The organism is Vibrio ezurae NBRC 102218 (genome assembly GCF_000467185.1).
Lineage (GTDB): Bacteria > Pseudomonadota > Gammaproteobacteria > Enterobacterales > Vibrionaceae > Vibrio > Vibrio ezurae.
On sequence record NZ_BATM01000037.1, the window covers coordinates 1 to 114,689 of the forward strand.

General features: G+C 43.2%; 113 protein-coding genes and 1 tRNA gene (1 of these 114 running past the window's edge). 73 read left to right on the forward strand and 41 right to left on the reverse strand.

The annotated features are described in order from the left end of the window. Positions 1-59 precede the first annotated feature (59 nt). The 3 genes from VEZ01S_RS11125 to VEZ01S_RS16400 all read left to right on the forward strand — a co-directional run bounded on the left by VEZ01S_RS11125 (position 60) and on the right by VEZ01S_RS16400 (position 1,483). Positions 60-150, forward strand: a tRNA-Ser gene (locus VEZ01S_RS11125). Positions 151-816: 666 nt separating this feature from the next. Further along, on the forward strand, positions 817-1,041 hold the full coding sequence (locus VEZ01S_RS11130; protein ID WP_021714144.1) for a hypothetical protein: 225 nt from the start codon (positions 817-819) through the stop codon (positions 1,039-1,041). After that, positions 1,034-1,483: a DnaJ domain-containing protein gene (locus tag VEZ01S_RS16400; RefSeq protein WP_021714145.1), complete on the forward strand. Its 450-nt coding sequence runs from the start codon at positions 1,034-1,036 to the stop codon at positions 1,481-1,483. The genes VEZ01S_RS11130 and VEZ01S_RS16400 overlap by 8 nt, the downstream gene beginning before the upstream one ends. A gap of 74 nt (positions 1,484-1,557) precedes the next feature. Here VEZ01S_RS16400 and VEZ01S_RS11140 read toward each other — a convergent pair whose 3' ends face one another. The 4 genes from VEZ01S_RS11140 to hemC are packed head-to-tail and all read right to left on the reverse strand — an operon-like array spanning position 1,558 to position 5,592. Next, positions 1,558-2,736 carry a heme biosynthesis HemY N-terminal domain-containing protein gene (locus VEZ01S_RS11140; RefSeq protein WP_021714146.1) on the reverse strand — a complete coding sequence of 393 codons (1,179 nt, stop codon included), beginning with the start codon at positions 2,734-2,736 and terminating at the stop codon, positions 1,558-1,560. Further along, positions 2,733-3,887 carry a uroporphyrinogen-III C-methyltransferase gene (locus VEZ01S_RS11145; RefSeq protein ID WP_021714147.1) on the reverse strand — a complete coding sequence of 385 codons (1,155 nt, stop codon included), beginning with the start codon at positions 3,885-3,887 and terminating at the stop codon, positions 2,733-2,735. The genes VEZ01S_RS11140 and VEZ01S_RS11145 overlap by 4 nt, the downstream gene beginning before the upstream one ends. Beyond that, entirely contained in the window at positions 3,887-4,651 is a 765-nt protein-coding gene (locus VEZ01S_RS11150) for a uroporphyrinogen-III synthase (protein ID WP_021714148.1), read from the reverse strand. The genes VEZ01S_RS11145 and VEZ01S_RS11150 overlap by 1 nt, the downstream gene beginning before the upstream one ends. Positions 4,652-4,656: 5 nt before the next feature. Then, positions 4,657-5,592 (reverse strand): hydroxymethylbilane synthase, encoded by a 936-nt coding sequence (gene hemC / locus VEZ01S_RS11155; protein ID WP_021714149.1) that lies wholly within the window; start codon positions 5,590-5,592, stop codon positions 4,657-4,659. A 336-nt stretch (positions 5,593-5,928) separates the two neighbouring features. Between hemC and VEZ01S_RS11160 the strand changes: the two genes are divergently transcribed. Beyond that, the gene (locus VEZ01S_RS11160) at positions 5,929-8,454 is read left to right on the forward strand and encodes a class I adenylate cyclase (RefSeq protein WP_021714150.1); all 2,526 of its coding nucleotides are present in this window, start codon (positions 5,929-5,931) and stop codon (positions 8,452-8,454) included. A 14-nt stretch (positions 8,455-8,468) separates the two neighbouring features. On the opposite strand, the gene cyaY is transcribed toward VEZ01S_RS11160, so the two are convergent. Continuing rightward, positions 8,469-8,780 carry an iron donor protein CyaY gene (cyaY, locus tag VEZ01S_RS11165; RefSeq protein ID WP_021714151.1) on the reverse strand — a complete coding sequence of 104 codons (312 nt, stop codon included), beginning with the start codon at positions 8,778-8,780 and terminating at the stop codon, positions 8,469-8,471. A 72-nt stretch (positions 8,781-8,852) separates the two neighbouring features. Here cyaY and lptM point away from each other — a divergent pair, with 72 nt between their 5' ends. From lptM to yigB, 6 genes are read left to right on the forward strand one after another with little or no spacing between them, the layout of a single operon-like run. After that, positions 8,853-8,978, forward strand: a complete 126-nt coding sequence (gene lptM / locus VEZ01S_RS16650; protein WP_084621710.1) for an LPS translocon maturation chaperone LptM — start codon at positions 8,853-8,855, stop codon at positions 8,976-8,978. 21 nt (positions 8,979-8,999) lie between these two features. Then, positions 9,000-10,253, forward strand: coding sequence for a diaminopimelate decarboxylase (lysA, locus tag VEZ01S_RS11170; protein WP_021714152.1), 1,254 nt, complete (start codon positions 9,000-9,002; stop codon positions 10,251-10,253). 9 nt (positions 10,254-10,262) lie between these two features. Then, positions 10,263-11,093 (forward strand): diaminopimelate epimerase, encoded by an 831-nt coding sequence (dapF, locus tag VEZ01S_RS11175; protein ID WP_021714153.1) that lies wholly within the window; start codon positions 10,263-10,265, stop codon positions 11,091-11,093. A 24-nt stretch (positions 11,094-11,117) separates the two neighbouring features. Then, entirely contained in the window at positions 11,118-11,819 is a 702-nt protein-coding gene (locus VEZ01S_RS11180) for a DUF484 family protein (protein WP_021714154.1), read from the forward strand. Beyond that, positions 11,800-12,720 (forward strand): tyrosine recombinase XerC, encoded by a 921-nt coding sequence (xerC, locus tag VEZ01S_RS11185; RefSeq protein WP_021714155.1) that lies wholly within the window; start codon positions 11,800-11,802, stop codon positions 12,718-12,720. The genes VEZ01S_RS11180 and xerC overlap by 20 nt, the downstream gene beginning before the upstream one ends. Beyond that, entirely contained in the window at positions 12,720-13,436 is a 717-nt protein-coding gene (gene yigB, locus VEZ01S_RS11190) for a 5-amino-6-(5-phospho-D-ribitylamino)uracil phosphatase YigB (RefSeq protein ID WP_021714156.1), read from the forward strand. Before xerC ends, yigB begins: the two co-directional genes overlap by 1 nt. Here the strand turns inward: yigB and VEZ01S_RS11195 are convergent. The 4 genes from VEZ01S_RS11195 to VEZ01S_RS11210 form a co-directional block, all read right to left on the reverse strand. Continuing rightward, on the reverse strand, positions 13,433-14,023 hold the full coding sequence (locus tag VEZ01S_RS11195) for a tRNA-uridine aminocarboxypropyltransferase (protein WP_021714157.1): 591 nt from the start codon (positions 14,021-14,023) through the stop codon (positions 13,433-13,435). The two genes, yigB and VEZ01S_RS11195, sit on opposite strands and share 4 nt — an antisense overlap. Continuing rightward, positions 14,023-15,042 carry a COG3650 family protein gene (locus VEZ01S_RS11200; protein ID WP_021714158.1) on the reverse strand — a complete coding sequence of 340 codons (1,020 nt, stop codon included), beginning with the start codon at positions 15,040-15,042 and terminating at the stop codon, positions 14,023-14,025. The genes VEZ01S_RS11195 and VEZ01S_RS11200 overlap by 1 nt, the downstream gene beginning before the upstream one ends. Before the next feature lie 33 nt (positions 15,043-15,075). Beyond that, the gene (locus VEZ01S_RS11205) at positions 15,076-15,897 is read right to left on the reverse strand and encodes a Cof-type HAD-IIB family hydrolase (protein WP_021714159.1); all 822 of its coding nucleotides are present in this window, start codon (positions 15,895-15,897) and stop codon (positions 15,076-15,078) included. 151 nt (positions 15,898-16,048) lie between these two features. Beyond that, positions 16,049-17,026: an alpha/beta fold hydrolase gene (locus VEZ01S_RS11210; RefSeq protein ID WP_021714160.1), complete on the reverse strand. Its 978-nt coding sequence runs from the start codon at positions 17,024-17,026 to the stop codon at positions 16,049-16,051. A gap of 70 nt (positions 17,027-17,096) precedes the next feature. On the opposite strand from VEZ01S_RS11210, the gene rhtB reads away from it, so the two are divergent. From rhtB to VEZ01S_RS11240, 6 genes are all read left to right on the forward strand, one after another. Continuing rightward, on the forward strand, positions 17,097-17,714 hold the full coding sequence (gene rhtB, locus VEZ01S_RS11215) for a homoserine/homoserine lactone efflux protein (protein ID WP_021714161.1): 618 nt from the start codon (positions 17,097-17,099) through the stop codon (positions 17,712-17,714). Between the two features lie 144 nt (positions 17,715-17,858). Further along, on the forward strand, positions 17,859-18,194 hold the full coding sequence (locus VEZ01S_RS11220) for a metalloregulator ArsR/SmtB family transcription factor (protein ID WP_039971041.1): 336 nt from the start codon (positions 17,859-17,861) through the stop codon (positions 18,192-18,194). Between the two features lie 48 nt (positions 18,195-18,242). Further along, positions 18,243-19,250: an ArsJ-associated glyceraldehyde-3-phosphate dehydrogenase gene (locus tag VEZ01S_RS11225; RefSeq protein ID WP_021714163.1), complete on the forward strand. Its 1,008-nt coding sequence runs from the start codon at positions 18,243-18,245 to the stop codon at positions 19,248-19,250. Positions 19,251-19,305: 55 nt separating this feature from the next. Then, complete coding sequence (locus VEZ01S_RS11230; protein ID WP_021714164.1) at positions 19,306-19,803, forward strand: phosphatase domain-containing putative toxin; 498 nt, start codon at positions 19,306-19,308, stop codon at positions 19,801-19,803. 82 nt (positions 19,804-19,885) lie between these two features. Continuing rightward, the gene (arsJ, locus tag VEZ01S_RS11235; protein ID WP_021714165.1) at positions 19,886-21,121 is read left to right on the forward strand and encodes an organoarsenical effux MFS transporter ArsJ; all 1,236 of its coding nucleotides are present in this window, start codon (positions 19,886-19,888) and stop codon (positions 21,119-21,121) included. A 156-nt stretch (positions 21,122-21,277) separates the two neighbouring features. Next, complete coding sequence (locus VEZ01S_RS11240) at positions 21,278-22,291, forward strand: acyltransferase (RefSeq protein ID WP_021714166.1); 1,014 nt, start codon at positions 21,278-21,280, stop codon at positions 22,289-22,291. Between the two features lie 56 nt (positions 22,292-22,347). Here VEZ01S_RS11240 and VEZ01S_RS11245 read toward each other — a convergent pair whose 3' ends face one another. After that, on the reverse strand, positions 22,348-22,680 hold the full coding sequence (locus tag VEZ01S_RS11245) for a DUF2500 domain-containing protein (RefSeq protein WP_021714167.1): 333 nt from the start codon (positions 22,678-22,680) through the stop codon (positions 22,348-22,350). A 331-nt stretch (positions 22,681-23,011) separates the two neighbouring features. Here VEZ01S_RS11245 and VEZ01S_RS11250 point away from each other — a divergent pair, with 331 nt between their 5' ends. From VEZ01S_RS11250 to VEZ01S_RS11285, 7 genes are all read left to right on the forward strand, one after another. Then, complete coding sequence (locus tag VEZ01S_RS11250) at positions 23,012-23,377, forward strand: hypothetical protein (RefSeq protein ID WP_021714168.1); 366 nt, start codon at positions 23,012-23,014, stop codon at positions 23,375-23,377. An 85-nt stretch (positions 23,378-23,462) separates the two neighbouring features. Continuing rightward, positions 23,463-23,696: a YecH family metal-binding protein gene (locus tag VEZ01S_RS11255; RefSeq protein WP_021714169.1), complete on the forward strand. Its 234-nt coding sequence runs from the start codon at positions 23,463-23,465 to the stop codon at positions 23,694-23,696. A 594-nt stretch (positions 23,697-24,290) separates the two neighbouring features. Further along, positions 24,291-26,018: a dipeptide ABC transporter ATP-binding protein gene (locus VEZ01S_RS11265; RefSeq protein ID WP_021714170.1), complete on the forward strand. Its 1,728-nt coding sequence runs from the start codon at positions 24,291-24,293 to the stop codon at positions 26,016-26,018. Positions 26,019-26,140: 122 nt separating this feature from the next. Then, a complete protein-coding gene (locus VEZ01S_RS11270; protein WP_021714171.1) occupies positions 26,141-27,694 on the forward strand; it encodes an ABC transporter substrate-binding protein in 1,554 nt (517 codons plus the stop codon). Positions 27,695-27,870: 176 nt separating this feature from the next. Beyond that, entirely contained in the window at positions 27,871-28,848 is a 978-nt protein-coding gene (locus VEZ01S_RS11275) for an ABC transporter permease (RefSeq protein ID WP_021714172.1), read from the forward strand. A 2-nt stretch (positions 28,849-28,850) separates the two neighbouring features. Continuing rightward, positions 28,851-29,789, forward strand: a complete 939-nt coding sequence (locus tag VEZ01S_RS11280) for an ABC transporter permease (protein ID WP_021714173.1) — start codon at positions 28,851-28,853, stop codon at positions 29,787-29,789. Between the two features lie 105 nt (positions 29,790-29,894). Next, positions 29,895-30,383 (forward strand): SPOR domain-containing protein, encoded by a 489-nt coding sequence (locus VEZ01S_RS11285; RefSeq protein ID WP_021714174.1) that lies wholly within the window; start codon positions 29,895-29,897, stop codon positions 30,381-30,383. Positions 30,384-30,493: 110 nt separating this feature from the next. Here VEZ01S_RS11285 and VEZ01S_RS11290 read toward each other — a convergent pair whose 3' ends face one another. The 5 genes from VEZ01S_RS11290 to VEZ01S_RS11310 form a co-directional block, all read right to left on the reverse strand. Further along, entirely contained in the window at positions 30,494-31,231 is a 738-nt protein-coding gene (locus VEZ01S_RS11290) for a glycosyltransferase family 2 protein (RefSeq protein WP_021714175.1), read from the reverse strand. Beyond that, positions 31,228-32,814 (reverse strand): aminoglycoside phosphotransferase family protein, encoded by a 1,587-nt coding sequence (locus VEZ01S_RS11295; RefSeq protein ID WP_021714176.1) that lies wholly within the window; start codon positions 32,812-32,814, stop codon positions 31,228-31,230. The genes VEZ01S_RS11290 and VEZ01S_RS11295 overlap by 4 nt, the downstream gene beginning before the upstream one ends. After that, complete coding sequence (locus VEZ01S_RS11300; RefSeq protein ID WP_021714177.1) at positions 32,805-33,185, reverse strand: HAD hydrolase family protein; 381 nt, start codon at positions 33,183-33,185, stop codon at positions 32,805-32,807. Before VEZ01S_RS11300 ends, VEZ01S_RS11295 begins: the two co-directional genes overlap by 10 nt. A 221-nt stretch (positions 33,186-33,406) precedes the next feature. Beyond that, on the reverse strand, positions 33,407-34,762 hold the full coding sequence (gene gorA, locus VEZ01S_RS11305) for a glutathione-disulfide reductase (protein WP_021714178.1): 1,356 nt from the start codon (positions 34,760-34,762) through the stop codon (positions 33,407-33,409). A gap of 47 nt (positions 34,763-34,809) precedes the next feature. Next, the gene (locus tag VEZ01S_RS11310; protein WP_021714179.1) at positions 34,810-35,649 is read right to left on the reverse strand and encodes a 23S rRNA (adenine(2030)-N(6))-methyltransferase RlmJ; all 840 of its coding nucleotides are present in this window, start codon (positions 35,647-35,649) and stop codon (positions 34,810-34,812) included. Between the two features lie 115 nt (positions 35,650-35,764). Here VEZ01S_RS11310 and prlC point away from each other — a divergent pair, with 115 nt between their 5' ends. Beyond that, a complete protein-coding gene (prlC, locus tag VEZ01S_RS11315; RefSeq protein ID WP_021714180.1) occupies positions 35,765-37,807 on the forward strand; it encodes an oligopeptidase A in 2,043 nt (680 codons plus the stop codon). A gap of 44 nt (positions 37,808-37,851) precedes the next feature. On the opposite strand, the gene asnC is transcribed toward prlC, so the two are convergent. Continuing rightward, entirely contained in the window at positions 37,852-38,313 is a 462-nt protein-coding gene (gene asnC, locus VEZ01S_RS11320) for a transcriptional regulator AsnC (RefSeq protein WP_021714181.1), read from the reverse strand. A 93-nt stretch (positions 38,314-38,406) separates the two neighbouring features. On the opposite strand from asnC, the gene VEZ01S_RS11325 reads away from it, so the two are divergent. Next, positions 38,407-39,186 (forward strand): class I SAM-dependent methyltransferase, encoded by a 780-nt coding sequence (locus VEZ01S_RS11325; RefSeq protein WP_021714182.1) that lies wholly within the window; start codon positions 38,407-38,409, stop codon positions 39,184-39,186. An 85-nt stretch (positions 39,187-39,271) separates the two neighbouring features. Here VEZ01S_RS11325 and VEZ01S_RS11330 read toward each other — a convergent pair whose 3' ends face one another. Further along, a complete protein-coding gene (locus tag VEZ01S_RS11330) occupies positions 39,272-39,697 on the reverse strand; it encodes a universal stress protein (RefSeq protein WP_021714183.1) in 426 nt (141 codons plus the stop codon). A 218-nt stretch (positions 39,698-39,915) separates the two neighbouring features. Between VEZ01S_RS11330 and ftnA the strand changes: the two genes are divergently transcribed. From ftnA to VEZ01S_RS11345, 3 genes are all read left to right on the forward strand, one after another. Next, positions 39,916-40,443: a non-heme ferritin gene (ftnA, locus tag VEZ01S_RS11335; protein WP_021714184.1), complete on the forward strand. Its 528-nt coding sequence runs from the start codon at positions 39,916-39,918 to the stop codon at positions 40,441-40,443. 77 nt (positions 40,444-40,520) lie between these two features. Continuing rightward, a complete protein-coding gene (gene uspB, locus VEZ01S_RS11340) occupies positions 40,521-40,844 on the forward strand; it encodes a universal stress protein UspB (protein WP_021714185.1) in 324 nt (107 codons plus the stop codon). 157 nt (positions 40,845-41,001) lie between these two features. Then, a complete protein-coding gene (locus tag VEZ01S_RS11345; RefSeq protein ID WP_021714186.1) occupies positions 41,002-42,189 on the forward strand; it encodes a BaiN/RdsA family NAD(P)/FAD-dependent oxidoreductase in 1,188 nt (395 codons plus the stop codon). Here VEZ01S_RS11345 and VEZ01S_RS11350 read toward each other — a convergent pair whose 3' ends face one another. Then, positions 42,190-42,531, reverse strand: coding sequence for a hypothetical protein (locus VEZ01S_RS11350; RefSeq protein ID WP_021714187.1), 342 nt, complete (start codon positions 42,529-42,531; stop codon positions 42,190-42,192). Positions 42,532-42,867: 336 nt separating this feature from the next. Between VEZ01S_RS11350 and VEZ01S_RS11355 the strand changes: the two genes are divergently transcribed. After that, positions 42,868-44,130, forward strand: a complete 1,263-nt coding sequence (locus tag VEZ01S_RS11355; protein ID WP_021714188.1) for a hydroxymethylglutaryl-CoA reductase — start codon at positions 42,868-42,870, stop codon at positions 44,128-44,130. Positions 44,131-44,139: 9 nt separating this feature from the next. Here VEZ01S_RS11355 and VEZ01S_RS11360 read toward each other — a convergent pair whose 3' ends face one another. Beyond that, entirely contained in the window at positions 44,140-45,030 is an 891-nt protein-coding gene (locus tag VEZ01S_RS11360; protein ID WP_021714189.1) for a DMT family transporter, read from the reverse strand. Positions 45,031-45,345: 315 nt separating this feature from the next. Here VEZ01S_RS11360 and ubiE point away from each other — a divergent pair, with 315 nt between their 5' ends. The 6 genes from ubiE to tatC are packed head-to-tail and all read left to right on the forward strand — an operon-like array spanning position 45,346 to position 49,792. Continuing rightward, positions 45,346-46,119, forward strand: coding sequence for a bifunctional demethylmenaquinone methyltransferase/2-methoxy-6-polyprenyl-1,4-benzoquinol methylase UbiE (gene ubiE, locus VEZ01S_RS11365; protein WP_021714190.1), 774 nt, complete (start codon positions 45,346-45,348; stop codon positions 46,117-46,119). 12 nt (positions 46,120-46,131) lie between these two features. After that, the gene (locus VEZ01S_RS11370; RefSeq protein WP_021714191.1) at positions 46,132-46,737 is read left to right on the forward strand and encodes a ubiquinone biosynthesis accessory factor UbiJ; all 606 of its coding nucleotides are present in this window, start codon (positions 46,132-46,134) and stop codon (positions 46,735-46,737) included. Continuing rightward, the gene (gene ubiB, locus VEZ01S_RS11375; protein ID WP_021714192.1) at positions 46,734-48,368 is read left to right on the forward strand and encodes a ubiquinone biosynthesis regulatory protein kinase UbiB; all 1,635 of its coding nucleotides are present in this window, start codon (positions 46,734-46,736) and stop codon (positions 48,366-48,368) included. Before VEZ01S_RS11370 ends, ubiB begins: the two co-directional genes overlap by 4 nt. Positions 48,369-48,401: 33 nt before the next feature. Further along, positions 48,402-48,659, forward strand: coding sequence for a Sec-independent protein translocase subunit TatA (gene tatA / locus VEZ01S_RS11380; RefSeq protein WP_021714193.1), 258 nt, complete (start codon positions 48,402-48,404; stop codon positions 48,657-48,659). A gap of 3 nt (positions 48,660-48,662) precedes the next feature. Next, positions 48,663-49,001, forward strand: a complete 339-nt coding sequence (gene tatB / locus VEZ01S_RS11385; RefSeq protein WP_021714194.1) for a Sec-independent protein translocase protein TatB — start codon at positions 48,663-48,665, stop codon at positions 48,999-49,001. 44 nt (positions 49,002-49,045) lie between these two features. Beyond that, positions 49,046-49,792 (forward strand): twin-arginine translocase subunit TatC, encoded by a 747-nt coding sequence (gene tatC / locus VEZ01S_RS11390; protein ID WP_021714195.1) that lies wholly within the window; start codon positions 49,046-49,048, stop codon positions 49,790-49,792. 55 nt (positions 49,793-49,847) lie between these two features. Here tatC and VEZ01S_RS11395 read toward each other — a convergent pair whose 3' ends face one another. Continuing rightward, positions 49,848-50,609 (reverse strand): TatD family hydrolase, encoded by a 762-nt coding sequence (locus tag VEZ01S_RS11395; RefSeq protein ID WP_021714196.1) that lies wholly within the window; start codon positions 50,607-50,609, stop codon positions 49,848-49,850. Between the two features lie 132 nt (positions 50,610-50,741). On the opposite strand from VEZ01S_RS11395, the gene hemB reads away from it, so the two are divergent. The 3 genes from hemB (at position 50,742) to polA (ending at position 55,408) form a co-directional block, all read left to right on the forward strand. Further along, entirely contained in the window at positions 50,742-51,755 is a 1,014-nt protein-coding gene (gene hemB / locus VEZ01S_RS11400; RefSeq protein WP_021714197.1) for a porphobilinogen synthase, read from the forward strand. Positions 51,756-51,820: 65 nt separating this feature from the next. Beyond that, positions 51,821-52,255, forward strand: a complete 435-nt coding sequence (locus VEZ01S_RS11405) for a GNAT family N-acetyltransferase (RefSeq protein WP_021714198.1) — start codon at positions 51,821-51,823, stop codon at positions 52,253-52,255. 348 nt (positions 52,256-52,603) lie between these two features. Further along, complete coding sequence (polA, locus tag VEZ01S_RS11410; RefSeq protein WP_021714199.1) at positions 52,604-55,408, forward strand: DNA polymerase I; 2,805 nt, start codon at positions 52,604-52,606, stop codon at positions 55,406-55,408. 554 nt (positions 55,409-55,962) lie between these two features. On the opposite strand, the gene yihA is transcribed toward polA, so the two are convergent. Then, positions 55,963-56,616, reverse strand: a complete 654-nt coding sequence (gene yihA, locus VEZ01S_RS11415) for a ribosome biogenesis GTP-binding protein YihA/YsxC (protein ID WP_021714200.1) — start codon at positions 56,614-56,616, stop codon at positions 55,963-55,965. A gap of 212 nt (positions 56,617-56,828) precedes the next feature. On the opposite strand from yihA, the gene VEZ01S_RS11420 reads away from it, so the two are divergent. Continuing rightward, positions 56,829-57,446: a c-type cytochrome gene (locus tag VEZ01S_RS11420; RefSeq protein WP_021714201.1), complete on the forward strand. Its 618-nt coding sequence runs from the start codon at positions 56,829-56,831 to the stop codon at positions 57,444-57,446. A 246-nt stretch (positions 57,447-57,692) separates the two neighbouring features. On the opposite strand, the gene VEZ01S_RS16765 is transcribed toward VEZ01S_RS11420, so the two are convergent. Then, entirely contained in the window at positions 57,693-58,049 is a 357-nt protein-coding gene (locus VEZ01S_RS16765; RefSeq protein WP_040890816.1) for a hypothetical protein, read from the reverse strand. Positions 58,050-58,091: 42 nt separating this feature from the next. Here VEZ01S_RS16765 and VEZ01S_RS11430 point away from each other — a divergent pair, with 42 nt between their 5' ends. The 4 genes from VEZ01S_RS11430 to hemN all read left to right on the forward strand — a co-directional run bounded on the left by VEZ01S_RS11430 (position 58,092) and on the right by hemN (position 61,276). After that, on the forward strand, positions 58,092-58,772 hold the full coding sequence (locus tag VEZ01S_RS11430; protein ID WP_021714202.1) for a class I SAM-dependent methyltransferase: 681 nt from the start codon (positions 58,092-58,094) through the stop codon (positions 58,770-58,772). Beyond that, positions 58,729-59,277, forward strand: coding sequence for a Der GTPase-activating protein YihI (gene yihI, locus VEZ01S_RS11435; RefSeq protein WP_021714203.1), 549 nt, complete (start codon positions 58,729-58,731; stop codon positions 59,275-59,277). The genes VEZ01S_RS11430 and yihI overlap by 44 nt, the downstream gene beginning before the upstream one ends. 6 nt (positions 59,278-59,283) lie before the next feature. Continuing rightward, entirely contained in the window at positions 59,284-59,772 is a 489-nt protein-coding gene (locus VEZ01S_RS11440; protein WP_021714204.1) for a DUF2489 domain-containing protein, read from the forward strand. Between the two features lie 130 nt (positions 59,773-59,902). After that, positions 59,903-61,276: an oxygen-independent coproporphyrinogen III oxidase gene (gene hemN, locus VEZ01S_RS11445; protein WP_021714205.1), complete on the forward strand. Its 1,374-nt coding sequence runs from the start codon at positions 59,903-59,905 to the stop codon at positions 61,274-61,276. A gap of 94 nt (positions 61,277-61,370) precedes the next feature. Here hemN and VEZ01S_RS11450 read toward each other — a convergent pair whose 3' ends face one another. The 5 genes from VEZ01S_RS11450 to glnA all read right to left on the reverse strand — a co-directional run bounded on the left by VEZ01S_RS11450 (position 61,371) and on the right by glnA (position 68,517). Further along, on the reverse strand, positions 61,371-63,161 hold the full coding sequence (locus VEZ01S_RS11450) for a GtrA family protein (RefSeq protein ID WP_040890817.1): 1,791 nt from the start codon (positions 63,159-63,161) through the stop codon (positions 61,371-61,373). Next, positions 63,130-64,107, reverse strand: coding sequence for a glycosyltransferase family 2 protein (locus VEZ01S_RS11455; RefSeq protein WP_021714207.1), 978 nt, complete (start codon positions 64,105-64,107; stop codon positions 63,130-63,132). The genes VEZ01S_RS11450 and VEZ01S_RS11455 overlap by 32 nt, the downstream gene beginning before the upstream one ends. A 293-nt stretch (positions 64,108-64,400) precedes the next feature. After that, positions 64,401-65,810: a nitrogen regulation protein NR(I) gene (glnG, locus tag VEZ01S_RS11460; protein ID WP_021714208.1), complete on the reverse strand. Its 1,410-nt coding sequence runs from the start codon at positions 65,808-65,810 to the stop codon at positions 64,401-64,403. Positions 65,811-65,834: 24 nt separating this feature from the next. Next, a complete protein-coding gene (glnL, locus tag VEZ01S_RS11465; RefSeq protein ID WP_021714209.1) occupies positions 65,835-66,890 on the reverse strand; it encodes a nitrogen regulation protein NR(II) in 1,056 nt (351 codons plus the stop codon). Positions 66,891-67,107: 217 nt separating this feature from the next. Further along, positions 67,108-68,517, reverse strand: coding sequence for a glutamate--ammonia ligase (glnA, locus tag VEZ01S_RS11470; protein WP_021714210.1), 1,410 nt, complete (start codon positions 68,515-68,517; stop codon positions 67,108-67,110). 628 nt (positions 68,518-69,145) lie between these two features. Between glnA and typA the strand changes: the two genes are divergently transcribed. From typA to VEZ01S_RS11490, 4 genes are all read left to right on the forward strand, one after another. Further along, positions 69,146-70,975, forward strand: a complete 1,830-nt coding sequence (gene typA / locus VEZ01S_RS11475) for a translational GTPase TypA (protein ID WP_021714212.1) — start codon at positions 69,146-69,148, stop codon at positions 70,973-70,975. A 325-nt stretch (positions 70,976-71,300) separates the two neighbouring features. Beyond that, on the forward strand, positions 71,301-72,233 hold the full coding sequence (locus VEZ01S_RS11480) for a virulence factor BrkB family protein (protein WP_021714213.1): 933 nt from the start codon (positions 71,301-71,303) through the stop codon (positions 72,231-72,233). Then, entirely contained in the window at positions 72,205-72,639 is a 435-nt protein-coding gene (dtd, locus tag VEZ01S_RS11485) for a D-aminoacyl-tRNA deacylase (protein ID WP_021714214.1), read from the forward strand. Before VEZ01S_RS11480 ends, dtd begins: the two co-directional genes overlap by 29 nt. 44 nt (positions 72,640-72,683) lie before the next feature. Continuing rightward, positions 72,684-73,607 carry a bifunctional GNAT family N-acetyltransferase/hotdog fold thioesterase gene (locus tag VEZ01S_RS11490; RefSeq protein ID WP_021714215.1) on the forward strand — a complete coding sequence of 308 codons (924 nt, stop codon included), beginning with the start codon at positions 72,684-72,686 and terminating at the stop codon, positions 73,605-73,607. Here the strand turns inward: VEZ01S_RS11490 and VEZ01S_RS11495 are convergent. The 4 genes from VEZ01S_RS11495 to hslR form a co-directional block, all read right to left on the reverse strand. Beyond that, on the reverse strand, positions 73,597-75,516 hold the full coding sequence (locus tag VEZ01S_RS11495; protein ID WP_021714216.1) for an AsmA family protein: 1,920 nt from the start codon (positions 75,514-75,516) through the stop codon (positions 73,597-73,599). The two genes, VEZ01S_RS11490 and VEZ01S_RS11495, sit on opposite strands and share 11 nt — an antisense overlap. A 105-nt stretch (positions 75,517-75,621) precedes the next feature. Further along, on the reverse strand, positions 75,622-77,250 hold the full coding sequence (gene pckA / locus VEZ01S_RS11500) for a phosphoenolpyruvate carboxykinase (ATP) (protein WP_021714217.1): 1,629 nt from the start codon (positions 77,248-77,250) through the stop codon (positions 75,622-75,624). 320 nt (positions 77,251-77,570) lie between these two features. Then, positions 77,571-78,440 carry an Hsp33 family molecular chaperone HslO gene (gene hslO / locus VEZ01S_RS11505; protein WP_021714218.1) on the reverse strand — a complete coding sequence of 290 codons (870 nt, stop codon included), beginning with the start codon at positions 78,438-78,440 and terminating at the stop codon, positions 77,571-77,573. Between the two features lie 14 nt (positions 78,441-78,454). Further along, the gene (hslR, locus tag VEZ01S_RS11510) at positions 78,455-78,841 is read right to left on the reverse strand and encodes a ribosome-associated heat shock protein Hsp15 (RefSeq protein WP_021714219.1); all 387 of its coding nucleotides are present in this window, start codon (positions 78,839-78,841) and stop codon (positions 78,455-78,457) included. 213 nt (positions 78,842-79,054) lie between these two features. On the opposite strand from hslR, the gene gspC reads away from it, so the two are divergent. The 14 genes from gspC (at position 79,055) to cysQ (ending at position 91,884) form a co-directional block, all read left to right on the forward strand. After that, positions 79,055-79,972 (forward strand): type II secretion system protein GspC, encoded by a 918-nt coding sequence (gspC, locus tag VEZ01S_RS11515; RefSeq protein WP_021714220.1) that lies wholly within the window; start codon positions 79,055-79,057, stop codon positions 79,970-79,972. 93 nt (positions 79,973-80,065) lie between these two features. Next, on the forward strand, positions 80,066-82,090 hold the full coding sequence (gene gspD / locus VEZ01S_RS11520) for a type II secretion system secretin GspD (protein ID WP_021714221.1): 2,025 nt from the start codon (positions 80,066-80,068) through the stop codon (positions 82,088-82,090). Then, a complete protein-coding gene (gene gspE / locus VEZ01S_RS11525; RefSeq protein ID WP_021714222.1) occupies positions 82,090-83,598 on the forward strand; it encodes a type II secretion system ATPase GspE in 1,509 nt (502 codons plus the stop codon). Before gspD ends, gspE begins: the two co-directional genes overlap by 1 nt. After that, the gene (gene gspF / locus VEZ01S_RS11530; protein WP_021714223.1) at positions 83,598-84,815 is read left to right on the forward strand and encodes a type II secretion system inner membrane protein GspF; all 1,218 of its coding nucleotides are present in this window, start codon (positions 83,598-83,600) and stop codon (positions 84,813-84,815) included. Before gspE ends, gspF begins: the two co-directional genes overlap by 1 nt. Before the next feature lie 31 nt (positions 84,816-84,846). Beyond that, positions 84,847-85,290, forward strand: coding sequence for a type II secretion system major pseudopilin GspG (gene gspG / locus VEZ01S_RS11535; RefSeq protein ID WP_021714224.1), 444 nt, complete (start codon positions 84,847-84,849; stop codon positions 85,288-85,290). A 56-nt stretch (positions 85,291-85,346) separates the two neighbouring features. Continuing rightward, a complete protein-coding gene (locus VEZ01S_RS11540; protein ID WP_052032223.1) occupies positions 85,347-85,901 on the forward strand; it encodes a hypothetical protein in 555 nt (184 codons plus the stop codon). Beyond that, complete coding sequence (gene gspI, locus VEZ01S_RS11545; RefSeq protein ID WP_021714226.1) at positions 85,888-86,247, forward strand: type II secretion system minor pseudopilin GspI; 360 nt, start codon at positions 85,888-85,890, stop codon at positions 86,245-86,247. Before VEZ01S_RS11540 ends, gspI begins: the two co-directional genes overlap by 14 nt. After that, positions 86,231-86,872 (forward strand): type II secretion system minor pseudopilin GspJ, encoded by a 642-nt coding sequence (gene gspJ / locus VEZ01S_RS11550; protein WP_021714227.1) that lies wholly within the window; start codon positions 86,231-86,233, stop codon positions 86,870-86,872. Before gspI ends, gspJ begins: the two co-directional genes overlap by 17 nt. Further along, positions 86,853-87,914 (forward strand): type II secretion system minor pseudopilin GspK, encoded by a 1,062-nt coding sequence (gene gspK, locus VEZ01S_RS11555; protein ID WP_040890818.1) that lies wholly within the window; start codon positions 86,853-86,855, stop codon positions 87,912-87,914. The genes gspJ and gspK overlap by 20 nt, the downstream gene beginning before the upstream one ends. Then, positions 87,883-89,142 carry a type II secretion system protein GspL gene (gene gspL / locus VEZ01S_RS11560; protein WP_021714229.1) on the forward strand — a complete coding sequence of 420 codons (1,260 nt, stop codon included), beginning with the start codon at positions 87,883-87,885 and terminating at the stop codon, positions 89,140-89,142. Before gspK ends, gspL begins: the two co-directional genes overlap by 32 nt. After that, a complete protein-coding gene (locus VEZ01S_RS11565) occupies positions 89,142-89,642 on the forward strand; it encodes a type II secretion system protein M (protein ID WP_021714230.1) in 501 nt (166 codons plus the stop codon). The genes gspL and VEZ01S_RS11565 overlap by 1 nt, the downstream gene beginning before the upstream one ends. Further along, positions 89,642-90,415, forward strand: coding sequence for a type II secretion system protein N (locus VEZ01S_RS11570; protein WP_021714231.1), 774 nt, complete (start codon positions 89,642-89,644; stop codon positions 90,413-90,415). The genes VEZ01S_RS11565 and VEZ01S_RS11570 overlap by 1 nt, the downstream gene beginning before the upstream one ends. A gap of 87 nt (positions 90,416-90,502) precedes the next feature. Next, positions 90,503-91,063, forward strand: a complete 561-nt coding sequence (nudE, locus tag VEZ01S_RS11575) for an ADP compounds hydrolase NudE (protein ID WP_040890836.1) — start codon at positions 90,503-90,505, stop codon at positions 91,061-91,063. 2 nt (positions 91,064-91,065) lie between these two features. Then, a complete protein-coding gene (gene cysQ / locus VEZ01S_RS11580) occupies positions 91,066-91,884 on the forward strand; it encodes a 3'(2'),5'-bisphosphate nucleotidase CysQ (RefSeq protein ID WP_439654011.1) in 819 nt (272 codons plus the stop codon). Between the two features lie 5 nt (positions 91,885-91,889). Here the strand turns inward: cysQ and bioH are convergent, their stop codons facing one another. After that, complete coding sequence (bioH, locus tag VEZ01S_RS11585; RefSeq protein ID WP_021714234.1) at positions 91,890-92,654, reverse strand: pimeloyl-ACP methyl ester esterase BioH; 765 nt, start codon at positions 92,652-92,654, stop codon at positions 91,890-91,892. Between the two features lie 251 nt (positions 92,655-92,905). Here bioH and VEZ01S_RS11590 point away from each other — a divergent pair, with 251 nt between their 5' ends. Next, entirely contained in the window at positions 92,906-93,586 is a 681-nt protein-coding gene (locus VEZ01S_RS11590; RefSeq protein ID WP_235868507.1) for a ComF family protein, read from the forward strand. A gap of 155 nt (positions 93,587-93,741) precedes the next feature. After that, positions 93,742-94,332: a Fe-S biogenesis protein NfuA gene (gene nfuA / locus VEZ01S_RS11595; RefSeq protein ID WP_040890821.1), complete on the forward strand. Its 591-nt coding sequence runs from the start codon at positions 93,742-93,744 to the stop codon at positions 94,330-94,332. 76 nt (positions 94,333-94,408) lie between these two features. On the opposite strand, the gene envZ is transcribed toward nfuA, so the two are convergent. The 4 genes from envZ to VEZ01S_RS11615 form a co-directional block, all read right to left on the reverse strand. Beyond that, a complete protein-coding gene (envZ, locus tag VEZ01S_RS11600) occupies positions 94,409-95,806 on the reverse strand; it encodes a two-component system sensor histidine kinase EnvZ (RefSeq protein WP_021714237.1) in 1,398 nt (465 codons plus the stop codon). A gap of 16 nt (positions 95,807-95,822) precedes the next feature. Further along, positions 95,823-96,542, reverse strand: coding sequence for an osmolarity response regulator transcription factor OmpR (ompR, locus tag VEZ01S_RS11605; protein ID WP_021714238.1), 720 nt, complete (start codon positions 96,540-96,542; stop codon positions 95,823-95,825). A 217-nt stretch (positions 96,543-96,759) separates the two neighbouring features. Continuing rightward, a complete protein-coding gene (greB, locus tag VEZ01S_RS11610) occupies positions 96,760-97,260 on the reverse strand; it encodes a transcription elongation factor GreB (protein ID WP_021714239.1) in 501 nt (166 codons plus the stop codon). Between the two features lie 27 nt (positions 97,261-97,287). Then, positions 97,288-99,186 (reverse strand): ATP-dependent zinc protease family protein, encoded by a 1,899-nt coding sequence (locus tag VEZ01S_RS11615; protein ID WP_040890823.1) that lies wholly within the window; start codon positions 99,184-99,186, stop codon positions 97,288-97,290. A gap of 225 nt (positions 99,187-99,411) precedes the next feature. On the opposite strand from VEZ01S_RS11615, the gene VEZ01S_RS11620 reads away from it, so the two are divergent. Beyond that, positions 99,412-101,748: a Tex family protein gene (locus VEZ01S_RS11620; protein WP_021714241.1), complete on the forward strand. Its 2,337-nt coding sequence runs from the start codon at positions 99,412-99,414 to the stop codon at positions 101,746-101,748. A gap of 78 nt (positions 101,749-101,826) precedes the next feature. On the opposite strand, the gene recG is transcribed toward VEZ01S_RS11620, so the two are convergent. Continuing rightward, positions 101,827-103,905 (reverse strand): ATP-dependent DNA helicase RecG, encoded by a 2,079-nt coding sequence (gene recG / locus VEZ01S_RS11625; protein ID WP_021714242.1) that lies wholly within the window; start codon positions 103,903-103,905, stop codon positions 101,827-101,829. A 381-nt stretch (positions 103,906-104,286) separates the two neighbouring features. Between recG and rpmB the strand changes: the two genes are divergently transcribed. From rpmB to VEZ01S_RS11645, 4 genes are all read left to right on the forward strand, one after another. Further along, the gene (gene rpmB, locus VEZ01S_RS11630; protein WP_004728407.1) at positions 104,287-104,523 is read left to right on the forward strand and encodes a 50S ribosomal protein L28; all 237 of its coding nucleotides are present in this window, start codon (positions 104,287-104,289) and stop codon (positions 104,521-104,523) included. A gap of 13 nt (positions 104,524-104,536) precedes the next feature. Then, a complete protein-coding gene (rpmG, locus tag VEZ01S_RS11635) occupies positions 104,537-104,704 on the forward strand; it encodes a 50S ribosomal protein L33 (protein WP_017029383.1) in 168 nt (55 codons plus the stop codon). Between the two features lie 111 nt (positions 104,705-104,815). Further along, positions 104,816-105,637, forward strand: a complete 822-nt coding sequence (mutM, locus tag VEZ01S_RS11640) for a bifunctional DNA-formamidopyrimidine glycosylase/DNA-(apurinic or apyrimidinic site) lyase (RefSeq protein ID WP_021714243.1) — start codon at positions 104,816-104,818, stop codon at positions 105,635-105,637. Beyond that, positions 105,634-106,638, forward strand: coding sequence for an NAD-dependent epimerase (locus tag VEZ01S_RS11645; protein WP_021714244.1), 1,005 nt, complete (start codon positions 105,634-105,636; stop codon positions 106,636-106,638). The genes mutM and VEZ01S_RS11645 overlap by 4 nt, the downstream gene beginning before the upstream one ends. A 55-nt stretch (positions 106,639-106,693) precedes the next feature. Here VEZ01S_RS11645 and coaD read toward each other — a convergent pair whose 3' ends face one another. Together coaD and VEZ01S_RS11655 are read right to left on the reverse strand one after the other, a co-directional pair. Further along, positions 106,694-107,170 (reverse strand): pantetheine-phosphate adenylyltransferase, encoded by a 477-nt coding sequence (gene coaD / locus VEZ01S_RS11650; protein ID WP_021714245.1) that lies wholly within the window; start codon positions 107,168-107,170, stop codon positions 106,694-106,696. A gap of 3 nt (positions 107,171-107,173) precedes the next feature. Continuing rightward, the gene (locus VEZ01S_RS11655) at positions 107,174-108,217 is read right to left on the reverse strand and encodes a glycosyltransferase family 9 protein (protein WP_021714246.1); all 1,044 of its coding nucleotides are present in this window, start codon (positions 108,215-108,217) and stop codon (positions 107,174-107,176) included. Between the two features lie 91 nt (positions 108,218-108,308). On the opposite strand from VEZ01S_RS11655, the gene VEZ01S_RS11660 reads away from it, so the two are divergent. After that, a complete protein-coding gene (locus tag VEZ01S_RS11660) occupies positions 108,309-109,022 on the forward strand; it encodes a 3-deoxy-D-manno-octulosonic acid kinase (RefSeq protein WP_021714247.1) in 714 nt (237 codons plus the stop codon). Here VEZ01S_RS11660 and waaA read toward each other — a convergent pair. Beyond that, complete coding sequence (waaA, locus tag VEZ01S_RS11665; protein WP_040890825.1) at positions 108,987-110,261, reverse strand: lipid IV(A) 3-deoxy-D-manno-octulosonic acid transferase; 1,275 nt, start codon at positions 110,259-110,261, stop codon at positions 108,987-108,989. The genes VEZ01S_RS11660 and waaA overlap by 36 nt on opposite strands. Before the next feature lie 218 nt (positions 110,262-110,479). Between waaA and VEZ01S_RS11670 the strand changes: the two genes are divergently transcribed. The 3 genes from VEZ01S_RS11670 to VEZ01S_RS11680 all read left to right on the forward strand — a co-directional run bounded on the left by VEZ01S_RS11670 (position 110,480) and on the right by VEZ01S_RS11680 (position 113,680). Then, the gene (locus VEZ01S_RS11670; protein WP_021714249.1) at positions 110,480-111,499 is read left to right on the forward strand and encodes a glycosyltransferase family 4 protein; all 1,020 of its coding nucleotides are present in this window, start codon (positions 110,480-110,482) and stop codon (positions 111,497-111,499) included. Between the two features lie 253 nt (positions 111,500-111,752). Beyond that, the gene (locus VEZ01S_RS11675) at positions 111,753-112,748 is read left to right on the forward strand and encodes a WavE lipopolysaccharide synthesis family protein (RefSeq protein WP_021714250.1); all 996 of its coding nucleotides are present in this window, start codon (positions 111,753-111,755) and stop codon (positions 112,746-112,748) included. Then, on the forward strand, positions 112,745-113,680 hold the full coding sequence (locus tag VEZ01S_RS11680; RefSeq protein ID WP_021714251.1) for a glycosyltransferase family 9 protein: 936 nt from the start codon (positions 112,745-112,747) through the stop codon (positions 113,678-113,680). Before VEZ01S_RS11675 ends, VEZ01S_RS11680 begins: the two co-directional genes overlap by 4 nt. A gap of 15 nt (positions 113,681-113,695) precedes the next feature. On the opposite strand, the gene VEZ01S_RS11685 is transcribed toward VEZ01S_RS11680, so the two are convergent. Then, complete coding sequence (locus VEZ01S_RS11685) at positions 113,696-114,472, reverse strand: glycosyltransferase family 2 protein (RefSeq protein WP_021714252.1); 777 nt, start codon at positions 114,470-114,472, stop codon at positions 113,696-113,698. A 76-nt stretch (positions 114,473-114,548) separates the two neighbouring features. Between VEZ01S_RS11685 and VEZ01S_RS17030 the strand changes: the two genes are divergently transcribed. Continuing rightward, a protein-coding gene (locus tag VEZ01S_RS17030) for a CatB-related O-acetyltransferase (RefSeq protein WP_021714253.1) crosses the window boundary here: on the forward strand, positions 114,549-114,689 show its start. Its footprint extends 564 nt past the window's final position; the window shows 141 of its 705 coding nt (coding positions 1-141); it begins with the start codon at positions 114,549-114,551; its stop codon lies beyond the right edge, outside the window.

Consider the following 114,689-nt stretch of genomic DNA (forward strand, 5'->3'; position numbering starts at 1 on the left):
ATATCTAGAGACAAATACTGGATAGGGCATTTTTAAGACCTTAACTAGTAACAATTTGTGGAGAGATGGCTGAGTGGTCGAAAGCACCGGTCTTGAAAACCGGCAACCGTTAATAGCGGTTCTAGGGTTCAAATCCCTATCTCTCCGCCACATTTAAGCCCCTGATTTATCAGGGGCTTTTTGTTTTTAAGGAACTAGAGATTTGCTTCAAAACTAATGAGGTGAGTCAATTGTATCTTTATAAACATCCCAATTCGGTGTACTACACTCGAATCTCACCTCGATAGAATGACCAGTTATTTAGTACGATTGGTATAAGCCTGTCACTATCAGGTTTAATAGCGTTCTCTTCAATGTATCTGATAATCGGTATATCTTTCACTATGAGAGATAAAAACTTGATGGTCAGTTCGAGGTTTTTCCTTGAGTTCTTCCTTAAGAAACACCTGAGCCTACTTATTGATCCTAGTGCTATCTACCTTTGATTATTTGATTACGTGAGCGGTCATCACTGAAAGTGAACAAGTGCCAATAAATGCACATTCATTGTTTATTAGAAAGAAACTTAAAGTCGATCTGTAGTATGACTTAGTGGAAGTAGATAGCCTCAATTAAACTATATTTTATCTACGACAGTATAATCACCAAAAGAACTATGATGCTAGATACGAATGTAATATTATTTTCCATTTACTAATAATAGGTCAATAATTGTAAAATAAACCCAGAATAAATAGAGTGAATTGTTTTTCTTTGAACACAGAAAATAAATTAATATTCACTCAGATATATAAACATTAGGGTTAAAAGTTATTCATGGCAAAATTTATTAGAACTATAATTAAAACATTCCTTATTATTGTAATATTGATAGTTGCAGCACTACTGAAAGGAATTATTGAAGATATTACACAAGCAAAACCAGGACCTCTATTTATGATTATTATTTTTGGTGGAGCGGGTGCAGCTATAAGAGCTATCTATAAATATGATAGCAACAGCTCTAAGTCAACAGAGCTTAAATTAAATAAAAATGAATGACTATTATGACGTATTAGGTATAGCAATTGATGCTAATTCTCGAGATATAAAACAAGCCTATAAAAAGAAAGCTCTAAAGTGGCATCCGGATAGAAATTCTTCAATAGAAGCAACAGAAAAGATGCTCTTAGTTAATGAAGCTTACTTGATACTTAGTGATGAAGAATCTAGGAGTAAATATGATATTGAATATAGGCGATATAAAAACTTCAAGGATTTGAGCGGTAAGTCTAACGAAGAGTATGTTTATTCTGATGATGTTTTAGCTAAATGGATGAGCAATGCTAAGATACAAGCAAGTTATTTGGCAAAAAAATCACTTGATGATTTGATAGATATATCTGGTGTTGCTGGCCGTGCTTTTTGGAGTCATACGAAAAAAGCTATCATTACTTACAGTATAATTATGTTTCTAATCGTATTATTCATGTACAACTCATAATATATGAGAGGCACAATTTTATATTTTACAAAAAAAGCCGCTGATTAACAGCGGCTTAGATTTCCTACCTTAGTTTACTTCCCTAATAGAAGCAGCGCCTTCTGTGAGACTTCGTTGGCAGCATTGGTGTAGTTTTGTTGGTGCAATGCATTGGCGAGTTGGCCGTAGTCGTGGGCGCTTGGGCGCAGTTTTAAGGCGGCTTCAAAATAGCGTTGTGCATCAGCCCATTTTGCTTCTAGCATCAGGATCTGGCCTATTACACTGTGTAGATCGCCGTTGTCAGGGAACTTCTTATCTAGTCCTTTAAGGTGCGTCAGTACTGAGTGCCAGTCGGTGATGTTTAATGTTGGGTAGACATTTAATATATCGGCGTGCTGAGACTTCTTGGTCGCTTCTTTAAGGGCGGTAATTGCTGTTGAATCTGCGCCTCTATTTATAAGCTCAGAAGTAAAGGTCACAATGACCTTTGTTTCTGACTTGATGTTCTTCGATAAGCCATCCCAATACTTCACAATACCACTGACACCTTGCTGGTTCGCCAGTTCGGTAATTCGTCCTGCGTGCGCTTGTACTAATAGGGTGTGATATTCTGTTTTTGTCACTCCTTTAGCGCGCTTGAGGATAGGGAGTAACTCTAGTAGAGGCTGCCAACAATTAAGCTGGATATAACAGGTTTTGAGTAGATTCAGTAAACGTGGGTTGCTTGGGTAGTCATGTCTTAAGCTAGATAGCACATCAAAAGCCGTGGCAAAATCGGCCTCAGCCATGGCTTGTTTACCTTTGGTTAGACCGATAGCAAGATCGGAATTGTCCTGTTTAGCCGCCAGTTCAAAGTACTTATCGCGTTTATCGTGATTGCCTAGCTCATGTGCCGCTTCTGCCGCCACTAAGTAACATAGCAATGGCATATCATGTGAGTTAGACCAACGAGTCACTTTCTTTTCTGCGGTTTGCCAGTCACCTTCGATGAGCTTAATGATGCCTTCGTTGGTTAAGCGACGTGCTTTTTTCAGCTTACGATTGCTAAACCAATTCCAAGTGGCACTTGAGGCTCTCAGTGAACGTTTAATTAAGTACTCACCAAGAAACAGCACCACTAGAGCACCAATGATAAAGATGACTAGGGTGGTTACGCTCATCTCAATCGTATAGTTGGCGAGAGAGATAAGAACATAGCCTTGTTGACCGGCATATTGCGTGCCGACAGTTAGGCCAATACCGAGTGCGATAAAAACAAAGAGTAGACGGATCATTTGTTTTCCTCCGCAACGATGGTGGTGACTTCACGGCGTAAGCGCTCGCGAATAATATCGGCGATCAACTGGTTAGTTTCTAGCTTGTGTGGGTATTCTAGATCGACTTTAACTTTTGCGAGATCGCTCAGTGATTGATCAAACTCTTGTACTGATTTTGCCTCTTGATCGAGGTAAGTTTGGCTCCACTCAACCGCAACAGTCAGGCTTTTTTGATAGATTTCTTCTTGCTCTGAATAGGTAGCTTTGATGGCGGTTTCTAACTTGGCTTTAATGTTCTCTCTCAAGTAGAAGTGTTGCTGGGGTGAGAGCAAAGGTACTGCACTGCCATCTCTAACGCGGAAGGTAATGAAGTGTTCAGCAAAGTTTTTTAGCGAAGTACTCAGGTTAGATTTCCAATCTTGAATATCGGTGGACACATGTTTTTGTGTTTTCTCTGGCGCTTCTGGAAGAATGGCATTCGCTAGGGGCAACTTGTCTACCTGTTGTTGCAGAGCGATGAGCTTAAGAGCAAGACCGTCTTTATCAACTAACGGTAGGCTACGAAGCTCAGTGATGTCGTTTGCCATCGCTTTGCGCAGTGGAACTAGGCTAGGGTCATTTAGCGTTGCAATACGTTGGTCGGCAGCTTCCATTAGCTTGGTTGCCGTCACTAAGTCATGCTCCAAGAAGAGCTTTCTGCCAGCCAGTTTTACTAGGTAATCGGCTTCAGCGAGTAGCCAGTCATTAGGGCGACGCCCTTTTACATCCGCAATGGCCAGTTGCAGGCTTTCAATGCTTTTTTGCTGTTGGCTAATTAATACTTCTGCTCGGTTAACCGCTTCATTTGCCGTTTGTTCGCTGGCTTTCTGGGTTTCTTGAAGTTGGCTATTGAGCGTTTGCTGAGTGTTTTTTAGCTGATTGGAAACCGCAGAGAGCTGCTGTTGCAGGGTTTGATTTTGTTGGTTGATATAATAGAAGCCAGCGCCAGCTGTGATAATTGAGATAATAACGGCGGCAATAGCGAGTCTTTTTGCCGGCTTATTCGGTTCGCTCTTTGGCTTGGTTTCTTTTGAATTGGGTGTGGTTGCTTTCTTTGGTTTAGGCGAAGCAGGAACAGGGTTACTCTTGTCAACTTGAGTGTCGTTATCGAGTTTTTTGTCGTCAGTCATTATATTTTCCTATGTAATTCGCCCTGAATACTATCCATGATGGCTTGATTGGAAGCGCCATTTATATTGTGCACTTGCGTAAAACCGAGCTGCAATGCCAATTGTGCGACTCTTGTGCTCGGAACCATCAGCTCTAAAGAGTGTAACCAATTTTTACGGTGGGTAGGTATTTGTTGTGTAAAGAATTTTAATTGTTCGAAACTAGTAACAATTAGATGGTCTATTCCTGTCGACTGCCAGTGCTTTACTTGAACTTCACCATCAAAGCCCGTCCAGTGCCGTGAATAACTTTCTATATAAACCGTTTTAGCGTTTAAGTTTTGCAGACTATCAAAAAGTAACTCTCTACCACTGTCACCGCGCAGTATGGCAATCTTTTTGCCCTTTATCCCTTCTTTACCGTTTAGGCTCTCGGAAGCTAAAAGTTCCAATAAACCTTCCGTGTCTTCCGATTGCGGTGATGAGGCCGACTGTTGGGTGAGCTTTTGTAAACATGACGCTGTTTTAGCACCCACAGCGAAGTAGCGAGCGGTTTGAGGCCAACGTTTATTTTTTTGAAGCAATGCTTGATGGGTAAAGCGTACCGCGGGTTGGCTCACTGCAATAATGATATCGCATATTGTTAGGTGCTCTAAGGAAGAGAGAGATAAAGGAGAGAAGGTAAATGAGACGACAGGGCAGCACTCGGAAGCTACCCCTAGTTTTTGTAAGGCGCGATACAGTTCTTCTGCTGAAGGTTGAGGTCGAACTATAAGCGCCTTCATCTCATTTAGCCTTGGCTATAAACGTCACTTAAAATTTCTTTTGCACCCAAGTTTAGCAATTGTTGAGCAAGCTCTTCACCCATTTTGATCGCTTGTGAGCGTTCACTTACGCTTTCTGCTCGGATGATTTTAGTACCGTCAGGTTTCCCTACCAATCCTCTTAGGTGAAGCTTGTTGTCAGGGGTAATTACACAGTAGCTACCAATAGGAACCTGACACCCGCCCTCTAGTGCTAGGTTCATCGCACGTTCTGCAAGAACACGATCTGAAGTGTCTGGGTCATTGAGTGGTTGAATAAGATCAAGAACGCGTTGATCATCAACGCGGCACTCAATACCGACAGCGCCTTGACCTACTGCAGGTAGAGATTGTTCTGGTTCAATATAGCTTTGAATGCGCTCTTCGAGTTTGAGTCGTTTTAGGCCAGCTGCCGCCAAGATAATGGCATCGTATTGCCCATCATCGAGCTTGCCTAGACGAGTTCCCACATTGCCTCTGAGCTCTTTAATGATGATATCTGGACGTGCTGCACTAATCTGGCATTGGCGGCGTAAACTGCATGTACCCACTGTTGCGCCATGCGGAAGTTCATCAATAGAGTGGTAGGTGTTAGAAACAAAAGCATCTCTAGGATCTTCTCGCTCACAAATGACAGCCAGTCCAAGTCCTTGTGGGAAATCAACTGGGACATCTTTCATTGAATGTACAGCTATGTCAGCACGCTCTTCGAGCATGGCCACTTCTAGCTCTTTTACAAATAAGCCTTTTCCGCCCACTTTAGCCAGTGGAGTATCTAATATGATATCGCCTTTGGTCACCATAGTAACAAGCTCAATATCGAGGTCAGGATGAATCTCTTCTAAGCGAGATTTCACATAGTGAGCTTGCCAAAGAGCAAGAGGGCTTTTTCGTGTTGCGATTCGAAGAGTTTGTTTTGACATAATGGGGCTGACTAAATAAAAGATGGATTGATTCTACCACTGCTGGAGGTAAATTTTCAGAGGCTAGATTAGGGCGTGATATTGCTATCTCACTTAATAATAAATTTTATGCCTATCTGTGAGTTCAGTCACGCTATTTACGACCTAACGTATACATTTATGTGACCTTTTATAACTTTCAGTTATTATCCTTGCTCATTAATTGTTACTAAATGCTAAGACTTGGTGATTTTCTTTACCTAGCCCCCCAAAAGTGTTAGATTGCTCACGTTTTGTGGGGTTTTTGTATGAAATTACATCACTCACTATTTTCATTTTTTTAGTTGGGAAGTTGACTTGCAGCCAGACATTCGTACATTAACGACTAGACTCGATACGCTGAATGAACAGCGTAAGAATCGTGCTCTAGGTATGATGGATGCTCAGGGGCAACAAGTATTCTCCCTCATCCCACTGCTGTTGCACTACAACAACCCAGCACTTCCTGCCTATATCTCCGGCGATGTACCTCAAGGTATTTTTGATTTCTCGCCAAACTCAGACCAAAAATACTTTCTTGATACTGCGGCTCGTGCCTGCGGTGAAGAAGTTATTGAACCTGAAAGTACTGATATTCTCGCGCTCTATACTATGGGTAGTACCTCCTCTATTGGGCAGAGCCTTACTAGTGATTTAGATATCTGGGTATGTATTTCGCCGCAAATGTCGGCTCAAAAACGCAGTGTATTGGCGAATAAGTGTTTCAGTGTGACAGAATGGGCGCAGCGACAAGGGGTAGAAGCCAACTTCTTCTTGATGGACGATCAGCGCTTCAAGGTTTCGAATAAAAGCGAAGCAATGACAGGGGAGAACTGTGGTTCTTCTCAACATATGTTGCTCCTTGACGAATTCTATCGTTCGGCCATGCGAATGGCGGGACAACGATTATTGTGGAGTATCGTTCCTCCAGAAATAGATGAAGATTACGATCAGTATGTTGCGCAGCTGTGCCTTAGTGGAGAGCTTGATTGTTCTGAGTGGCTTGATTTCGGCCAGCTTAACAAGATCCCTGCTGAGGAATACTTTGGCTCTAGCTTATGGCAGCTATTTAAAAGCATCGACTCACCGTATAAGTCTGTATTGAAAGCGATTTTACTTGAGGCTTACTCTTGGGAATATCCACAGACTCAACTGCTTAGTATTGAAACCAAACGACGCTTTTTTGCTGGCGATTCAGATCTTTATAGTGCGGATGCCTATTATGGCATGCTAGATAAAGTTACCAGATACCTAAAGAAAATAGACGATCAACCTCGTTTAGATTTAGTGCGTCGTTGTTTCTACTTGAAAACACATGAAAAACTCTCTCAAGAACCGAAAATGGGCTCAGTGCCTTGGCGTCGTGAAGCGATGCAGCAGATGGCCACGAGCTGGGGATGGAGTGAGCAAGACATTCATGAGTTGGATACTCGTCGACATTGGAAGGTAGAGCGCGTTAAGGCCGTGCATCATAACCTTCTTGATGCTTTGATGGAAAGTTATCGAAACTTGATTCAGTTTGCGCGTCGCAATGACATTACCTCTGTAATTAGCCCGCAAGATATTTCTATCTTGGCTCGTAAGCTGTATGCCGCATTTGAGGTTTTACCAGGTAAGGTTACGCTACTAAATCAACAAATATCACCAGACTTACACGAGTCGGACCTAAGCTTCATTCAGGTAGAAGAGGGGCGCAGTAATCCTAAAGGTTGGTATTTGTATAAACAGCCATTGCTAGCTGAACGCATTATTGGTCAACAGCCCATCGAGCACCATACCTCGCTGAGTAAGCTTGTGGCTTGGGCATTCTTTAACGGTTTGATTACCGAGTCTACTCGCTTACATTCTGTGGTACGCAGTGCTGATATTGATATCGATAAACTGTATCAGATGGTGAGTGACCTTAGAAATACCTTCTCTTTACGTAAACGTCGTCCAACAATGGAAGCGCTGGCCAGCCCTTGTGAGATTAGCCAGTTAGTGATGTTTATTAACCTTGAAGACGATCCCACAGAAAAGCTAAGCTCACGCCAAGCTAAAAAAGACAGCCGCAACGTGAATCTATTTTCGTGTGGTAAAGACAGCACTAGCATGATTGGCAGTGTGGATCTTGTGTATCGTAACTCTTGGCATGAAGTGCGAACTCTCCATTTCCGTGGAGAAACCAGTATTCTGGATGCACTGAAAACCATCTTAGGAAAAATGCACCAAGATGCGTTGCATCCCGAATCTGTGGATGTCTTTAGCTACAGCAAAAACTTCCGTGGTTTGATGCGTAATACGGTGTACCAGCTATTGGCTGAGTGTATTGAGTTACGCCTAAAGCCGGTAGAGCAAGAAAAGCGTCGTCGATTTAAGGCGATTGGTGTCGGCAGTAAAATGTATGGTCTGTTTTTTGAGCGTCGAGGTGTATCAATACAGACATTAGAAAATTCGGTAGATTTCTATCAAAGTATTTCCACGAATAAGCTGACAGGTTCACCTTTAGAAAAATTGAATAAAGAGAGTGATTTCTCTCTGCCCGATATTATTGATGGCTTTGCCAGTGAAGGTTTGATTCAATTCTTTTTCGAAGATACTGAAGGTGGCTTTAATATCTACGTATTGGATGAAAGTAATGCCTCAGAGGCTTACCATCGTTACGGTTTTGATAAAAATGAAGTGGTCGGTGAAATTAATAATTTCTATACCAACGACCTAAATGTGGCAGGAGAGAAGGCTAACTTTAACCTTCCACAGTACTATCAGATTATTCATCAGCACGATAAAGAAAGCTTTATCGTGCCATATCGTAGTGATAGTGAGTTCCGTTCAACACCTTCGGCCATTGTAGGCGCTTGTTAATCAGAGGTAGGGCTTTACCACTCTATCTCTTCATCGGCTTGTTTTTCACATTCTACTTTTACTAACGCTAATAGCTCTGCACCTGTTTTAGAGCATACCCAAGCGCCGTCTTGCAAAGAGAAATGATAGCCCCCTGACTTAGAAGCAAGCCAGATCTCACGCATTGGTTCTTGCTTGTTGATGATGATTTGTGTTCTATCTTCAAATTCTAAAGTCATCACATTACCAGACGTTTCAAAGTCTATATCAGCGCCTGATTCTTCGATCGCTTGCTCAATATTCTGTAGTTGTTCATCCGCCAATTGGTGAAACTCACTGTCCTTCATGCATACTTCCTATTGCTTTTATAAATTGTGGTGCGATTATAGAGGTAAGATCAATATATCATTAACATCATCATGAAAAAAATTATCTCGCTATTGTGTTTAGGCTCAACATTGTTGTTGGCTGGTTGTGGTCAAACTGGTCCTTTATATATGCCGCAAGATGCTGGGCAAGATACGCCTACGCAATCCGCACAGTAGAACAGAAGTAAGGAAAAAATCTTGGATTATTTTAACTACAAGGAAGATGGTCAGCTATGGGCTGAAGGTGTCTCCCTAGCGCAAGTCGCAGAACAATTTGGCACACCAACCTATGTTTATTCACGTGCGACTTTAGAGCGTCACTGGAAAGCTTTTGATCAATCGGTAGGTGAGTTCCCTCATTTAGTGTGTTACGCAGTAAAAGCAAACTCGAATTTGGGCGTACTGAATGCACTGGCTCGATTAGGATCTGGCTTTGATATTGTTTCTCTTGGTGAGTTAGAGCGTGTAGTTGCCGCAGGTGGCGATCCATCTAAAGTGGTTTTTTCTGGAGTTGGGAAAACAGCGCAAGAGATCAAGCGTGCATTAGAGCTCAACATCAAATGCTTTAACGTTGAGTCTGAGCCTGAATTGGAGCGAATCAATCAGGTGGCAGGTGAGTGTGGTGCAGTAGCCCCTGTTTCTTTGCGTATCAACCCAAATGTGGATGCTAAAACGCACCCATACATCTCTACGGGTCTGCGTGACAATAAGTTTGGTATTGCATTTGAACAGGCGCCTCGCGTTTATCAGGTCGCACAGCAAATGCCGAACCTTAACGTAGTTGGTATCGATTGCCATATTGGTTCTCAGTTAACGGACATTGACCCATTTATTGACGCTGTCGATCGCCTATTGGGTCTAATTGATAACTTAAAAGCACAAGGTATAAATATTCAGCACCTTGATGTGGGTGGCGGTCTAGGCGTGATTTACCGTGATGAAATGCCTCCTCAACCTTCTGATTACGCAAAAGCGCTATTGGCTCGTTTGCACAATCACCCTGATATTGAATTGATATTTGAACCAGGCCGAGCCATTGCCGCAAATGCGGGAGTATTGCTGACCAAGGTTGAGTTCCTGAAGCATACTGAACATAAAAACTTTGCCATTATCGATGCGGCAATGAACGATCTTATGCGCCCTGCTTTGTACCAAGCATGGCAAGACATCGTTCCTTTACGCCCACGCCAAGGTGAAGCGATTACTTATGATTTAGTCGGCCCAGTGTGTGAAACCGGTGACTTCTTAGGTAAAGATCGTAATTTGGTTCTTGAGCAAAATGACCTGTTAGCTGTGCGCTCAGCAGGTGCTTACGGCTTTACCATGTCTTCTAATTATAATTCTCGCCCTCGTGTGGCAGAAGTGATGGTTGACGGTGAAAGCGTGCATCTTGTTCGTCAACGTGAAAGCGTTGAAAGTCTATGGCAGCTTGAAAGCACACTACCGGAGTAATTGAACAGCATGCATTTCCATTTTTCTAAAATGCACGGACTAGGCAATGACTTTATGGTTGTTGACTGTATCACTCAAAATATCTTTTTTTCACCTGAGTTGATTCGTCGTCTTGCTGATCGCCATACAGGAGTTGGTTTTGACCAACTCCTCGTTGTGGAAGCACCTTATGATCCTGAAACGGATTTTCACTATCGCATTTTCAATGCCGACGGTTCAGAAGTGGAGCAGTGTGGCAATGGGGCTCGTTGTTTTGCTCGTTTTGTGTCAATGAAGGGCTTAACTAATAAGTACAGCATCCGTGTTAGCACTAAAAAAGGAAAAATGCTGCTTAAATTAGCCGACGACGAGCAAGTTCGAGTCAACATGGGTGTGCCTGAACTTGAGCCAAGCAAGATTCCTTTTAAAGCGAAGCAAAAAGAGAAAACCTATATCTTAAGAGTCGGTCAACACACTTTGTTCTGTGGTGCGGTAAGCATGGGGAATCCGCATGTGGTGACGGTTGTTGATGATGTTGCGACTGCAAAGGTAGAAGAACTTGGCCCACAGTTGGAGTCGCATGAGCGCTTTCCTGAGCGAGTGAATGTCGGCTTTATGCAAATTATCGACCGTAATAAGATTGCTCTGCGGGTTTACGAACGCGGTGCTGGTGAAACTCAAGCTTGTGGCAGTGGTGCGTGTGCGGCGGTTGCTGTAGGTATTTTACAAGGTGCTTTAGATGAGCATGTTGAAGTGAGTTTAACCGGTGGAAAGCTGAAAATTGAATGGGCAGGCCCAGGACAGCCATTATTTATGACAGGCAGTGCTACGCATGTCTTTGATGGACAGATTAGCTGTTAACTCATAGTGATATAAGGAATTATCTTGGATTCGACAGCTAAAGAACTGTGTACTGCTCTTGATATCGAGCAGTACTTGTTAGATAACCCTGATTTTTTTGCCGGTAGGGAACATCTGATTGATTCTATGAGTGTACCGCATCACCGAGAGGGTGCGGTCTCTTTGTTTGAGCTAAAACTTGGCCGTCAGCGTGAGCAAATACAGAGCTTAGAAAAGCAAAAAAATGAGTTAATGACATTAGCCAGTCACAACGATCGTATCTTCCGTCACTTTATGCAGTTAGAAAAACGCATTTTGCTGGCCAAGTCTGGTGAACAAGTCATCTGTGCATTAGAGCAGAAGGCACAAGAGCTAGAACTTAAAGTCGTGGTGGGGGTTGTTGAGCACGTTAGCTCACAGTTGCAGTTAGACCAAGAAGATTGGTTAAAATTTAAGACGCAGAACTTGGTAGAGCGAGATGCTTATCTTGGTCGTCTCAAACGCAGTGATCGTGAGTTAATCTTTACTCAAGGTACGCCTGTTTCAGAGTTAGGTTCGTATGCGGTTCTTTCTTTTGAGCACCCGAATGTAGAGGGATTTTTGTGTTTTTGTAGTGAAGACGGCGGGCGCTATCAGCCAAGCCAAGATACGCTATATTTAAGCCACCTCGCGATGGTCGTTGCCCATCAACTTAATCATTTACAATGGCAGAAGGTTCAAACGCTGCATGTCCACCCCCATCCCTAATACCTACCAAATCTGGATTGATGCGTTCGTTGCTTATCTCAAAAGCGAGAAAGGAATGAGCGAGCATACTCAAAGTAATTACCAAAAGCAGCTCACCATTATCGCGACTCAGTTAGTGAGCTTTGGTGTTCAAAACTGGCAACAACTGGATATTGCTTGGGTAAGACAGATTGCCGCAAAAGGAGCAAGGGAGGGGCTAAAACCGAATAGTTTAGCCACTCGATTGTCCTGCTTGCGCAGCTTTCTCGATTATTTAGTTCTAAAAGGTGAATTGTCGGCAAATCCAGCCAAAGGCGTCAGCACTCCAAGAAATCACAAACGACTGCCGAAAAACTTAGATGTTGATGAAACAGGGCAACTGCTTGATATCAATATGGATGATCCTCTCGCCATTCGTGATCGAGCAATTATGGAGCTGTTGTATGGTACGGGGATGCGTCTTTCTGAGCTGATTCAATTGAACGTGAAAAATGTTCAAGGTGATCGCGGGGAAATTCGCGTGATTGGTAAAGGAGATAAAGAGCGAATTGTCCCTTTCAGTGGTGAAGCAAAACGTTGGGTATTGGATTGGCTAAAGGTACGCCCTCTACTGTTAAAAGAAGAGCAGGAGGCGCTATTTATTTCGAAGAGGGGGACTCGGATCTCGCATCGAAATGTACAAAAGCGGATGTCTGAATGGGGTATTAAACAGGGTGTCACTAGCCATATTACTCCGCACAAACTCAGACACTCCTTTGCCACTCATATTTTGGAGTCCAGTGGTAACTTGCGTGCGGTGCAAGAGATGTTAGGACATGAGAGCTTATCAACCACGCAAGTCTACACACACTTAGACTTTCAGCATTTAGCGCAAGCCTATGATAAAGCTCATCCTAGAGCGAAGAAGAAACCGGAGTCGTAATGCGTTTTTATCGAAACTTAAATACAGTGCAGGCAATGACTTTCGACCTTGATGATACTCTGTATGACAATCATCCGGTGATTCGGCGATTAGAGCGAGATTTACGGCTTTGGCTGGTGGGCTCTTTTCCAGCATTATCTCGTTTTGATGAACAAGATTGGAGACGGTTTAAGCAACAAGCCTTACACAGTAGTGAGCGCTGTCGACATGATGTGACAGTGGCAAGAGAGACTCAGCTAGGTTTTGCTTTTGAAGCCATTGGCATCATGGGTGCTAGCCAACTCGCAGCCATTGAGCAGACCATGCAACAAGTGACGATTTTTCGTAATCGAGTTGATATTCCAGAGCAAACCTTTCGCACACTAGAAGCATTAGTACGCAGAATACCATTGGTTGCCATTACCAATGGTAATGTCGACGTACAGCGTATTGGTTTACAAGAATATTTTTGCGCAACGTTTAAAGCCGGCCCTGATGGTGCAGCTAAACCCAATGCCGATATGTTTGTCAAAGCATCGAAGCGATTAAAGGTGCCTACAGGTTCAATATTGCATGTTGGGGATCATTTGCAGACTGATGTAATGGGTGCAAAAGCAGCAGGTTTTCAGGCGGCTTGGTTTAACGACTCTAAGGTAGGAATTAAGCAACAATTAAACGCGACGATCATGCCCGATGTTGAGATTCATCGTATCGAACAATTATTGTCTTTCATTTAGATAAGTGAATGGCCGCTACGGTCAGCTTGATACACTTGCAGGTAATAGTTTAAAAATTCCGTCAGTTGATCCGCTTGTGTCTCTAACCCCTCTAAACGCATCAATTCTATTCCCACTTCACAAGTACACAGATTACCGTCACTTTGGTTTCTTCGTAGACTGTAGCTAGAGACGCATGATGGCAGTAAATGATATTGAGGCAGCGCTTGCAACCAAGGGCTTTGTCGCCACATTTTCTTTGCTTCTTGCCAAGTTGCATCGAGCACAACGTACAGACGAGGCGCTAATGACGGTGAGGTGTTTTGCCTAGCGCTATACGGTTCAAGTGGCTGGCTATGCTCACTGGGAAATAACAGCACAGGGTTAGGGTGACTGGCAATGAGAGCCAGTAACTCTGGATCAGGTTCGGTTCGGCTCCAGAGAAATTGGCTGGCATTGGGCAGAGCATTCAACAATAACTTACCGGTATTCGTTGCTCGTTTTAGCTCATTTGGGTGGCACAGCAATGCCACCTGTATTGGGTGTTCAAATGAAGGGAATTGTTCGCACAAGCAGTGGTGCTTGAAGCCACAAATAGCACAAGCCATTACAGAGCCTTTTTAAGATTTAAACCATCATTGGTTAATGGATAAGTCGCGCCGTTGATGGTCTCATACTGCGTAGATAAGGTATCTCCTTTTAGCTCAAAATCCCGTACCGCAATGATTTGCTGTCCTTGGTAGCTGACAGAGGTGACTTGGATTAAATCACTGTTTAAGGTTTGCCAATGGCCTTGCTCGACTACATCATGGCTGCCATCGTTATAAGAATAACGGCTTTCAGCTTGGTGATCGGCGGACAGAGTCAAGGTGAGTGTTGTACTACTGTCTAGGGATTGGCGATAAGTGCCAGTCACCGGGTCGATGGTACGGTTTGAGTCGGTATAACAGCCAGTCAAGTTGCGATCGGCAACGTGCAGTTGCGCAGTCCATCCATAAATAGAATCGCTCATGGTATCGCGACACATTTGTGGGCGAATGATCAGTTGCCCCTGAGTAAGGCTGTAGTGTGACTCATTCAGGCTCTGCTCAAGATTGACGACGGGTAAATGAAGAGTGTCTTTACCTAGCTCAGAGAGCTCGACGGCGTGTTCTGTAACATGGGCAGACCATGACGGCTCATTGCCAAAAGCTTTTGCCTCTTGAGGAGCTTGCTGGCAACGGTTGCGGTTTTCAGTGGTAATGATATTAAATTCTGAGACGACAAATTTACTGCCGAATTCTTGGGCAAAACCGCTTGTCGCGGGCTCAAAATAACCAAATACCTCAGCATACATTGCCTGATTAGGTTTCGTGGTCATGGATTCTGCGGCAGTGCGAACGGGTGCAGGCAGTTCTAGCCAATAGGTGGCGTTGCTGTTGCATGGATGTATAGTGCGTGATTCATGACCCACCATAATCTCACCTCGCAGCAGGACACGTGCTGGGGCTTCAGGGTCAGGAATCAGAGGCTGTGAAGACAACACATCGCTTTTGCTTGTGCTCGCCGGGGATTGCGGTGGCTCGGTGCTACTACAACCGAGCAAAACCATAGAACTAATAACAGAAAGCAGTGCGCATTTTTTCATTATCGAGCCTGTCATGGGCGATGAATTGAATGCTTATCTTAACAGGTGTTTAAGCAGATAGTGAGCCACTGCATCATCTTCGTTGCTACCAATCACTTCGTTATTCGGTAGTGCCGCTTTCACTTTTGGGTGGGCAGTTTGCATGACTTTTCCCATTCCTGCCATTGCCAGCATTTCGGCATCATTCATACCATCGCCAAATGCAATACAATTTGAGAGATCTTTGCCTAAACTTTCCGCGACGGCTTGCAGTGCTAGCCCTTTTGATACATTGCCTTGCATGACCTCAAGACACCAAGGTGTCGAGAAAGCGACATTGAGTTTATCACCAAACTCTTGATTGAGCTTATCCTCAAAAGTACTGAGGTATTCATGGCTTTCATGGGTAAAGAAGACTTTAGCAACGCCATCTTTAGGTGCATTTTTGTCATCGAATAGATGAAACGCAAACCCAGATGATTTACTAAAAGATAAAAGCTGTTCGTCCGTTTGATTCACCCACCATTGATCATCTTGGTAGAGGTGAATGATGATGTCTGTATCTTGGCGAACAATATCGATAACACCTTGTACTAGCTCAGGGTTTACGTTTTGGCTGTACATTAAGTTATCGTTGATATCGTGCACACGAGCACCGTTAGAGGTGATCATATAGGCAGGGATACCAGACTCTTCACGGATATACGCGACGTCTATATGGTGGCGACCTGTGGCAAAAATAAACGTATAACCTTGCTCATGCAGTTGCTTTAAAGTCTGCTTGGTTACATCAGAGAGCTGGTGGTTGGGGGCCAAAAGCGTGCCATCTAAATCGGAAGCGACAATCGACAAGTTTTCAAAAGCAGAGTTATTCAAGGTTATACCCTTTCTTATATTTTCAGGAACATTGACATAATACTGTATTCATAAGTGAAGAAAGAGGGTAAAGCATGCTTTCCTCTTTTTGAATGTTGGCGCAACTTGTTGCTTATTGCTATTTATGAATACGAAACTGTGATGATGAGTATTACTGGTCGAAAAAGCCCAAAATCGCATCTAGCGCCTGATTCCTAGCATGATCTTGTTCTACCAATACTTCGTGCTTGGCATCAGCGATAGGAAGGAGTACAGCATCTTGACGACGCTGACTTAACTGAGCGATAAACCGATTTTGCGCGCTGTTATCCACTACGCTATCAAGGCTTGGTTGAATCAATAGCAGTGGGATGTTGACCTGCTGAGCGTGCTTTATGCACTGCTCCGAGCCAAGAATACCCTGCCAAACCCATTGTGATGAAGGGCCGCCCATTTGAATTTGTTCTGTGTCGTCAAATAGGTTCGCTGACCATTCATATCGTAATTTACAGCCGCTAAGGTTGTTGTCTGTAAACGGTTTTCTTTGATATGCCGTTTGCCCTAACGCATAGCGAGGTTGTTTTTTCCAGCGAATCAATGTTTTACATAGTGGTTTAACAATGGCACGAAGTGGAGAGGGCATTTTTATGCCAAACATGGGCGCACTAAGGGCAATGGCATGGAATGGGTGCGAGGCATGACTTTGAATATAACGTGTAGAAATAGCCCCTCCCATAGAGTGACCAAGAATAAATCGACGACTATAGCGGTTAAAATCAAATCGATTGACGATGGTATTTAAGTCTTCGACATAGTCTTGAAAGTGTTCGACATGACCTATTTGAGGATCATCGAGCAACCGTTCAGACATTCCTTGGCCACGATGGTCGTAAGAATAGATATCAAAGCCTTGTTTAAACAGGTCATAGAACAGTTCTTGATAGCGACACACACTTTCTGTTCGTCCGTTGACCATCAATATAGCTTTGCTATGCAATGGAGACGTCAGGCTAATCCAGTGCAGCTTTTTGTTGTGCTTCCCTTCTGTGTAACCTTGATGTCGGTTGTTCCAGAAGCTCGCGATGGGGTGTTGCATTTGATACTCGTAGTCGGCTTCTTGAGTGCAGACATCTATTGCATTTTTGGACATTGCATTTACTTCCTGTTCACGATACAAACAGCATAACATCCTAAAATGATAGTGAATATAGAGGCGAAATATGGAGTTGAAAATTTGGTTTGCGTATGTGGCGACCGCCATTATTTTTAGCCTAGCACCAGGATCTGGTACGGTAAACTCGATTGCCAACGGTATTAACTATGGAATTCGAAAATCACTCTCTGCCATTGTAGGTCTGCAATTGGGGCTACTCTTTCATATTGTTTTGGTCGGAGCGGGTATTGGTGCGCTGGTGGCTAAGTCGGCGTTTGCGTTTAGTGTGATCAAGTGGATAGGTGTTGCTTATTTAATTTGGCTTGGCATTCAGAAATGGCGAGACAGTAAAAGCTTTGAGTTGGTGGAAAATCACGATCAGATCTCTAAAAGTACGCTGTTAAAGCAAGGGGTTTTTATTAATTTGACGAACCCTAAGTCGATTGTTTTTTTAGTCGCCTTGTTCCCACAATTTATTAACCCTGAGCTACCGCATCTTCCTCAATTGCTCATTTTAGGTGTCACGACAATTGTTATTGATGGCATGGTGATGTTGGGCTACACGGGGCTTGCCTCGCAAATGGGCAACCTCATTCGCTCAGATAAAGTGATTGACAAGTTGAATAAGATATTTGGCTCTATGTTTATTGGTTGTGGCGTATTACTGGCGGCGGCCAAGGGCTAGCTGCTACCGATTACGAGTCAGCGATTCGCTCTCGATAAATATTTCGTAACATGAATCTTTTGTGACATCGGCGAGTTTGACTTGCCGGTGTCTTTTTTTTGGCTAGTATATATGGATATTCGTATATGGTTATTGGTTGTCATAATGTTGCCTCATCAATTTTTTAAACTACTTGCAGATGAAACGCGTTTACGTTGCTTATTGTTGATTGCCCGTGAAGGTGGTTTGTGCGTGTGTGAGTTAACTCATGCGTTGCAAGAGAGTCAGCCGAAGGTGTCTCGTCATTTAGCGCAAATGCGACAGTCGGGTGTATTAGTGGATGAGCGACGAGGGCAATGGGTTTATTACCATATCGCCACAGATATTCCTGGCTGGGCTAGGAAGGTGATTGATGGCTTACGTGATTCAAATTGTCTGAAAGAACAATATCAAGAAGATACCCAAAGATTAGTACACATAGACGATAAGTCCTGTGTGTGATTTGCAATTTTAAATACTCATTAACAACGTGAGAGTAAAGGATAGAACATGACTATTAAAATCGGTATCAACGGCTTTGGCCGCATCGGCCGTTTGGCTTTAAGAGCTTCATTTGATTGGCCTGAAGTGGAATTTGTACAAATTAATGATGTGGCTGGTGATGCTAAAACATTGGCTCATTTGTTGGAGTTCGATTCAATTCAAGGACGTTGGCAGCATGAAGTGACCTTAGATGGCACTAATATGCTGATCAATGGTAAAGCAATAAAAACCACTCAAGAGCGCGATATCGATGCAGTTGATTGGTCTGGCTGTGATGTGGTGATTGAAGCAACAGGTGTGTACCGTAAGACTCAGTTCTTGAATAAATACCTAGCGCAAGGCGTGAAGCGAGTCGTGGTTTCTGCACCAGTGAAAGAAGAAGGCATTGCCAATATCGTAGTCGGTGTGAATGACGAAATTTTTGACCCTGCTATTCATAAAATCGTCACTGCGGCCTCTTGTACGACGAACTGTATTGCACCAGTAGTGAAAGTGATTCATGAAAAATTAGGTATTGAGCAAGCAGCATTTACCACCATTCATGATCTGACTAATACTCAAACTATTTTGGATGCACCACACAAAGACTTACGTCGTGCTCGCGCATGTGGCATGAGTTTAATTCCAACGACAACCGGCTCAGCTACGGCAATCGTTGAGATCTTCCCTGAGCTGAAAGACAAAATTAACGGCCATGCAGTGCGTGTTCCTTTAGCGAACGCTTCTCTTACTGACATCATTTTTGACGTGAAACGCGACACGACAGCCGAAGAAGTTAACGCTCTACTCAAAGATGCTTCAGAAAATGAACTGAAAGGCATTTTAGGCTTTGAAGAGCGCCCATTAGTGTCGATTGATTACAAAGGTGATCAACGCTCAACCATCGTTGATGGGCTATCTACCATGGTAGTGGGTACTCGCATGCTGAAGATCTACGCATGGTATGACAACGAAATGGGCTATGCGACACGTACCGCAGAGCTAGTACGTACTGTTGGTTTGGCTGATAAATAATTAATTAAATTCACGAGCATACCTTAGTGTGCTCTTGTATTGAGGAATAGATAAAATGACACATCCTACTTGGGAATTGCTAATCGATAATGGCGCAGCGCTGGTATTAACTCCGTGTCCGGGGACGAAAGAGCTGGGTTTAGATGAATCTCTTACACAACTTAAAGAGCAAGGTGTAGAAGCCATTGTGACAGCAATTAATGTTGAAGAGATGACAAGCAAAAACGTAGTAGAGCTAGGTGAAAAAACCAAAGCACTAGGTTTAAAGTGGTTCCATCTTCCGATTGAAGATGATTGCGCTCCCGATCATGAGTTTGCAGAGCAGTGGGCGAATGCTAGCCCAGAATTGCACCAGATTGTGAATGATGGCGGAAAAATTGCAATGCACTGCATGGGGGGCTCGGGTCGTACTGGTCTATTAGCCGCTAATCTTCTGTTAGAGCTGGGTTGGTCATTGCCTAAAGTTATTACTGAAGTAAAAACACTTCGCCCAGGCGCATTTAGCAAGCCAATTCAGGTTAACTACGCTGAAGCTCTAGCACAAACTCATTAATTTCCTCCCTATAAATCGTATCTGTGTGCCTTGCTGAAAAAGGCACACTTTTTTATTAAAAAGATTCGTTGAGACAATCCCTATGTTATCGACTTTAGATAAAAGTGTTCGCCAATACATGTTGGTGACGTTTAATTATTGGAATTTTACCCTGACAGACGGTGCCCTACGTATGCTGGTGGTTCTGTATTTTTACGATTTAGGGTACAGCAGTTTAGCTATTGCTTCCTTGTTCCTCTTTTACGAATTCTTTGGTGTCGTTACAAACCTTGTCGGGGGGTGGTTAGGTGCAAGGCTTGGTTTAAACCGAACGATGAATGTCGGCTTGGCGATACAGATCTTTTCGTTGGTCATGTTAGCGGTCCCGCAAGCGTGGCTGACTATACCTTGGGTTATGGCAGCGCAAGCTTTGTCGGGTATAGCGAAAGACTTAAACAAAATGAGCGCTAAAAGTGCGATTAAAACGCTTGTTCCTGATGAAAAACAAGGGGCTCTGTATAAGTGGGTTGCCATCTTAACAGGATCTAAAAATGCTCTGAAAGGCGTCGGCTTCTTCTTGGGGGGCGTTTTATTGTCAGTGTTCGGCTTCAAGGGAGCGGTACTGGCTATGGCTACAGTGCTGGTCTTGGTATTGATTGGAAGCTTAGTGTGGTTAGAGAGTGACATGGGCAAGGCGAAAAGTAAGCCTAAGTTTAAGCACTTATTCTCCAAATCTGAGAGCATCAATGTATTGTCAGCGGCGCGTTTATTCTTATTTGGTGCACGTGATGTATGGTTCGTAGTTGCCCTACCTATTTACTTAGGGAGTGTGTTTGGTTGGAGCCATTCTATGGTCGGTGGCTTTTTAGCTTTATGGGTCATAGCGTATGGCTTTGTACAAGGTATTGCTCCAAGAATTACCGGAAAAGTACAGGGCAGAGTGCCTGATGGTAAAGCCGCTTTATTTTGGGCTTTGTTACTATCTGCAGTAACGGGCGCCATTGCTTATGGGATACAAATTGGCTGGCAACCTCAGTTTGTTATCGTCGTTGGATTACTGATTTTTGGTGCAATTTTTGCGATCAATTCTTCGCTACATTCTTATCTTATCGTGAGTTACGCCAAAGGTGATGGTGTATCAATGGATGTTGGTTTTTACTATATGGCGAATGCGATGGGGCGTCTTGTTGGTACGGTTCTATCGGGGTGGGTATTCCAGATAGCAGGCCTGTCAGCGTGTCTTTGGGTATCGTTTGCATTCCTGGCTCTAGCCAGTGTCATCTCAATTAAACTACCACGACACACACAACCGTCTTTGGCGAGTAGCGGTGATAAATAGTTAATGTCAGATGCACTTTTTACTTTGTTTACACTGCTAGAGAGTTGTTATAACAGCAAATTTTAGTAAAAAACTCATAAACAAGCTGATTAAGGTATCCTTGATCGGCTTGTTTATTGTTATGATGCTGATTGCACAATGAAAGGAAGTGTTTTCATGAGACAAAGGGTATTGTTTTTTGATCTTGCAAGGTGTGTTGCTGCAATTGCTGTCATCGCAATTCATGCATTAGCGCCTTATCGGTATCAATTTGGTGTGATTCCATTTAATGAGTGGTTCACTGCGATTAGTGTCAACAGTATAAGCCGTTGGGCTGTGCCGGTATTTATTCTTATTTCTGGCGCTTTGATGCTAAGTGATAAAAGACCCTTTGAGTTTAAATACTACGTTAAACGCCGACTTGGAAAGGTATTGCTCCCCTTTCTTATATGGTCAATTTTCTATGCATACCTGTCCGGTTGGAGCGGTTATGGCTTTGATGCAAACAGTGCCAAAGAGACATTAATTGCGGGGCTGGATCATGCCACTTATTATCATTTAGGCTTCTTCTACTACTTTATCCCATTATATTTCGTTATCCCCTTTTTACAGGTCTTCGTGCGTCGCTATGATGATCGCACTTTGTATGCACTGACGGCATTGTGGCTTATTACGAGTACTCTATTTTTGTTCCGTATTGATGGTTTATGGAGCCAGCAAATGTGGCTCTATTCAGGCTTATTGCCTTTGGGTTATATTCTTTACCAAAAAGTACCGTTGACTAAGCAAGTCATCGGCTTCTTTGTCTTGATAGGGGTATCGGCATTGGCTGTAACTATTTATCAGGTTGTGTCGCTGAGTGTTGAGGCAAATGAATATACCTATGGACGTTGGCTATCGTATAAAACGCTGAATACCGTTTGTGCAGCCAGTATGATTTTTATGCTCTGTCGATATTATGGTGAAGGACTGTCAGCGAAGACGAATAAAGTCGTGGGCTTTATTAGTACTCATAGTTTGGGCATTTATATTTTGCATCCTCTCTTCTTATGGCCAATGAAAGAACTTGGTTGGGGACAAGGACATCCTGCTTGGAGTATTCCTTTGTGGATTGTAGTGAGTGGTGGTGGTGCCTTGCTATTGAGTTGGCTGGTGTCTCGTTCGAAGAAAACCGCTTGGTTGCTGCCGTAGTCTTTATACTTCGATAATAAAAAGAGCGAGCTTCAATCGTTGAGGCTCGCTCTTTTTTATTCTCTCTTTAATGCAAAATGCATGAATTTATTACCTTGATAGGTGAGCTCTCCTTGGTTACCTGGTGATAAAGCATGGTAATAGTGAACGCCAACCTTGAATTCACGTTTTGGGCCAAAGCGCCCTTTTTGTACGTAAATCCAATATTCTTGATCTTCTTCTCCTGGTTGAGCGTTAGGAATTTCTACCGCTTGTTTATCGATTACGGTTACTTTGGTTTTTTGCTCAGGTGCATCAAGACCATGAACATGTTTGCAATAGATGTATTTGAATGCGAGAGCTGCTGTAGCAACAAGAATCGCCACCAAAATAAATAGAGATATTGGCATAGATGTCATCCTGTCATTTATAGGCTATAGAAAATTTTGCAGTAGAGTGTAGCTTGCCCTTTTTCGGGCTACGGCACTATTTACGAAATTGCGTGATCCAAGCGTGAAGTTGCAATGAAAAATGGTGATTAGCTCACAAAGTTTGTGGAACCACAGTGATTGAGTAAGGTCTTATTTTGTGAGCTGGAAGCAATGGCTTATTGTTAAGCTTGTTGTAGATTCAATAATCTACACTATGGCTCGATTTTGATGAGAAAATAGTCAAAAATGATAATAGAAGATTCCTTTAATTGGTTCTTTGGAGTAATAGACTTTTTACAGAGGTAGGAATATGTCCGACATTGATCAAGTAGTTACGCGAACAAGGCGTCTAGAGGGCATATTACGTACTCGTTTTCGTGCCCGTGGTCGTGGGTTGCATCAATTGATTACAGATAGCGAGGAGCGTTTACCGAGAGAGATCATTGGTAAGCTGCGTTATATCGCGACGATTCGCAATAAAATCGTCCATGAAGATGATTTTAAGCTAGAAGATAAAGCGCAATTTGTACAAGCCTGCACTGTTTGTGAGAAAGAGCTAACGCCACGCAGTGGTCGTTTTATTTGGGGATTTACAGTTGCGTTGCTCATTTTATTAACCGCAGCAGCAGGCCTCTTTTATTACGTTAATTGGGCCGAGTTTAGTATGCACTTTTAACGGTACAGCCTGCATTTGATTTATGATGTAGCCTTTATTTGCAAGCGCTGTTAGAGTGCTGAGGTTCAAAATTTAGGAGTCTTTCATGTCTGTACACGCACACAAAATATTAAATCAACTTCGTCAACAACCAATGTCTAAAACTGAATTGAAAGATTGGGTAACGGCAGAGTTTGGTGAAAACGCTCAATTTAGAACTTGTAGCAAAGAAGGTTTTGATTTTGATTCTATCCTTGAGTTCTTTCAATTGAGAGAAAAAGTAATATTTGCTAACGAAAAATTTAGCATTAATGAATCAAATGTATGTTCACACCACTAAACATTCATTTATTTTTGACTACGAAGACTCCTTTTTAAGGGGTCTTTTTTTTGTTTACAATTCCATATCATTTTGCTGTTTCTCTTCCTGTGTATAACACTGCTTATATGCTACTTATTGGTGTTTTATGTTGCTTTTATGGCTGCTTCACTTGTTATTTGGGTGGTTTTTGTGCTGTTTTGTGGTGTTTGTTACTATTGATTTTGGTGATGTTTATTGGCATGAAAATGCGGTGAGTTCCTCTACTTCTTATGATTTCAACTAGTGCTTAGTTAGAATCTCCTTTTGTTACAAGGGTTTGCTTGTGATTAGGGTTGTGCATTTATTTTTGTATCCGATTGTTTATTCATGATGCAAATATATATATTCATTGAAAAGTCTTTTATTAGGGGGTAAAGCCAACTTTTATCCTTTAAATGTTGCTTTTCTGTGTCTTTTTTGCCAAATTGTGCGTCGAACACAATATTTATCATTGTGCTTTGGGACGAAGACGCCAGTAAAAGGCGCAGATCGAGTATCAAATCGATCACGTCCATTCGAATGGATTCAATTTGCAGACAAGGCAGAAAACTGCCCAGCAGTAGAGGTCTGGTAATGTCATTATTAGAAGTAAAAAATCTTCGCATTGAGTACCCGTCAAGACACGGTGTTCACGCGGCAGTAAAATCACTATCGTTCAATATCGAGCGTGGCGAAATCGTTGGTGTCGTGGGTGAATCAGGTGCAGGTAAGTCTACCGTCGGAAACGGCGTTATTGATCTTTTGAGCCCTCCCGGTGTTATCGCTGACGGTGAAGTATTTTTAGATGGAGAAAAGATCTCAGGGTTATCTCCTGAGCAAATGCGCAAAGTACGCGGCTCGAAAATAGGATTTATTTTTCAAGATCCTATGACCTCTCTTAATCCTTTATTTACCGTAGAGCAGCAACTTAAAGAAACCATTCATGCCAACATGAAGGTGTCGGATGAGGAAGCATATCAACGCTCTTTAGACTTGATGAACAAAGTCGGAATTCCACAGCCAGAAAACCGTTTAAAACAATATCCTCACCAATTCTCAGGTGGTATGCGTCAGCGTGTCGTGATTGCGATTGCGTTGGCCGGTGAACCAGACTTGATTATCGCGGATGAACCGACCACGGCGTTGGACGTGTCTATCCAAGACCAAATTTTAACCCTGATTCGTGATTTATGTATCCAACAAAATGTAGGTTGTATGCTGGTTACTCACGATATGGGGGTTGTATCGAATGTCACTGACCGTGTGGCGGTGATGTATCGAGGTGATTTGGTCGAATTTGGTCCAACAAGTAAAGTTTTAGGTAACCCAGATCATCCCTATACGCGAAGCTTAATTTCAGCGGTTCCGCGCTCCGATATTAAATTAGATCGCTTTCCACTGGTGAGCTATATCGAAGAAGCGGCAGAGCATCAGCCACTGGATGTAAAAAACCATTGGTTAGGTCAAAGCCAAGATCAGCGAGACTACACAGGACCGTTACTGAATGTAGAAAACGTTGACCTTCGCTTTATCACTAAAGATTCGCTCTTTGAAAGTCGCAGAGAGTACGTGCAAGCATCCAATAATGTCAGCTTTGAAGTGCTTGAAGGTGAGACTTTTGGACTAGTGGGTGAATCGGGTTCAGGTAAATCCACCATTGCACGTGTTATCGCGGGTTTATATGCCCCTGATGCGGGTAAAGTGACCTTTGAAGGTATTGATTTAACCGCTTTGAAGAGCGAGAAAGAACGCCGTCCAATGCGTCGTCAAATGCAGATGGTCTTCCAAAATCCTTATACTTCGATGAATCCTCGTATGAAAATCTTCGACATCATCGCTGAGCCTATCCGCTTCCATAAATTAACTGCTAATGAGACTGAAACCCGTCAGATCGTCAACGATCTACTTGATCACGTGGGTTTAGGGCGTATGGCTGCCGTTAAGTATCCGCATGAGTTCTCTGGTGGTCAGCGTCAGCGTATTTCTATCGCCCGAGCTTTAGCGACACGTCCACGTCTCTTGATTTGTGATGAGCCAACTTCGGCATTAGATGTTTCAGTACAGGCGCAAATCTTGAACCTGCTAAAAGACCTACAGGATGAGCTGAATCTAACCATGCTGTTCATCAGCCATGATTTACCGGTGATTCGTCAAATGTGCGATCGCATCGGGGTCATGCAAAGAGGTGAGTTATTGGAAGTTGCGCCGACAGAGCAACTGTTTAAGTCGCCACAGCATGAATATAGCCAACACCTAATTTCGTTAATGCCTGAGTTTAAAGGGATGCGCGAAGATAACAGTGCAACAACAGAATTAGCTTAAAAATTCTGCACAAAAAACGTTCTAATTAATAAGCTCACTGAGCAAAACACAAGCAACAAATAAGCAAACACAACATATAGCAAACATAATAGGGATTCCATCCCGCATGAAGGAGATATGCAATGAAAACCATTAAGACCAAACTGGCTGTAGCACTTGCAGTCGCTGGCCTTGCATTTGGCGCTGCCGCTGCAGATATCAAAGTTGCCTACGATGCTGACCCAGTATCTCTAGATCCACAAGAGCAATTGTCTGGTGGCACACTACAACTTTCTCATATGATCTTTGATCCACTAGTACGTTATAAGCAAGATTTATCGTTTGAACCTCGCTTAGCCACTAAGTGGGAGCGCGTCAATGAGACCACTATGCGCTTCACTTTACGCCAAGGGGTTAAATTCCACTCTGGTAATACGTTAAGTGCGGATGATGTGGTTTGGACTTTTGACCGTTTACAAGATTCGCCAGACTTTAAAGCCATCTTTGCCCCGTTTGAAAAAATCGTAAAAGTTGACGATTACACATTTGATCTTGTTTCCAAAGGCGCTTTCCCTCTAGTGCTGCAAACAGCAGCTTACATTTTCCCAATGGATAGCAAGTTCTACTCAGGTAAAACAGCAGACGGTAAAGATAAATCTGAGATCGTGAAGCACGGTAACTCTTTTGCTTCTACCAACGTATCAGGTACTGGACCTTTCATCGTTACGTCTCGTGAGCAAGGCGTAAAAGTTGAATTTAAACGCTTTGACGGTTACTGGGATACTGAATCGAAAGGCAACGTAGATCATCTAACGCTAGTGCCAATCAAAGAAGACGCAACGCGTGTAGCTGCGCTTCTTTCTGGTGGTGTAGATATGATTGCCCCAGTTTCGCCGAATGACCACCAACGTGTTGAGTCAGCAAAAGGTGTTGAACTGGTGACTCTGCCAGGTACTCGCCTGATTTCATTCCAGATGAACCAAGAAAGCAACCCAGCATTGAAAGACGTGCGTGTTCGTCAAGCTATCGTGTATGCCATCAACAACGACGGTATCGCGAAGAAGATCATGAAAGGCTTTGCTACTACAGCAGGTCAGCAAGGTCCTGAAGGTTACGCAGGCTATGATGCAGAGCTTAAACCTCGCTACGATTTGAAGAAAGCAAAAGCACTCATGAAAGAAGCGGGCTATGAAGATGGTTTTTCTCTTTCTATGATTGCGCCAAATAACCGTTACGTAAACGATGCAAAAATTGCTCAAGCGGCGGCGGCAATGCTAGCTCGAATCGGTATCCGTGTTGATCTTAAAACCATGCCTAAAGCGCAATACTGGCCTGAGTTTGATAAGTGTGCAGCAGACATGTTGATGATTGGCTGGCACGCGGATACTGAAGATTCAGCGAACTTTTCTGAGTTCCTGACCATGACTCGTAACAAAGAGACGGGTAAAGGTCAGTACAACTGTGGTCACTACTCAAACCCAGAAGTGGACAAGTTAGTTGAAGCGGCAAACGTAGAAACGGACCCTGCTAAGCGTGCACAAATGCTACAGAAAGTAGAGAAGACTTTATACGATGATGCAGCATACGTTCCTCTACATTGGCAGAACCTAGCGTGGGGCGCAAAGTCTAACGTTGAGATTAAACCAATCGTGAATGCAATGAACTTCCCTTACTTTGGCGACCTAGTTGTTAAATAAGAAATTGCACAACGAAAAAGGCACGCACTTGTAATTACGTACGTGCCTTGTTGCTAATTAAGTAACGCTTTTAAAAGCGCAGTAATGCGGTTTTCGGTACCTGATCTTGTTTCAGTCGGATCAGGTACCATTTTTGAGACTGAAAATTTGTTCGATTGGAAAAAAGGGGCAAAGGAATGTTTTCGTTTCTAGTCAAGCGCCTATATCAGGCACTGGTAGTGATGTTTGTGATCAGTTTGGTGGCGTTTGCTATCCAAGATAACCTTGGTGATCCCTTACGTGAGTTAGTTGGTCAGTCGGTTTCAGAGTCGGAGCGTCAAGCATTACGTGATGATCTGGGTTTGAATGACCCGTTTGTGACTAAATACACCCGCTTTATCACCGCCGCAGTGCAAGGTGATTTAGGGACTTCATATTTCTTCAAACGCCCAGCTGTGGACGTTATTTTAGATAAATTGATTGCGACGCTAGAACTGGTGTTCGGCGCGACGTTAATCATCATCGTATTGTCGATCCCACTTGGTGTTTATTCGGCAATAAATCCCAAAAGTTTGTTTACTAAGTTTGTCATGGCGATGAGCTCGGTAGGTATTTCGATCCCCGTATTCCTGACGGCAATTATGCTGATGTATATCTTCTCTATCACCTTAGGGTGGCTACCGTCTTATGGGCGAGGGGAGACAGCCAATGTCCTCGGCTGGGAGTCAGGTTTCTTTACCAAAGATGGTTTGCAGCACTTAATTCTGCCGTGTATTTCTTTGGCATCAATCATGCTTCCTCTATTTATTCGTTTGGTGCGCTCAGAGATGCTAGAGGTACTAAGCTCGGAATACATTAAATTTGGTAAGGCGAAAGGCCTGCCACTTAAGAAAATTCATTATCAACATGCTTTAAAAAATACCCTGTTACCTGTACTGACCGTCGGTGGTGTACAGATTGGTACTATGGTGGCGTATACCATTTTAACTGAGACGGTATTTCAGTGGCCAGGTACTGGCTTCTTATTCTTAGAAGCGATCAACCGCGTCGATACTCCATTGATTACCGCTTACGTTATTTTTGTTGGGCTTATCTTTGTTGTCACCAACACCATAGTGGATTTGCTGTACGGATTAATTAACCCAACCGTCAACATTACAGGTAAAGGAGCATAATCATGGAACAGACAGCACAAGCTCCCACTCGTTGGCAGCGTTTTAAAAACTCAGATATTGTTTACTATTTCGTGCGCGACAAAGTCGCCATGTTCTCGGCGTTTGTTTTTGCCTGCTTTTTAGTCGCGGCTATCGCGGCACCGTTAATTTCACCCACTAATCCTTATGATTTGACCTCCATTGATATTATGGACTCAGAGTTACCGCCATCTTGGATGGACGGTGGTGAAGAACACTTCATATTGGGCACCGATGAGCAGGGACGTGATATTTTCTCGACCATTTTATATGGCTCAAGATTGTCTCTCACTATTGGCTTTTTAGCCGTTGGTCTACAGCTGATCTTAGGCATAGTAATTGGTTTGTCTGCGGGCTATTTTGGTGGTCGCATCGACAGCTTCCTAATGCGCTTTGCCGATGTGCAGTTGTCGTTTTCGACTATGATGGTGGCAATTATTGTCTCCGCCATTTTCAAAGCCAGCTTTGGTAGTGCGTTTTACAGTGAGTATGCGGTGATCATGCTGGTGGTGATTATTGGTGTCGCGGAATGGCCTCAATATGCTCGTACTATTCGCGCCTCAGTATTAGCTGAGAAGAAGAAAGAGTACGTAGAAGCGGCTCGCGTGATGGGCTTTAAAGCACCACGCATCATGTTCCGCCATATTCTTCCGAACTGTTTGTCACCGATTTTGGTTATCTCAACGGTGCAGATTGCCAACGCCATAATGTCAGAAGCGGCGCTGTCCTTCTTAGGTTTAGGGCTTCCCGTTGATCAGCCATCATTAGGGGCGTTGATCAGCACTGGCTTTAACTACATTTTCTCGGGCGCTTGGTGGATTACCGCCTTCCCAGGTATTGTACTAGTGACCTTAGTGTTGGTGATTAACCTGCTTGGTGACTGGCTACGTGATGTATTTAACCCGAAATTGTATAAAGGTTAATACCTAACTTAAATCCTAATTTGATTTAAAAATAAGCGCTCAATGCTATGTATTGAGCGCTTATTTTTTCAGCCAATTTTCGATCTGTGTAACAGAGCATTAGAGATGCATTGGCGAATAACTCAACACTCGACTAACCTTTCGGAAGTGATTGATTTAACGGGTGAGAGGGTTGTAAGCAAAGTGAAGCCAATAACATTACCTCTGTTTTACAGCATTGCGTTGTTACTTACCTGCGGCAGTGTCCAAGCAAGCAACTTCTTATGTTCGGCAACTCAAGAGTCCTTTGATAAGCCCGCATTGCTAGGAGAAGAGTGCCCGATAGGGGTGTCTCTATGGGGTAAAAGCAAACCCATTTATGCTAAATCCACCTTCTGGATCCAATGTGGATTTTTCCCCGAAGAACTCACCTTAGAACAAGTCAATCAAATCTACCCCAATGTCTCATCTTCTATTTGGAACAAAGCCGAAAAGAAAGGCAAACGCTGTTTAATCGGCCCATACGATGACTTTGCTCAAGCCAGTCTTGAGGTGACTCAATTGAGAACCGTCAGTGGTTTTGAGAAGTCGTTTATTCGGGAAGTGGAGAAGTAGATAAATCGAACATCGGCAATAAAAAGGAAGTGGAAGTGCCCGTTTTTTGCCGATGTGATTGATGAGAAAAAGTATTGCCCTTGAATTTAAATATGCCCATCTTTGGGGAGTTATAATTTAACCTTAAACTCTTCATACTCACTTGGTACACCACAAAAAATAACGTCGTCATTTTTAATGAGGTGATAATGAATATCTCGTCCCTTTTCAATGAGGTGGTTGTATAAAGGAGCAATGTAAAGCTCTCCTTTCTCCCACTCACTTTGAGGTTTGGCGAGATAATTCTCATACGCATCTAAATAATCTTCGATGTGTTTGAAATGATATAGCCCCGTACTGCACAGGTTTGAGATTGGTTTTTTTTCTGCTGTTAGCACCACTTTGGTTGAATCAGCAGAACTAGGCTTAGCAAATGACCAGTTTGGCCCTTCACCTTTAAATACTTCTAGATAACCATCAGAGCACTCACTGACTTTTGGCAAAATGAACTCTGGTCTGAATGTATCGATATTAAAGACCGTTATTGAGCCTGAGTATTCAACGCCTTGTGCTTTTAGCTTCTCCAAACCTAAAGTTACGGTTTCAGCTTGGCCTCGTGTATCAATGTCTAGCGCAACAATATGGAACTGTTTAATTCCCATTTCTATAGCTTTATCTTTGACGAAATCAGGAGTGTCAAAAACGTTTTTCACAATAAATAGAAAGGGTTGCGAAGAAAAATAAGCTTTGAAACTGTCAACTGAATGTTCAAATAGTGTTTTTCCATGAGCTTCTAACATGTACTTAGGTTTTGTATAGCCAGCTTTGAAAAAACGCGAGCTCATGCCCGCCATAGGAATAACGATCACTGTTCTAACCTCACTAGAATTTGATGGAGACGGAATGCGTTGGCAAATAATGCTTGCTGACGTTTTTTATCATCAGCATGCAGAGGCAGCATTGAAAGAAATAACTGAATTTGCATAGCGTAAAGGTTGTGAGCTGTTACATTAAACTTCTTAGTGATTAATTCTATAAAGGATCGCTGAGTTTCTTTATGCTGCTTCTCTTCAGCAATATCAAAGTGAATGTGTTGACCTTCAATTTTGACCATGTAGTAGCCGGCAATAATCCAATCATAAAGACCCAAAATAGAATGACTTAGTTTTGCAAGGTCATAGCGGATATCCCCAAACAGAGATTGCTCATCACTCGGCGTGATTCCTCTTGGGTCAATCGCTTTTACTTTACCTGCTCTAAAGTCATATAGAATGTTGCTAAAACAGAAGTCACCATGTAAAACGGAATCTTGCTCTTCCTGTAACGGTAGATGCTTATGGCTTTCTTCTAGCAAGTCATTGATTGATAGTGGTGCAGAGTGATTGATATGCCACTTTTGATCTAAAGTGATGTTTTGAACTCGGCAATATTCTTCTAAGCGCTGCTTGGTTTTATCCGTGAATAATTGCTCTAAAGAATTACCACTGTCGTTATTTGGTGCTTTAATTTCTTTACAAAGAGACAAAAACTCAACGCAACTTGTCAGTATTTGGGTCCAAATATGGCAAGGAAGTTTAGAAAATACGAAGAGCTCATTTAAGGCTGTAAGGTGTAAATATTCCAAGCGGTATGACGTTTTACCGTCTTCAAATTTTGAGCCAAGATATTGAGGTATATTCCCTCTTAGTTCGTAGGGCAGTTTTGCAAACCAGTTGGCTTCTGCCGCTATCTTCGCGTCTTTCGTGCTTGATTTTTCTACCCACTTTGAGGTGATGGTGAGTTTATTGAAGGCTCTTTGTGTCGTAAATTCTGCTTTTGAATCGTAATAGGTATTTACGTGACCAAAATCTAACCAATGATTTGATTCTACAGTCGTAAGGCCAATGCCTTTTTGGTAGAGGTTTAAGCCCTTAATAAAGTCCCATTCACTCTGAGTGATATTTTTGATCAACTCTCTAGGGTTGCTGAACTTAAAATAACCATCGATGACTTTTTGCGGTTCAGAACTCTCTAGTGAATCGCGATTGGTTAGCCAGTGACTTTTATCACCGCTTAGCGTTGCCCAGTTGTAGCTGCCTTTTGCAATCGAAATACTGGCGATGTCATCGCCAACCGGTAAACTTTGATACAGAGTATCTCCGTAAAGGATGTGCAAAGGTTTATTCAGACTGTGTTCGGAGATATTGACGGCAGCGACTAAAGAGGCTCCGAGACTTAATCCATCAGGAATACGCAGTAGAGTCGTGTTGTGAGCCTCTAGCCAAGCTTGATCTATGGCTGAAACCTCAAAGGAATCAGGTACCGATAAGAAAACATCTAGATTATCTGCTGCTAGGGCAACTTGGTGTTGAAAAAGTCGTTTATTTCCCAGTGGTAGAAAGCTTGGTGGGATCTTTCCAAATTCAGACTCTAGTTCTTGGCCTACATAGGCTCCTGACATAATTAAGAACATTGTTTATCAGCCTCAAACAATTGATTAATCTCATCGTAGCTTAAGTTAGCAAATTCCGAAGGTCTGACTGCACGATCATCGATATAGAAACCATCGTGTCCACACCATGGCTTTCCAACAATGATTTCATCGTAGGGAACATTATGTTTATCAAGCCATTCGGTGATGATAGGTAAAGTATGAATATTGATCTTACCTACATTCCCCTCGTAAGTTCGCATATTTCTTGCTGTCGATATGACAATTTCGAACCCTTGTTCTTTATAGTGACGAACTTGTTCGATGACATCTAATCTAGGTAGAACATTCTTATAATCTGAGGTATTTGCTTGGGTTAGCGTTCCATCAAGATCTAAAATTAATTTTTTCATAATAGATATACGGTAGGCTGAGGTATAGGCGGACAATTTACCATAGATAAGGGGCTTATTAGCCCTTTTTATGTGCGTTATGTTTACCTAAGCACTTAAATGATGTGTTGTTGAAGTAACGAATATCACTCTAATATAAAAAACGCCTGATGAATATTATCAGGCGTTTTATTCTTAAATATACCAACCTAAAATTGGGCTGGCGCAGACGCAAAGCGTCATTATCTCATGGTCACAAACTCTTCCGAGCCCGTTGGATGGATTGCGACTACGGCATCAAAGTCAGCCTTAGTTGCGCCCATCTTCATTGCGACTGCAAAGCCTTGAATCATTTCATCAACAGTGAAACCAATGCCGTGTAGGCCAACAACTTGTTCATTGTCGCCAGCACAGACCAGTTTCATTTTGCATGGTTGACGGTGCTTAGTGACAGCTGAATACATAGCGGTAAAGCCAGAGGTGTATACCTTAACTTTGTCTTCGCCGTATTGCTCGATGGCTTGTTGCTCAGTAAGACCGATAGTACCGATTGGTGGGTGGCTAAATACCACGGTAGGGACTAGGTTATAGTCCATTTTGGCTTCTGGTTTGTTGTTAAACAAACGCTCAGAAAGTTGACGGCCCGCTTTTACTGCTACTGGTGTTAGTTCAATACCGCCTTCCATGATGTCGCCAACGCAGTACACGCCTTTAACATTGGTTTGTTGGTATTCGTCAACTTTGATGTAGCCACGCTCGTTGGTTGCTACGCCAGTATTGCTTAGGTTGATCGCATCCGTTGCTGGGTGACGACCAATCGCCCAGATAAGTTGGTCTACATTGTGGCTGCTGCCGTTTTCTAGGTGCAGAGTTAAACTGCCGTCCGCTTCTTTAACCACTTCTTTAGGTACAGAGTGTGTATGCAGCGTTGGACCTTCTGCGGCCATGACTTCTGTTAGGGTATCGATGATCATTGGGTCAAAGCTACGTAGAGGAGACTCTTTACGTACAAACAGATCAGTTTGAGTGCCCAGAGCACTTAATACGCCTGCGATTTCTACGGCAATGTAGCCTGCGCCAACAACCGCAACACGTTTTGGTTGTTCGTTTAATTCAAAGAAACCGTTTGAGTCGATGCCGTACTCAGCACCTGGAATGTTAGGGATAGTCGGGCGACCACCCACGGCAATCAGGATATGATCAGCGGTGTATTGTGTACCGTCTACTTCAACAGTTTTTGCATCAACGAATTTAGCAAAACCTTTGATGACATTTACTTTGTTGTTGCCCAATACGCGGTCATAAGATTGATGAATGCGACCGATGTATGCTTGACGGCTTTCGATAAGTTTTGACCAGTTGAAGCTTTTTAGCTCAACGTCAAAGCCGTAATCTTCAGCGTAAAGATTGATAGCTTCGGCGACTTGAGCGCCGTGCCACATTACTTTTTTAGGCACACAACCTACGTTGACACAGGTGCCACCAAGGTCTTTTGCTTCGATAAGAGCAACTTTGGCTCCATACATAGATGCACGGTTTGCTGATGCAATGCCACCGCTACCACCACCAATACAGATATAGTCAAAGTGAGTTGTCATTAAGTTCTCCAGAATTTTTATAATCTTTATCGTTATATTGGGTGAATTTATTCGGGTACAACCCATTCCACCTTAAAATGCCCTGTCGCAGGGGCGATCGCTTGCTTCAATACTGGTAACAGAGCTCGCATTTGGCTTTCTAGCTTCCATGGCGGGTTGATCACTATCATGCCTGATGCTGTCATGCCGCGCTCGTTAGTATCAGGAGATACCCCAAGCTCTATTTGCAATATATTTCGAATGCCTAGGCCTTCCAGACCTTTTAGCATGTCGTCGATATCGTAGCGATTGACTACAGGATACCAGATTGCATAAATGCCTGTTGCCCAACGCTTATAACTTTGCGCGATAGCTTGTACTACATCGCGATATTCTTTTGCCAGTTCATAAGGAGGATCGATAAGTACCAGTCCACGACGTTCCTTGGGTGGTAAGCTGGCTTTTAGGCGAGCAAAGCCATCGTCTTTAAACATGCGAACTTGACGGTCACGATGAAATTCCTGTAGCAGTAACGGAAAGTCGCTTGGGTGTAGCTCAGTGAGAACCATACGGTCGTCACGGCGAATTTGTGCACGAGCCACACGAGGAGAGCCAGGATAGTATCTCAGCTCGTCACCGTCGTTTAGGGTGCGAATTGAATCAAGATAACTGGTGAGCTCTTCAGGTAGATCACTTTGTTGCCAAAGTTTGGCGATGCCTTGTTTGTATTCACCGGTTTTTTCTGACCATTCATGGGTCAAGTCGTAACGACCTACACCAGAATGAGTATCGTGATAGACGAAAGGCTTGTCTTTCTGCTTTAAGGCGTCAAGTATAAGGCTTTGAACAATGTGTTTTACCACGTCTGCATGATTTCCAGCATGAAAGCTGTGACGGTAGCTGAGCAAGGTGACTCCCAAGTGAGTAGGTAATGATCAACTCATATTATACTCGACTATTGAATTTTGCATAAGTCGCCACTATCTAATGAACAATAAGCCGGAAAACTAAAAAGGAACACCTATGTCGAACCCACTTCTCAATATTGTGGATCTGCCACATTTCTCAGAGATAAAGCCTGAGCATATTAAGCCTGCGGTTGAAAAGGCAATTGCTGACTGCCGTCAGAAAACAGAGGAAGTATTGAAAGACAACACTCACCCAACTTGGGAAAATGTCTGTGTACCTATTGATGAGGTAGATAACGTTCTTTCACGCTTGTGGTCTCCTGTTAGTCACTTGAATGCTGTTGCGAACAGTGATGAGCTTCGTGAAGCTTACGAGAGTTGTCTACCGATACTTTCTGAATACGGCACTTGGGTTGGTCAACACAAAGGTTTGTATGAGGCTTATAAAGCAATTAAAGCGGATGCAAGTTTTGAGGCATTGAGCCAAGCGAAGAAGAAAACAATTACTAACGCACTGCGTGATTTTGAACTCTCTGGTATTGGTTTACCTGCTGCAGAGCAAAGTCGCTATGGTGAAATCAGCAAGCGCTTATCAGAGTTGGCTTCTAAGTTCTCGAACAACGTACTTGATGCCACTATGGGCTGGAGCAAGCACATTAAAGATGTGTCAGAGCTTTCTGGTATGCCTGAGTCAGCGATAGAGGCAGCAAAAGCGACAGCACAAGCGAAAGAGCTTGATGGCTATGTGTTGACACTAGAGGCTCCTTCTTACATCCCAGTATTAACCTACTGTGATAACCAAGAATTACGTAAAGAAATGTACGAAGCGTACTGTACGCGTGCGTCTGATCGTGGCCCGAATGCGGGTAAGTGGGACAATACCGAAATCATTGCCGAAGAGTTAAAGCTTCGTCATGAGATCTCTCGTATTCTAGGTTTCTCTACTTATAGTGAGCGTTCACTAGCAACTAAGATGGCTGAGTCACCGGAGCAAGTTCTTGGCTTCCTTAATGATCTAGCAGCAAAAGCCAAACCTCAAGGTGAGCGTGAAGCTGAGGAACTGCGTCAGTTCGTTAAAGATGAGTACGGTATTACCGAGTTAAACTTGTGGGATAACGCGTACTACAGCGAAAAACAAAAGCAGAAATTATTTAATATTTCAGATGAAGACTTACGTCCTTACTTCCCAGAAAGTAAGGTGACCGCAGGATTATTTGAAGTCCTTGAGCGCGTCTTTGGTTTAGTTGTAAAAGAGCGTCAGGGTATTGATGTTTGGCATGAGTCTGTTCGTTTCTATGATATCGAAACGAAAGAAGGTGAACTAAGAGGTAGTTTTTACCTTGATCTTTATGCTCGCGATCATAAGCAAGGTGGTGCATGGATGGATGATTGTCGTCCTCGTCGTATCACAGAATCTGGCGAGCTTGAAACGTCAGTGGCTTACTTAACGTGTAACTTTAACAAACCAGTGGGTGATAAACCTGCGCTCTTTACTCACAATGAAGTGACGACTTTGTTCCATGAGTTTGGGCATGGTATTCACCATATGTTGACTCAGGTTGATGTTGCCGCAGTGTCTGGCATCAATGGTGTTGCTTGGGATGCGGTTGAATTGCCAAGTCAATTCCTTGAAAACTGGTGTTGGGAAGAAGATGCACTAGCCTTTATTTCTGGTCACTATGAAACGGGTGAGCCACTACCAAAAGAAATGCTAGACAAAATGTTGGCAGCGAAGAATTTCCAATCCGCTATCTTCATTTTACGCCAGCTTGAACTTGGCCTGTTCGATTTTACTTTACACACGGATTACGATCCTGAGGTCGGGGCTCGTGTTCTGGAAACTCTTGCGGAAGTGAAGAATAAAGTCTCTGTATTCCCAAGTGTGGAATGGAACCGTTTCTCACACGCATTTACGCATATCTTTGCGGGTGGATACAGTGCGGGTTATTACAGCTACCTATGGGCTGAAGTACTGTCCTCTGATGCTTTTTCTCGTTTTGAAGAAGACGGTATTTTTAACACCGAAACCGGACAAAGCTTCTTGAATAACATCCTTGAGATGGGCGGAAGTGAAGAACCTATGGAGCTATTCAAACGCTTTCGTGGTCGTGAGCCAAAAATTGATGCGTTATTACGCCATGCGGGTATCGACGCTTAATTGATAGACCTGTCGTAAAAGCCACCTCAATTGAGGTGGCTTTTTTATGGATTGACGTTTCTGTTAATCGGGTTTTGCAGAGAGATTAAGGTCTCGGTGGATTGAACTTCATCAATGGCTTGTAATTTGTTGATGAGAACATGTTGTAGCTCTTCAATGGTTCGACACATCAGTTTGACAAAAATGCTGTAAGCCCCCGTGGTGTAATACGCTTCGACTACCTCATCCAACGCATTCAGTTTTTCGAGTGCAGAGTGATAGTCTTTGGCAGCATTTAGGTTAATACCAATAAAACAGCACACGTCATAGCCGAGTTTTTTGGTGTTCACCACTACCTCAGTTCTTTCAATAACCTCTGCCGCTCTCATCTTCTCTATACGAACATGTATGGTGGCTGGACTAACATTAAATCGCTTTCCCATTTCCGCATATGGGGTGCGTGCGTCTTCCATTAATGTTTTTAAAATATCTTTATCAAGCTGATCCAGCATTGGGCTATTGTTCATTAGCGTTCCTTAAGAGACAGAGATAAGTAGAATGCGGTAAACTAGGGTATGAATACCAATCAGGTCTATAGGCCCCTAAACTTTAGAGAGATGATGTTGCAGATTCAACTTCTAGCGCAGTCCGAAGATAAACAACTGCAAATTCAAGCCCTAGCCGAGCGTTGGAATTTACAACATGATTCTGACAGCCAGTTTGCCCTGCAGTTAGGTGAACGTCTAGAACTAAAGAAGCTTGATGAACCAAAATTGGGAGCAATCTGCGTTGATTTTGCCACTGGTGCTGTAGCTCACCGCCGCAAGTTTGGTGGGGGTAAAGGGCAGGCGATAGCAAAAGCTGCTGGCCTTAACAAAGGAGCGATGCCTACGGTATTAGATGCGACAGCAGGCTTAGGTCGTGATGCATTTGTGTTAGCGTCTTTAGGATGTAAGGTGCAGATGATTGAGCGCAACCCGGTGGTAGCGGCATTGTTGGATGATGGTCTTACTCGAGCTCAGCAAGACCCAGATATCGGCGAATGGATGATTGAGCGTATGTCTTTGTTGCATGCCTCGAGCTTGGATGCCTTATCTTTGTTAGCGCAAGATAATGAGTTTCAGCGACCGGATGTTATCTACCTTGATCCTATGTATCCGCACCCTGAAAATAAGAAAAAGAGTGCGTTGGTCAAAAAAGAAATGCGTGTCTTCCAAACATTGGTTGGCGCAGACCAAGATGCAGATGGCTTGTTAGCCCCAGCCTTGAAATTGGCAAGCAAGCGCGTTGTCGTGAAAAGGCCCGACTACGCCCCTTGGCTTGATCAAGTCAAACCGAGTATGGCCATAGAGACTAAGAAAAATCGTTTTGATGTTTATGTCATATCATCGATGACATAAACATCTGTGGCAGAGAACGCCATTTAAGTGCTGCATATTATCAAGGCGAGGTTAGCTTTTTAGAGCTTATCGCCTTGATACCGACTTAGCTTTTTAAGGGAACAACCAATAAATCGACGGGCATGTCATGAATCATATGGCGAGTGTTAGACAGTAATTTGCCCCAGAAGTCGTGATTGTGTCCACACACCACTAAATCAAACCCTTTTTCTTCAATGGCTTCTGATAACTCATCAACCAAGTCACCACGACCGACCAATATACCTTCTATTGGGTAATCCACTTTATCGCTCAACTCTTGCAGTTGCTTGGTGGAGTTTTTTGTTGAAGCAATTTGGCTATCCGCTAAATTGACTTCAATTAAACCCGTATAAAGTTCAGTGTAATTGACATCGATATGGATGAAAGAAAGCTTAGCATCAAGCGCTTTTGCAAGGGTGGTGGCTCGATTGGCTAAGTACTCACTATGCTCTCCTAGGTCGAGGGCAACAACAATATGTTTGTAACTCATAATCGGCTCCTTGTTCAAACGAATAAATAGTGTGTCTGTCATTCTATTTTAGCAGGGCGTCGTCATTTTTTTGTTTCAGTGATCTTAAGTTGAAGCTTTAAATCAATAAAAGAAAGGGAATGTTGATTTAGGGCAAAATCTGGTAACGTAGAATCATATTAACCCATGGGCATATCCGCCTAAAAATACCTAAGCAAAAATAAGAAGAGGAATGTCTTATGTTGTCACAGCAGATGGTCGAAAATTTAAACGAGCAAATAAACCTAGAATTTTTCTCATCCAATCTATACTTACAAATGAGTGCTTGGTGTGAAGACAAAGGTTTCGAAGGTGCCGCAGAATTTATGCGCAAACACGCCGTTGAAGAAATGGAGCATATGCAGCGTTTATTTACCTATGTAAGTGAAACGGGTGCAATGCCAATTCTTGGGGCGATTGAAGCGCCAAAACACCAATTTGCGAGCCTAGGGGAAGTATTCCGCGAGACTTATGAGCATGAATGTATGATCACTGAAAAGATCAACAAGCTGGCTCATGTTGCGTTCACAAGTCAAGACTACTCAACGTTCAATTTCTTACAGTGGTATGTGGCAGAGCAACACGAAGAAGAGAAATTGTTTAAAGGGATTTTAGACAAGCTAGAGTTGGTTGGTGAGAACGGTCAGGCGTTGTTCTTTATCGACAAAGACCTAGCAACAATGGCTAAAGAAGGTTCATCCTCTATCATGGATACGACAGCTGAGTAAATTCACTTTGCTCACCTAAACAATAAGTTCTTATTGTTTGTCTTGTCGTCTCCCAGAGGAAATAGGGAGGAATAAAGATGATCAGTGGGGATTTGATTATTTTTGCGCTTATGTGTGTCACTGCGGTCAATTTTATGCGGTACATTAGCACTTTAAGAGCTCTTATTTTTGTTATGCGTGAAGCACACCCGCTACTTTATCAGCAGGTTGATGGACGTGGATTTTTTACCACTCAAGGTAATGTAGTGAAACAGTTTAGGCTATTTAACTACTTAAAAAGTAAAGAATACTCTCAACACCACGACCCTGTATTTGTCGGAAAGTGCGATAAAGTACGAGAGTTATTTATACTCAGCTGCGCGTTACTTGGAGTGACACTATTGGCTGCTTTTAGTGTGTGATCGTGTTATCGGGCGCAGTTCAAGTACGGTGTAGAGTCATCAATAAGGTAAATGTTGTTTGAAAGTCTGCCTTGCATCTGGGTAGAATGTGCCAATTAAGAAGGGTATGCGATCGTTCGCATGCCCTTTTGTTGTTTAACAGCCCGAGATAAAGAAAATGAGTGAACACTTTGATGTCGTGATTATTGGTGCTGGCGCCGCAGGTTTAATGTGTGCGGCAGAGGCGGGAAAACGGAATAAACGCGTGTTGGTGGTCGATCATGCTAAAAAGCCCGGTCGTAAAATCCTCATTTCTGGTGGTGGTCGCTGTAATTTCAGTAACTACGATGTTTCTGCTAGCAACTTTATCTGTAGCAACCCTCATTTTGTGAAGTCGGCGCTGTCGCAATATACCAATTGGGATTTCATCTCTATGGTAAGTAAGCACGGTATAGAATTTGAAGAGCGCGACCACGGGCAATTATTTTGTGTGGATACGGCAAAAGATATCGTCAAAATGTTGTTGGATGAGTGCGATCCTGCAAGGGTCACATTTCGCTATCAAGTTGCAGTAACAGACATTCAACAAGCGCAGCCAGGTTTTACTTTGTTCGCGAACGGTATGCCGATCAGTTGTGATTCTTTGGTTGTTGCCACTGGTGGCTTATCTATGCCCAAATTAGGGGCAACGCCATTTGGCTATCAAATTGCCGAGCAGTTTGGTTTAGAGGTTGTCCCTACCACGGCTGGATTGGTTCCCTTTACCCTGCATAAACAAGATAAATTAGACTTTAGCGAACTGTCCGGTATTGCCATTCCCGCTGAAATAACGGCAGAAAACGGTACGGTATTTAAAGAAGCTCTGCTGTTTACCCATCGTGGACTGTCTGGTCCTGCGGTGTTGCAAATATCTTCTTATTGGCGCGCGGGACAAAAAGTAACAGTGAACCTTGTGCCAGAAGCTGATATTTCAGAATTATTGACTCAAAGTCGTGAAACTCATCCTAATCAATCCTTGAAAAACGTATTAGCTAAAGTGCTTCCTAAGCGACTTATCGAGGTGTTGATGGAGCGCAAGCTGTTTACCGATAAGCCATTGAAACAGCTTAATCATAAAGAGTACGAGCAAATCGTTGAGGCGCTAGAGGGGTGGCAGGTTGTGCCTAATGGTACAGAAGGCTATCGAACTGCGGAAGTCACCTTAGGTGGTGTAAACACCGATCACCTGTCTTCGAAGACCATGGAGTGTAAAACTATTCCCGGTTTATACTTTATTGGGGAAGTGATGGATGTGACCGGATGGTTGGGTGGGTTCAACTTCTGCTGGTGCTGGAGTTCAGGCTATGTTGCAGGACAGAACGTGTAATTATCGGGTCAACTGTTGATAACGTTTTTCAGCACGTAGCATGCGTTGCTTTCTTTGCTCAACGTGTACTTTTAATTCGTTAAGTGCGGTGTTATTTGTACTGCGTTGCGCTGGGTTATGACGATTGATATCGGCTACTTTTTGCATGAGCTCAGCGTACAGTCTTTGATAGCTTGTCTTTGCATGTTGATATTCTTCTGCCCAATAATGAGTTTCTTTTAGATATTGAGCGATGTCTTCAGTCGTTTTGTTGCGGGCATTCGGGGTTTTCTTTTTAAGGACATGCACTGCACCTAAACTGACGCTTGAAATCGCTACTACTGAGTACATAAATATCATCATCGCCAAATACCTCAAATTCTCACCCATGCGCGAAACGCATTTTGCCATTGATTAAAGATTAAGCAAAAGGGTTGTCGAGTAATGTTATTTCTCATTTTTATGCGCACTGAGCATAATGAAAGACGGTCGTTGTATGTTGAGATTGGCAAGAGGTAAGGTGCCAGTATGCTTTAGCTTGTTATATTTGATTGTGTATTTCGATTAATAATTGTTTCTGTGGCGTTGTAATTGATAGGGAATGTTCGTACTCTGCTTAGTAACGCTATTTGTATGATAAAAAGAGATTGCTCTCGGAAAGGAATCTGCGCAATTGGCGATAACCTTAATGTGAGAAATATGCCTAAATTAAATCTACACCGTCCTGACCATACTTCATCTCTCAGCTCCGATCTTGATGTCTCACTGCGCAATGAGGCGCTACAACCTCATTTTGAACCGGCAACGGTTAAACTGACGAAAAGCCCTTACTTAACTGAGAAAAATGTTCAGCGACGTTGGTCTGCACTTGATGATGAGGATGCTAAGCAACATCTTTTAGATGCGCATACCCAGACTCATATGCAGGCGTATGCGAAAAATATTGAGCATTTTATTGGTACGGTAAAAATGCCCGTGGGTATGGCTGGTCCTTTGCGTGTCAATGGACTGTTTGCCAAGCAAGATTATTTAGTGCCTTTGGCCACGACGGAAGCGGCATTGGTCGCATCATATAACCGAGGCTCGCAATTGTTGACTGCTGCGGGTGGTGCAAGTGCGATGTTGCTTAATGAGGGGGTCACTCGTACCCCTGCTTTTGCATTTTTTGACCTGAGCCAAGCAGGGCAGTTTGTGGCTTGGGTTGTGACTCAGTATGCCACTTTTAAATCGATCGCAGAACAAACGACTTCTCATGGTAAATTGACGGATATTAGTGTCAGTATTGAAGGTAATCATGTTTATCTGGTGTTTGAATTCCTAACGGGTGACGCGTCAGGACAGAACATGGTGACTATCGCGACCAATGCAGTACTTGATTACATTTTAAGTCATACACCAGTAGAACCAGAGCATGCATTCCTAGACGGTAACCTCTCAGGGGATAAAAAAGCTAACGCTCAAACATTGCGTAGTGTGCGAGGAAAAAAAGTGACGGCAGAAGCACATATTCCCGCCGCTCTTATCGAAAAATACTTACACACAACGCCTGAAAAAATGATGCAGTTTGCGCAAATCACGACGGTAGGGGGAGCACTCAGTGGCACTATCGGCATTAATGCTCATTATGCGAATGCTTTAGCCGCTTTATACATTGCTTGTGGCCAAGATGCTGCCTGTGTTGCGGAATCAGCCGTGGGCATGACTAGACTTGAAGTGGATAAAAATGGTGATTTATACGCGAGTGTAACGCTACCTAACTTAATGATAGGTACGGTGGGCGGTGGTACAGGATTACCGAGCCAGAAAGCGTGTTTGGATTTGATGGGACTGCATGGTAACGGAAAATCACAAGCGTTAGCTGAGGTTGCCGCAGCCCTTTGTCTTGCCGGTGAACTGTCTATAGTCGGTGCTTTTTGTGCTGGACACTTTTCTCGTGCCCATCACAAACTGGCTCGTAAATAGTACTTTGAGTTATTGAGCTTGCGGTTTTTTAAGCTTGAGTTGCTGGATAATCAGTCCAGCAACAATTAACACTAAGCCAATGAGAGTTGAAGGATGAATCTCTTCACCCAAAATATTCGCCAGTAACAGCAGTGAAATAAATGGAGAGATAAAGATCAGGTTGCTAATTTTTGCGGTATTTTGAGTCGCTTTTAGTGCACCTAGCCATAACACAAACGTAATTCCCATCTCAAACAAACCAACATAGGTGACGGCAAGCCAACCTTTAGTAGTCATCGTCCAACTCGCACCTTCCCAAATGGATAAAGCGATAGCCAATGGTATTGCGACTAAAAATCCGAGCAATACCGCGACGACAGGATCGGCTTTGTTTTTTGCATTTAAAATCCAATACCCTGCCCACAATAAAGTAGACAGCAATGCTAATGCGACGCCGAGTGGGCTGGAAAACTGCAAGCCAAATAACTCACCTTGTGTGGCAATGACGACCACTCCGACATAACCAAATAGGCAAGCAATCCAATCTTGAGGGCGTATTTTTTGCCCTAAAAAAAGCGCAGCCATTAAAGTCAGTGTAATTGCCCAGCTGTAATTTATCGGCTGCGCCTGTGATGCCGGTAGAAGATCATAGGCTTTAAATAAAATGAGGTAATAGGCTAGGGGGTTAATGAGCCCTAGCATAAGGTAATAAACCGGATTAGCAGAAAATGTGCTCACAATGATGTTTGTTTTCTTCTGCGCTATACAGACTATGAATAGTGCAATAGCGGAAACAATACTCGCGCAAGTGAGCATCTGAATCGGTGTGAATTCAGCGAGCGTCAGCTTAAATGCTGTTGCGACGGTGGACCACAGTAGAACCGCGCTAAGTCCAAGAATAAGAGCTTTACGTTCATTCATTGCAGGTGAAAAGATCCGGTTGATGAGCAAGAATTAAGAGGCTCAGTCTATCTATTTTACGCTGATGCGCCAATCTTCAATGTGGTAAATAGGATAGAGAAAAGGGACACGCCAAGCCCCTGTGGATGTATTTATTCACAGTTATGCAACTTCGATAAGCTTGAGCGTATTTCAACAAAGACAAGTGTTGGTGTATAAAGTAGACTTGTTGGTTCGTTTGCATTGAGATTTGCGAGCGTGGTAGAGCGGTATACGGAAAGCTAATCACTTTTATCGTACCTCTCTGAAATATGAATTTAGAGATAGAACATAGATATGAGCGTTAAAGAACCCCTAGAACAAGCCTCACAAGACACAACCCATTTTGGCTTTGAAACGGTAGCCAAAACTGAAAAGGTAACTAAAGTGGCCGAGGTTTTTCATTCGGTTGCGAGCAAATACGACCTGATGAATGATGTGATGTCTGGTGGAATTCATCGCTTATGGAAACGTTTCACTATTGATTGTAGTGGCGCACGCCCAGGACAGAGAATTTTGGATCTTGGTGGTGGTACTGGAGATTTAACAGCTAAGTTTTCACGTATCGTAGGTGATACTGGGCATGTTGTTCTCGCGGATATCAACAACTCAATGTTGAATGTGGGCCGTGACAAATTAAGAAATACAGGTGTGGTGGGTAATGTTCATTACGTTCAAGCCAATGCCGAAGAATTGCCGTTCCCAGATGATTATTTTGATTGTATTACGATCAGTTTCTGTCTGCGTAATGTGACGGATAAAGACAAAGCCTTGCGTTCTATGTATCGCGTGCTTAAGCCTGGTGGCCGTTTGTTGGTACTTGAGTTCTCGAAACCAATATTCTCACCACTTTCCAAAATTTATGATGCTTATTCATTTCATATCCTACCGAAAGTCGGGGGGATTATTGCCAATGATAAAGAAAGCTATCGTTACCTTGCCGAATCGATTCGCATGCACCCAGATCAAGAAACACTCGAAGGTATGATGCAAAGTGCAGGATTTGAGCAAACGAATTACTACAACCTAACCGGTGGTATTGTTGCTTTGCACCGTGGTTACAAATTTTAGCGGAACACGTAGATGCCCATTGATTCTTTAGTAACAGCTGCTGTTGAAGTGTCTTTCAATTCACTGATAAAACAACAGCCTGAAAGTCAAAAACAATTAGCTCGTATGAAAGGCTCGACAATTCGTTTGAATTTAAAAGAGCTAAATAAAAGCCTGATTTTTGTTTGTAGCCAACAAATTGATGTGTTGGCCTCGTTTGAGGGAACTCCAGATTGTGAGTTGACCTTAAGCCTAACGGCGCTACGGGATTTACAACAGCAGGCCAATATCAACGAGCTTTTTAAGCAAGACAAACTGTCTGTTGCTGGAGATATGCAAGTTGGGCAGCAATTTGCCACTCTAATGCAGTTAAGCAAGCCCGATATTGCAGAAATTTTGTCGAAGGTGGTGGGTGATGTTGCCGCGCATACCTTGGTGTCGGGGGCAAAAAATGGTCTATCTTTTTTGCAAAACAGTGCACAAAAGCACACCTCTCATCTTAAGCACGTGGTGACAGAGGAGTGGCAGTTAGCCCCTTCACCATTAGCCGTCGCTAATTTTTGCGATCAGGTTGACGATGTACAAGCCAAGTTAGCGTCTCTTGAGCAACGTTTGTCGCGTTTAACGGAGACCGAATGACCCCTTCTGAGCTCAAGCGTTTATATCAAATCACTCGCGTCAAACTTGAGTATGGACTTGATGAGTTAATTCCTGAGCATGACCTAGCTAAGTTTCCACGTTTAGCTCGCAAGGCGCTGTTTTGGGTTAAAAATAAGCACCCAGAAAAAGAGTTAGGGCATCGTATGCGTTTAGCATTGCAAGAGCTAGGTCCTGTATGGATTAAGTTCGGGCAAATGATGTCTACTCGTCGTGATCTTTTCCCCCCTCATATCGCGGATCAGCTTGCCTTACTGCAAGATCGCGTTAGCCCTTTTGCTGGGCATTTGGCAAAAAAACATATTGAGTTGGCTTTAGGTGGGCCAGTAGAAGAATGGTTTGACGACTTTGATATTGAGTGTTTAGCTTCCGCTTCTATTGCACAGGTGCATACGGCTAAGCTGAAAGAATCAGGGCGAGAAGTGGTGTTAAAGGTTATTCGTCCAGATATTCGTCCAGTGATTGATGCGGATATTAAGCTGATGTTTCGTATGGCGAGACTGTTGGCAAAGGCGGTTCCTGAAGCGCGTCGACTAAAGCCTGTAGAGGTGGTTGCTGAGTATGAGAAAACATTAATCGACGAGCTTGATCTGCGTCGAGAAGCGGCGAATGCAATGCAACTTCGTCGTAATTTTGAAAATAGCGAAGAGTTGTATGTTCCAGAGGTTATTCCTGATTTAAGCAGTAAAAACTTGATGGTATCGGAGCGAATCTATGGGATTCAAGTTTCTGATATCGAAGGGTTGATAAACAATGGCACCAACATGAAACTGTTGGCAGAGCGTGGTGTTACGGTCTTTTTCACCCAAGTATTCCGTGACAGTTTTTTTCATGCTGACATGCACCCAGGCAATGTTTTTGTGCAATATTCACATCCAGAAAATCCCCAATGGATTGGTTTAGATTGTGGCATTGTTGGGACGCTTAACGCTGACGATAAGCGCTATCTAGCAGAAAACTTATTGGCTTTCTTTAATCGAGACTACCGAAAGGTGGCTCAGTTACACGTCGATTCTGGTTGGGTGCCTGCCGATACTAATGTTCAAGAGTTTGAGTTTGCGATTCGTATGGTGTGCGAGCCCATATTTGCGAAACCATTGTGTGATATTTCATTTGGGCATGTGCTACTGAATTTGTTCAATACGGCCCGACGCTACAATATGGAAGTGCAGCCGCAACTGGTACTGCTACAAAAGACCTTGTTGTACGTCGAGGGACTAGGACGACAGTTGTATCCGCAACTCGATCTTTGGGAGACCGCTAAACCATTTCTTGAAAAATGGATGGCGCAGCAAGTCGGTCCTCAAGCTGTGGTCAACTCAATTAAAGAGCGAGCTCCATTTTGGGCTGAAAAACTGCCAGAATTACCCGAACTTCTTTATGACAACTTGAAGAACAGTAAGCATTTGTCTAGAAAAGTTGAGCATTTATATGAGGGATATCGACAAACGAAAAGACAACACGCCACAGGCCAATTTATGTTTGGAATAGGTGCTACATTTATCGTATGCTCGTCAATACTTTACGTTAATGATAACCCTTTGATTTCTTCTGGGGTTGGTGGGTTAGGGTTGCTGGCTTGGTTGTTGAGTTGGCGTACCTACCGTGCGTGATTATTAATAGAATGGAAACAAGGATTATTACACATGGGTGGAATTAGTATTTGGCAACTGTTAATCATTGCCGTGATTGTGGTTCTGTTATTCGGAACTAAGAAATTGCGTGGTATTGGCGGTGATCTAGGCTCGGCGGTTAAAGGTTTCAAGAAAGCAATGTCTGATGACGAGACAACGTCTCAAGAAGCAAAAGAAGCAAAAGACGCAGACTTTGAGAAGAAGAACATTGCTGAACAAAAAACCGCAGAGCAAAGCACAGAGAAACAAAAAGACAAAGAGCAGGTTTAATCTGTGTTCGATATTGGTTTTTGGGAGCTGATACTCATCTCTGTTTTAGGGCTGGTGGTTTTGGGGCCTGAACGTCTTCCCGTTGCGATTCGTAGTGTGGTTCGCTTTGTCAATTCAGCAAAATCTATGGCCAATAATGTCAAAGATGAGCTGGATCATGAGCTCAAAATTCATGAACTTCAGGAAAACCTGAAAAAAGCAGAACAAATGGGGATGAAAGATATGTCTCCAGAACTGCGTCAATCTGTAGAAGAACTAAAAGAAGCAGCACAAAGTGTTCAGCAGCCTTACAAGTCTTCAGACAGCACTAAACAGTCGTCTGCTCCTAAGTCGCAAGATTAATCAATAGGGGCTTATTGCCCCTTTTGTTATTTATAGAGGTTTCTATGTCTTCGGTTGATTCCAACCAACCATTGATGAGCCATCTGATTGAACTACGCACTCGCTTACTGCGCGCAATTAGTGCAGTAATGGTAGTGTTTCTGTGCCTGATTTACTTTTCAGGTCATATCTATGAGTTCGTATCGGCTCCGTTAATTGATCGTCTACCCGAAGGGGCAACGATGATTGCAACGGATGTCGCGTCACCGTTTTTTACGCCGCTTAAACTGACGTTGATTACTTCGGTATTTGTTGCCGTTCCGTTTATCTTATATCAAGTTTGGGCATTTGTTGCGCCAGGACTCTACAAGCATGAGAAGCGCTTGGTGATGCCATTGTTGTTCTCTAGCTCACTGCTCTTTTACTGTGGTGTCGCATTTGCGTATTTTGTGGTGTTTCCGCTAGTGTTTGGCTTTTTTACGGCTATCTCGTTAGGTGGGGTAGAGTTTGCAACGGACATTTCTAGTTATCTTGATTTTGTCTTAGCGCTATTTTTAGCGTTTGGTATTGCATTTGAAGTGCCGGTTGCCATCATCTTGCTGTGTTGGACCGGAGCAACAGACGTGCAAACATTGAAAGCCAAGCGACCTTTTGTGGTTGTGGCCGCGTTTGTGATTGGCATGATGCTAACTCCGCCCGATATTATTTCTCAGACCTTGTTGGCTGTGCCAATGCTGCTGCTATTTGAGGTGGGCTTGTTCTTTGCGCGCTTCTATACTCGAAAAGATGAGGACGAAGAGCAAGCAGAATAGATACTGCTTTCTCTATCGCTTAATCAATGAAAAAAATCCCCGCTTGGGGATTTTTTTATAGGTTGAACAACTGCACTGCGTTTTGAGTGGTGAGTGCATCTACCTCTGTCAGGCTCAACTCTCTCAGGTCGGCAACTCGCTGCGCGACTAACTGAGTATAGGCGGGTTCATTACGCTTGCCTCGATGAGGCACTGGAGCAAGATAAGGACAGTCGGTTTCTAGTATCAGGTATTGTAAGTCCAAGTGCGGAACGACTTTATCCATACCGCCATTTTTAAAGGTCGATACACCACCAAGCCCTAAATGAAAGCCAAGATCATTGATGGCTTTTGCTTCTTCGACGCTGCCACCAAAGCAATGGAATACGCCACGCAAAGAACCATCTTGTTCCTTCTTCAGTAGGCTAAGTGTTTCCTCAATAGAATCTCTGGTATGGATAACGACCGGAAGGTTGCGTTGTTTGGCCCAGTTTAGTTGGGTGGAAAAGGCATATTCTTGTTCTTTACGAAAGGTTTTGTCCCAGTAGAGATCAATGCCAATTTCACCTACTGCGATGAAGTTGTGTTTATCAAACCAACTTTCTATCTCAGTTAAGGTTTGCTTGATGTCTTGGTTTACATAACATGGATGCAATCCCATCATCGAACGGCAAATATCAGGATAAGCCGCTTCGGTAGCTAGCATAGGTTGAATAGACTCTAGGTCGATATTGGGCAGTAATATTTGATTAATCCCAGCTTGCAGAGCGCGCTCTACAACTTGGTCTCGATCTTGGTCAAATTCACTGGCATAAATATGGGCGTGGGTGTCGATCATGGATAAACATCATTTGTTGGCTATTTGTGCTCCAGTATATGTGCATTCGTTCTATTTTTCATGTTCTGTGCGTTCCTAGTGGAATGGTTAATGTTATGATTTAGCACAGTTGTTTCATACAAGGATCGAACCATGTCCGCACTTATTCAAAGCCCATTTCCTGCGCGTAGAATGCGCCGCATGCGTAAACATGACTTTAGCCGTCGTCTGATGGCAGAAAACAAAATTACCGTTGATGATTTGATTTATCCAATGTTTATTTTAATGGGTAAAGATCGTCGTGAGTCTGTAGAGTCAATGCCGGGAATTGAGCGACTTTCTATCGATCTGATGCTTGAAGAAGCAGCCAAGTTGGCTGATTTAGGGGTTCCAGCTATCGCACTGTTCCCAGTTGTGAACCAAGACGCGAAAAGCATTTGTGCTATCGAAGCATACAATTCTGAAGGCTTAGTGCAACGTGCAGTACGCCTGCTTAAAGAGCATGTGCCACAAATGGGGGTTATCACCGATGTAGCACTCGACCCTTATACAACACATGGACAAGACGGCATTATCGATGATGACGGCTATGTACAAAATGATGAAACTACAGCGGTTCTCATCAAACAGGCACTTTCTCATGCTGAAGCAGGTGCTGATGTGATTGCTCCTTCAGATATGATGGATGGTCGTATTGGTAAAATTCGTGAAGCATTAGAAAAAGCCGGCTACATTCATACTCAGATCATGGCCTATTCTGCTAAGTATGCATCGAATTACTACGGTCCATTTAGAGATGCTGTTGGCTCTGCGAGTAATCTCAAAGGGGCGGATAAAAAGAATTATCAGATGGATCCAGCCAACAGCGATGAAGCGTTGCACGAAGTGGCACTGGATATTGCTGAGGGGGCGGATATGGTGATGGTAAAACCGGGTATGCCGTATCTTGATGTGGTTCGTCGTGTTAAGAGTGAGCTACAAGTGCCGACCTTTGCTTACCAAGTCTCGGGTGAATATGCGATGCATAAAGCGGCTATTCAAAATGGTTGGTTGAAAGAGAAAGAGACGGTTTTAGAATCTTTGTTGTGCTTTAAGCGCGCTGGCGCTGATGGCATCCTAACTTACTTTGCTAAAGATGTGGCTCAGTGGTTATCTGAAGAGAAGTAACCGTACCGATTGGTTGTGAAGTTAAGGCCCTTTTTAGGGCCTTTTGTATTAGTGGAGAAGAGAAAATGTCTGTTGTTGTTCGCGAAGGCTCTTTGCAAGAAGCATTGCAGGTGATGCGTTCTATTCCTGAGTTTACTCAATCAGAAAACCTAGAGTCTCTTCGCTCGCGTTTAGCTAACCGTAGGTCATTAATTCTTATTGCGGAAGAGTGTGGGAGATTACAGGGCTTTAAAATAGGCTATGCACAAGATAGTGATACTTTTTACAGTTGGTTGGGCGGAGTCAACGACAGCGCACGTGGAAAAGGCATAGCACAACTGCTTTTAGATGAACAAGAGCGTCAGGTTCGAGTTGCAGGGTTTGATTGGTTAACCGTGAAGTCACGTAATCAGTTTGCTGCGATGCTGAGGTTGCTACTGCGTAACGGTTATTGGATTGAAAAATGTGAGCCAAAGAGTAACCCTTTGCAAAATAGACTGTATTTTAAAAAATCCCTATAGGTTAAAAAGTCAGCGAGTGAGTCTGGGAGACTTGTTGCGCAACCATACTGTTCAATATTTCCTTCAGAAAATCTTTGTCCACACACGCCGATCAGGGTAGGATCTTTTAATTGATCAATAGATCTGATTTAAGTTATTGATTTTAAGTTATTTTTTGTGTTTGAAATAGACTTTATCTACAGGCTTTTTAAATGCCAAGATAATTTGCACACATACTTATCCACAGGTCGGTGTGTTGAGATTCGCAATATTTGTCAGTGTCATTGAAGGGTCTCTAGATAAGCAGAGTGACTCATGGCATCCTATAGCTAAGTTATCCCTCCTTCTACCTAAGCTGGACACCAAACCATGGCAACTATCCCCGAAAATTCGCTGATATTAATTGACGGCTCTTCATACTTATACCGAGCATTTCATGCTTACCCTGGCACCATGAGTAATGGTGAGCATCCGACCAACGCCGTTTATGGTGTGATGAATATGCTCAGAAGCATGATGCGTCAATTCTCTAGCGAGCGTATTGCGGTGATCTTTGATGCCAAAGGTAAGACGTTTAGAGATGACATGTATCCAGAGTACAAAGCAAATCGTCCACCAATGCCAGACGATTTACGATCTCAAATTGAGCCTCTACACAATATGATCAAAGCCATGGGCTTACCTCTTATCTCGATTTCAGGGGTTGAAGCTGATGATGTGATTGGTACTTTATCAGCCGCCGCATCGAAAAAAGGTATGCCTGTACTGATCAGTACTGGTGATAAAGACATGGCGCAGTTGGTGGATGAGAACGTCACGTTGATCAATACCATGACCAATGTGGTATCAGATAGAGAAGGGGTGATAGATAAATTTGGGATCCCACCTGAGCTGATTATCGATTACCTAGCTTTGATGGGCGATAAAGTCGATAACATTCCTGGCGTTCCTGGAGTGGGTGATAAAACCGCGACCGCTCTCTTACAAGGTATTGGCGGTCTTGATGATATTTACGCTAACCTTGATAGCATTGCCGCATTGGGCTTTCGCGGTTCAAAAACCATGGCGAAGAAGCTGCTTGAGCATAAAGAGTCGGCTTACCTTTCTTATCGCTTAGCGACAATTAAACTCGATGTAGAGCTAGACGTCACTTTAGACGACTTGGTTAAAGCGACGCCAGATAAAGATTTGTTGATTTCTTTATACGGAAAAATGGCATTCAAATCTTGGTTAAATGAATTATTAGAAGGTGGTACGGGCGTTGTTGAGGCCGATGAAAAATCAGGCCGAGCAGTCAGTGGCACTGGAGCGAAAAAAGAGATTACCGCCACGATTGCTGATAAAGCCATCACTATAGATCGCAGTAAATATCAAACCATACTGGATGAAGAGAGTTTTAATGCATGGCTAGAGAAATTAACACAAGCCGATGTGTTTGCTTTTGATACGGAAACAGACAGCCTAGATTACATGGTTGCCAACCTTGTCGGCTTATCTTTTGCCACTGAAGAAGGCGAAGCCGCTTATGTTCCTGTTGCCCATGACTATTTAGATGCGCCTGCGCAACTAGAGCGCAGTTGGGTGTTAGAGCAACTTAAGCCTTTACTTGAAGATCCTAAACAGGCGAAAGTAGGACAGAACCTCAAGTACGATGCTTCGGTGCTGGCTCGATACGACATTGAAATGCAAGGCATTGCTTTTGACACTATGTTGGCCTCTTACGTTTATAACAGCGTCGGTGGCAAGCATGATATGGATAGCTTGGCGCTGCGATTTCTACAGCATCCGTGCATCTCCTTTGAGCAAATAGCCGGTAAGGGGAAAAAGCAGCTAACCTTCAATCAAATTGATTTAACGGAAGCATCGCCTTATGCGGCAGAAGATGCCGATGTTACGCTACGACTGCACAATCACTTGAATGCGTTTTTAGAAGAAAATGAAAAACTGAATTCAGTTTATCAAGAGATTGAAATTCCTCTTATACCGGTACTTTCACGCATTGAGCGTCGCGGGGTATTGGTGGATGACATGTTATTAGGCACTCAATCCCAAGAAATTGCCCAACGCCTTGATGAGTTACAAGCAAAAGCATTTGAAATTGCGGGCAAAGAGTTCAACTTAAGCTCTCCAAAACAGTTGCAAGGAATTCTATTTGAAGAGATGGAATTACCTGTTATCAAGAAAACACCTTCTGGTGCGCCGTCAACCAATGAAGAAGTATTGCAAGAGCTTGCCTTGGATTACCCACTACCGAAGCTGATTCTTGAGCATCGTGGTTTGGCAAAATTGAAGTCGACTTACACCGATAAGTTGCCGAAGATGATCAACCCAAGCACTGGACGTGTTCATACCTCTTATCATCAAGGTGTGACCGCGACGGGACGTTTGTCGTCGACCGATCCAAACTTACAGAACATTCCTATTCGTAATGAAGAAGGACGCCGTATTCGTCAGGCATTTGTCGCACCGCACGGCTGGAAAATTTTGGCGGTCGATTACTCTCAAATAGAGCTACGCATCATGGCGCACCTTTCTGGAGACAAAGCCCTGTTGGAGGCCTTTAGAACTGGCAAAGATATTCACGCTGCGACGGCAGCAGAAATCTTAGGTGTAGATATTGACCAAGTCTCTAGTGAACAACGTCGACGTGCGAAAGCTGTCAACTTTGGTCTTATCTATGGTATGAGCGCCTTTGGTTTAGCTAAGCAGCTTGGCATCCCTCGTGGTGAAGCTCAGCACTATATGGACACTTACTTTGAGCGATACCCTGGTGTAATGCAGTACATGGAAGAAACACGCAGCCAAGCTACAGAGCAGGGCTATGTTGAAACGCTGTTTGGACGTCACTTATACCTTCCTGAAATTAACTCTAGAAATGGTATGCGCCGTAAAGCCGCTGAGCGTGCAGCGATTAACGCACCGATGCAAGGTACGGCCGCTGACATTATCAAGAAAGCCATGCTGTTAGTTGATGAGTGGATTGAAAAACAACAAGGTGAACCTAAAGTTCGTATGTTAATGCAAGTACACGATGAATTGGTTTTTGAAGTTCGTGAAGATGCATTACAAGAAATTGAAAGTAACATACAGAATTTGATGGAATCTGCGGCCACATTGGATGTGCCTTTGGTTGCGGATGCGGGCCATGGTGACAACTGGGATGAGGCGCACTAGACATTATTTGCCTCTAACTTGACGATTAGTGAGAGGCATGTCACTGAATGTTGCGAGTTATTGATTGTAATTTGAACAACACTTTGTGGCGTATATGCACTCATGGAGCGTACTTTTTTTGAAAAAAAACAACAGAAAGTGTTTGCATTTGTTCTCAGATCGGGTAAATTTATCGGTGTAGGGTACAGAGGTAAGATGTTCCATCTTTCAGACCTTTTGTTTCACGTTATTAGAATTTATATAAATTCATACGCCTCAGTCGGTATTTGACTGAGGCGTTTTTTATTGCCTGAAAGAAATGAGACCTTTTGATTTATAAGGTTTTTTCTTGAACTTACAAAGTGATTCCGCTGGATAGAGACTTATATTGTCAGGGCTAGTCCCGATAAGTATTTAGTTATGCTGGTTTTTTATGTGTAGCGATATAAGGGAATTGAGCGGTGGGCGAGGAAGCGCCTAGCGCACGATAACAGCAGTTTGTAATTTAAAAACAAAAACGCGACCCAATTGGATCGCGTTGTGTTTAAAGCCGGTTTCTTAAGTGAGTGATTTCATTACTCTTGCTCTGGTGCACTCTCTGCATCGTCTTGCTCAAGCTCAGCAAAAGCAGGTGCAAACCAAGTGTCTAGGCGAGCTCGTAACTGATCAACGCCAAGTCCTTTAAGAGAAGAAAACACGTCCACATTCACATCACCACCAAAGCCGATAGCATCGTTGCGTATTTTGAGCAATGTTGCTTTGCGTGCGCCACTTTTTAACTTGTCCGCTTTTGTTAACAGTACTTGTACTGGAATGCCAGAATCGACCGCCCAAAAGATCATTTGTTGATCAAGGTCTTTCATTGGATGACGAATATCCATTAGTACGACGAGACCCTTTAGGCACTGACGTTTTTGTAAGTATTCACCAAGGCTTTTTTGCCATTTCTTTTTAAGTTCTAGTGGAACTTGTGCAAAGCCGTATCCCGGTAAATCAACAATGTGGCAGTTTTCATCTACTTTAAATAAGTTGATGAGTTGGGTACGGCCTGGGGTTTTACTGGTTTTGGCTAGTGCACGTTGATTCGTTAGGCGATTGAGCGCACTGGATTTTCCCGCATTTGAACGACCCGCAAATGCGATTTCGATACCTTCATCTTCTGGAAGGTGACGAATATCAGGGGCACTAGTTATAAAATGCGTGTTTTGGTAATGAATTTTTGCGCTCACTGTTAACTCCATCGCGACTTTGTGTAGTCGACTGATTACTTTTTTGTGAATTTGTGTAAAATAACCGTGTTCGGCATTAGTTCGCCTATTCTAGCACGACAAAAGGCGACACCTATGGCTTGTTCATCTTTTCGGGTACTTTTATTCAATCTAGAACATAAAAACTGAGCATGCCTTAGCCTCGGAAGCTCAAATTATTATAATGGAATGTCATGAAGAAATTAGCGCTAATAGTAACTCTTTTCGCTAGCTGCTCAGTATGGGCTGCAGGTAACATTGAAGCAGGTAAGCAAAAATCAATCACATGTACAGCTTGTCACGGTGCTGATGGCAACAGTCCTGTTGCTCTTTATCCTAAGCTTGCTGGTCAACATGAAGGTTATCTTGTCAAACAGCTTAAAGATTTTAAGTTGGGTGCAACGAGCGGGGGCAAGCAAGGTCGCTATGATCCTGCGATGAGCGCTATGGCAATCCCTCTATCTGAACAAGATATGGCGGATATCTCGGCTTATTATGCTTCGATACCGACATCCGAGAACAGCACACCTGAAGATGTGGTTGAACAAGGTCAAGAGTTATATCTTGCTGGTAATGCTGAGCGTGGCATTACAGCTTGTGTCGCGTGCCATGGTCCAAGAGGGAATGGTACGAGTTTATCGGGCTTCCCTAAGATCTCTGGACAGCACGCTGATTATATTAAGTCTCAGCTACAGAAATTCGCTTCACTGGATCGCACTAACGATCTCAATGAGATGATGCACGATGTTTCGAAAAAGCTAACGGAAGAAGAGATTGATGTATTGTCTAAATACGTTGGTGGCCTTCACTAGCACTGATGAATAGCCATTGCTGATCGATAAAATAAAGGCTCGTAGTGGGCCTTTATTGCATTTTAAGGCTTTGAAAAATAAGAACAATGAACCTTAATTGTTGAAACTGTGATCAGTTCGTGTAGTTTAACAATTGCACATTTTTTTATCAGTAGTAGAGTAGTCAAGGTCGAAGGAAGCGATGGTTGAAGATTTCAATCTCACTCAGGAAGAGTAGAAGGAAAGAACCGCCTTTGGCGAATTGGGTTAACAATGGATGGTTTTTTTTCTCATGTGAGAACCCGGATAGGAATGGCTTAGGATTAGCCCTGCAAATGGATATTTGCGACGGATTTTAAAAATCATCAGGACGATGAATAACAAAATGTTGGCACGGAAAGCATTAATAACAAATGGAATTTTGCGAGCGATAGGGAGACCTATCGCTTTTTTATTGTCTAAATAAAGCCATTTGTTTTGAGCGTTCAACTCATTGGTCAATGATTTGCTTGCTAGAAGGGCTTTTTGAGAGTGACTTCGCTTTGTTTTGATGTTTGAGTCTATTTCCTCTGTAAATAGAAAAAATTCGCTAAATTGCAGGTTTTTTCTACACTCTTTCTTCATATTTTGGTAAGTTGCGCCTCTTACGCTAAATAGGCATCTTGAATGTTAGATTGTCCACTTTGTCATCATGATGATATCCAGTTTTATTGGGAAGATAAGCGCAGGCAATATCTGCAATGCCAGCGCTGTGAGCTCGTCTTTGTTGATCCGAATCAGAGATTAGATGCAAGCCAAGAAAAGGCGCACTATGACCTGCACGAAAATGACCCTTCTGATGCCGGTTATCGCAGATTCTTATCTAGAGTTCAGCAACCACTTGTTGAGCGAATTGGCCCTCATAAGCAAGGGCTAGATTTTGGTTGTGGCCCGGGCCCAACATTATCTTTGATGATGGAAGAGGCGGGTCATCAGGTAGATTTATATGATCTCTACTATTATCCAGATATGAGTGTACTGAATAAACAGTACGATTTTGTCACTGCAACCGAAGTCATTGAACACCTGTATAAGCCCGACGAGGTTTGGGCGCAGTGGATAACAATGTTGAAGCCCGGCGCTTGGCTGGGCTTGATGACCAAAATGGTGCGCGGAGTAGAAGCCTTCGCCACTTGGCACTACAAGAATGATCACACACACGTGGTGTTTTTTAGCCGAAGTACCTTTGAGTTTTTAGCTGTCCGAGACAAGCTAGAGCTAGAATTTATTGAAAACGATGTAATTTTATTGAGGAAGTCGAGTAATGAGTCGACAAAAGAAATCGAGAAAGCCAGGTTCAGTCGCTGAAGTAGAACCAGCGGTTACTCGTAACCGTTCAGCATCTGATGTTGAAGGACGTTTACGCAAAAAGCTGAAAAAACGTAAAGGCCAAAAAGCCGGTAACCGACATTCAGTAGAGAATGAATCAAAAAATAGTCAAGGGCGCGCTAAACGTGATCCTCGTCTGGGCTCTAAGAAAAAGATCCCATTGATTGTTGAACCTACTGTTAAGCCAACCAAGCAACAGCGCAAGTACACGGCTGAGCAAGAGTTGGATGCACTAGAAAATGATGCACAACTGAATGTGTTGCTTGAGCGCATTGAGAGCGGTGAATCGTTAGGTGGTGGTTTACAAGCCTACGTTGATCAGAAGCTAGATCGCATTGAAGTACTAATGAACCAGTTAGGTCTATTAGAGCCTGAAGATGAGATTGAAGCGCCAATTGAGCAACCAAAGAGCAAGAAACCACGTACAGAAGATGAGTTACTGGCTTCATTTGAAGACCTAGATTTAGGCGATTTCAAGGACTAAACATCAATGGATATGGTCGTGCTGGCTTCGATTGGAGCTATCATCATCCTTGGATTAGCAGCGTATGCGGCTTATTTACTGAAAAAACTAAATAAGCAGAAGCAGCTGATTCAGCAGCATCAAGCATTGGCGATCGCTAAGCGGAATGCCAAGATCTTTGAGAGTGTTGATACCTTATGCTTAGCGGGTATACAGGGGCAATGCGATCTCTCTGAGCTGAGCATACGTTTGTGTAATATTCTGGATTATGTGCAAGGTGAGCAGCGCATTGATGTTGCTGAGTGCTATCCTGCGTTGAGCGAACTGTTCAAGGTGGTCAAGGATATGGCGCGAGGTGATGAGCGCCAGCAACTGGCTAAGCAGGAACGCATGAAGCAAAATTTAGCTCGTCACAAAACCGAAACTCGTTTAAATGATGCGATCATTGCAGAGTTAAAAGATTTGCAAGGTAGAGTGGCGCCACTCAATCAGCAGATTTCGATTCAAATGAAATAGCATCTGTCTCTAGGCGTGATCTAGCTATCAAACATAAATCCTGCTCTATGATATTTTTGGTAGCCAGTATCGCCCTCCTGTAACAGTGGCAAAATAACCCGCCTTTCTTAGTTGTACTTAGGATATTCGTATGTCTAGCCGACAAATCATCTGGGATCAGAGTGTATTGGATAAATACAATTACTCTGGACCTCGCTACACCTCTTACCCAACGGCCGTGGAGTTTCACGAAGCATTTACTGTTGCGGAGCTAGACATTGCTTATATGCAATATCCAGAACGTCCTTTGTCTTTGTATATTCATATCCCATTTTGTCATAAGCTTTGCTACTACTGTGGTTGTAATAAGGTGATTACTCGTCATCAGCACAAAGCGGATGAGTACTTAGATGTGTTGGAGTTTGAAATTCGTCAACGTGCTGCTTTACTTGCTCAGCGCAACGTCAATCAACTGCATTTTGGCGGAGGCACACCGACGTTTCTGACTAAGGCTCAAATTACTCGCCTAATGACGGTTATTTACGAGGAGTTTAACTTTAACCCTGATGCTGAAATTAGTATTGAGGTTGACCCACGTGAGATCGAGTTGGATATGCTGGATCATTTGCGTGAAAATGGTTTTAACCGTTTAAGTATTGGCGTTCAAGATTTCAATAAAGACGTACAAAAAGTCGTGAATCGCGAGCAAGACGAAGACTTTATTTTTGCTATGGTGGCGCGCGCAAAACAATTGGGTTTCCGTTCTACCAACCTAGACCTGATTTATGGTTTACCTCTACAAACCGCAGATTCTTTCGCTGAAACAATGCGCCAAGTGCTCACAATGCGTCCAGGCCGTTTATCAGTGTTTAATTACGCTCATATGCCACAGTTGTTTGCAGCGCAGCGTAAAATTAAGGACCAAGACCTTCCGATTGCTTCTGAACGTATGTCTATCTTACAGCAAACCATTGAGACACTTACGACCGAAGGTTATCAATTTATCGGTATGGACCACTTTGCGCTTCCAGAAGATGAGTTGGCAGTGGCACAACGCAATGGTGAGCTGCATCGAAACTTCCAAGGTTACACGACACAAGGTGATTGTGACTTAATTGGTTTTGGGGTCTCTGCTATTTCTATGGTTGGAGATACTTATGCGCAAAACCAAAAAGAGTTGAAGTTGTATTATTCTCAGATGGAAGAGAAGCGCTATGCCTTGTGGAAAGGTGTGTCTTTGGATAGCGATGACCTTGTTCGCCGGGAAGTGATCAAGCAGCTGATTTGTAATTTCACTTTGAATAAGAGTGAGATTGAACAGCAGTTTGGACTTACTTTCGATACTTACTTTGACGAAGATTTAGGTTTGTTACAAACCTTTGTCACAGATGGTTTAGTTGAAGTGTCGGACTCTGAGATCCACGTTAACCTACGTGGTCGTTTATTAATTCGTAATATTTGCATGTGCTTTGATAAGTACTTCAGAGCAAAAGCGCGTCAGCAACAATTCTCACGCGTAATTTAATTGGTAACATTGAGATAAACATTCTGGGTAAGGAAGACCTTACCCAGATTAAGTTAACGGATCATCGATATTGGTTCGCTGACATATCTATCGTTTAATCCATCGAAACTAACAGCTTATTCCCTTCTTTTTTCACGCTCGCTTCACCTTGAATCTTCTCTCTAGGCTCGTTCACCACTTCAATCTTAGCGTTGCGCCATCCAAACTGATAAAGGTATGGCTTGATGTAGTGATAACGTAAATTTGAAGGGTTTTTAAATGAGTTCGAATTCGTTTTATCCAGCATATACTGCGTCATTTTTTCTTCATCCACACTCACAATCACCTTATCAAACGCTTGTGGCTGATGTAGGTAGTGATTAGGGTCGTGTCTTTCAAAAATGCTCGTAATGATCTGTCGATTAAACGCATAGTGATCATTATAACTGTGCATTAAGTAGGAGAACGGGATAAATAAGCTCACTAGCACACACAATCGCCATCCTTTATTGGGAATGAGTAGCAGAAGCATGGCCATTCCAATAGGGAAGGTGACTCCAGAACGCAGTGGCACATCAACACCCAGAGGTATGACACTGGCATACAATGAAATAACGACAATCGATACAATAGCGGTGTATTTAAAGTGTTTTTTCAGTGCCCATAAATAGGTCAGTGCGATCGGAATATAAAACAGCGGACTCAATCTGGCTAAGTACTGCATTTCATAATTTAAGTTACCGGCACTCTTGGCAATATTTGATAGCAAAGCAGTTAAGCTGTTAGACGGGGTTTCGTGTCGCCAGCTAACAAAGTGAATTAAGGTGGCATGATCGGTGAAAAGAGCGGTATAGGCCAATACCAAACCGTTGGCAACGGCATAGCCTAGGACATAGCCTAAAATCCAGAAGCACAAGAATTTGATGATGTTTGGATAACTTGACTCTGCCAGTTTAGATACAAACAACAGTGGCATTAAAAAGTAAAAGGCGGGGTAGGTCGCAAATAATAAGGCCCCTGCAATAAGTAGCATTAAATGCGGGTTGAATTTGTCTTTATAGCAAGCAAACAGTGCCAGCATAAAACAGCCTGGTACTAGTGTCATTGGCCATTTGAGTAACATGGTAAAAGACGGAATATTCAGGACTAATAAAGCAATAGCGATTGCCAGCCAACGATCTTTCTTAACACCTAGCGCAACCTTATAGGCAAAAATAAAGATGAATAAGTTCGCCAATGAAGCCGCGACAAAAGCTGGAAGCTCTTTTAATACGCCATATAACGCGAAATTAATCCAGCGCCCTTCGGTGACGAATTTTTCACTGTATCCATCCATATAAGGCAGTGCATCGTGCGCTATGTTTGCAGACATGGATAAATGCAAATTGAAGATACTGACGGCAGCGAATATGGCAACGATCAGCCACTGCACAAGGCGCACTGTGTCGAAGCGACCTTGATGATCATATAAGCCCTGAATCAAATTTTGCATTGATACTCCTTCGGTAAACACTTTTTTATAGCCGAGATAGTTGATTGCCATCGATACACACACCGCCAGAGCTTGCCCTATGTAAACATGCAGTCCGACATAATGTACTAACAAAAATAAAGTGCCGGTTGAGCAAGATAAGGAGGTTAAGTTCACTACGCAAAATGGAATGAACTGCCCTGTTTTTTTTTCGCTATTGAATACAAAGGTCCGATTCAGCGTGTAACTGACCAGCATGCCAATAAAGTACGACAAAACAGAAGAAACTAAATAACGCCCAGACAGTTCATAAAAAGCCATAAAGGCCAGATATGCCGTGAGGGTGTTGATTCCCCCCACGATTGCAAAACGAAATTTTTGTCGTAAATCTGAATACAGCAGATTACTCAACAGTTGAGTTGTTTTGGTCAACATTATTGTCTCGGTTATTATGGTCGCGGTTTTTCTTGATGATATAAAGTGGGCGATCTTTAGATTCATTATAAATACGAGCGATGTATTCACCCAAAATACCAATAGAAATTAGCTGAACCCCTCCGATGAACAGAATAGCCACCAATAAAGAAGCCCAACCAGACTCCCAATGGTCGGTCATTAAGCGAATATAGACCGAATAAAGTAGCATTAACATGGCTACACCAGAGCAGGCAAACCCCATCATAATGGACAGTTTTAAGGGTTTTACGGAAAACGATAAAATGCCATCGATGCCAAACTTCAACATTTTGGTGAGCGGATATTTAGATTCACCCGCAAAACGAGCACTGCGCTCATAGTTTATTGAGGTTTGATTGAAACCAATCCAGCTCACCATACCTCGGATAAAGCGAGATTTTTCTGGCATCGCGATTAAATGGTCAACGACTTGACGATCCATCAAGCGAAAATCGCCAGTATCAAGGGGGATTTTGACTTCAGATAAATAGTTCAATAAGCGGTAGAACCACTTTGCGGTCATGAGTTTAAATTTAGATTCACCATCGCGGCTTGAACGGGTGCCATACACAACGTCAAAGCCTTCTTCCCATTTTGCGATCATATCTTCTATGAGTTTTGGGGGATCTTGCAGGTCTGCATCGATTAATACGACCGCATCTCCAGTGCTGACATCTAAGCCCGCGCTAACGGCTTGCTGGTGGCCAAAGTTTCGGGAAAAAGAAATGACACGGATATTGTCATGAGCTTTACCATGTACCAGTAGTTTTGCTTCGGTATCATCGGCGCTGCCATCGTTGACAAAGATTAGCTCAAATTGATAATTGGCAATATTGTTGGTTACGGAAAGCAACTCTTCCACGGTAACATCAATGACTTCACTCTCGTTATAACAAGGTATAACTATCGAAACCGTTTTCTTCATAATGTGCCCAAACTTTAATTGGTTCGTTTATGCAGCCACTTACTAACATAGCCGTCGCTATATCAAGCGCATCTGCTCTCATAATCGTTAATTATTCTATAAAATGTTATTCGAGAATGGATTAACAAAATCTTACATCTAAGCATTAGCTATTAAATGAGTAGTTGAATGTAAAGTAAAATGCAATTAATGGGGTCTTTGTTTTCGTTTGTGTTGCGGGTGTGTTTCTGTGTGCGGTGACTTGGAGCCGTTTGATAAGAACAGTGGTCACGCAGAACGTGACCACTATAAGATTAAGACATACTGAGTTCTTTAAGCTTACGAGTTAGCGTATTTCTTCCCCAGCCAAGAACTTTAGCCGCATCTTGTTTATGTCCATTGGTATGGTTGAGGGCTACCTTTAATAGAATGCGTTCAAACTCTGGCAGTGCGTGAGAGAGAATTTCAGTTTCACCCGAAGCAAGTGCAGAACGTGCCCACATCTCTAAAAGTTCTTGCCAGTCAGCGCCTTCATTGCTTGAGGCTAGGCTGCGCTCTTCTACCAATTCTTGTGGTAAGTCAGAAGGCAGAATTTCACTACCGCTGGCCATGACGGTGAGCCAACGGCTGGTATTTTCTAACTGTCTTACATTCCCCGGCCAGCTGAGTCGAGTTAAAATTTCAACGGCTTCTTTTGATAGTGTTTTCACTTCAACCGCTAATTCTTCTGCGGCTAAGTTTAAAAAGTGTTGAGCCAGTTTAGCAATGTCTTGTTTACGCTCTCTTAGCGCGGGAATATGCACTCGAATGACATTGAGTCTATGGAAAAGGTCTTCGCGAAAATCTCCGTCTTTCACTAATGATTCTAAGTTTTGGTGGGTAGCGGCAATGATGCGTACATCGACTTTAATCGCAGAGTGTCCACCAACACGATAAAATTGACCGTCCGCCAGCACCCGCAGTAGACGAGTTTGAATCTCCAGCGGCATATCACCAATTTCATCAAGAAATAGAGTGCCACCATTGGCTTGCTCAAAGCGCCCTTGGCGTACGCTGTTGGCTCCCGTAAAAGCCCCTTTCTCATGCCCAAAAAGTTCAGATTCGATGAGATCTTTAGGGATGGCCGCCATATTGAGTGCAATAAATGGGTTTTTGCTGCGAGGGCTGTGTTTGTGTAAAGCATGTGCCACGAGCTCTTTACCGGTTCCCGATTCACCATTGATCAACACCGAAATTGAAGAGCGAGACAGGCGGCCAATTGCACGAAACACTTCCTGCATAGCGGGTGCTTCACCAATAATCTCAGGTGTATCCGCATGATGAGTATTGGCGGAATGACTGCTTTGCTTTTGATCATGGCTGTGGGTAATGGCACGTACGGCCAATGCGAGTGCTTCGTCAATATCAAACGGTTTAGGTAGATACTCAAACGCACCTTCTTGATAAGCGTTGACTGCAGCATCAAGATCGGAGTGGGCCGTCATAATGATGACAGGCAGCATAGGATCGGTTTTTTGAATTTCTTTTAGTAGATCTAGGCCGTCCATTCCGGGCATACGAATGTCCGAAATAATGACATCAGGCACTTCACGCTCTAATGCTAATAGTACGCTCTCTGCATCAGCAAAGGTTTCACACTTAATGTTAGCGTTGGATAATGTTTTTTCTAGAACCCAGCGTATAGAACTGTCGTCATCCACGACCCATACATAGCCTTTACTCATAATTCTGCCTCCTAACGCTGTTTTCTAATAGTCTAAAATGGGTAGATAAACGGTGAATGTTGTTTTTCCCGGCCAACTGTCCACATCAATTTTTCCTTGATGTTGGTCGATGAGGTTTTGAGAAATAGACAGTCCAAGCCCTGTGCCTCCCTCTCGTCCACTGACCATGGGATAGAACAAGGTATCAATGAGCTCGGGAGGTATTCCCGGGCCGTTATCGGTGACTTCAATTCTGGCCGCCAGTTTGATGCGTTTACCATGAATATTGACCTGGTGTTCAGTGCGAGTGGTCAAAGTAATTAAGGCATCTTCGTGGCCTTGTAGTATTTGCGCTGCATTACTCACTATATTTAATAGCGCTTGCTCTATTTGCTCACTGTCTATTGCGATATCCGGTAGGCTAGGGTCGTAGTCTCGCTCAATACGAACGTTTTCCCCTAACTCTAGGTTGACCAATTGGCGCACTTTTTCTAACACTGCGTGCACGTTTTCTGGTTCTTTTGTACCGAGCCTTTGTGGCCCAAGCAGTCGGTCAACTAAATTTCTGAGCCTGTCGGCTTGCTCTATGATGATTTGGGTATATTCACGCAATGATTCTGAAGGCAGCATTTTTTCGAGCAGTTGTGCAGCGCCACGTAGCCCACCCAGTGGATTTTTGATCTCATGTGCGAGGCTGCGTACCAGTAATTTAGCCGCTTGTTGCTGAGCATGTTGGTTAAGCTCTTGATTGAGCCTTCGTTGTTGTTCTACTTGGCGAAGCTCCACTAACAGCATGACTTTTTTATCCCAAGAAATCGGGCTGATGGTGAGCTCTAAAAGCAGTGGCTTGCCATCAATAACAAAGGTTACGCCACTGTCGGTGATGCCTTGTCCCGAAATGAGCGGTTGCTCAAAAACCGAGAAATCGATAGAAGAGTGTTCAACCATTTCGGGTAGGTGTTGATGAATACAACGATTTTTGCTTTGTCCAAATAGCTGTTCGGCCGATGGATTCAAATAGCAAACGGTTAATGATTCATCGAGCAACAAGGTGGCTGTAACAAGCTGCTCTAAGACAGTTTCAGCTAATGGTTTACTCACAGAAAGTCCTTTTTAGTGCGTAGGGTCAATTCAAATAAATTATTGCACAAATTTGGTGCAATGAGAGCTTATGAATGTAGTTATGGGCTCTTTATTTATATGATGCAAAAACCTTGCCGTTTTTTGGTATTTTAGTGACTGAAATGGATTAAAAATGAAGCAAGAAAAAGGGCCTACCAAACTGGCAGGCCCTTGATAAATACTGACTCGCTACAGATTAAACTGAGTAGTACAGTTCAAACTCAAGTGGGTGAGTTGTCATGTTGATTTTCTCAACATCTTGAGACTTCAGACCGATGTAAGAATCGATGAAATCATCAGAGAATACGCCGCCAGCAGTCAAGAACTCACGGTCACCATCAAGAGCTTCTAGAGCTTCTTGTAGAGAAGCTGCAACTGTTGGGATTTCAGCTGCTTCTTCTGCAGGTAGGTCGTATAGATCTTTATCCATAGCTTCGCCAGGGTGAATCTTGTTCTTAATTCCGTCAAGGCCAGCCATTAGCATTGCAGAGTATGCTAGGTATGGGTTAGCCGCTGGATCACCGAAGCGAAGTTCGATACGACGTGCTTTAGGGCTTGGTACCACTGGGATACGGATAGAAGCAGAACGGTTACGTGCAGAGTATGCAAGCATAACTGGAGCTTCGAATCCTGGAACTAGACGCTTGTATGAGTTAGTTGCAGGGTTAGCAAATGCGTTGATTGCGCGAGCGTGCTTAATGATACCACCGATGTAGTAGATCGCTAGGTCAGAAAGGCCGCCGTATTTGTCACCAGCAAACAGGTTTACACCGTCTTTTGCTAGAGATTGGTGAACGTGCATACCAGAACCGTTGTCGCCAACTAGTGGTTTAGGCATGAAAGTTGCTGTTTTGCCGTAAGCGTGAGCTACGTTATGAACAACATACTTATAGATTTGAGTTTCATCAGCTTTAGTTGTTAGCGTGTTGAAACGAGTAGCAATCTCGTTTTGACCCGCAGTAGCAACTTCGTGGTGATGCGCTTCAACAACTAGACCCATTTCTTCCATGATTAGACACATTGCAGAACGGATGTCTTGAGAAGAATCAACAGGAGCTACTGGGAAGTAACCACCTTTAACGCCTGGACGGTGACCTTTGTTGCCTTCTTCGTAATCAGTACCTGAGTTCCAAGAAGCTTCGATGTCATCAATCTTGTAGAAAGAACCAGACATGTCAGTGTTAAACTTCACGTCATCAAATAGGAAGAATTCTGGTTCTGGACCGATCAATACTGTGTCAGCAATACCTGTAGAACGCATGTACTCTTCAGAGCGCTTAGCGATAGAACGTGGGTCACGGTCGTATCCTTGCAGAGTCGCAGGCTCAAGAATGTCACAACGGATGTTTAGCGTTGAATCTTCAGTGAATGGGTCAAGGACAGCACTTGCTGCATCTGGCATCATAACCATGTCAGATTCGTTAATACCTTTCCAACCAGCTACAGATGAACCGTCAAACATTTTGCCTTCTTCGAAGAAGTCAGCATCAACTTGATGTGAAGGAATAGAGATATGTTGCTCTTTACCTTTAGTATCTGTGAAGCGTAAGTCTACAAACTTAACTTCGTTTTCTTGAATCAGCGATAATACATTTTCTACTGACATGTTGGATAACCTCCAGTGTTGGTAAACGTGATTGCTCGATAATGGTGAGCGTAAAGTCCTAGGACACAATCTACACTCTTTTTTAGTTATCGAACAATGAATATTTTCGATTGTTCTCTCTAATACTTTCTCTTATGCGAAAGCTATGCCAACTTTGTTATTTCTTTATTTATCATGGGGTTGGGTGATTTTACGCAATAATCAGCAATCTGCCTTGCACCAATATGATCTACGAATGCACCGTTGTGGTGCAAAATAATTGAGATTTTTAGGGGATTGATCAATTTTGCCCTTCATTTTTGAGAGATTCATCGTGATGTCGAAAGCTATCGCCCAATGTTGGTGCGTGGTCGTAGATTATCCCTCTATATAGAAGGAGAGATAGGTGTTGAGGCTCGTTGGCTTAATGTTGAACGAAGCGTGCGATTTGCTGGCTATATTGGGTATTTCTTGTTTTATTTTCTGTCAAACGGCGACATTTTTTTAATTCATAACAAATAAATTAGGAAATAAGTAGGGGATAGATCACATCTAGTTGGGATTTTGGCTAAAATCTGATACATTAGCGCGAAATTTTTATTCCCTGTCATCGGCACACTGCCGAGACTCTACTGAGTGAACTCTATTCATGTCTACTCCACAGATTGATAAGTTAAGAAACATCGCCATCATTGCGCACGTTGACCACGGTAAAACAACTTTGGTTGATAAGCTGCTTCAACAATCAGGTACGCTTGAATCCCGCGGCGAAGTTGAAGAGCGCGTGATGGACTCAAACGATATCGAAAAGGAACGTGGTATCACCATTTTGGCAAAAAATACTGCCATCAACTGGAATGATTTCCGCATTAATATCGTTGATACTCCTGGACACGCAGACTTCGGTGGTGAAGTAGAGCGTATTATGTCTATGGTTGACTCGGTATTGCTGATTGTTGATGCGGTTGATGGTCCTATGCCACAAACTCGCTTTGTAACACAAAAAGCATTTGCACACGGTCTTAAGCCAATTGTTGTTATCAACAAGATTGACCGCCCTGGTTCTCGTCCTGACTGGGTAATGGATCAAGTATTTGATTTGTTCGATAACCTAGGTGCAACTGACGACCAACTAGACTTCCAAGTGGTTTACGCATCAGCTCTAAACGGTTGGGCAACACTTGAAGAAGGTGAAGTTGGCGAAGATATGGAACCATTGTTCCAAGCTATCGTTGATAACGTAAATCAGCCTGATGTTGACATCAATGGCGCGCTACAAATGCAAGTATCTCAACTTGATTACAGCTCTTACGTTGGTGTTATTGGTGTATGTCGTGTTACTCGCGGTAGCATCAAACCAAACCAACAAGTGACTATCGTTGGTGCTGATGGCAAGAAACGTAACGGTAAAGTCGGTACGGTTCTTGGTTACCTTGGCCTTGAGCGTCATGAAGTTGATCAAGCAAACGCTGGTGATATCATCGCCATCACAGGTTTAGGTGAGCTGAAAATTTCAGACACTATCTGTGACCAAAACAACGTTGAAGCGATGACTCCTCTATCTGTAGATGAGCCAACAGTAACCATGACTTTCCAAGTAAACACTTCTCCGTTTGCTGGTAAAGAAGGTAAATTCGTTACTTCACGTAATATCCTAGAGCGTCTAGAAAAAGAATTGGTTCACAACGTAGCACTACGTGTTGAACAAACTGACGATCCAGATAAATTCCGCGTTTCAGGTCGTGGTGAGCTTCACCTTTCTATCCTGATTGAAAACATGCGTCGTGAAGGCTTCGAGCTAGCGGTTTCTCGTCCTGAAGTAATCCTGAAGGAAGAAGACGGTCAACTTCTAGAACCATACGAAACAGTAACCATCGATGTGCTTGAAGAGCACCAAGGTGGCATCATGGAAAATATCGGCCTACGTAAAGGTGAGCTAACAGATATGTCTCCAGATGGTAAAGGCCGTGTACGTATGGACTTTATGATGCCTTCTCGTGGTCTTATCGGTTTCCAAACTGAGTTCCTGACTCTGACTTCTGGTTCTGGTTTGATGTACCACACATTTGATCACTACGGCCCGCACAAAGGTGGCGTAATCGGTCAACGTAACAACGGCGTTCTAATTTCTAACGCAACAGGTAAAGCACTGACTTACGCATTGTTTAACCTACAAGAGCGTGGTCGTCTATTTGCTCAGCACGCTGATGAAGTATACGAAGGTCAGATTATCGGTATTCATAACCGTTCTAACGACCTTACCGTTAACTGTCTTAAAGGTAAGCAGCTAACTAACGTACGTGCTTCTGGTACGGATGAAGCTCAGGTTCTTTCACCACCGATCAAACACACACTAGAGCAAGCTCTAGAGTTTATCGATGAAGATGAACTAGTAGAAGTGACTCCAGAAAGCATTCGTATCCGTAAGAAGCTTCTTACTGAAAACGAACGTAAACGTGCGAGCCGCCCAGCAAAATAAGAGACAATTAGCGTTTCGCTAGTTATCTAACTTATTTAAGCCCCGCTGAAGTTGTCACTTGACTGACCTCAGTGGGGCTTTCTTTTATCGGCGAATGAGTTTTGCTAAACTGATACCACTTTGAATCCAGAGTACCCCATCATAATTTTTGGGGCATCGCGTGAGTGAGCCAATGTTGCTCTGGGTTGATATCGTGAAGGGTGCTCAAAGGATTGGTATAGTTCACCCTAATACCAATTACACTAAGTAAGTGTTGGTATAAGTCTTTTAACTTTCTCTGCCTCAGCTCAAGTAGGTCAGAAACTAAGTTCGGTATTACAGCAGGATGCAGAAAATTCCAAGTCTTCCAAATCTTCCCGGCTGGGTGCATGTGCTATTGCACTACTTCAGCTATCTTTATCAAAGGGCTAAGCACGATAGATTGCCAGTGAATGCTGGTTACATGGCTTATATTACCTTACTGTCTTTAGTGCCTTTAACGACGGTAACCTTAACCGCATTATCTCGGGTACCGATGTTTGACGGTGTGGGAGATACCGTTCAGCAATTCATATTTAGTAATTTTGTTCCTACTGCGGGTGAGGCGATTCAACACACTTTAAATGAGTTTATTGCCAATACGGGTAAGATGACTTCTATTGGTTTGATTTTCCTGTTTATCGCGGCGGTATTACTGATTTCGGCAATTGATAAGAATTTGAATTATATTTGGCGAGTGCGCAAGAAGCGCCGCACCGTGTATTCATTGTCGATTTATTGGATGGTATTGACTTTAGGCCCAATCTTAATGGGCACTAGCTTAGTGTTTTCTTCTTACATTGCCTCACTCAAAGTGTGGAGTGAAGATACCGTCCATCTGGTGTACGGTTTGCTACCGATTATTTTTTCTTTCATTGCCTTCTTTGGGCTTTACCTGTTAGTGCCTAATATTAAGGTTCGTTTCAATCATGCATTGGCGGGCGCATTGGTCGCAGGTTGTCTGTTTGAAGTCAGTAAAAAACTGTTTGCTTACTATGTGTCGCAGTTTCCATCGTATCAGCTAATTTACGGGGCTTTGGCTGCGGTGCCTTTGCTCTTTATGTGGATTTATCTGTGCTGGATGATTGTATTGATCGGCGCGGAAATTACCGCAAGTCTTGGTGAAGATGAGGTTTGGCGAGTGGATAAGCCATTTGATATGAGCTCATTTTTGCATTACCAAAATATATTAATGAGAAAAAGGATTCGACGTGATAGCTCTGATACAGAGAGTGAGTGAAGCCAGCGTAAAAGTTGATGGTGAAGTGATCGGGGAGATCGGCAAAGGTTTGCTAGTATTGCTCGGTGTTGAAAAAGACGATGATGAAGCAAAAGCGAAGCGACTGATGGAGCGAGTGACGACTTACCGTGTCTTTGGTGATGAGCAAGATAAAATGAACCTGAATGTAAAACAGGTGGATGGCAGTGTATTAGTCGTGTCTCAGTTTACACTGCCTGCAGATACTAAAAAAGGAACCCGAGCGGGTTTTTCTCGTGGCGCAGCTCCAGATGAAGCCAACCGACTTTATGAATATTTCTCCGATCGCTGTGAGGAAGTCTTACCGACGCAGCGCGGTCGATTTGCCGCGGACATGAAAGTCTCTTTGGTCAATGATGGACCGGTGACTTTTTGGTTGCAAGTTTAAGCTCTTCTCCTTACTACGAATGGATTCAATGGACCTGAAACACTATGTTTAAACTGATTACGCCAAGTACAGAAAATCAATTGCAGAAGTACTATCACTTTCGTTGGCAGATGCTGCGTGAACCTTGGCAAAGGCCCAAAGGTTCAGAAAGAGATGAATACGACGAACTGAGCCACCATCGAATGATTGTGGATGGTCGAGGCCGCCCAGTCGCGATTGGACGCCTTTATGTGACTGCGGATGATGATGGGCAGATCCGTTATATGGCGGTGAAGAAAAACCGTCAGGGTAAAGGGGTTGGTTCTTTGATTCTGGTTGCTCTGGAGGCGCTTGCGCGCGAAGAAGGGGTCAAGAGACTGGTGTGTAATGCCCGTGAAGACGCGATAGAGTTTTATCGGAACAATGGTTTTACAAGCCAAGGTGAGTTGAGTGATGAGCGTGGTCCCATGCGTCACCAACAGATGGTGAAAGCCATTGATCCTATGGCGAATGTTCTACGTCGTCCTGATTGGTGTAATGAACTGCAGCGTCGCTGGGAGGAGCAGATTCCGATTAGCGATAAAATGGGCATCAAGATCAATCAGTACACAGGTTATAAGTTTGAATGTGTTGCTCAATTGAACCCTAACCTTAACCCTCACAATACAATGTTTGCAGGCTCTGCTTTCACCTTAGCCACTTTGACGGGGTGGGGGATGGCTTGGCTGTTGATGAAAGAGCGTAATTTACGTGCTGATATTGTATTGGCAGACAGTAATATCCGCTATCGTCACCCTGTGAAGGAAAGCCCGAAAGCCAGTACTTCTTTAGATGGTATTAGTGGCGATCTCGATAGGCTGGAAGGTGGCCGTCGTGCACGAATTATCATCAAGGTGCTTATCTATAGTGGCACGCAAGAGGCGGTGGAATTTACCGGAACTTACGTGCTTCTGCCAAGCTCTAGAGCTAATGAGACTCTTAGTGTGTAGGGGTTAACTTATTGCTGTCACTGGTATCCTGTTTTGGTTTGGTACAGGTAACGGCAATATGACTGCGCCCTTTAGGCTGGGCTGAAGAATAAGACACGCAATCAGTGGTTAGATTGAATAGGATATTGCCATCCTTGGGGTTGACTAAATCCACACTTCCTTGAAGGCCACCAGTCAGGTTATCACTGACAAACTGCGTGTTTGCAACGCTCAGAACACCTCTTTGTGCGGTGACGTTAATTTCTGGGATGATAATAGATTGGGAGCGTTGCGTTGCAAAAGGTATCTGCACTTGCACATCATGCGGGGCAATCTTGAGGGAGCCGTCTAAGCTGTGTCTCAACATTAAGTCGTCACCGCCCAATCCGTTAAGATTAGCAGTGAGATCCGTCACTCCACTCCAATGTATTGCCATTTTCAAAGGAGAGGTGATTTGCTGTAAAGGAATGCCATAGGCTTGTACCGAGAGATCCCATGGCATGCTTGGTAGCGCAAGGTTCACATTAGAGTGCACCTTGATCAAGCCCTCTTCGATAGGCAAAAATAGCTGTTTGATAGTCCACAGTTCATTTTGGGTATTGGCTTCTATATATGGGCTGATCGAGGTAACGCCAAATAGGGTCAGGCTATTCGCACTGGCAGCTAGTGTGCCGTTCCAAAGAGCCCATTTGTTGTCTTTTTTTAGGTTTAAATTGTTGCCTTCGACATTTAAATTAGAAACTTGCCAATGCTGCTCACTCGCCAGATCGATCACTTGGCTACGCTCAATCTTGAGTGTTTTGATGTTCAGTTGCTGTAACACATTGAGAGGATGCTCGATTAATGTGTGTACTTGTGTGTCCTTGATGCTCCACTTGAGGTTTTTAATACTGAGGTTGTCCAACATCATTTGCTCTGGAGATAATTGCCCCTGAGTTGAAATTTGTCCTTCTTCAAAGAGGAAATCGAGTTGATTGAGTTGAATGTGCTCTGGCTGTAGTTGAGCGGAAAGTTGTGGCTCAAGCAGCAGTTGTTTATGCCAATCAACACTTTCCGCCGAAAATTGCACTTCACTTCGTTGCGCCCAGAGGCTTTTACTGACATCCCAGTTGCTGAGTTGTAAACGCATTTGATTGACCGAAAATTGGTCTTGCTGCCAACTGGATTGTTCTACTTTTAGATGTTCAATATGATCAATTTTTTTGAGCAAATTCAGCACTGGTGAAGCGCCCGCTTGAGTGGTTAAGGGTGCCGATAAGTGTAGGTGACGGACCAACGCATCGTTGAGTGTCCAGCTATCTCCATGTTGTTCGGCAATCAGTTGTATTTTTCCTTTGCGCCATTCAAAGCTGAGCAGATCGAGCTGAGTATTGTCTTTACGATAATTAATATTGGCTTTGAAGTGGTTGAATGCTTCGCCCTGCCAGTAAACTTGCTCCCCATCAATCGTGATATACCCTTGTGAAAAGAGGTCTGTAGGAGAGTAGGTCAGTTGCAAATCTCGAGCGACTAAATCATGGTCTGCAAAATCCATATCATTAACTTCAATGTGCTGAGGTTGCCAGCGTTCAACCCAAGAGTTGATTTCTGGTGAGTCTGGGATGCCGTGAGGCAAGTTGACGCCAGAAAGAGAGACATTAGTGACAGATATGGGGTTTGACCAATTTAAGTGGGAATCGAGAGTGATTTCGAGACGGTCAATACTCGCAATTGCATCATTTGGTTGTTTTATGGCGATATTTGATAAAACCAGTGTTTCGGGGTATTGATAGTGAGAGTCACCAATATGAATATCATCACTGGTGACGCGCGACAGTATCTGTTGGGTTAACCAAGTCGTATGAGAGGTGTGTAAGAATAAAAATAGAGCTAAGCCTGCTACAAAGAAGAGCAGTAAAAAGCAGCCGCAGATTTTGAGTACAGCTTTCATCTTATTTCCCAAAGGTTTTTCGCGTAGGGGTAAAGATGGCTTATATCTATTTGTTTATCAACAAAAAGCCCCTAAAAGCAGGGGCTTAATTAGTTATAGATGTGATTAATCTAACACAGGTCCAGCTTTGACCAGTGCTTTGCCTTCATCGTTATCAGTGTATTTTTCAAAGTTGTGGATGAAGCGTTCTGCTAAATCTTTGGCTTTGCTTTCCCATTGCAGAGGATCAACATAAGTATCGCGAGGGTCCAAAATCTCAGGATGAACCTCAGGCAGTGAGGTAGGGACTTCCAAGTTAAATACTGGAATCGTTTTGGTTTGTGCATTTTCAATTGAGCCATCTAAGATAGCGTCAATGATCGCACGAGTATCTTGAATGGAAATTCGCTTCCCAGAGCCATTCCAGCCCGTATTCACAAGGTAAGCTTCTGCGCCAGCCGCTTCCATTCGTTTCACCAACACTTCTGCGTATTTTGTGGGATGCAGAGTTAAGAATGCCGCACCAAAACATGCAGAGAAAGTCGGTGTTGGCTCGGTAATACCACGCTCAGTACCTGCTAGCTTGGCGGTAAATCCTGAAAGGAAATGGTACTTCGTTTGTTCTGGGGTGAGCTTAGATACAGGAGGTAATACCCCAAACGCATCGGCAGAGAGGAAAATGACCTTGTTTGCATGCCCCCCTTTAGAGACTGGCTTAACGATATTTTCGATATGCTCTATCGGATAGGAAACACGCGTGTTTTCAGTTTTTGAATTGTCATCAAAATCGATGGAGCCATCATTGCGTACGGTGACATTCTCTAATAGAGCATCACGACGGATGGCATTGTAGATATCAGGCTCAGCTTCTTTCGATAGTTTAATGGTTTTAGCGTAACACCCACCTTCAAAGTTGAAGATACCATCGTCGTCCCAGCCGTGCTCATCGTCGCCAATTAAGGCACGCTTAGGGTCAGTTGATAAGGTCGTTTTCCCTGTACCTGATAGGCCAAAGAAGATCGCAACATCCCCTTCTTCACCCATATTGGCTGAACAGTGCATAGAGGCCATACCTTGTAGCGGAAGGAAGTAGTTCATCATTGCGAACATTCCTTTTTTCATTTCTCCGCCATACCAGGTGCCACCGATTAGCTGCATTTTTTCAGTGAGGTTGAACACGGTGAAATTCTCGGAGTTGAGTCCGTGCTCTTGCCATTTACTGTTGTTGCATTTAGCGCCGTTCATCACGACAAAGTCTGGCTCAAATGAAGACAACTCATCGTCTGATGGGCGCAAGAACATGTTTTTCACAAAGTGAGCTTGCCAAGCCACCTCGGTGATAATTCGAACGGCTAAGCGAGAGTCTGGGTTTGCACCACAATAGCCATCGACCACGAACAGACGTTTATTTGAAAGCTGTGTCGTAACCAATTGTTTAAGATCGTTCCATACCGCTTGTTCGATAGGTTTGTTATCATTTTTTACGGTATCGGTGGTCCACCACATATTCTCACGTGTAGTGTCATCTTTGACGATGAACTTATCTTTAGGGGAGCGACCGGTAAATATGCCAGTATCCACTGCGACTGCACCTAGCTCAGTTACAATGCCTTTCTCATAACCTTCTAATGTGGCGCTGGTTTCTTCTGCAAAAAGTGTCTCATAACTGGGATTACGAATAATCTCAGTTGAGTGGCTGATTCCATATTGAGTCAGATCGATGTTTGCAACCTTAGTATGCTCTATAACAGTCATAGGTGCTCCTTGTGTAGGGCGTCGTTAGTTAACAATTTGTGAAGCTACCGAATTTATAAGTATTTGATTTGCTCAGTAGTTGTAACATTATTGACTATATCTGCCTTTATTGAATGTTTTATAAACAAGGATCACGTTTTTGTAGTTCAGAACACTGGAATAGGAATGTATTGAAGTGATTTGTAAAAATGGTTTTTTACCACTTTTTGTTGTTAAAAAGTGAGGATAATGAAGGTTTTTGAGTTGTTTATGCTATGAATGCGAGTGAATATAAAAAGCCGACGTAAATGTGCCGGCTTTTTAATTATAAAATTGTGAGCTTAGTGCAGGGTAGGCTTATCGATTTTGGCAAATAATTCTTCGACTTCAACTGGATCAAAGTGGTAGCTGCTACCACAATAATCGCAATGTAGAGCGATGCTACCTTCTGTGGCTAAAATGTCGTTAACCTCTTCTTTTGCAATGGTAATAATTGCTGCGCCACTGCGTTCTCTTGAGCAGCCACAGAAAAATTCAACCGGTTGAGGTTCGAACACTTTTACCGTTTCTTGGTTGTATAGACGATAAAGTAAGTCATTCGCTTCTAAGCCAAATAATTCTTCATTTTTTACCGTGTCAGTAAGCTGTTCTAAATGCTCAAAGTCATCCGCAGAACCCGTACCATCGGGAACGACTTGTAGCAACATACCAGCGGCATGTGCTTTGCCATCGAATTCACCAGTGCGGAACCATAAGCGAGTTTTTAGCTGCTCTGAACGTTCGAAGTAAGTTTCTAGTACTTCTGAAAGTGTATTGCCCTCTAAACCAACCACACCTTGGTAACGCTCTCCTTTATTTGGAGAGATAGTAATTACTAGGTGACCTTTGCCCAACATATCGTGCAAAGAGGCTGTATCTTCAATTTCGCCTTCAAAGCGAGCGACGCCACGGACTTTTTGGTTATTGTCACCATTTATTACCGCAAGAGTCACAGGACCGTCACCTTGCAACTGTAAAGTAATTGAGCCTTCAAATTTTAAGGTAGCGGTGAGTAATGAGGTCGCAACAAGCAGTTCACCAAGCAAGTTTTGGATCGCAACTGGGTATTGTTTGCTATCTAGGATGGCTTGGTAGGCGGTATCTAGCTGTACTAATTCACCGCGTACAGATAGGTCTTCAAATAAATAACGATTTAATACGTTGCTTTCCATTAGGAAACTCCAGCTTATTGGTTCTTAAATTTAATCAGATCACGTCGTTGTTTTTTATCAGGACGGCGATCAGGACTTGGATTATGTGCGTGCATCTTACGTTCTAGTGCTGTGCGCTCTCTCTTCGCTATACTTTCTACCGTTTCGGTGTAAAGTAGCTGTGCTTCAGGTGCTCCGCGTCTTTGGTCTGATATTTTTTCAATCGTGACCGTTTTTTCAACAAGTCCTTGTCGCAGGGTAATTGTAGCCCCGAGTTCTATTATTTTACTGGGTTTGCTACGTTGTCCATTATAATGAACTTTACCGCCATCGATCATATTTCGAGCGATTGAACGGGTCTTGTAAAAGCGTGCAGCCCATAACCATTTGTCGAGCCGAACAGACTCAATCGTGGAACTCATAATGATCTTTGCTCTCTAAGTGTTGTCTGGCAGGTGGGTAATGGTGACGTATATAGCATTTTTCAAGTAAATGTCTTTATTTACAATCGAAATTATTCACTGTTTAATTAACGGTAATAATTTGTATGGTAGTCTTGCTCATCCGTTTAGCCCAGTAGCACCAATGCCTCCTAGGCATATTCTATGAAATCGGTATATCAATAGGGACCTGTTTTGTCTAAGTTTTCCACACATTCGCATAAAGCCAATCAATTGTTGACCAGTGTCGTGAATCAACAGGCAATCATTGCCAAAGCATTGACACTGATTTTACTCGTCAGTACTGCTTGGTTATGTGGGCATTTACTATGGCATCTTATGGGCTCAGATTCAGATGTTGAGCATTGGAGACCTGCCGCGGGTTCGGCGACTGGTCCTGCTTCAGCTACGCATCAGGGTACCGACATTTCATCGTTACTGAATGCCAATTTATTTGGCGTTGAGTCAAAAGAAGCTGCGCCTAAAGCAACACAACAAGTTGTTGACGCACCTAAGACAAGATTAAACCTTGTACTTGTGGGTGTGGTAGCAAGTTCAATTCAAAAAAACAGTCTGGCGGTTATTGCTAATAAAGGCAGCCAAGATACTTATGGCGTGGGTGAGGTTATTGATGGTACTCGCGCGAAATTAAATAACGTTTTAAGCGATCGTGTGATTATTGAGAATCAGGGTCGCAATGAAACCTTAATGCTTGAAGGTATAGAATATAAACGTGCGACAAATAAAGAGGTTGTCAACAAACAGCCGCAGTCGAACGTGCAAGGCAATAATCCTAAAGTTGATACCGCGAGCTTAGATAAAATCAAAGCTGAGATCTCTAGTAATCCTCAGCAACTTCTTAAATATATTCGACTGTCTCAGGTAAATCGTGACGGAAAATTAATTGGATATCGTGTGCGTCCTGGACGTGAGCGTACTTTGTTTGACTCTATTGGCCTACAAGACGGTGATATTGCAGTGGAACTTAACGGAGCTGATTTGAAAAATCCGGCATCTATGGGGACCATTTGGAAATCTTTAGGTGATTTAAGTGAGCTTAACCTCACTGTTGAGCGAAATGGTCAACGCTACGATATTTATTTACAACTATAGTTTGATAGCGGTCTCGCTATCATAGCAAAAGCATGCCTCTGACAAATGAAGCATGCTAGGCATCGAGTGCCATTGATTTTTTGGGAGTATCAAGTGAAAGGTTGGTTTAGCAAGAGTGCATGGCTACTATTGGGTAGTCTTATATGTACACCAGCATTTAGTGCCGATGAATTTAGTGCCAGCTTTAAAGGCACAGATATTGGCGAGTTCATCAACATTGTTGGCCGAAACTTAGAAAAAACCATTATTGTTGACCCTTCGGTTAGGGGAAAGATTGATGTTCGTAGCTACGATGTACTGAACGAAAAGCAGTATTATCAGTTCTTCCTTAGTGTCCTTGAGGTGTACGGTTTTGCCGTTGTAGAAATGGAAAACGGCGTCATCAAGGTAATTAAAGCTAAGGATGCGAAAACATCAGCGGTTCCTGTTGTTGGAGACAACAAGATTAAAGGTGATGCTGTGGTCACGCGTGTGGTGGCTGTTCGCAATGTCTCAGTACGAGAGCTCTCCCCATTGCTTCGTCAGCTGAATGATAACGCTGGCGCAGGTAACGTTGTTCACTATGATCCTGCCAACATTATCTTAATCACAGGCCGTGCGGCGGTTGTTAACCGTTTAGCTGAGATTATTGAGCGAGTGGATAAAGCGGGCGATAAATCGATTGAAGTCGTGCCATTAAAATTTGCATCAGCGGCGGAAATGGTGCGTATTGTTGAGGCTTTGAACAAAACCACAGAAGCGAAAAATACTCCGGCTTTCTTGCAGCCAAAATTAGTTGCGGATGAACGCACTAACTCAGTATTGATCTCAGGGGATCCTCAAGTGCGTAAGCGCTTGAAAAAAGTGGTGTCTCAGCTTGATAAAGAGATGGAAGTTAAAGGCAACAACCAAGTTATTTACTTGAAAAATGCCAATGCTGAAGATTTAGTTGAAGTGCTGAAAGGCGTTTCGGACAACTTAGCCGCAGCTAAGAAAACTGCGCAGGGTGCAGCTGCAGCTCGAAATTCTAAGTCGGACGTGATGATTTCAGCGCACAAAGGTACGAACTCCCTCGTGATTACTGCGCCGCCAGATATTATGAAAGCATTGCGTGATGTGATTGCTCAGCTTGATATTCGTCGTGCTCAAGTATTGATCGAAGCACTTATTGTTGAAATGTCAGAAGGCGATGGCGTCAACCTAGGCGTGCAATGGGGTAACTTAGAAACCGGCGCTGTTGTTCAGTACGGTAATACGGGTGCGTCTATCGGCCAAGTTATGGTTGGTCTAGAAGAAGCAAAAGATCAAACTCGAACAGAGTACTACACCGATAACAATGGTAACCGTCGTCCATACGATGTTACTGAGTCTGGTGACTACTCCACTCTAGCCAGTGCATTAAGTGGTGTGAACGGCGCTGCTGTCAGCTTGGCTATGGGAGATTGGACTGCTCTGATTAATGCAGTAGCAACAGATTCTAACTCGAACATTCTGTCATCTCCGAGCATTACCGTAATGGATAATGGCGAGGCATCTTTCATTGTTGGTGAAGAAGTTCCTGTATTGACGGGGTCAACTTCAGGTTCAAACAATGAAAACCCATTCCAAACCGTTGATCGTAAAGAAGTGGGTATCAAGCTTAAGGTTGTACCTCAGATTAACGAAGGGGACTCTGTGCAATTGAAGATTGAGCAGGAAGTTTCAAACGTATTAGGTGCTAATGGTGCGGTAGATGTTCGTTTTGCGAAACGTCAGTTAAATACTTCGGTGATGGTACAAGATGGTCAAATGCTGGTGCTTGGTGGTTTGATTGATGAACGTGCCATGGAAAGTGAATCGAAAGTACCGCTACTGGGTGATATTCCTTGGTTAGGACAATTATTCCGTTCAACCAGTACTCAGGTTGAAAAGAAAAACCTAATGGTATTCATTAAGCCAACCATTATTCGTGATGGTATGACGGCTGATGGTATTACACAGCGTAAATACAACTACATTCGTGCAGAGCAACTGTACAAAGCAGAAGAAGGTCTAAAACTTCTCCCTGATGACTTGATTCCAGTTATGCCGAAATACGGTGATGAGGCAAGTCGTCCAAAAGAGTTTCAAGCCTTTATTGAGCAAGTGGACCATAAGTAATGGAAAGCGGAGCATTCTCAACATACAAAGCCGGTACAACACGCTTACCGTTTGGTTTTGCTAAGCGTTTTAGTGTTGTACTTGAGCCCAATGAAAAGGGTGACGCATACCAATTGTTTTATGTCGCTCCAATGCCAACGTCGACGTTGTTAGAGGCCATGCGCGTGTCACCTTTGCCAATTCAATTGATTGAGATGAATAAGCATGATTTTGAATCGAAACTTTCAGATTCTTATCAGCGCGATTCTTCTGAAGCTAGACAGCTAATGGAAGACATTGGTGCAGATAACGATGACTTCTTCTCATTGGCGGAAGAAATTCCGCACAATGAGGACTTATTAGAAGCCGAAGATGACGCGCCAATTATCAAGCTGATCAACGCCATGTTGGGTGAGGCAATCAAAGAAGGGGCTTCAGATATTCATATCGAGTCCTTTGAAAAGCACCTTTCTATTCGTTTCCGTGTGGATGGCGTATTGCGTGATGTCTTAGCGCCTAGCCGCAAACTGGCCCCTTTGTTGGTGTCCAGGGTTAAGGTTATGGCAAAACTGGATATCGCTGAGAAGCGTGTACCACAAGATGGTCGTATTTCACTATTGATTGGTGGACGAGCGGTGGATGTGCGTGTTTCTACTATGCCTTCCTCTCATGGTGAGCGTGTGGTTATGCGTCTATTGGATAAAAACGCCACTCAGCTTGATCTCGACAGCTTAGGTATGTCTTCGCACAACCACGTGCGTCTACAAAGCTTAATTCAAAAACCGCACGGTATTATCTTAGTGACAGGCCCTACAGGTTCAGGTAAATCCACCACCTTGTATGCCGGCTTGCAGGAACTTAACAGTGCCGAGCGTAATATCCTAACGGTTGAAGACCCGATTGAATTTGATATTGATGGCATTGGTCAAACTCAAGTAAACCCTAAGGTTGATATGACCTTTGCGCGGGGTTTAAGAGCAATTCTGCGTCAAGACCCTGACGTCGTAATGATTGGTGAGATTCGTGACCTTGAGACTGCTCAGATTGCGGTACAAGCGTCTTTAACCGGTCACTTGGTAATGTCTACACTGCACACCAACACAGCCGTCGGTACTATCACACGTTTAAGAGATATGGGCATTGAGCCTTTCTTAATCTCTTCTTCTCTATTGGGTATTTTAGCGCAACGATTGGTGCGTACACTGTGTAAAGAGTGTCGCGAACCTTATCAAGCCGATGCTGAACAGAAGAAATTGTTCCAGCTTGAAGCCGATGACGACTTAGTACTTTATCGACCAAAAGGGTGTGAGCATTGTAATAACAAAGGTTACAAAGGCCGTACTGGTATCCATGAATTGCTGGTGGTTGACGAAAGCGTACAGTCATTGATTCATGGTGAGCAAAGCGAACAAGAGATTGAACACGTTGTGCGTCAATCTACGCCAAGCATTCGCCAAGACGGTTTGAACAAAGCAAGGGCTGGCAAAACGACCCTAGAAGAAGTGATGAGAGTTACTAGGGAAGAATAATGGCTGCATTTGAATATAAAGCGCTAGATGCGAAAGGTCGTCAGAAAAAAGGCGTAACCGAAGGTGATAACGCTAGGCAAGTTAGGCAACGCTTGAAAGAGCAAGGCTTAATGCCTATTGAAATCAATGAGACTCAGACCAAGAAAAAGTCATCTAAGTCTCGTGGTTTTCAGCGCGGTATCAGCACGCCGGATCTTGCGTTATTGACGCGTCAATTATCGACCCTTGTTCAAGCAGGTATGCCTTTAGAAGAGTGTTTAAGGGCGGTTGCGGAACAATCTGAAAAAGCGCACATTCGCAGCATGTTAGTGAGTGTTCGCTCTAAGGTTGTTGAAGGTTACACTTTAGCTGACAGTATGAGTGAATACCCTGCGGTCTTCGATGACTTATTCTGCGCTATGGTGGCGGCAGGTGAAAAATCAGGACACTTAGACGCGGTTCTAGAGCGTCTTGCCGATTACGCCGAAAAACGTCAAAAATTACGTTCAAAACTACAACAAGCCATGATCTACCCAATCATGCTGACCTTGATCGCGGTCGCGGTTATTGGTTTTTTGCTGGCTACCGTTGTTCCCAAAATTGTCGATCAGTTTGTGCAAATGGGACAAGAGCTACCAACCTCAACTCAGATCTTGATCAATGCCAGTACCTTTGTTCAAGACTATGGTGTACTCGTCGTTGTTAGTGTTGTCGTACTGATTGTTGGCATTAAGATTTTATTGAAAAAGCCTGAGCTAAGATTACGCTGGGACGGTCGTGTATTAAACGTTCCTGTGATTGGCCGTGTTGCTCGAGGCTTAAATACTTCGCGTTTTGCTCGTACCTTAGCCATATGTTCGGCAAGTGCCATTCCTCTTTTAGATGGGATGATTGTTGCCGCAGACGTTATGGGTAATAAGTTCTTTAAGAAGCAGGTCCTTGAAGCTTCAGATAAAGTGCGAGAAGGGGGAAGTTTGCGTCACTCTTTGCAACAGAGCAAACTGTTCCCGCCTATGATGCTGCACATGATTGCCAGTGGTGAGCAATCGGGAGAGCTTGAACAAATGTTGACTCGTGCGGCAGATAACCAAGACCAAGATTTTGAATCTCAGGTGAACATGGCGTTAGGGGTTTTTGAACCATTGCTGATTGTATTTATGGCAGGGATCGTACTATTTATTGTAGTGGCAACTATGATGCCACTGCTTGAACTGAATAACTTGGTATCGGGTGCTTAGTTAGTTATTACCCGAGTGTATGGAGAAAAAAATGAAACGAAATAAGAAGCAACAAGGCTTTACCTTGCTAGAGGTTATGGTTGTTGTGGTAATCCTAGGTATTTTAGCCAGCTTTGTTGTTCCTAACTTGTTAGGCAACAAAGAGAAAGCGGATCAACAAAAAGCGATTACCGATATTGTTGCATTAGAAAATGCACTAGATATGTATAAGCTGGACAACAGTGTTTACCCAACAACAGACCAAGGTTTAGATGCTCTGGTAAGTCGTCCTACAGGTTCTCCTGAGCCTCGTAACTACCGTGCTGACGGTTATATTCGTCGTCTTCCAAAAGACCCATGGGGTTATGATTATCAGTACCTAAGCCCTGGTGACAATGGCAATATTGATATCTTCACTTTAGGTGCTGATGGTCAAGATGGAGGCGAAGGTTCATCAACTGATATTGGTAACTGGAACCTGCAAGACTTCCAGTAATCTAGCTTGTGGCAAGACAGCATAAAAAACAGCGTGGCTTTACCTTACTAGAAATCATGTTAGTCATGGTTTTGGTCTCGGTAAGTGCCATTGCTGTGGTCATTAACTTACCTCAAAGTAGCTCTGATGCGGCGCAAACGCGTTCTCAGCAGCTCTTTCAGCGCCTAACTATGTTGCATCAAGATGCAATTCTTAATGGTTGGGATTTGGGTATACGTTTTGATCCGGCAGGAAAAAAATATCGATTACTCAAACTGACCAAAGACGGTTGGCAAGCGTTAGAGCATCGTAGAATCCCCGCTGATACAGAACTGGAAGATGGCTTAACACTTGCGTGGGAATTAGGTGATGGCACTTGGGGTAAGCAAGATACTTTGTTTAATCAAGAGTCCTTGTTTGACGAAGAGATGTTCGCCAAAGAAGAGAAGAAAAAACAAGAACCGCCTCCACAAGTCTTTATTCTTTCAAGTGGTGAGTTAACTCCGTTTGAAGTGTATATCTACCCTAGCTCTGAAGCTCAAGGGGATGACAACTGGCGAGTCGCTGCGTTAGAAAACGGCAGTGTTAAGTTGCTTAAGCCGGGTGAGGAGCTAAAAGATGAAGTCCGCTAAAGGTATGACTTTACTGGAAGTTCTTATTGCTCTGGCTATTTTTGCGACAGCGTCAATGAGTGTCGTTCGTGCGGTAACTCAACACATTAATAGTATTGGCTATTTAGAGCAGAAAACCTTTGCAGGTATGGTTGCAGATAATCAAATGGCCTTGATGATGCTGGCTGAGCCACCGACAACGGCGCGCAAGGGAAGCTCTGAATTAGCTGGGCAGGAATGGTATTGGACGATTACTCCCGTATCAACGGGCAATGATTATTTGCGCGCTGTTGATGTGAGTGTATCGACCAATCAAAACGGGGATAACCCTTTGGTGACGGTGAGAAGCTATGTCCCGTTACAATAGAATCAAAGGTTTTACTTTAATTGAGGTACTGGTTGCGATTGCAGTCTTTGCCAGTTTGAGTATTGCCGCCTACCAAGTGGTGTTTCAGGTTCAACTGAGTAATACGCAGTCTCAAGAAAAGCTCGGTCGTCTACAGCAGGTACAGGCCACATTGGTGTATTTAGACAGTGATTTTCGCCAGATCGCCGTGCGTCATTTTCGTAATGACGGGGAAGAAAAAGGCGAATCACTGCTTTATTGGAAAGACAATTTACTCGACTCTGACAGCAAAGGCGTATTGTTTACTCGTTTGGGGTGGATCAATCCGCAACAACAATTTCCTCGCGGAGAAATCACTAAAGTGGGTTATCGACTTCGAGGAGATAAATTAGAGCGTGTATGGTGGCGATACCCTGATACCCCGGTGGGACAAGAAGGCATCGTGACACCGCTTCTGGATAAGGTCGAGAAGTTCGATATGCGTTTTTATAATGGCGAAGCATGGGTAAAAGAGTGGACCGATGGCGATGCTCTACCAAAAGCGATCGCGGTGGATTTAACGCTGGAAGATTATGGCAAGTTAGAACGTATCTACCTTACTGCAGACGGTAAGCTTGAGAGGATCAATGAAGATACGCCAGAATAATCTATCACAGCCAAGTGGCAGAATGTATAAAGCTCGCCATCAACAGCAAGGCGTTGCTTTGATCATTGTGTTGCTGCTATTGGCGGTCATGACTGCGATTGCCGCTACCATGTCAGAGCGTTTGATGCTCAGTGTAGATAGGGCTGGTAATCAAGTGAATAACCAGCAAGCTTATTGGTACGCGATTGGCGTTGAAGCATTAGCGAAATACGGTATTCAGCAAAGTCTTGAAGACGATGAAACGGTAAACTTAAGCCAGCCATGGGCAATGGATGAACAAACATATCCGTTGGAGTATGGTGAAGCAAGAGGTGTTATCCGCGATATGCAGGCGTGTTTTAATGTGAATGCGTTGGCTGCGGTGGAACTGGATGCAACAACCAGTACGCGCCCTTATTTGCTCGAAGTTTGGCGTACATTGCTCGAAGAGGCAGGGCTCGATAGCTATCAAGCTGAGGTGGTTGCTGATTCTACATGGGAATACTTAGACGATAATGATGTGGTGACCACTCAATCTGGCGTGGAAGATGCTACCTATGAGGGGCTTTCTCCTGCTTATATGGCATCCAATGGATTAATGGCCGATCTGAGTGAACTAAGAAGTGTCTATCAGATGAATGGACCGGCCATGACGCAAATTTCTTGGTTAGCTTGTGCATTACCGACGGATGACTTGCGTATCAATGTGAATACCATCAGAACTTGGCAAGCTAAGTTGCTTGTGGCTTTGTTTAATTCTGAAATCAGTGAAGAACAAGCACAAAAAGTGATTGAAGACCGCCCATACGATGGCTGGGAGAGTACCGATGATTTTCTCTCTGAGCCAGATATTGCAGGCGTTAGCGACGATATAAAAAGTAAAGCCAAAGCGTATCTATCAGTGGACAGTAAGTACTTTGAATTAGATACAGAAGTATTTGTGCAGGATGCTCGAGTTCGCTTGAGAAGCCTGCTTTATAGTGAAAATAAAGACGAATCGCGAGTAGTACGCCGACGATTTGGAGGAATTAGTGAGCGAAATCCTGACAGTTCGGCTCAGTAGGCAGAATTTAAACACAATCCCATGGCTGGTTTGGTCTTCAACCGAAGACGAAATTATCGCGAGTGGAGAACTCAACGGTTTGGCACAGCTTGATGAGCTTGCCAGTTATGCAACCGACCGAAATGTGGCCTTATTACTTGATGGACAAGATGTTGCCTTGAAAGAGGTATCGGTCCCTGCTGGTGCGACTCGCCAGTTTGCCACTATGTTGCCTTTTCTTCTTGAAGAAGAGCTAGCTCAAGATATTGATGAACTGCATTTCTCTATTCTTAAGCTAGCTGGTGACAAGGCGTGGATTGCAGCTGTAGATAAAAGCTACTTTAAACAATGCATTGCGTACTTTACCGAAGCGGGTATTGAACTGCATAAAGTCTTGCCTGATGTGCTATCACTCCCTTTAGAAGAAGCGGGTGTGACGGTGCTTCCTTGGGATGCGCATTATTTGATTCGTCAGAATCAGTTCCAAGGTATGACATTATCAGAAGAGCTCGTACCGTTTGTATTGACTCAAATGTTGTCGGTTGCCCCAAGCGATGACGGCGAGACAGAGGATGAGTCGGCTTCAACTGAGCAAGCGATCGCGAGTATTCAATCTTTTGGTCAACTTCCTGACGCGATACAAGAGTCTGTCTCAGTCAAGATAGATGAATTGCCTGCTGAGCTACCCATGGCGTTGCTGGCTAAAAACGCTCAACTGTCCACAGTGAACTTATTGAGCGGTGAGTTTAAAAAACAGGCTTCTTGGTTAAAGAACATCAAATTGTGGCGTGCGCCGGCTATCGCAGCTTTGATCTTGTTGGTGGTATTTAGTATCAATACTTACATGAATGTGAGTCAAATTGAGTCGAAAGCCACGGCGTACCGAGCCGAAAGTGAACGTATTTTTAGAGCGGTGTTCCCTGATAAGCGTCGTATTCCAACCGTCAGCTATTTAAAACGACAAATGACGGATGAAAAAACGCGATTGAACGGTGGCACTGTGAGCGCTCCGTTGATTACTTGGATGTTGGAAGTTCAAGAGTCGTTGAAAGGCATGGATAAAGTGAAGATTCAGAGTGTTAAATTTGATAGCAATCGTGAAGAGCTGCGAATTCAAGCTCAAGCGAGTGACTTCCAGACTTTTGAACAGCTTCGAGTTGCTTTGTCTGACAAATTCTCTGTCGATCAAGGTCAGATAAATCGCGATGGCGATTTGGTCAGCAGCAGCTACGTGCTGAAGGTGAAATAATGCGCAGATTACAAGAGTCCATCTTGGGGTATTGGAGCGGTATTAGCTTGCGAGAGCAGCGTATGCTTATTATCGCTATTGGTTTTGGCGTGGCAGGCTTGCTGTATTGGGGCGGCTTTGCGCCGTTAAAACAAAAGAGTGAGTTGGCTCAGACTCGTTTGATCCGTGAAACTCAACTACTCAGCTGGGTGCAAAAAGAAGCAAATGAGATCACTGAGTTACGTAAAACAAGCAACGCTCCTACCATCTCTAATCAGCCGTTAAACCAAGTGTTATCCACCTCAACACGTCGCTTTAATATTGAGCTGATTCGACTTCAGCCTCGTGAAGATATGGTTCAGGTGTGGGTTAAACCTGTTGCGTTTAATCAGTTAATGAACTGGTTATTGTTTTTGCGTCAGGAAAGAGGGGTTGATGTCGCTTTCTTAGACATCACGGAAACAGAAAAGCCCGGTGTGGTTGAGATCAGCCGTTTACAGTTTAAGAAAGCAGGTAGTTAATGTTTGGGATCAGTTTTAAAAAGCTTTTCGGCTACGGTTTTTTGTTATTGGTCGTGTTTCTATGTAGCGTGATTGTGCATTTACCGGCCAAGTTTGCCCTAGAGCAATTACCTCGTATCAATGGGTTAAACATCTCTGGTGTGAGTGGAACCTTATGGAAAGGCACGGCCAAGGACGTTACATGGCAAGAGTACGGTTTTGGTGAAGTGAATTGGGATCTGCAAGGGTGGAAGCTGTTGCAGGGCAAAGCTGAACTGAACGTGCGATTGGGCCGCAATAGTGCATTGGATCTAACAGGCCGAGGGACGGTGGGCTATAGCCTTAGTGGTCCCTATGCAAGCAGCCTAATTTTATCTATTCCGGCTAAACAAGTACTTAAATATGTGGATATTCCAGCGCCGATTTCCATTGATGGCCAACTTGATTTGGCGGTGAAAGATTATCAGTATGCGAGTCCTTGGTGTCAAACGGGTACCGCAAAACTGGTATGGAATAACAGCAAGGCTTCATCTCCGATGGGCGATTTAGATCTCGGTAATATTGTGTCTGATGTCAGTTGTACCGACAATCAGCTAACAGCAAAAGGTCATCAAGATACCGCTCAAGTTTCCAGTCAATTTACCGCTTCTATGCATGCGGATATGAGCTACGATCTGGATGCATGGTTTAAGCCTGGTGCTGAGTTTCCTCAGAAGTTAGGACAACAGCTTAAATGGCTAGGTGAACCTAATGGACAGGGGCAATACCCATTTGTGTATTCTGGTCGCTTATAATCGATGATGTATCTTGTAAGAATATTCAGACATTTAACGGAGTTGGTGTAAAGTTAATACCGTAAATCAACGAAGAGGCCAATGAAAATGACAGGCAGTACAAAGCCAAAGATCTTACACAAAGCCGAGGTTGCGCGTTCGCGTTTATTTTGCGTTGAGGCTTTGGATTTAGAGTTTTCTAATGGTGAGCGACGCACCTACGAACGGATGCGCCCTTCGGGTCGAGATGCGGTAATGATGGTTCCCTTGACGGCTGATGGGGACCTTTTGCTAGTGAGAGAATATGCCGCAGGTACTGAGAGTTATGAGCTTGGCTTCCCTAAAGGGCTCATTGATGCAGGTGAAACGCCAGAAGAAGCAGCAAATCGAGAGTTAAAAGAAGAGATTGGCTTCGGGGCGAACAGCGTGGTACCGCTAAAACAAGTGATTCTTGCTCCGTCCTACTTTTCTAGCAAAATGACCCTCTTTGTTGTTCAAGACCTCTACCCAGAAACATTAGTGGGTGATGAGCCTGAACCTTTGACATTGATTCGTTGGCCTCTTGCTCAAGCCGATGAGTTACTCTCACATATGGATTTTTGTGAGGCTCGCAGCATTAGTGCCCTGATGCTCGCACAGCGATATTTTGCTCAATTAAAGGATGAATAGTGATGAGACAAGACCTTTCCCACTTATTGCCGAATGTGATAGAAATTGCTCGCTCTGCCGGGCAGCTCATCCTCGATATCTATTTAAAGCGAGATTACGAAGAGTTTATTAAATCGGATGATACTCCGGTGACCAGTGCTGATTTAGCTGCCCATAAATTGATTATGGAGCGTTTATCTGAGCTTACTCCTGATATTCCTATCTTATCTGAAGAAGACTCCGATATTAGCTTAGCTGAGCGTGAGCAGTGGGAACGTTACTGGCTCGTTGACCCGCTTGACGGCACTCAGGAATTTATTGCCCGTAGTGGTGATTTTGCCACTATCATTGCCTTGGTTGAAAAAAATAAACCAGTAATGGGAGTGGTTTACGCACCAGTTTCGGGTGTGGTGTATTATGCCTATCAAGGGAAAGGGGCCTGGAAGATCCCGGATATGGATGAGAACATCCGTATCAAAACTCATACTCATGAGCTTGCTAAGCAAAATATTGCGATTGCCATCAGCCGTCGCCAAGACATCAATCGAATTACTGACCGAATGAGCAATAAATGGAACTACGAACTCATGCCATTGGGCTCTGCAGCATTAAAAGCCTGCTTAGTTGCTGAAGGCAGTGCGGATTGCTATTTGCGTTTAGGGCCTACTGGAGAATGGGATACTGCTGCAACCCAGTGTATTGTTGAAGAGGCGGGCGGTACTATCCTTGATACGCAATTAACGCCTTTATCCTACAATTTACGCGAAACACTGGAGAACCCAAACTTCATTGTTATCGGTGATCGCAACCTTCCTTGGAATGAGATCCTAACTCAAGACTAGCCTCTCTATAGCTGCTTTATTAAGTCACAAAAGGCCTGTTTTTCGCTCATAAAAGGAGCGTGAGAAGAGGCCTTAAATATATGTGACTCTGTCTGTAGCTGTTGGTCCAATACAGACGCTACTTTCACCGGAACTAATCCATCTAGACGACCATATAAACGGTGTACGGGTATTTCAATGTCGTTGAGCTGTTGGCGATAGTCAACGGTGGCTAATAGCTCAAGCCCTAGATGCAGCGCATTAGGATTTGGCATTGGGCGAGAGAGCACGGCACTTTTCAGTTGCTTGACATCCTGTCTTGCTGATGGACTGCCCATGGCTTGCAGTGCCATAAACCTCTCTATTGTCCCTTGAAAATCGTCGGTCAGTTGGCTGGTAAAGTCGTTGAGTACTTTTGGTGCTATGCCTCGCCATATACGTCCTTCTGCGGCGAAACGCGGTGAACTGGCAAGCGTGATCAGTTTAGAGACACGTACAGGTTGGTGGATTGCAATGTGTGTAGCAATCAACCCACCTAGAGACCAACCTAGCCATATCGCTTGTTGTGGCGCATCCGCTAATACTGCTTGTGCGATATCCGCAATAGAAGTGCTAGGTATTTGATGGCTGTGTCCATATCCTGGTAGATCGACTACATGTACGCAAAAATGTTGACTTAATTCGTCAACGACTTGATGCCAAACGGCGCCGTTCATTCCCCAGCCATGGATCAGAATGAGGTTTTCTCCTTCACCAAAGACATCCCAATGCAATTTTGATTGTAAGCTCATCCCTTTACCTATTTATCTACAACGCTCATTGATAGCGTTATTTATTATGAAGTGATTGATACGTCATACTCTTTTCAGTCCTGATTAAATCATCTATGGACTAGACATATTAAGGAGTATGTACGGGTAAACATTAGGGGAAGATTATTGGAAATCGACAATTAACTCAATGTCTGAGTTCGGTTCTTAGCTACCTATCTCAGTTGGCGTTTAAGCTGTTAGGGTCATCTTGCTATGGTTGTGATAATCCAGTGTCAGGGAAAGCATTAGAGGCCGGCGAGGATAGAGATAAATGGTGCGACACATGCCATGATAAGCTCACGCCTATTACTCGTTGTGAAATGTGTGGCGTTCATACCGCCACAGCGATGCGACGCTGCGGTCAATGTATTACCTGCCCACCGACATGGGATAAACTTTTTTGTGTGACTGAATATCAGGCCCCTTTGTCGGGGTTTATTCACAAGCTAAAGTATCGTCGACAAGTTTGGCACGCCAAAGAATTAGGCTCATTACTGGCAAGGCAAATTAATGACCCGGCACCGATATTATTGTCGGTGCCTTTGCATTGGAGGCGCCAGTTGTGGCGAGGCTTTAATCAAAGTGATTATCTTGCTGGGTATTTACAGCAGCAATTTTATGCGTACGGTAAGTCGCACGTGACCTACCTACCCAAAGCGCTCTCCCGCGTTAAAGTAACTCGAAATCAGATGGGGTTAAATCGTCGTCAGCGACTGACGAACTTGAGAAAAGCATTTTTACTGTCACCGAATGCTGTGTCTCTTTTACAAAATCAGCCCCATGTCGCCTTAATCGATGATGTCGTGACGACGGGGAGCACGGTTAGCGAAATCTGTTTGTTACTCAAAGAACACGGTGTGCAAAGAATTGATATTTATTGTATTTGTCGAGCATCTCCGGTTACCTTGTAAACCCTTGTGCTATATCGTATCGAATTGAACTTGCATCATATTGTCTGTTATCACTGTTCATTATCCATGTATGGCATTGCCAATACATGTTTGAAAAAAAAGCCGAACAGAGTAGAATATGGATAATAACCTACAGAATTACTCAGGTATTTATCGTGTCTAATACAATTATTATTACAGAATCTGCTCAGTCGCATTTTGCTAACTTATTGTCGCAGCAAGCAGAGGGAACAAACATTCGAGTATTCGTGGTCAATCCAGGAACTCAAAGTGCAGAGTGTGGTGTTTCTTACTGCCCACCAGAAGCGGTAGAAGCTACTGATACAGAGCTATCGTTTGAGGCGTTCTCTGCATACGTAGACGAGCTTAGCTTGCCATTTTTAGAAGATGCCGAGATTGATTATGTCACTGACAAAATGGGTTCTCAGTTAACATTGAAGGCACCAAATGCAAAAATGCGTAAAGTCGCTGACGATGCCCCTCTGTTGGAGCGTGTCGAGTACGTTATTCAAACTCAAGTTAACCCACAACTTGCGAGTCACGGCGGCCACTTAAGTTTAGTGAAGATCACTGACGATGGTGTGGCACTCGTGCAGTTTGGTGGCGGTTGTAACGGCTGCTCTATGGTGGATGTGACGCTAAAAGACGGCATTGAAAAACAATTGCTTGAAGAGTTTTCGGGTGAGTTGGTTGCGGTTAAAGATGCGACTGAACATGAGCAAGGTGAGCACTCTTACTACCAGTAATACGCTCAAGTATTTAAGAATAAAAAGCGGAGTTCGATGCATTCGAACTCCGCTTTTTTATAGCTATCGGAGAAGGTTACTTTGTCTTTTTCTGCTGATAGACATCAAAGGTTAATTTTACGATTAGTCCGCCTTCATTACGGTTACTCATCTCAATGCTACCATTGTGCTCTGCAATGATTCTTTTGACGATAGAGAGGCCTAAGCCTGTCCCTTCACTGCCTCTTGAGGTATCACCACGAGTGAAAGGCTCAAAGACTTTTTGCATTTGCTCATCGTCAATGCCTGGTCCATTGTCTTCTATGGTTATCCATACCTTATTGTTTGTCGATCCTGTTTTGATACCAATCCAATTGTTGCCATAACGTTTAGAGTTGACTAGCAGGTTACTCAACGTACGTCTTATTGGGATGTAACTGGCATAAATATCAGGTAAATCAGGCTTTAACTGAATATCAAAGGTGTAGTTAACAATGTCTTTGTTCAATTCACTCTCTAGTGCTTCACCTTCAATTGAGCCGCCGGATTGATAGATTTTTAGCGCCCATTCAAGCTCTCCAACCATGTTGTTGAGGTTAAGGTTGCTAAAGTCATTGCGATCGATAGGTTTTAGGTAATCGATAAACTGAGCAATGATTTCATTACACTCTTCAATATCTTGGATCATACCATCCGCTAAATAGCTGTCTTGATCTGACATCATTTCAGTGGCTAAGCGAATTCGGGTAAGTGGGGTTCGAATATCGTGGCTGACACCAGCAAGCATTAAGCGTCGGTCCGTCTCAAGCTCTTCAATCCCTCTTGCCATTTTATTGAACGACTTGGTTACCGCGCGAATCTCGGTCGTGCCATTTTCAGGAAGAGGGTCAGGGATGACACCGTTTCCAACACTAATAGCGGCGGACTCAAGATCTTTTAAGGGCCTGTTTTGCCAGCGAATAAAGCCCCAGCCCCCTAATATGAACAAGATAGTAATGAGTAAACTATTGATGAATAGGGGTTTAAATTCATCTTGAGTGAGCTCAGTTAAGGGGATTCTAAGAATCCAGTTCGGCATCACATCAAGCTTAATCCACAACAGGTAGCTTTTGTTGTCTCTTGCTAACCGTGCTTCGGCAGGGGATCCTATCTCTTCGGTGATTTCATCACTCATAAAATCAAGATAGAAGGCTTTTTGAAATTCTTCTTCGGCAGCGCCAGCCATTGGGTGAACGCTCACTCCAAGTCTGAGTAGCAGGGCTTGTCTTAAAGGACTAGTACGTTCACTTTCGGGGATGCCAAGTTCAGATTCTTGGCGAATGCGCGCATACTCTTCGGTAACGAGATTTATCTCGTAAGAGAGTATGCGGTTGAATTGTTTAAGGCTGGGGAGTAATGCGTAGTTAAAAATCGCGTAGTAAGAAAAAGCCTGGCTAGCAATCAACAGTGCAATAAAACCGATGATTGATTGAGTTATCGAACTACGCGATCGCATTAAATATCCTAAAAAATTATACTTTTTTACCGTCTGGTACAAATACGTAACCTAGACCCCATACAGTTTGAATGTAACGAGGATGACTTGGGTCTTCTTCAAGGATACGACGTAGACGAGAGATTTGCACATCTATCGAACGTTCCATTGCTGAGTATTCACGTCCACGAGCAAGGTTCATCAATTTATCACGAGACATAGGTTCACGCGCGTTGGTCACAAGGATCTTTAATACCGCAAATTCACCAGAAGTTAGAGGGATAAGCTCTTCACCGCGATACATTTCGCGGGTGCCTAGGTTAAGTGCGAACTCGCCAAACTCAACGATTGCTTCTTCTGAACTCGGAGCTCCCGGAGCTTCAACAGATTGACGGCGCAGTACTGCTTTCGCACGTGCTAACAGTTCTCTAGGGTTAAAGGGCTTAGGTAAGTAATCATCAGCACCAACTTCTAGCCCAACAATTCGATCTATCTCATCACCTTTTGCCGTTAGCATTAGGATAGGCAAGGTATTGTTTGCGCTACGCAGACGACGGCAGATGGATAGACCATCTTCACCCGGCAGCATAAGATCGAGAATCATTAAGTTAAAATTTTCGCGAGTTAACAGACGATCCATTTGATCGGCATTCGCAACAGAGCGAACTTGGAACCCTTGCTCAGAAAGGTAGCGCTCAAGTAACGAACGAAGGCGAGCGTCGTCATCGACAACTAAAATTTTGAAGTTTTCTTGCATTGTATAGAACCTACTTAATCCAATTTTTAAATTTAAAAGTGGGAGTTGCGAGTGCGAGCAAGTAGTCCGTCACTTTTGCAAATTCGCTCCTTATCACACCTGAATGATAATACTTTTGGAAATGTAACAAAGCTGAATCGATTATAGAGAGATAAAGTGTTAGATAATATTAACAGCGTCTAATAAAAAATATTTTTACTGAGGTAACTCATTATTTTTATTTGATTTTGTACCAATCAGGTATTTGGTAATTGATTTTGTTCACAAACCACTCTTTTGTGCCTTCTGGGGTTCTAACCAGCACTTCATCGTCTACTTCTTTTTTTAATAGAGCGCGCGCCATAGGGGAATCTATGGAGATATACTGCTTTACGTCGTCGCCGTAAATCTCATCGGGCCCGACAATGCGAAAGCGTTTTAGCTCACCTTGCTCGTTTTCTATTTCCACCCAAGCACCAAAAAAAACCTTACCATCTTGAGCACTAGCGTAGTCGACCACTTTAAGGTCAGGCAGTCTTTTGCGCAGATAGCGAACGCGACGATCAATTTGGCGTAATAAACGCTTATTGTACTGATAATCAGCGTTCTCGGAGCGGTCACCTAGGCTCGCCGCCCAAGTGACAATTTTGGTGACTTCTGGACGACGTTCGTGCCACAGGTAGTCATGTTCTTGTTGTAGCTTGTTATAGCCTTCTCGGGTAATTAAATTCGTTTTCATCTAATAGTGTCGTTCATAATAAGTGTGCTACTTACCTAATAGATAAGTCTGGTCACTGCTGACTACAACCCCATATTTAAGGAAGTTTTTACCTAATATCATGCTGTATTCAAAGCGGCTTCTATCTTGCAGGTTAACACGCACGCTTTGATTTACCTCACCAAGTTTGACATTCATGAGTACCACTGGGCGCTCGTTGGGTTTTTCTCCCGCTTTGGCGCGAATACGCATTACATCCACCACTTCTTTAGTGAACTTTTGCGTAAGCCCGTCTGCATTTTGGTAATCAAAGCTCACCATAGGTTGGCCATTTTCTTCAAAGCGCTTGATGTTAAGGGCATTGATTGAACTAATGTCGGCACCGGTATCCAGTTTTACAGGAAAGGTTAGGTTTTCCACTTGCGCGGTTTCGATAAAGCCAGCTTGAAACAGTGGCTGTGGAGTGAGTAAGTCTTCGCTTCGGGTGTTAATCAGTACCCCTTGTTTATGAAAAGCACGGCCAATAGCAAAATAAGGGTCACTGCCTTTATCTGTGGCTTCCAAAGCAAATTCTAATGTCATCTCTTTGCCGCCAATAGTGATGCTCTCTTTAAGTATTGGGCGCACGTTATTGCCGATGCGTATTTTACGTTCTACTTTTTTGATGACTTTTTTGTCATGTCCATTGTTACTTGGAATGTAGAAACTGGCTTGTTCACCACTTTTGCCTTTACTTAGCTCAAAGCTGTCCACAAATAATACTGGGGTATTGATGGCAAAAGAGGGTTTTGCATCGACAGGCGTGTTGTCGATATAAATCACTTCGTGCGGAGTTACCATTAATGGATTTTTGCTATCCAGCAGCGAGCTCAATTTTTTGCTTTGAGTGTGGAGCACATGTTTGTCACTGGTGTTAATCACAAAGTACTTGCTCAGGGTGTTTTTACCAAGACGAAGTTGTGAGCTGTATTTAGAGCGGTCTTTAAGGTAAGCCAAGATTGGGGTTTTAAAGTCGCCTGCTGTTACGGGCACAAATACTAAAGGGCGTTTTTCTCCACCTACTCTGAGCATGCGCTCTAATGGCAGAGTCAGCGTGGTGCTGTCATCTTTGTTACCCGTGTCGAAGGTGACGGTGTGTTTGTCTTGATCGACTTTGATATTAGTCGCGTGTATTTGGCTATAGCTATTGACCAGTGAGAAGCTGGTTTTTAGGGATATATCATCGACAAAAAAGGTTTCGCTGCGCCCGACAATATGGGCGTCATTTTGTGACTGCAGATAGTCATAACCGGCAAATACCCATGCATTTTTTTTAAGGAAAGTCTTACCAATCAGAATAGGAGCGGAGAAGTTACTTCTGTCGGTTAAGTTGACGTCGGTATCAACCGTTACTCCAGCAATTTGCAGAGGAATAGTAATTACGGGGCGATATAAAGGGATTTCACTGGTGCGACTGCGGATAACGCTAGTGCGAGCCAGTGGTCTTTCAAGAGCAATCACTTCCCCTGTGGTGGGATGACGAAGATCAAACTTCACAATACCTTGAATATTTCTTTCAGGGGTATCAAAACTTTCTAGCCACCAGTTACTTTTGGGGCCGCCAAACTCATCGACGATGGTTTGCATCAACTCGGTATCTTGCAGTCCTTTATATTTGGGGTTGTTGCTGTATACGTGGATATTTTCAGCATGCATAGAGGTGGTATCGGCACCGGTATCGATTTTGCCAATAAAGGCTTGTCCTTCAAGGCCATCAATATCTTGGTAATACACGTTTTCGATACGCCCTAATACAACCTTATCTTGCCATTTTAAGGCAGGGTCGGCGGTAGTATAAGCCTGCTGATTCTCATTCATCATGATTGGAGAGTCTCCTTCTTCGGCCAGTACAGGCAGGCTTGCTAAAGAGGCAATGAGCAATGACAGCGGCTTGGTTATATTTTTCATTATCAACATCCATGTCTAATCCAGTTTCTAGCAACTGAGTATTTGAAGAGTAACCTTGTTTAATTCTAACCAACAATCAGTAACTTGCAGGCAAATGTTAGGTTAAATCTTTAATTTAACTCGTTGACCACAGTTTATTGGGGCTAATCATTGTTTTGAGATCTGGTTTTTCTGACATTTGCCCCCATAGTTAGTTGCAAACATTAAGGAAATAAGTGAATTAAGATGAGTCAGACGATTTTTCAGATTATTGCCACTGAGCTAAACGTCTCCACCCAACAGGTGACGGCTACGGCCAACCTGATTGATGAGGGAAATACCGTACCGTTTATTGCTCGTTATCGAAAAGAAGTGACCGGTGGGCTTGATGATACCCAATTGCGTACTCTAGACAGCCGTTTGACTTACCTTCGTGAGCTTGCCGATCGCAGACAAGCGATCCTTAAATCTATTTCTGAGCAGGGAAAACTGACAGCAGAATTAGAAAAAGAGATTAATCAGGCTGACAATAAGACTCGTCTTGAAGATCTTTACTTGCCGTACAAACCAAAGCGTCGCACTAAAGGTCAAATTGCGATTGAAGCCGGATTGGAGCCGCTAGCGGATGCTATCTGGAATGACGCTTCTTTGGTGCCAGAAACCGTGGCGCAGGATTACTTAAACCCAGAGCAAGGTATTGTTGATACTAAAGCGGCGCTAGATGGTGCAAGAGCCATAGTGATGGAGCGTATTGCTGAAGATGCTGATCTATTGGAAAAACTAAGAGCGTATCTTAATAAACATGCTCAATTACAATCTCGCGTTGTATCTGGAAAGGAAGCAGCAGGTGAGAAATTTAAAGATTACTTTGAGCATGATGAAGCCATTAGTCGCGTCCCATCGCACCGTGCGCTAGCTATGCTTCGCGGTCGTAATGAAGGCTTTTTACAGCTGTCATTAAATGCTGACCCTGCGCAAGACCCTTCAATCCGCAGTTCATATTGCGAAACGATCATTGCCGACCACTACCGCATTTCATTAAGTGATGCTCCTGCTGATACTTGGCGTAAACAGGTGATTAGTTTTGCGTGGCGCGTAAAAGTGTCCATGCACTTGGAAACAGAGTTGATGTCGGCGATGAAAGAGCGCGCCGAAATTGATGCGATTGAAGTGTTTGCGACTAACTTAAAAGATTTGTTGATGGCAGCACCTGCAGGGCCTCGCGCCACTTTAGGTTTAGATCCTGGCTTAAGAACAGGTTGTAAAATTGCCGTGGTCGATGGCACAGGCAAGGTATTGGCTACAGAGGTGATTTATCCGCACGCACCGCAAAAGCAATACGATAAATCGTTGCAAATCATCGACCGTTTAATCAAACAACATAATGTTGATTTGGTGGCGATCGGTAATGGCACCGCTTCTCGTGAGTCAGACAGCTTTATTGGTGAGCTGATTAAAAACGGTACTAAGGTACAAAAAATAGTGGTGAGTGAAGCGGGCGCTTCGGTGTATTCCGCTTCTGAGCTCGCCGCCAAAGAATTTCCTAATATGGATGTTTCTTTACGTGGCGCGGTTTCTATCGCCAGACGCTTGCAAGACCCGCTGGCAGAATTGGTTAAGATTGATCCTAAATCTATCGGTGTGGGCCAATATCAACATGATGTGGGTCAATCCTCACTGGCAAAACGTCTAGATGCTGTTGTTGAAGACTGTGTGAATGCGGTGGGCGTGGATGTGAATACAGCCTCTGCTGCTCTGCTTAACCGTGTGGCGGGCTTATCGACGACATTGGCACAAAACATTGTGGCTCATCGTGATGAAAACGGCCGCTTTGAAAGCCGTGCTAGCCTTAAGAAAGTGGCGCGTATGGGGCCAAAAGCCTTCGAACAAAGTGCCGGCTTCTTGCGCATTATGAATGGTCGTAATCCTTTAGATGCTTCTTCTGTTCACCCAGAAGCTTATCCAGTAGTTAAAAACATTGCTGAAAAAACCAGTAAGCCAATCTCAAACTTGATTGGCGATAGCGGCTTTTTAGGTAAGCTAAATGCTATCGACTTTATTGATGATAAGTTTGGTTTGCCTACGGTTACCGACATTATTAAAGAGTTGGATAAGCCGGGACGCGATCCAAGACCTGAATTTAAAACCGCGACTTTTGCTGAGGGAATCGACAAGGTTTCTGATTTAGAAGTGGGTATGGTACTCGAAGGTGTGGTTTCCAACGTGGCTAATTTTGGCGCTTTTGTGGATATTGGCGTACACCAAGATGGATTGGTGCATATTTCGGCGCTGACCGATAAATACGTTTCTGATCCTCGAGAGGTGGTAAAAGCGGGCGATATTGTGAAGGTTAAGGTAATGGAAGTGGATATTCAGCGTAAACGTATTGCACTGTCTATGCGCTTAAATGATCAGCCGGGTCAAGATAATCGCACTAGTCGCGGGCAGGCTAATAAAGACAATAAACGTCCAGCGCGCAATGAGCGCCGTGATAACCGCTCGTCTGCAGGCTCCAGTCTGGGAGGCGGTTTAGGTGGTGCGATGGCGGCAGCATTTGCCAATGCAGATAAGAAGCGTCGCTAAAAATCGTTTACTTTTAGAACTTAATAAGAGCCTCAATTGAGGCTCTTATTGTTTCGATAGTGATTTGTTTAATGTTCGCTAAGCTTTCGCATACTCATCGCTATTCACTATCCAGCGCTCAATGATCTGCTGGGCATTTTCTGGATATTGCTGGTGGATATAGCGCGCCATTTTTTGCACTTGTGGCACTAAATGTTGGTCGCGCATCAGATCGGCAATTTTAAAGTCGGCAATACCGGTTTGCTTGGTGCCAAGCAGTTCACCCGGACCGCGAATTTCTAAGTCTTTTTGCGCAATAACAAAACCATCATTACTTTCTCTGAGTACCCCTAAACGCTTCTGAGCGGTTTTAGATAAAGGCGCATGATAGAGAAGCACACAATGACTGGCGACGGTTCCACGTCCAACGCGGCCGCGTAACTGGTGTAATTGTGCTAACCCGAGGCGTTCTGGGTTTTCGATGATCATTAAGCTGGAATTTGGCACATCTACGCCCACTTCAATCACGGTGGTAGCGACCAAAAGTTGTAATTCATTGGCTTTAAACTGCTGCATGATGGCTTGTTTTTCGGCGGGTTTCATTCGTCCATGCACCAGTCCTACCTTTAGCTCCGGTAATTTAGCGGTGAGCTCTTCGGCTATTTCAGCAGCAGCTTGAGCTTCTAAGACTTCGGACTCGTCGATTAGCGTACACACCCAATACGCTTGCTTACCTTCATGAGCACAAGCAACTCGGATACGTTCAATAATATCGGCGCGCTTAGTATCGGGTATGGCAACGGTTTGAATGGGCGTTCTTCCCGGTGGCAGTTCATCAATAATCGAGGTTTCAAGATCGGCATAAGCGGTCATGGCTAAGGTTCTTGGAATCGGTGTGGCAGTCATGATTAATTGATGAGGGTAGTATCCAGCAACCGCGCCTTTTTCTCGAAGCTCTAGACGCTGGTGGACACCAAAACGGTGCTGTTCATCAATGATCACTAAAGAGAGGTTATGGAATTTTACCTGTTCTTGAAATAAAGCATGCGTACCGATCACCATTTGTGCTTCGCCACTGGCGATGGCGTCCAGTTGTGCTTGTTTGGCCTTGCCGGTGACTTTCCCCGCCAGCCAACCAACTTTGATACCCAGTTGTTCAAACCAAGCGGTAAAGTTGATGGCGTGTTGCTCAGCCAATAGCTCGGTTGGTGCCATCATTGCCACTTGATAGCCTTGTTCGATGGCGGTGACGGCGGCGAGTGCCGCTACCAATGTTTTGCCTGATCCCACGTCGCCTTGTACTAAACGCATCATCGGGTGGGGTTTGAGAAGATCGCCTTCGATCTCGTTAACAACTCTAACTTGCGCCTTGGTTGGAGAGAAGGGCAGTAAATCCAGCAATTGTGTTTTTAAACGTTTCGATGCGGGCAGTGCAATTGCATCATCAAGCTGTCCTTTGCTTCTGAGCGCTAGCATCGATAGATTTTGGGCTAACAACTCTTCGATGATCAAGCGTAGTTGTGAGGGGTGGCGACCTAAATCAAACTGCTCCATGTCTATCTCTGGAGAGGGGCGATGCACAATGTGCAGTGCTTGATTTAGGGATAATTGTGCATCATACAATCCGTCGGGCAGTAACTCGTTCACCGCTGACTTATCTAACAACTCTAAAGCTTGATCGGTGAGGTTGCGTAAAGTGAGTTGGCGCAAACCTTCTGTCGTTGGGTAAACAGGGGTCAAACTGGATTCGGTCGTCACCGCTTTACCTTCATTAAAAAATGAAAAATCAGGGTGAACGATCTCTAAACCTTGATTGCCACGTTTGATCTCGCCATAAGCGTGTACCCATTTGCCTTCACTGAAATTATTTTTCATTCCGGCGGTAAAGTTAAAAAATCGCAATGTGATGGTGCCATTTCCATCGCTGATTTTTACGGTGAGCATTTTTCTTCGAGCAAAAACAGTATCCACCGTCATAACTTTGCCTTGCACTCCCGCCCATAGGCCAGCGTGCAAACTTATCATCGGATAAACGCGAGTTCGGTCTTCATAACGGTGCGGAAGGTGAAATAAAAGGTCTTGAATAGAGATAAGGCCGACCTTAGCCAGCTTTTCAGCGACCTTTGCCCCAACGCCATTTAAGGAAGTCAGTGGGATTGCAGATAAGAGTTGCGACATTCTGACCTCGGTAAGTGAATGATTTATATCAGTATGATGATGAATTCCAAGCTATATTAGGCTAACAATTTACGCTAGCCAAACACAAATAGTCGTCAAGCTAAATTAAATATAGGTCTGATAGCTAATTAGTGGTTGTAGGGTGTAGGATTTCTGGTAACATACGCGCACTATTTTTGAACAAAAATCAGCTCTGCTCAAAAAAGATCACCAAATTCTGTAAAAAGGATCTGTTCGGGTCTTGAGCAATTCTCGTCAAGTTAGTATAATACGCGACCTTTGATAGCCTTGTATGGATTTTCCATAATGGTTTTCGGCCTCACTAGAGAGGTTCGGCCACCAAGGTTGATATCGAGCTGAAACGATTTGGAGAAGACATTCATGTCCCGAGTATGCCAAGTAACTGGTAAGCGTCCTGTAACGGGTAACAACCGTTCTCACGCACGCAACGCTACTAAGCGCCGTTTTCTGCCGAACCTACAAACTCATCGTTTCTGGGTAGAGAGCGAAAAACGTTTTGTTAAACTACGTCTAACTGCTAAAGGCATGCGTATTATTGATAAGAAAGGCATCGATGCTGTTCTTGTTGATATCCGTGCACGTGGCGAAAACGTTTAAGAGGAATTGAGCAATGGCTAAAGGCATTCGCGAAAAAATTAAACTTGTTTCTTCTGCTGGTACAGGTCACTTCTATACTACAGATAAAAACAAACGTAACATGCCGGGCAAATTTGAGATCAAGAAATTTGATCCAGTTGTTCGTCAACACGTTATGTACAAAGAAGCTAAAATCAAGTAATTGATTTAACACTTCTTTACGCAGAACATAAAAACCCAGCACTTGTTGCTGGGTTTTTTTATGCCTAGAAAACGTTAGAATGATGATTCCATAGAATGAATTGAGCGATGCATGCCAGAGTTACCAGAAGTTGAAGTATCCCGCATGGGGATCAGTCCGCACATTACAGGTCAAACGATCAAAAAAATTGTAGTGCGTCAGCCAAAACTACGTTGGCCTGTGCCAGAGCAACTGCAACAACTCAGTGGTGTGGTGATTGAAGCGGTCACTCGCCGTGCTAAATATCTTCTACTGCATACTGCCAATGGTTGTATTGTGGTGCATTTAGGTATGTCGGGCTCATTAAGGATTCAAGACGAGGGTGTGCAGGCAAGCAAACATGATCATGTTGATCTTATTTTGCAAAATGGCAAGTTATTGCGCTACAACGATCCGAGACGTTTTGGATCTTGGTTGTGGATCGAAGCTGGTGAATCATTGTCTATCTTAGATAACCTAGGGCCGGAGCCTCTTAGTGATGACTTTAGCTCTAAGCATATTATCGCTCTGGCAGCCAAAAGGCGCATCGCCGTAAAGCAATTCATTATGGATAATAAGGTTGTGGTGGGCGTAGGAAATATTTACGCTAACGAATCTTTGTTTAATGCTAAAATTCACCCATTAAGACCTGCTAACTCATTGACACATAAAGAGTGGGATGAGTTGGTTAAAGAAATAAAACAGGTGCTTAGCAACGCCATAAAACAAGGCGGAACCACGCTTAATGATTTTGCTCAGCCAGACGGTAAGCCTGGTTATTTTGCTCAAGAGCTGCAAGTTTATGGTAGATCAGGGCAAGAATGCCTGGTCTGCGCAACGAAAATTAGCCAAAAGATGGTTGGGCAAAGAAATACATTTTGGTGTGAAACATGCCAACAGAAGGAAACAGCATGAAATATTTAGTCACTGGAGCTGCTGGCTTCATCGGTAGTGCAGTCGTAGAGCGCTTAACGCAGGCTGGACATGATGTTGTCGGTATCGACAATATGAATGACTACTACCAAGTTTCTCTAAAGGAAGATCGCTTAAAGCGTATTGAGCATGACAAATTTACCTTTAAGCAGCTTGATTTAGCTGACCGCGAAGGCATCGCCGCGCTATTTGCTGAAGAGCAATTTGATAAAGTGATTCACTTGGCCGCGCAAGCAGGCGTGCGTTATTCCATTGATAATCCGCTAGCGTATGCCGACAGTAACCTTATCGGCCATTTGACTATCTTAGAAGGTTGTCGCCACCATAAGATCAAACACCTTGTGTATGCCTCTTCTAGTTCAGTTTACGGCTTGAATAAAAAAATGCCGTTCGATACTGCAGATTCAGTCGATCACCCGGTATCACTGTACGCAGCAACTAAAAAATCCAATGAGCTAATGGCTCATACTTACTCGCACCTCTATGGCGTACCTACAACAGGATTAAGATTCTTCACTGTTTATGGCCCATGGGGACGTCCTGATATGGCGCTATTTAAGTTCACCAAAGCTATCGTAAATGGTGATGCGATTGACGTGTATAACAACGGCGATATGCAGCGTGATTTCACTTATATTGATGATATCGTTGAAGGTATCCTGCGTATTCAAGACGTTATCCCTGAGGCGAATACTGACTGGAGTGTTGAACAAGGTTCTCCTGCAACCAGCTCTGCACCATACCGAGTGTATAACATTGGTCACGGCAGCCCGGTGAAACTGATGGAATATATCGAAGCGCTAGAAGAGGCTCTGGGTATTGAAGCGAAGAAAAACTTCATGCCAATGCAACCCGGTGATGTGTATGCCACTTACGCTGATACAGCAGACTTGTTTAAATCGACCGGTTACAAGCCTGAAGTGAAAGTGAAAGAGGGCGTACAAGCTTTTGTTGATTGGTACAAAGCTTATTACACCCTATAGTCTGGTATTAGGTTTAGTTCTTGGTTCTTTTAGTTGGAATAAAAGAATAGAAGAGCTAAACCTTTTCTTTAATTCGTTTAAATACCGAAGACGGCACAAAACCTTCCACATCCCCACCGTGAATCGCAACTTCCCTGACAATGGTTGACGAAAGAAAAGCAAACTCTTCAGACGGCGTTAAGAAGATACTTTCTAATGTCGGCATCAGTTTTCGGTACATGCTTGTAAGACCAAACTCATACTCAAAATCCATCGTAGTACGCAAACCTCGAATAAGCAGGTTCGCTTGCTTTTGCTTGGCAAACTCAATTAATAACCCAGAAAAGCCTTCCACTTTGACATTGTTTAGATGCACAACAGACTCTTGAAGCATCGCTACCCGTTCTTCTAGGGTGAACATTGTATTTTTACTTGGACTGGCAGCAACACATACTGTGACTTGCTCAAAAAGATTGGCTGCGCGGGTAATAATATCTAGATGACCATTGGTTAAAGGATCAAAAGTGCCAGGGTAGAGGACATGGTTTTTCATAAATTAATTCTTCTCTAATGCTTTATCGAGTAGGTGGCAGACTTGTTTGGTACTAATTGCAGACATTAGATCATCGCCTTTTGCGCGAGTTCCCCAAGGAATGTCTGACAGTGACTTATTCGTTTGCTGCTGAATATGCTCATCATAGGCATTCGCTACCAGTTCCAGACTATTATAAGGACCAGTGCGTCGCGGATCGCTGTGAGCATAAAGGCCTATCACAGGCGTGCCTTGCGTAGTGGCTAAATGAGCGGGCCCTGAATCGGGGGCGAGTACTACGCTCGCCTCATTAAGTATTGCAGTCAGTTGTTTTAATGAGGTTTTCCCCACCATGTTATTCACATCACCTTGCATCAATTGAGCAATGTTTTCGGCTAATTTGATTTCCCTGTCAGCAGGTGAGCCACACAGTATGACTTGCATGCCTTTGTCTATCGCATAATCAGCGACGGCAGCATAGCGCTCTGTTAGCCAATTGCGGCTATCTTTACTCGCTGCGGCAGAAATGACTAATGTTGGCTGGTTATTGATAACGTTCTTAGCAAATTTAGTGTCGTCATGGCTAACGGGAATGTGCCATTGCGGAGCCTGAAACGGAACCCCAATGTATCGCGCAAAATCAGCAAAATTATCTAAAACATGAAAGCTTTGTGAGTTTGGAATGTGTTTGTTAGTAAACAACCACTGACCTTCTTTGGTTCTATTCTTACCAAAGCCGATTTTATAATCCGCTTTAATGCCAAGAGAGAGGGCGCTTGCTCGAAGAGCGGCTTGCATATGCAGCAAAGCATCAAAGCGCGTCGATGACAGCTGTTTCCACACCGCCTTCATGCCTTTAAATCCCAGCTTTTTATCGAACACCACAATTTCAATGTTGGGTAAATCACCGATAAGCTGCGCTTCAATTTTACCGCAAATCCAAGTGATCTTAGTGCTTGGCCAATAGTTTTGGATTGCTTGTACAACAGCGATAGCATGGCAAACATCACCGATGGCAGAAAGGCGAAGAATACAGAGTGATTTTGGTGGTGATTTAAACAGTGTCATGCAATTGGCTCATAAAGGAGATAGATAAATTATGCAGGTGCTAGAGTTAATTGTAAAATCAGGAAAGAATTGAATTGATTGGGGTTGCAGATTGGAAACATTAAACAATGGGTCAGAAGTCATTTGGTATGAACCTAGCTTACTCAATGTCCCACCAGAAATGTGTTTTGAAGCCCCATATTGGTTTGTGCAGGACAAAATAACCGGTAGCGCAAAAGGACGAGGCACCACTTGGTTTGTACAACTTGATGGTTTACAAGCCGCACTGCGTCACTATCGTCGTGGCGGACTGTTTGGCAAATTAGTCAAAGATCAGTACTGGTTCTCTGGGTGGCAGAACACTCGCAGTTATCAAGAGTATAAGTTGCTACAGCATCTGCGTGAGCAAGGAGTTAACGTCCCCAGACCCATTGCCGCTAAGGCCGATAAATTTGGCCCTTTTTATACCGCGGATTTATTGAGTGAAAGAATACCAAATGCTCAAGACTTAGTGGCACAGCTACAACACTCACCGGTGAGTTCTGAGATATACCAATCCATTGGCAGGCAAATAAGCAAGCTTCATCAAGCACAAGTTAATCACACCGATCTTAATATCCACAATATCTTGCTCGATAACAGTGATCAGGTATGGATCATAGATTTTGATAAATGCTATCAACAAGATGGTGATGGTTGGAAACAGGCAAACTTAGAAAGATTAAAGCGCTCATTCCTCAAGGAAGTACAGCGCTTTTCGATCCACTGGCAAGAGAGTGATTGGGAGCAGCTATTGCTTGGTTATCACGCTAGAGAGAGCCTCTAAGGTTTTGGCTACCGCGCCTTGGTTTTGCGCGACCACTTTTAATGCATTTTCGCCCATTTGTTCAGATAACGTAGAGTCACTTAATAAGCGAACGAGCTGATGATTGATCTCGTCAGCAGAGTGACAAATAACTAAAGCTTGCTCTTTGATTAATTGATGTGTGATTTCTTTAAAATTAAAGAAACTAGGGCCATTTAGTATAGGCTTTCCGAGTGCAGCCGGTTCTAGCACATTATGCCCTCCTACTTTATCGCCGATAAGGCTTCCGGCCATAAAGCAAATGTCGGCTGCACTAATGAAGGTGAGCATTTCTCCCATAGTATCACCAAGATAAACTTGAGTCGTTGAGTCTATTTTATTTTCATGGGTTCGACGTACGACATTGAAGCCATATTCTTCCCCAAATTTAGCGACGCCTTCAAATCTTTCTGGGTGACGAGGAACTAAAATTAGCAATGCTTCGGGATAGGCTTGTAATAGCTTCTGATGAGCATCATAAAGTATCACATCTTCTCCTTCATGGGTGCTGGCTGCAACCCAGACAGGTCTATTTATCCCTAATTGATGACGAAGTGTTAAGGCATTTTCATGAACAGTGTTCGGTATGGATATGTCAAATTTTAGAGAGCCAGTAACGGATGATTTTTCAGGTAAAATACCTAATGATTTGAATCTCTCTGCATCAGCCTGATGTTGACAAAGAATTTGGTCAAGGTTTTGTGAAATAAGATTAAATACAGATTGGAACTGGCGATACCGTTGACATGAGCGTTCGGACAGGCGAGCGTTGATAACTGAAATTGGAATATTGCTATTCGCTACCGCTTGTAATGTATTTGGCCATAGCTCTGTTTCCATGATTAGCATACATTTTGGATTAGCGGTTTTTAGAAATCGACTGACACACCAGGAAAAATCAATAGGCATAAACCTGTGTTCAGCAATGTCATCGAGTTTAGCCGCTTGTTCTGCACCCGTGGTGGTGGTGGTGGTGATTAATATATCTTGATCAGGGTATTTTGCTTTAATTGCTCTTATTAGTGGGGTAGCTGCAATAGTTTCTCCAACAGAAACGGTATGGATCCAGATTGGTTTTTTTCCGACTAAAGCAGAGCAGGAACCAAAGTATTCAGTCCAGCGACTTCCTACGCTAGGTTTCCCATTCTTCGATTTGAGTAAAGTGTATAATAGCACTGGCGATAATATTATAAGAGCTATGTTGTAGAGTATTCTGATCAAACTAATGGTCTTAATAGAGTAAGCTTAAAGTGTAGTTTGAAAGGTTATGGAGTAAAATCAAGTATTTTTAGCTTTATGGCGGTTTAGAAAGGAATTTGTTCTTTTCAAGCTAGAAAACTTGCTGGATAGTCCTCTTTCTCACTATCAGGGAAGTATGAATACGGTATCAATTTAGCCATTGTAGGCTTACATAAGTCAGTTTAGATGGAGTACAGACTTTGCATATATGTCACGTCAACTTAGCGTCAGGCTTTAGTGGTGGAGAACGACAAACCCTTGAAATGATAAAGCAGCAGTTGAAATTGGGTGTCAAGCTGAGTGTAGTTGCAAACCCTTACAGCCCATTTTTTTCAGAAGTAAAAGCGTTAGGGTGCAAAGTTTTTGCAGCGAAGAAATTTTGGAATGCTCATCTTCAAGTGAAAAGTGAACATTTTGATGTTATTCATGTACATGATGGAAAAGCAGTGCATTGGGCTTATATACAGAATTTGTTAAGTAAAACTCCGTACATAATAACGAGAAGAATTGATAATCCTTTAAAAAGTAAATCATATCGCCAGTATCGTAAAGCCGCAGCCTTAGTTGGCTTAAGCACGGCAATTTGTCAGCAGCTAAAAAAAGTTAGCACAGAGACTAAAATCGAAAAAATTCCTAGCTCTCCAATTGATTACCCATCGGATACACGCAAGATTCAGGATATAAAAGCTCGTTTTGGCAACAGAGCTTTAGTTATTCAAGCTGCAAATATGTATGAGCACAAAGGTTTTGATGTATCGATTAAAGCAGCTGAAATAGTAGAGAAAACAGCGCCAGAGATTCAATTTGTTTTCCTCGGTGACGGCCGTATGAAAGCAGCGTTAGAGATCCAAGCGAGTCACCTTTCCAATGTCTGTTTTGTGGGTAAGCAATCGAATATGGGAGACTGGTTTTCAGCAGCAGATCTGATGATACATCCAGCTTATAGCGAAGGGTTAGGTTCGGTGATTTTAGAAGCCCTTCACTGCCACTTACCTGTTATCGCAACAAGAGCTGGTGGGATACCTGACATTATTGATGACGGTATTAATGGCTTTCTCGTTGATATTGGTGATGCGAAGTCTTTGGCGGAGAAAGTACAGCTGGTTCTGAATGAAAACGAATTAAAACAACAACTTATTGATAATATAGAGAGTAGCCTAGAAGAATTTCGCATTGAAAATACAGCCCAAAAATATATGACAATATATAGGGCACTGTAAGAAGGTTATTAGCGCTAAGCGGATGATTACTATTGTAGTCAAGATGAAAATCACCGCTTAGATCACAGTTTATAGAAAAATCACCAGAGGTGAAATATCCTAGTCTCTGGCTATAGTATAATGATGGTTTTTCTTTATAGGGTATTATCATAGTAGCTTGATATGATTTTTAGAAATTAAAGTTAAGACGATGCCTATTATATTTATTACTGCTCATATATTGTGACAGTATGATTTTGTTTGATGATTTATTATGTTTAAAGATATTAGTGTTGTAGTTCAAGGTCCAGTACAGGCTCTTGTTGATAGAAACCAAGAGGAAGGTATAACTCAACGTTGTTTACGTTCAGTGAGGGAGCATTTACCAGGAGCTAAAATAATATTATCAACATGGTATGATCAAGACTTAGATGGTTTAGACTATGATGAGTTGGTTTTATGCCAAGATCCAGGACACAACATTAGACAGTATAATAGAGATGGAAGCCCACACTATTTTAATAATAATAGACAAATTGTCTCTACTGCGGAAGGATTAAAAAAAGTAAAAACTAAATATGCAGTAAAGTTGAGAAGTGACAATTATTTAACAAATAATGATTTTGTTGAATATCAGAAGAAATATGATGTATTTGGTGATGCTCATCGTTACTTTAATCAAAGAGTTGTTGTTTCTGATATTTTTACCCGCAAGTTTGCGAAGGGGTTATCTGTTCCACTGCATATTAGTGACTTTTTCTATTTTGGATTAACCTCTGATCTATTATCTTTATGGGATTTACCATTAGAAAAAGACTACATACCTTCACAGGCGCTCCCCTTCGATGCTTCTGATCCATATCATCTTGTTGATTGTACTCAGCTATTTGTTTTAAAATCATTGAAGAAAATAGGTGAGAAATTTGATTTAAAGCACCTTCATGATAAAAGCATAGTCGGTACTAAAATCTCTGAAGAATTTATTGCTAATAATTTGATTATTTTAGGTGAAACTCAGCTAGGATTAGGTCTACCTAGTAAATTTAAAGGAAATACTAGGGTTTCAAAGTTAAAAGGAAAATGTTCGCATTACCAATTTTTTGAGTGGGAGTTACTTTACAAGAAATATAGTTATCGGGATTACAAAGTTGAAATAGACTTTTTTTATCTGGCTAGAATACATATTGCAAGACTATGTTATATATATCCTAGATCTTTGGAAACAATATTTAATATATATAAGAGAAAATATTTTAGGGGATTATCTTGAAAGTTTTACTCATTAGCCTTGATAATATTGGTGATGTGGTTTTTACATCGTTACTTTCTAAGGAAATAAAAGAAAAACACCCTAACTCTAAGGTGGATTTTTTATGTAAATCGTATACTGAAACTGTTGTTACGATGATCCCTAGTATAGATTCCATTTATAAAGTAAAACCTTATTGGGCAAGGAATAAAAATGATAAAGGTAGTTTTATAGATTTTGTTAAAATGTTTATGGCACTCAGGAAAAACGATTATGATGTGGTAATTAATACATCTAAATCTTGGCGCCCATCATTTTTTTCTAGATTAATTGGTATAAATAAAACTATTGGATTAAAGGCTAAAAAAAATAACTGGTTTCTCACTGATGTTGTAGAAAATTATTCTTCAGATGTACCTGTTATGACGTCAATTGCTAATTTTCTTACACCATTGTCAATAGATGTAATGTCACCTAGATATCAATTAGTATGTAACAACAGTTATACTTTCAATGGCAAATATATCATTCTTCATCCTTTTGCAGGGGCTGTAGAGCGTTGTGCGAAGATGGATGTTTGGTTAAGTGTTGCAGATGAATTGAGACATAAATTTAAAGTAATTTGGTTTGGTAGTAGTCGTGAATTGAATACTCTTAGACTTGAATACGCAGATAGATTAGAGAGTGATGAATTCTCTGATGTATTATCAAACAATGATTTTCAATCTGCTATTGAACTGCTACCTAATGCATCATTATTTATTGGCCATGATTCTGGTCCATTACATTTAGCATCGTCATTCAATACCCCTGTTTTAGGTTTATTTTTACCGGGAGAGCCACATCGAACTTTCCCGCAAGGAGGGAAAGTTTGGGATATTATTCATCATGACACCCCGTCAGAACTTAAAGTTACAGAAGTCTTGAGGGGCGCAGGTAAGCTATTGAAGTAATGAAACTATTTTAGCTTATGATTGTGCTTTATCTTTTTTGGACTCTTCTCTGACCCACAAATCAGCATAACGAGTAAATACGGTGTTTGCGCTTAGTATCGCGAGCAGTAGTCCATGTTTTCCATCTAGGAATCCAAGCTTTAAAATGTACATTTTTATAAACCTAAAAAATGCATGTGATATCGCTTTTCCTAGACTTGAACGCTTTTTGCCTTCTCTTTGATCTGCCCATGATTTGATATATAGATTTGTTTTTGAAGTATACTGAGACAAACTATCAATAGTGAAGTGCAATAGATCTCCTTCCAATTCGATAACCTTATGCCCCTTAGGAAGCTCTACTTTTTCATGAACTTGTGCATCATTATAAGTTGTTAATGTTCTTGGATAAAGACGAACAATTCTGTCTGGATACCAGCCTGAATGACGGATAAATTTACCAAATGCCCAAGTAAGTCGATTTATTGAATAGCAGGTATTAAGATCGGATTGCTTGATGACATTTTGAATTGAATTTTTTAGTTGATCACTAACGACTTCGTCAGAATCGATCGCTAATACCCAATCAGTTGTAAGGTATGTTTGGGCGACTTGTCGTTGTATACCAAATCCCTCCCAGTCATGCTTACTCTGGATATTGCTAGTATACTCTCTTGCTATGCTAAGGGTGTCGTCGGTACTTCCTGAATCGAGTATTGCGATATCATCAGTCCATCCAGAAACCGATTCTAGACATTCTCGTAACGTTTTTCCGGCATTTTTAGTGATTAAAAGTATACCAATTGTCGACATTTCTTATTCGCTCTACTCTTTATGTATACGGTATTATACAATAAAGTTCGATCTTTAGAGTAGTGTTGAGGGAAGTATGTCTCGCCGAAAATTGTTATTTAGTCCAACAAAGAAAAGACATTTCTCTAAGCTTAATATTCAAGTACCAAAATGGTCTTTGTATAAACGTTTTATCGTACCTAAAAATATTGTAGTTATAGAAGAAAACGTTGCTTTT

Bases quoted from the DNA above. Each gene is read 5' to 3' on its own strand.
- VEZ01S_RS16765 (WP_040890816.1), bottom strand. From the start codon at position 58,049: ATGAAGAAAGAGTGTAGAAAAAACCTGCAATTTAGCGAATTTTTTCTA.
- VEZ01S_RS11370 (WP_021714191.1), top strand. From the start codon at position 46,132: ATGCCCATTGATTCTTTAGTAACAGCTGCTGTTGAAGTGTCTTTCAAT.
- glnG (WP_021714208.1), bottom strand. From the start codon at position 65,810: ATGAGTAAAGGCTATGTATGGGTCGTGGATGACGACAGTTCTATACGC.
- VEZ01S_RS11655 (WP_021714246.1), bottom strand. From the start codon at position 108,217: ATGACACTGTTTAAATCACCACCAAAATCACTCTGTATTCTTCGCCTT.
- VEZ01S_RS11250 (WP_021714168.1), top strand. From the start codon at position 23,012: ATGTCCGACATTGATCAAGTAGTTACGCGAACAAGGCGTCTAGAGGGC.
- ubiB (WP_021714192.1), top strand. From the start codon at position 46,734: ATGACCCCTTCTGAGCTCAAGCGTTTATATCAAATCACTCGCGTCAAA.
- gspJ (WP_021714227.1), top strand. From the start codon at position 86,231: ATGTCCCGTTACAATAGAATCAAAGGTTTTACTTTAATTGAGGTACTG.
- VEZ01S_RS11615 (WP_040890823.1), bottom strand. From the start codon at position 99,186: ATGAAAAATATAACCAAGCCGCTGTCATTGCTCATTGCCTCTTTAGCA.
- VEZ01S_RS11270 (WP_021714171.1), top strand. From the start codon at position 26,141: ATGAAAACCATTAAGACCAAACTGGCTGTAGCACTTGCAGTCGCTGGC.
- cysQ (WP_439654011.1), top strand. From the start codon at position 91,066: ATGAGACAAGACCTTTCCCACTTATTGCCGAATGTGATAGAAATTGCT.
- ftnA (WP_021714184.1), top strand. From the start codon at position 39,916: ATGTTGTCACAGCAGATGGTCGAAAATTTAAACGAGCAAATAAACCTA.
- VEZ01S_RS11430 (WP_021714202.1), top strand. From the start codon at position 58,092: ATGTTAGATTGTCCACTTTGTCATCATGATGATATCCAGTTTTATTGG.
- VEZ01S_RS11450 (WP_040890817.1), bottom strand. From the start codon at position 63,161: ATGTTGACCAAAACAACTCAACTGTTGAGTAATCTGCTGTATTCAGAT.
- mutM (WP_021714243.1), top strand. From the start codon at position 104,816: ATGCCAGAGTTACCAGAAGTTGAAGTATCCCGCATGGGGATCAGTCCG.
- gspK (WP_040890818.1), top strand. From the start codon at position 86,853: ATGAAGATACGCCAGAATAATCTATCACAGCCAAGTGGCAGAATGTAT.
- glnA (WP_021714210.1), bottom strand. From the start codon at position 68,517: ATGTCAGTAGAAAATGTATTATCGCTGATTCAAGAAAACGAAGTTAAG.
- VEZ01S_RS11130 (WP_021714144.1), top strand. From the start codon at position 817: ATGGCAAAATTTATTAGAACTATAATTAAAACATTCCTTATTATTGTA.
- hslO (WP_021714218.1), bottom strand. From the start codon at position 78,440: ATGGAAAGCAACGTATTAAATCGTTATTTATTTGAAGACCTATCTGTA.
- hslR (WP_021714219.1), bottom strand. From the start codon at position 78,841: ATGAGTTCCACGATTGAGTCTGTTCGGCTCGACAAATGGTTATGGGCT.
- rhtB (WP_021714161.1), top strand. From the start codon at position 17,097: ATGGAGTTGAAAATTTGGTTTGCGTATGTGGCGACCGCCATTATTTTT.
- VEZ01S_RS11360 (WP_021714189.1), bottom strand. From the start codon at position 45,030: ATGAATGAACGTAAAGCTCTTATTCTTGGACTTAGCGCGGTTCTACTG.
- gspG (WP_021714224.1), top strand. From the start codon at position 84,847: ATGAAACGAAATAAGAAGCAACAAGGCTTTACCTTGCTAGAGGTTATG.
- rpmG (WP_017029383.1), top strand. From the start codon at position 104,537: ATGGCTAAAGGCATTCGCGAAAAAATTAAACTTGTTTCTTCTGCTGGT.
- VEZ01S_RS16400 (WP_021714145.1), top strand. From the start codon at position 1,034: ATGAATGACTATTATGACGTATTAGGTATAGCAATTGATGCTAATTCT.
- gspI (WP_021714226.1), top strand. From the start codon at position 85,888: ATGAAGTCCGCTAAAGGTATGACTTTACTGGAAGTTCTTATTGCTCTG.
- VEZ01S_RS11440 (WP_021714204.1), top strand. From the start codon at position 59,284: ATGGATATGGTCGTGCTGGCTTCGATTGGAGCTATCATCATCCTTGGA.
- VEZ01S_RS11230 (WP_021714164.1), top strand. From the start codon at position 19,306: ATGACACATCCTACTTGGGAATTGCTAATCGATAATGGCGCAGCGCTG.
- ubiE (WP_021714190.1), top strand. From the start codon at position 45,346: ATGAGCGTTAAAGAACCCCTAGAACAAGCCTCACAAGACACAACCCAT.
- lptM (WP_084621710.1), top strand. From the start codon at position 8,853: ATGAAAAAAATTATCTCGCTATTGTGTTTAGGCTCAACATTGTTGTTG.
- polA (WP_021714199.1), top strand. From the start codon at position 52,604: ATGGCAACTATCCCCGAAAATTCGCTGATATTAATTGACGGCTCTTCA.
- VEZ01S_RS11480 (WP_021714213.1), top strand. From the start codon at position 71,301: ATGCAGAAAATTCCAAGTCTTCCAAATCTTCCCGGCTGGGTGCATGTG.
- VEZ01S_RS11195 (WP_021714157.1), bottom strand. From the start codon at position 14,023: ATGGCTTGTGCTATTTGTGGCTTCAAGCACCACTGCTTGTGCGAACAA.
- VEZ01S_RS11325 (WP_021714182.1), top strand. From the start codon at position 38,407: ATGTTGCAGATTCAACTTCTAGCGCAGTCCGAAGATAAACAACTGCAA.
- VEZ01S_RS11455 (WP_021714207.1), bottom strand. From the start codon at position 64,107: ATGAAGAAAACGGTTTCGATAGTTATACCTTGTTATAACGAGAGTGAA.
- VEZ01S_RS11145 (WP_021714147.1), bottom strand. From the start codon at position 3,887: ATGACTGACGACAAAAAACTCGATAACGACACTCAAGTTGACAAGAGT.
- VEZ01S_RS11565 (WP_021714230.1), top strand. From the start codon at position 89,142: ATGCGCAGATTACAAGAGTCCATCTTGGGGTATTGGAGCGGTATTAGC.
- bioH (WP_021714234.1), bottom strand. From the start codon at position 92,654: ATGAGCTTACAATCAAAATTGCATTGGGATGTCTTTGGTGAAGGAGAA.
- VEZ01S_RS11405 (WP_021714198.1), top strand. From the start codon at position 51,821: ATGTCTGTTGTTGTTCGCGAAGGCTCTTTGCAAGAAGCATTGCAGGTG.
- VEZ01S_RS11495 (WP_021714216.1), bottom strand. From the start codon at position 75,516: ATGAAAGCTGTACTCAAAATCTGCGGCTGCTTTTTACTGCTCTTCTTT.
- VEZ01S_RS11220 (WP_039971041.1), top strand. From the start codon at position 17,859: ATGTTGCCTCATCAATTTTTTAAACTACTTGCAGATGAAACGCGTTTA.
- envZ (WP_021714237.1), bottom strand. From the start codon at position 95,806: ATGCGATCGCGTAGTTCGATAACTCAATCAATCATCGGTTTTATTGCA.
- VEZ01S_RS11490 (WP_021714215.1), top strand. From the start codon at position 72,684: ATGTTTAAACTGATTACGCCAAGTACAGAAAATCAATTGCAGAAGTAC.
- tatA (WP_021714193.1), top strand. From the start codon at position 48,402: ATGGGTGGAATTAGTATTTGGCAACTGTTAATCATTGCCGTGATTGTG.
- hemN (WP_021714205.1), top strand. From the start codon at position 59,903: ATGTCTAGCCGACAAATCATCTGGGATCAGAGTGTATTGGATAAATAC.
- VEZ01S_RS11210 (WP_021714160.1), bottom strand. From the start codon at position 17,026: ATGTCCAAAAATGCAATAGATGTCTGCACTCAAGAAGCCGACTACGAG.
- ompR (WP_021714238.1), bottom strand. From the start codon at position 96,542: ATGCAAGAAAACTTCAAAATTTTAGTTGTCGATGACGACGCTCGCCTT.
- VEZ01S_RS11140 (WP_021714146.1), bottom strand. From the start codon at position 2,736: ATGATCCGTCTACTCTTTGTTTTTATCGCACTCGGTATTGGCCTAACT.
- gorA (WP_021714178.1), bottom strand. From the start codon at position 34,762: ATGACAACTCACTTTGACTATATCTGTATTGGTGGTGGTAGCGGTGGC.
- VEZ01S_RS11280 (WP_021714173.1), top strand. From the start codon at position 28,851: ATGGAACAGACAGCACAAGCTCCCACTCGTTGGCAGCGTTTTAAAAAC.
- VEZ01S_RS11675 (WP_021714250.1), top strand. From the start codon at position 111,753: ATGTTTAAAGATATTAGTGTTGTAGTTCAAGGTCCAGTACAGGCTCTT.
- hemC (WP_021714149.1), bottom strand. From the start codon at position 5,592: ATGTCAAAACAAACTCTTCGAATCGCAACACGAAAAAGCCCTCTTGCT.
- VEZ01S_RS11355 (WP_021714188.1), top strand. From the start codon at position 42,868: ATGCCTAAATTAAATCTACACCGTCCTGACCATACTTCATCTCTCAGC.
- VEZ01S_RS11265 (WP_021714170.1), top strand. From the start codon at position 24,291: ATGTCATTATTAGAAGTAAAAAATCTTCGCATTGAGTACCCGTCAAGA.
- prlC (WP_021714180.1), top strand. From the start codon at position 35,765: ATGTCGAACCCACTTCTCAATATTGTGGATCTGCCACATTTCTCAGAG.
- VEZ01S_RS11150 (WP_021714148.1), bottom strand. From the start codon at position 4,651: ATGAAGGCGCTTATAGTTCGACCTCAACCTTCAGCAGAAGAACTGTAT.
- VEZ01S_RS11420 (WP_021714201.1), top strand. From the start codon at position 56,829: ATGAAGAAATTAGCGCTAATAGTAACTCTTTTCGCTAGCTGCTCAGTA.
- VEZ01S_RS11345 (WP_021714186.1), top strand. From the start codon at position 41,002: ATGAGTGAACACTTTGATGTCGTGATTATTGGTGCTGGCGCCGCAGGT.
- yigB (WP_021714156.1), top strand. From the start codon at position 12,720: ATGCGTTTTTATCGAAACTTAAATACAGTGCAGGCAATGACTTTCGAC.
- coaD (WP_021714245.1), bottom strand. From the start codon at position 107,170: ATGAAAAACCATGTCCTCTACCCTGGCACTTTTGATCCTTTAACCAAT.
- VEZ01S_RS11350 (WP_021714187.1), bottom strand. From the start codon at position 42,531: ATGATGATATTTATGTACTCAGTAGTAGCGATTTCAAGCGTCAGTTTA.
- yihI (WP_021714203.1), top strand. From the start codon at position 58,729: ATGAGTCGACAAAAGAAATCGAGAAAGCCAGGTTCAGTCGCTGAAGTA.
- VEZ01S_RS11330 (WP_021714183.1), bottom strand. From the start codon at position 39,697: ATGAGTTACAAACATATTGTTGTTGCCCTCGACCTAGGAGAGCATAGT.
- gspF (WP_021714223.1), top strand. From the start codon at position 83,598: ATGGCTGCATTTGAATATAAAGCGCTAGATGCGAAAGGTCGTCAGAAA.
- recG (WP_021714242.1), bottom strand. From the start codon at position 103,905: ATGTCGCAACTCTTATCTGCAATCCCACTGACTTCCTTAAATGGCGTT.
- gspE (WP_021714222.1), top strand. From the start codon at position 82,090: ATGGAAAGCGGAGCATTCTCAACATACAAAGCCGGTACAACACGCTTA.
- tatC (WP_021714195.1), top strand. From the start codon at position 49,046: ATGTCTTCGGTTGATTCCAACCAACCATTGATGAGCCATCTGATTGAA.
- VEZ01S_RS11295 (WP_021714176.1), bottom strand. From the start codon at position 32,814: ATGTTCTTAATTATGTCAGGAGCCTATGTAGGCCAAGAACTAGAGTCT.
- VEZ01S_RS11200 (WP_021714158.1), bottom strand. From the start codon at position 15,042: ATGAAAAAATGCGCACTGCTTTCTGTTATTAGTTCTATGGTTTTGCTC.
- VEZ01S_RS11285 (WP_021714174.1), top strand. From the start codon at position 29,895: ATGCATTGGCGAATAACTCAACACTCGACTAACCTTTCGGAAGTGATT.
- VEZ01S_RS11225 (WP_021714163.1), top strand. From the start codon at position 18,243: ATGACTATTAAAATCGGTATCAACGGCTTTGGCCGCATCGGCCGTTTG.
- nudE (WP_040890836.1), top strand. From the start codon at position 90,503: ATGACAGGCAGTACAAAGCCAAAGATCTTACACAAAGCCGAGGTTGCG.
- VEZ01S_RS11275 (WP_021714172.1), top strand. From the start codon at position 27,871: ATGTTTTCGTTTCTAGTCAAGCGCCTATATCAGGCACTGGTAGTGATG.
- VEZ01S_RS11300 (WP_021714177.1), bottom strand. From the start codon at position 33,185: ATGAAAAAATTAATTTTAGATCTTGATGGAACGCTAACCCAAGCAAAT.
- VEZ01S_RS11570 (WP_021714231.1), top strand. From the start codon at position 89,642: ATGTTTGGGATCAGTTTTAAAAAGCTTTTCGGCTACGGTTTTTTGTTA.
- VEZ01S_RS11620 (WP_021714241.1), top strand. From the start codon at position 99,412: ATGAGTCAGACGATTTTTCAGATTATTGCCACTGAGCTAAACGTCTCC.
- typA (WP_021714212.1), top strand. From the start codon at position 69,146: ATGTCTACTCCACAGATTGATAAGTTAAGAAACATCGCCATCATTGCG.
- hemB (WP_021714197.1), top strand. From the start codon at position 50,742: ATGTCCGCACTTATTCAAAGCCCATTTCCTGCGCGTAGAATGCGCCGC.
- VEZ01S_RS11645 (WP_021714244.1), top strand. From the start codon at position 105,634: ATGAAATATTTAGTCACTGGAGCTGCTGGCTTCATCGGTAGTGCAGTC.
- pckA (WP_021714217.1), bottom strand. From the start codon at position 77,250: ATGACTGTTATAGAGCATACTAAGGTTGCAAACATCGATCTGACTCAA.
- VEZ01S_RS11240 (WP_021714166.1), top strand. From the start codon at position 21,278: ATGAGACAAAGGGTATTGTTTTTTGATCTTGCAAGGTGTGTTGCTGCA.
- VEZ01S_RS11255 (WP_021714169.1), top strand. From the start codon at position 23,463: ATGTCTGTACACGCACACAAAATATTAAATCAACTTCGTCAACAACCA.
- cyaY (WP_021714151.1), bottom strand. From the start codon at position 8,780: ATGAAGGACAGTGAGTTTCACCAATTGGCGGATGAACAACTACAGAAT.
- VEZ01S_RS11245 (WP_021714167.1), bottom strand. From the start codon at position 22,680: ATGCCAATATCTCTATTTATTTTGGTGGCGATTCTTGTTGCTACAGCA.
- VEZ01S_RS11685 (WP_021714252.1), bottom strand. From the start codon at position 114,472: ATGTCGACAATTGGTATACTTTTAATCACTAAAAATGCCGGAAAAACG.
- VEZ01S_RS11540 (WP_052032223.1), top strand. From the start codon at position 85,347: ATGTTAGTCATGGTTTTGGTCTCGGTAAGTGCCATTGCTGTGGTCATT.
- asnC (WP_021714181.1), bottom strand. From the start codon at position 38,313: ATGAACAATAGCCCAATGCTGGATCAGCTTGATAAAGATATTTTAAAA.
- greB (WP_021714239.1), bottom strand. From the start codon at position 97,260: ATGAAAACGAATTTAATTACCCGAGAAGGCTATAACAAGCTACAACAA.
- arsJ (WP_021714165.1), top strand. From the start codon at position 19,886: ATGTTATCGACTTTAGATAAAAGTGTTCGCCAATACATGTTGGTGACG.
- VEZ01S_RS11395 (WP_021714196.1), bottom strand. From the start codon at position 50,609: ATGATCGACACCCACGCCCATATTTATGCCAGTGAATTTGACCAAGAT.
- xerC (WP_021714155.1), top strand. From the start codon at position 11,800: ATGTCCACCCCCATCCCTAATACCTACCAAATCTGGATTGATGCGTTC.
- dapF (WP_021714153.1), top strand. From the start codon at position 10,263: ATGCATTTCCATTTTTCTAAAATGCACGGACTAGGCAATGACTTTATG.
- rpmB (WP_004728407.1), top strand. From the start codon at position 104,287: ATGTCCCGAGTATGCCAAGTAACTGGTAAGCGTCCTGTAACGGGTAAC.
- uspB (WP_021714185.1), top strand. From the start codon at position 40,521: ATGATCAGTGGGGATTTGATTATTTTTGCGCTTATGTGTGTCACTGCG.